Genomic DNA, 115,343 nt, shown 5'->3' with positions numbered 1-115,343 from the left:
ACTACGCGATCTGGCAGCGCGGCCGGCTCACCGGCGAACGCGAGCGGGAGCTCACCTCGTACTGGCGCGAGCGCCTCGAAGGCGCCCCCGGCATCCTCCAGCTGCCGATGGACCGCGCCCGGCCCACCGGCCACCGGGTCAACGGCGGCAACGAGGAGTTCGAGTTCCCCGAGGACCTGGCGCGGGCCGTGCACGCCTTCGCCCTGGAGGAGCGGACCACCCCCTTCACCGTCCTGCTGACCTGCTTCTCCGCCCTGATGGGCCGGTACAGCGGCCAGGAGGACGTCCTCCTCGGCGTGCCGGTCGCCGGCCAGACCCACCAGGAGCTGGAGGGGCTGATCGGCTTCTTCGTCAACACCCTGGTGGTCCGCTCCGACCTGACCGGGGCGCCCACCCTGCGCGAGGCCGTGCGGCGCGGCAAGGACGCCGTGCTCGGCGCCTTCGCCCACCAGGACATGCCCTTCGAGAAGCTCGTCATCGACTTCCAGCCGGACCGCAACCCCACCGTCAGCCCCGTCTTCCAAGTGCTGTTCAACTACCAGACGGCGGGCGACGAGCGGGTGCGGCTGCCCCACCTCGGCGCCGACCTCGTGCCGTTCGACAGCGGCATCGTCCGCTTCGACCTCGAACTGAACCTGTACGCGCACGAGCGGCGGCTCGGCGGCTCCTGGGTCTACAACGCGGAGCTCTTCGACTCCGCCGTGATGCGCCGCATGAGCCGCACCTTCGGCCGGCTGCTGACCCGGGCGCTCGCCGAACCCGACCGGCCGCTCGCCGCGCTCGCCCTGCTCGACGACGCCGACCTGGCCGAACTCGACCGGCTGACCGCCCCGGCCGCCGACGCCCCCGCCCCCGACGCCCCGGCACCGGCCGCGCCGGACGGGCAGGTCCTCGACGCGGGCGACGACCTGCGGACCCTCCTGGACGCGCTCGCGACCGGGGAGACCGCCGAACTCCGCATCCGCCCCGGCCTGCTGCACCGGCTCGTCGCCGCCGCTGAGAACGGCGCCCCCGTACGGGCCCCGCGACGGATCGTCGTCTCCGGCGAACCCCTGTCGCTCGCCCTGGAACGGCGCTGCCTTGCGGCCCTGCCGACGGCGGAGCTGCACACCCTCTACACCGCCCCGGCCGTCGGCGCGGTCGCCACCCGCCGCTGCGCCGGCGACGCGCCCGCCGGACACGACGTCGCGGGCCGCCCACTGCCCGGCCGCCGCGTCCGGATCCTCGACGCGCACGGCAACCCGGTACCGGTCGGCGTCCCCGGCGAGGTCCACGTCTCCCGTACGACCGGGGGGTCCGCCGGCGCGGAGACCGACACCGGCGACCTCGGGCGCTTCCGCGAGGACGGCGCCCTGGAGATCCTCGGCCGCCGCGACGAGCAGGTCCACCTCAAGCAGGTCCGCGTCCCGCGCGCCGAGATCGAGGCCGTGCTCCTCACCCACGAGGCCGTCGGGGACGCCCGCGTCGACGCCCGCCTCGACGCCGCCGGGAACCTGGTGCTCGTCGCGTACCTCGTCCCGCACCGCCCGCACGCCCCCACCTCCGGCTCCGGTTCCGGCACCGAGGAGGCCGACCGGCTGCGCGAGGCGCTGCGCGCCCACTGCCAGCGCCTGCTGCCCGAGGTCCTGCTGCCCACCTCGTACGTCGTCCTCGACGCCTTCCCGCTCACCCCCGACGGCCGGGTGGACCGCACCGCGCTGCCCGCCCCCGCCGCCGAGCGGGAGACGGCCGCGCCCGAGCACGCCGAGCCCTCCACCCCGCTGGAGGAGACCCTCGCCGAGATCTGGCGCTCCGTCCTCGGCCTGCCGACGGTGGGCGTGCACGACAACTTCTTCCTGCTCGGCGGCCATTCGCTGCTCGCCGTCCAGGTCATGGCCCGGCTGCGCCGCGCGACCGGCGTGGACCTGCCGGTCAGCGTCCTCTTCCGGTACCGCACCATCGCCGACCTGGCCGTGCGGATCGGCTCGCTGGGCGCCGGCGCGGAGGAGCGGCCCGGGGCCCTGGCCCGCATCCAGTCCGGCACCGTCGCCCCCGCGCTCGCGCTCGTCCACCCGGCGGGCGGCAGCGTCTTCTGCTACGCCTCCCTGGCCACGGCGCTCACCAACCGCACCGTGTACGCCTTCGAGGGCGGCCAGGAGGCGCCCTCCCACGAGGCCCGCGCCGCCTCCTACCTGGCCGAGCTGGAGGCCGCCGACCCGGGCCCCTTCCTGCTCGGCGGCTGGTCCCTCGGCGGCACCCTCGCCTTCGAGATGGCCCGGCAGCTCTACGCCCGGGGCCAGGACCCGGGGCCGGTCGTCCTCATCGACTCCTTCCTGTACGACGGCGACCCCGACAGCCCCGACACCCACGCCTATCTGCTCCACAGCTTCCTGCGGGACCTCACCGCCGACCTCGGCATGGCGGCCCAGGAGCTGCCGCCGGGCAGCGAGTTCCTCACCGTGCGGCGCCTGTTCGCCGACGTCCTGGACGGCTGGGGCGACTCCGTGCCCGCCGGACTCGACCTCGACGAGGTGGTGCGCCGGTACGGCATCTACCGGGACAACATGCTCGGCCTCGCCGCCTACCGGCCGACCGGCCCCCGCTACCCCGGGACGGTCCACCTGATCCAGGCCGAGGGATCCCCCGAGGCGATCGAGGGCTGGCGGGCCGTCGCCGAGGACGTCGTCGTGCACCGGGTCCCCGGCGACCACTACAGCATCATGCGCAACCCCGAACTGGTCCGGGTGGCGCACGTCCTGGACGGCGTGCTCCGGGCCGCCGACCGCACCCCCGAGGAGGCGAACCGCCGATGAGCGTCGACATACGACTTCCCGCCACCCCCGCGCAGGCCGCCGAGGAGGTGCGCGCGGGCGACGCGCCGAGCGTGCTGCACCTGGTGGCCGCCGCCGTCGCCCGCCACCCCGACGAGCCCGCCCTCGCGGGACACGGCCCGGCCGTCACCTACCGCGACCTGTGGCGCGGGGCGGGCGCGATCGCCGCCCGGCTGCGCGGGGAGGGCATCGGACCCGGGGACGTGGTCGGCCTGGCCGCCCTGCGCTCCACCGAGCTGGTCGTCGCCCTGATCGGGGTGCTCCGCTCGGGCGCCGCCTTCCTCCCGCTGGACTCCGGCTACCCCCGGGCCCGCCTGGAGCACATGCTCGACGACGCCCGGGTCGGCGTGGTCCTCGGCCACCGGGAGACGGCGGAGCGGTTCGCCGCCGGGGGCCGCACGGTCCTGCTCCTCGACGACGGGCCCGCGCCCTGGTCCGCGACCGCCGTCGCCGAGGCCCTGCTGCCGCCGCTGCCCGCCGCGGAGGACCTGGCGTACGTCCTCTACACCTCGGGCACCACCGGCGCCCCCAAGGGCATCGCCATGCCGCACGGCGCGCTCGCCAACATCGTGGAGTGGCAGGCCGGCGTCTCCGCGGCCACCGTCGGCAGCCGGACCCTGCAGTTCTCCGCGATCTCCTTCGACGTCTCCTTCCAGGAGATCTTCGCCTCCCTCGCGGTCGGCGGCACCGTGGTGTGCGTGACCGAGGAGGAGCGGCGGGACCCGGTCCGGCTGTGGGAGGCGGTGGCACGCGAGCGCGTGGACCGGATGTTCCTCCCGTACGTGGCGCTCCAGGCCCTCGTCCTGGTCGCCGAGCCGGGCGCGCCCGGCGCCCCGCCGCTGCGGGAGATCGTCACGGCGGGGGAGCAGCTGCAGTGCTCCCGGGGCCTGCGCGCCCTGCTGGCCTCGCTGCCCGGCTGCCGCCTGGTCAACCAGTACGGGCCCTCGGAGGCCCACGTGGTCACCTGGCACGCCCTGGAGGGCGACCCGGACGGCTGGCCGGCCCTGCCGCCGATCGGCCGGCCGGTGCCCGGGAACCGGGTGTACGTCCTCGACGCGCGGGGCGAGGAGGTGCCGCCCGGCGGCATCGGCGACATCCACGTCGGCGGCGTCCAAGTCGCCCTCGGCTACTGGAACCGCCCCGACCTGACGGCCGAGCGCTTCCTCCCGGAGCCCGGCCGGCCGGGCCGCCGCGTGTACCGCACCGGCGACGTGGCCCGGCGGCGGCCGGACGGCTCCCTGGACTATCTGGGCCGCGCCGACGACCAGGTGAAGATCCGCGGCTTCCGCCTCGAACTCCCGGAGGTCGAGCGGGTGCTGGGCGACCTGCCCGGCGTCTCCTCGTGCGCGGTGGCGGTACGGGGCGAGGACGGCATCGAGAAGTCCCTGGTCGCCTTCGTGGTCCTGGAGCCGGGCCCGGACGCCCCGTCCCTCGTCTCCCTCCGCGAGTCCCTCGCGCGGCTGCTGCCCGACTACATGGTCCCGGGCCGCTTCCGCGCGGTCACCGACCTCCCCTCGATGCCGAACGGCAAGATGGACCGTCCGCGCCTGCGGGCGATGGCGGAGAACTCGGAGTGAACCCCGGCCCGGGGGCGGCGACGGATCCGATCCGTCGCCGCCCCCGTACGTTCCGCCGGGTCCCTAGGGCGTCACCACGACCGCCGTGCGGACCAGGTCGGGGGAGACCGCGAACCTGCCGTGGAGCACCTCGGGGGCGGGGCCCGGAGGGCGGGGGACCAGGACGCGGGCGGTGAAGGTGCCCGCGGCCGGGTCCGGTTCGACGCGGACGTCGTGGAAGCCCAGCCAGCCGCCGACCAGCGGGAACCAGGCCTTGTAGACGGCCTCCTTGGCGCTGAAGAACACGGTCGGCCAGTGGGGGGCCTCACCGCCGGGGCCGTGCCACCACTCCTCTTCCTCCGGGCGGCAGACGAGCCGCCGGGTGGGCTCGTCCAGGCGCAGGTTGTCCTCGGCGTCGATGCCGATCGACCGGACGCGGTCCGCGCGGGCCACGGCCGCCGCGCAGTAGTCGCCGGTGTGCGAGATGCTGCCGACGACCCGCGACGGCCAGACCGGGGCCCGGTCGCGGCCCGCCGGAACGGGCAGCGGCGGCAGGCCGAGGGCCGTCATGGCCCGGCGGGCGCAGGCCCGGCCGGCCCGGAACTCCCTCCGCCGCGCGGGGACGGCACGTTCGCTGAGCGTCGCGGCCTCCTCGGGCAGCGGCTCCTCGGTCCAGGCCGAGGCGTCCGCCACCGCCACCGCGACGGCTCCGGGAAGCAGATCACGCATATACGTCACCCCCGGTGTTCCACTGTGACTTCGGTTGACTTCTCTGCAATCTCTATAGTGTATATGTAGTATGTGACCATGGATACTGCAAAGTCAACGCCTTCTCGATGGTTCCTCACCCCGCCTTCCACGGAGGCGGACGTGCGGCTGTTCTGCTTCCCCTACTCCGGCTGCGGCGCCTCCATGTTCCGCAACTGGCCCGCCCGGATCGGCCCGGCCGAGGTCGTCCCGCTCCAGCTCCCCGGCCGCGAGAACCGCACCAGGGAGCCGCACTTCGGCACCTACGAGGAGCTCGCCGACCAGCTCGTCGAGGGCATCGCCGAGCACCTCGACCGCCCGTACGCGGTGTTCGGGCACTGCGGGGGCGCGCTGCCGGCCTTCGAGAGCGTCGTCCGGATCGTGGAGCGCGGACTGCGGCCGCCCGAGCGGGTCTTCGTCTCCTCCCAGGTCGCCCCCCAGGACGGCCCGTACGGACGCTTCCTGGGGCTCGACGAGGCGGGACTGCGCGCGGAGCTCGTCGCCCTGCTCGCCGCGCTCGGCGCGGCCCGGCCGCCCGAGGAGATGCTCGACCTCTACCTGGAGGTGCTCGTCGCGGACGTCGAGGCCAACAAGAAGTACCGCAAGGACGCGGCCGGTTCCCTGCCGTGCGCCGTCACCGCGCTCGGCTGGGACGCCGACGTGGAGGTCCCGCACGCCCTGATGGGCGGCTGGGCCGACTGGGTCGCGGCGGACGCGGCCCGCAAGGAGGTCCTCAGCGGCACCCACTACACCTTCCTGGACGCCCCCGCCGACCTGGTGGCCGCCCTGGAGCGCGACCTGAAGGCCATGGTCTGACGCCCGCGCGGGCGGTGCGGACGGAGGGGGTCCCACCCGGTGGATGCCGGGCGGGACCCCCTCCGGTCGTACCGGGCCCTCCTCAGGCCCCGGCGCCCGCCAGGCGCGCCCGGCCCGCCTCCAGCCAGAGACCGGCCGGCGGACCGAGCCGCACCGCCTCGACCGTCGCGAGCCGGTAGGCCGTCGCCGGGACCGAGTGCGCCAGCATCCCCCGTACGCCGTGCAGCTGGAGGGAGAGCCGGGCGGCCTTCAGGGCGTGCTCCGCCGCCGCCGCGAGGATCTGTGGCGCCGCCGCCGGCGCCCCGGTGCCCCGGTCGTGCGCCCAGGCCGTCTCGTTGAGCAGCAGTTCCCAGCCGTCGGCGTCGCCGAGCAGCGTGGTGATGCGGTGGCTCACGGTCTGGAACTCCAGGAGCGGCCTGCCGAACTGGAGGCGCCGGCCCACATGGGCGCGGGCCGTGTCCAGGGCCCGGCTCGCGATGCCCAGGAGCAGCGCGGCCTGCCGCGTCCGCGCCGCCGCGACGGCCCGCCGCAGCTGCGCCTCCACGACCGGCACGGGCTGCCCGGCCGCCGCCTCGAAGCGCCAGCGGGCCGCCGGGGCGCCGAGCAGCGCGGCCTCCTCGCGGTGCACGGTCGACCCGTCCGGCCGCACCAGGAGCCAGCGGTGGCCCCCGCCGTCGGTGGCGGCCCGCACGAGCGCCACGTCCCAGTCGGCGGCGGGCAGCGCCTCGCTGGTGCCCCACAGCAGCCCGTCGCCGTCCAGGCGGACGGTCGTCGGCCCGTGCAGGCCGACGGTGACGGCGGTGCCCGTGCCCTCGTGGATGCGGGACAGCACGTCCCCGAGGCCGTCGACCCCGGCGTCCGCCAGGAGTTCCAGGCACAGCACGGTCTCGCGCAGCTCCGGCACGGTCTCCAGGGCGCGGCCGAGCTCCCGGTTGACCGCGATGTCCGCGGACAGGCCGAGGCCCATGCCGCCGAGGGCGACCGGGAGGCCGATGGCCGGCACGCCGACCGCCGCCAGTTCGCGCCGCGCCTCCCCGGTGTGGGTGAGGGCGAGGCCGACGGCGTCGGCGATCCGGCTCTGGATCGGATCCTGATGCAGGTCCATGGTCAGCGCTGCCTCCTGCCGGCGTGGGCGTGGTCGTGGTCGGACTCGTGGTGCAGGCGGGCGCCCGCCACGATTTCGAGCAGCACCTCGGAGGCGCCGCCGGAGATGGTCATGCCGGCCGCCTCGCGGTAGGCCGCCTCCAGGACCTCGGTGGACGAGGCCTGCGGCCCGCCCGCCGCGACCGGCAGGCCCAGCCGCTCCAGGGACCACCACGCGATCTGCTGCGCGGTGTCGGAGTTGTGCCACTTGGCCAGCGAGGCCTCGGCGATGTCCGGTTCCCGCTCCTGGAGGCGCTGGAGGGCCCGGGCGCTCAGCAGCCGGCCCGCGTCGAGCCGCGCCCAGTGCCGGGCCAGGCCCGAGGCCTCGTCCTCGCCGGCCCGCCGTCCGCCCGCGGCCAGCTGCTCCTCGGCCAGCCGCAGCCAGTGCAGGCCGCGCGCGTAGTAGTCGACGCCGCTGCGCTCCGCCGAGAACATGCCGGTGATCAGGGACCACCCCTCGCCCGGCGCGCCGAGCAGGGCGTCGTCCCCGACCCGCACCCCGTCCAGGGTGACGTCGTGGAACTGCTCGTCGGCCAGGCTGGGCAGCGGACGGACCGTCACCCCGGGGGACGAGAGCGGCGCCAGGAACAGGCTGATCCCCTCGTACGGACTGACCGAGTCGTCGGTGCGGGCGGCGATCAGCGCCACGTCCGCGTAGGCCGTCTTGAGGTTGAACTTCTTGCGCCCGCTCACCGTCCACGTGCCGGTGCGGTCGTTCCGCTCGGCGCGCGTGACGACGTTCGCGAGGTCGGAGCCGTTGTCCGGCTCGGTGAACAGGATGCACGCCGCGAGGTCGCCGGAGGCGAGCCGGGGCAGCAGGGCCCGTTTCTGCTCCTCCGTACCGGACTGCAGGATGAGGGACCCTACGATCTGGACGGAGATGAAGTAGAGACTCTGTGGAACACCACGCTGGACCAGCTCCTCCATCAGGACAAGAGTCTCGGTGAAGTCACCGTCCCTTCCGCCGTACTCGGAGGGCCACGCCGGGGCGAGCACCCCGTGTTTCCCCAAGTGCCGATAGAGCTCACGGGCATCGCCGTCCATCCCGTCCGCCCGCGCCGCGACCGCGTTGACCAGGTCGTCGACGGCGGGCGAGTACAGCACCTCGCGCAGCTCACGGCGAAACTCGTCTGTTGTCCGCAGAATGCTGAAGTCCATGGCCTCACCCTTGTCGAGACTTTCCTCACCGTACTACAGTCAACATAATCAACGAAGACTGTTGATGGAAGTCGACATGTAACCCGAGTTGGGGGAAGGCCGCGATGACACAAGAGAGCGAGCTCCTGCGCCGGCTGCGAAGTCTGCCCGCCGAGCGACGAGAGCAGTTCCTTCAGGGAATCGGCAACGTGGACCGGGGGACCAGGGTGTCGCCCCTCACCTTCCGCCAGGAGCAGCTGTGGGTCTTCGACAAACTGTCACCGGGCGACAGCCGTTACGCCCTGGCCTTCGCCTACACGCTCCAGGGTGACCTGGACCGGGACGCGCTGTCCGGCGCGCTCGACGAGGTCTTCGACCGGCACACCGTGCTCCGCTCGGTGTTCCCGCACGACCACCCCACCGGCGAGCAGATCGTCCGGGGCCGGCCGGGCGGGCGGCTCACCGCCGAGACGGTCGGCGAGGAGCGGCTGCCCGAGCGCTGCGAGGCCCTGGCCCGCGAGGAGCTGCGCCACGGGTTCGACCTGGACGGCGGGCCGCTGGTCCGGCTGCGGCTGCTGAAGGTCGCCGAGGACCGGCACGTCCTGCTGTGGTTCTCCCACCACCTGGTCTTCGACCCCCGCTCCGCCGGCGTCGTCCTGCGCGACCTCGCCGCCGCCTACGCCGCCCGCACCGGCGGCGCGGCCCGGCCCGAGGACCGCAAGGACGGACCGCAGTTCGGCGCCTACGCCGCCTGGCAGCGCGAGTGGGCCGCCTCCGAGGAGGCCGCCGGGCACTGGAACTGGTGGCGCGGCGCCCTCTCCGGCTGGGAGAGCACCGAGATCGCCCCCGACCGGCCGCGCGGACTCGTCCTCGACCTCACCGCGAGCACCGTGCAGCGCCCCCTGGACGAGCCGCTGTCCCGCTCCGTCGCCGCACTGGCCGGCCGGCTCGGGGTCCCCGTCCGGGACGTGCTGCTCGCCGCGTACTTCGCGCTCGTCGGCCGCCTCACCTCGCGCACCGACCTGCTCATCGGCGTGCCCGGCGACGTCTTCGGCGCCTTCGACCCCGACCTGCTGGTCGGCGACTGCGGCCAGCTCCTCCCGGTCCGCGTCGACATCGACGGCGCCCGCGGCTTCTCCGACCTGGTCCGCCTCGTGCACGAGGCCCGGATCGCGGCCGACGAGCACGGCGGACTGCCCTTCAAGGAACTGCTGTCCGCCGCCGGGGTCGAACCGGACCAGGGCCGGCTGCCGCTGGTCCAGATCGGCTTCGAGATCGCGCCGCCCGCCCAGCGCCGGGCCGACGCCGGGGGCCTCGCCCTCACCCTGGAGCAGCTCGACACCGGCAGCTCCCCCTTCGAGTTCTCGCTCTCCGCCGAACTCGACTCCGACACCCCCGTCCTGCGGGCCCGTTACGCCACCAGCCTCTACGCCCCCGAGACGGCCCGGCTCTTCCTGGACCGCTACCTCACCCAGCTGCGCACCCTCAGCGCCGACCCGGACGCGTCGTTCACCCGCGCCCCGCTGGCCACCGAGGACGAGCGGCGCGCCATCCTGACCCGCTGGAACGTCCCGGCGGCCGACCGGGACGCCGCCGGGGAGCCGGAGGCCGGGGAGACCGTGCACGGCACGTTCGCCCGTACGGCCGCCGAGCACCCCGACGCCACCGCGGTCACCGGCCCGCACGGCACCCTCACCTACCGGCAGCTGGACCGCAGGGCCAACGCCCTCGCCCACCGGCTCGCCGACCTCGGCGCGGGCCCCGGCGAGCTCGTCGGCGTCGCCACCCGCCGCACCCCGCGGCTCGTGGAGGCCGTCCTCGCCGTCCTCAAGGCCGGCGCCGCCTACGTACCGCTCGATCTGGGCAACCCGGCCACCCGCAACGAGGCCGTCCTCACCGACGCCGGGGTCCGCCTGGTCCTCGGGGACGCCACGACCGCGGGCGAACTGCCCGAGGGTCCCTGGGAGCTGATCGACGTCGAGGCCCTCGGCGCGGAGGAGCGGGAGGAGGCGCCGGAGGTCCGCACGGACCCGGCCGACCTGGCGTACTCGATCTTCACCTCCGGCTCCACGGGCCGCCCCAAGGGCGTCCTCGTCGAGCACCGCAACGTCACCAACTTCGTCCGCACCACCCAGGAGATGTTCGGCCTCACCGCCGACGACCGCTTCCTGGCGTTCGCCTCCACCGGCTTCGACGTCTCCGTCTTCGAGCTCTTCGGGGCGCTCCTCACCGGCGCGAGCGTCTACCTCGCCGACGAGGACGAGCGCCGCGACATCTCTGTCCTCGACCGGATCCTCGCCGAGCGGCGCATCACCGTGATCGACCTCCCCCCGGCGATCATGGACCTGCTCACCCCGGAGAACTACCCCGAGCTGCGGGTCTGCTTCGTCGGCGGCGAGGCGTTCAGCGGCGAGCTCACCACCCGCTGGGCGGCCGGCGGCCGCGCCTTCTGGAACGGCTACGGCCCGACGGAGACCACCGTCACCGTCATCGCCAAGCGGTGCGAGGGCACCTGGCACGCCTCCCCGCCGATCGGCCGCGCCATGCGCAACCACCGGGCGTACGTCCTCGACGAGAAGCTCGACCTGCTGCCCCCGTCGGCCTGCGGCGAACTGGCCGTCGCCGGCGCCGGCCTGGGCCGCGGCTACCTCGGCCGGCCCGACCAGACCGCCGAGCGCTTCCGGCCCGACCCCTACGGGCCGCCCGGGTCCCGGATGTACCTCACCGGCGACCTGGCCGGCTGGCAGGGCGACGGCGACATCGTCTTCCGCGGCCGGGTCGACCGCCAGGTCAAGGTCCGGGGCGTGCGCATCGAGCTCGGCGAGGTCGAGACCGCGCTGCTCGCCGTCCCCGAGATCGGCCAGGCCGTCGCCCACGTGGTGACCGGACCGCGCGGCGACAACCTCCTCGTCGCGTACGTCGTCGGGGCGCCGGGCAGCCCGCTGCACCTGGACTCCGTGCGGACCAACCTGGCGGACCGGCTGCCGCCGACCATGGTCCCCACGTTCCTGGTGCCGCTGGACGACATCCCGCTCACCGCCAGCGGCAAGGTCGACCGCAAGGCGCTGCCCGCCGTCGAGTTCGCCCCGCTGGACGACGACACGGACGACGCCGAGCGCACGGAGACCGAACGGCTCCTCGCGGAGGAGGTCTTCAAGCCGCTCCTCGCCGCGCCCCGGGTCGGCAACCACGACAACTTCTTCGCCCTCGGCGGCACCAGCCTCCAGGCGATCCGCATCGCCCCCAAGGTCAAGGCCGTCTTCGGCGTCGAGCTGCCCATCGCGGACTTCTTCCGCAACCCGACGGTGTCCGGCACCGCCCTGGCGGTGGACGCCCTCCTGGAGCGGACCCGCAGCCGCCGGCAGAGCGTCCTCGACGTGCTCGCGCTGGTGGAGAACCAGGACGACGAGCAGGTCACCGCACTGCTCGCGGACGACGGCGCCGCGACGAACACGAAGGGAGCGACTCCGTGAGCGACCCCGTGAACGGACCCGGCACCCCCGGCACCCCCGGCGGCCCCGGTGTCCCCGGCGGCCCCGTGGGCGACCCGGCCGGCTTCGCCGACGGCCCCGTGAGCGCCCCCGCCGCCGCCAGGACCGCCGTGGACCCCGCCCTCGACCGGTTCCGCACCGTCGCGCGGACCTCGCGGGTCCGCAGGCTCGCCCTGCGCCTCGCGCCGCCCGCGCACCTCGGCGAGGAGCGGCTCACGGAGGCGCTGCACGCCCTGGCCGCCGAGCACCCGGACAGCTTCGCCGCGACCTCGCGGCGGCCCGACGGCACCCTCGCGGTCGACCCGGACGGCGCCGGGATCACGGTCCGCCGGGTGCATGTGACCGAGGACGCCGCCGCGCTCCTCCTGGAGCGGTTCGAGACCGAACAGGGCGAGAGCGAGGACCCCGGCGGCAGCGGCCCCAGCCTGGCGCGCGCCCTGATCGCCACCACCCCGTCCGGCCCCCGCCTCTCCCTGGTCCTCGACCGGATGCTCGTCGACCACGCGGACGCGGGCTTCCTCCTGACCCGGCTCGCGGAGCTGTGCGGACCGGACTCCGGCCCCGGACCGGCCACCGCCATCGCCTCCGGACCGCGCCCGGTCCCCGTCGCCGCCGCCACGGACGAGCCCGGGCGGCCGACCGGCGACCAGCTCGCGCGGCTGCGCGAGGAGCTGCTCGGCGTGCCGTTCGACAACGCGCTGCCGCGCCTTCCCGCGCCCGGCACCCCCGCCCGTACCCCCGTCTGGGCGCGCCACCGGTTCGCCCTCCCCGGCGACCTCCTCGCCTCCGCCGCCGCGCTCACCGGCGGCCGGACCGGCACCGTGCCCGGGGGCGAGGTCCTCGTCGCCGCCTGGGCGCTGGTGCTGCACCGCTGGTCGCGCTCGGGCGAGCTGGTGGTCGGCGTGGAGACCGACCGGACGCGCCCGGGACGGCGGCCGAGGGGCGCCGTGGCCGAGGTCCTGCCCGTGGTCACGTACACGGGCGGGCTGCGCGCGGTCGCCGGCCAGGTCGCCGAGGGGCTGCGGCGCGGGCTCGCCGAGGCCACCCTGCCGGTGCCGCTGCTCGCCCAGCTCGCCGGACGGCTGGTTTCCGGACAGAACCCCAGCCCGTACGCCTCCGTCGTCGCCCTGCGTCCCGACCTCCCGGCCGGCTGGCACGCGACCGAGGCCACCGACCCGGCCACGGAGTCCGAGCTCGAACTGGTCGTCGCCTCCGGCGGCGCCGCCGAGATCCGCTACCGCTCCGACGTGTTCGCCCCGCGCACCGTCACCGCGCTCGCCCGCCACTTCGCGCGGCTGCTGCGCTCCGGGCTCGACGACCCCGACGCCCCGCACCACCGGCTCGCCATGCTGGACGCGGAGGACACCGACGAACTGCTCCACGCGTTCAGCGACCTCCCCGACCGCTGGGAGCCCCGGGCCGCGCTGCACACCCTCGTGGAGGAGCACGCCCGGCGCTCGCCCGGCACCCCCGCCGTGGTCCGGGGCGCCGAGCGGGTCACGTACGGCGAACTGAACGCCCGCGCCAACCGGCTGGCCCACCACCTGATCGCCCGGGGCCTGGGCCGGGGCGACGTCGTCGCCCTCAGCCTGCCCCGCTCGGCCGAGTGGATCGAGGCGCTCCTCGCCGTGCACAAGGCGGGCGGCGTGGTCCTCCCGATCGACCCGGCGGCGCCGCCCGCCCGCCTGGAGGCCGTCTTCGCGAAGGTGCCGCCCCGGCTGGTGATCACGGCCGCCGGAACCCCCGCCGCCGGGGTCCTGCCGGAGCGCACCCTGCTCAGGGACGCCCTCGACGGCGACCTCGCCGCCCGGCCCGACCTGGACCCCGGCCTGGACGTCCGCCCCGACGACCTGGCCTACGTCATGCAGACGTCGGGCTCCACCGGCGAGCCCAAGGCCGTCCACGGCCAGCACCGGGTGATCGTCCACGCCGGCGCCTCGTTCGCCGACGCGACGCTCCTCGGGCCGGGGGACCGGGGCAGCTGGACGACCCCCACCGGCTTCGGCACGACCATGGCCGAGGTCGCCCGGATGCTCGTCGTCGGCGCCACCGTCCACGTCGCCGAGCCCGGCATCCTGGCCGATCCGGCCGCCTTCCGGGACTGGGTGGTGGCGAGCGGCGTCCACTCGGTGTTCGTCGTCACCTCCGTCGGGGACAGCCTCCAGCGGCTGCCCTGGCCGGCGGACGCCCCCGTACGGGTCCTCATCATGGGCGGCGAGAAGCTGCACCGCTGGGGCCCCGCCGACCTGCCGTTCGAGGTGGCCGTCGGCTACGGCTGCCACGAGGCGCTGTTCGTCGCCAGCCCGCTCCAGCCGTGGGAGAAGCGCCTGACCGCCTCCACCGCGACCGCCCGGGACCGGCTCGCCCCGCCGCCCATCGGCCGGGCCAACCCCGGGGTCCGGATGCGGATCCTCGGCGACGAGGGCGAGCTCCTGCCGGCCGGCGCCCTCGGCGAGATCTGGTTCGGCAGCCCGGAGGCCGCGCTCGGCTACTGGGGGGACCCGGCGCTCACCGCCGACCGGTTCCGGCCCGACGAGCACGGTCCGGCGGGCAGCCGCCTCTACCGCTCCGGCGACCTCGGCCGCTACCGCGACGACGGACTGCTCGAACACCACGGCAGGACCGACGACATGGTCAAGGTCCGAGGCTGCCGGGTCGAACTGGGCGACGTCGAGACCGCGCTGCTCTCCCACCCGGGCGTCGCGGAGGCCGCCGTCGTCCCCGTCCGCTCCGCCGCCGGAGACACCCAGCTGGTCGCCTGCCTGGTGACCCGGCCGGGCCACGATGGGCTCGCGGGCACCGCGCTGCGGGACTTCCTCGCCGAACGGCTGCCCGACTACATGATCCCGACCGCCTTCGCGCACCTCGCGGAACTCCCGCGCAACGCCAACAAGAAGGTGGACCGCCGCGCCCTGCCCCCCGAGGACTGGACGCGCTGGCGGGTCCGGGCCCCGTACCGGAAGCCCGCCGAGGGCCTGGAGACGACGATCGCGGAACTGTGGGCCGAGGTCCTCGGCGAGGTCCGCTACGGCGCCGACGACGACTTCATGGACCTCGGCGGCGGCTCGCTCGACGCCGGGCGCATGTTGGTCCGGCTGCGGCAGCGGGTGCCGCTGGAGGTGTCCCTCCAGGACCTGTTCCTGTTCCCCACGCCCACGGCGCTCGCCCGGCTCCTCGCGGGCCGGGGGCCCGCCACCGCCCCGGCGCTTCCGCCCCTCACCCGAAGGCGGGCCTCATGACCACGACGACCCCGGCACCGACCGGCGCCTCCGCACCCGGCACCCCCGCGCCGGTCGCCTTCGCCGCCGAGTCCCCCTGGGTGCGCCGCGCCGCGCGCCCGGGGCGCCCCCGGCTGCGGTTGCTGTGCTTCCCGTACGCCGGGATGGGCGCCTCCCTCTACCGCTCCTGGCCCGGACTGCTGCCCGAGGACATAGAGGTCGTCGCCGTCCAGCCGCCCGGCCGCGAGGACCGCGCCCGCGACCCGCTGCCCGCCGGGGGCGTCGGGCCGCTCGCCCGCGCGTGCGCGCTCGCCCTCCGCCCGTACACCACCGTCCCGTACGCCGTGTACGGGCACTGCGCGGGCGCCGTCCTGGGCGCGGAGACCGCCCGGGAGCTGGTGCGCCGGGGCGCCGAGCCGCCCCGGCTGCTCATCGCCGCCGGACACCGGGCCCCGCACCTGCCCGCCACCGGGCGGCCGCTGCACGCCCTGCCCGACGAGGGCTTCCTCGACGGGGTCAGGGCGCTCGGCGGCATCCCCGAACGGCTGCTGGCCAACGCCGCCTTCATGGAGTTCCTGCTGCCCCTGCTGCGCGCCGACTTCGCCCTCTGGGAGGGCTACCGGGGCGACCCCGACGCCGCCCCGCTGCCGTTCCCCGTGCTGCCCGTACGGGGCGACGCCGACACCGTCGTCACCGAGGCCGAGGCCGCCGCCTGGGGCGAGCGCACCACCGCGCCGCCGCGCGACGTCGTCCACGTGCCCGGGGGCCACTACTTCGTCAACGACATGACGCCGGAGGCCGTGGCGGCCGTGGTCTCGGCCCTGGAGACCGCCCGCCCCCTCGCGTCCACCGACCCCGAGGAAGCCTCATGACCCAAGCACCGCCGCGGCCCGCCCTGGCCGCGGGACCCGAGCCCGTGGTGCCGGCCGGCGCCGCGACCACCCTCCAGGAGGCGCTCCTCCTGGCGGCCGAGACCTCCGGCGGACGCGGAACGGTCTACGTGCGCGCCGACGGCACCCACGAGCGCCAGACCTACGCCGAACTCCTCGACGAGGGCCTGCGCGTCCTGGGCGGCCTGCGGGAACTCGGCCTGCGCCCGGGGGACTCCGTCCTCCTCCAGTGCCACGACAACCGCGCCTTCGTCACCGGCTTCTGGGCCTGCGTCCTCGGCGGCTTCCTGCCCACCCCGGTCGGCGAGGCCCGCGACTACACCCGCGAGAACGCCGTCACCCGCAAGCTGCGCGCCGCCTGGACCCTGCTCGAACGCCCCCTCGTCCTCACCGACCGCGCCCTGCGCGAGCCCGTGCGCGCGCTCGCCGCCCAGTGGGACGAGCCGGAGATCCGCGTCCACGCCGTCGAGGACCTGCTCTCCTCCGCGCCGGGCCGCCCCGAGCCGGTCGCCCCCGACGACGACGTGCTGAACCTGCTCACCTCGGGCAGCACCGGCGTCCCCAAGTGCGTCCGCCACGCCAACCGCTCCCTGGTCGCCCGCACCTACGCGGCCATCGAGGCCAACGGCTTCACCGAGCACGACGTCTCGCTCAACTGGATGCCCCTCGACCACGTCGGCGGCATCGTCATGTTCAACGTCCGGGACGTCTTCCTGCGCTGCGAGCACGTCAACGCCCGCACCGAGAGCATCATCGGCCGCCCGCTGACCTGGCTCGACCTGGCCGACCGCTGGAAGGCCACCAACACCTGGGCGCCGAACTTCGCCTTCTCCCTGGTGAACGAGCACGCCGCCGCCCTCGCCCGGGGCGAATGGGACCTGTCGTCCCTGCGGAACATCTGCAACGCGGGCGAGGCCGTCGTCGCCCGCACCGCCCGCCGCTTCGTCCGGCTGCTCCGCCCCCACGGACTGCCCGCCGACGCCATGGTGCCCTGCTGGGGCATGTCGGAGACCTCCTCCGGGGTCACCTACTCCCGGCTCGACCCCGACGACCCCGCCGTCGGCACCGTCAGCGTCGACTCCGCCACCCTCGACACCCAGCTCGCCGTGGTCCCGCACGACTCCGAGCGGGCGGTCACCTTCACCGACGTCGGCGCGCCCGTCGCCGGAGTCGCCCTGCGCATCGTCGACGAGGACGGCCGGATCCTGCCCGAGGGCCGCGTCGGACGACTCCACATCTCCGGTACGACCCTGCTCCGCGAGTACCACGGCAACCCCGCCGCCAACGCCTCCGCCTTCACCGCCGACGGCTGGTTCGACTCCGGGGACCTGGGCTTCCTGCTGGACGGGCGGCTCGCCCTCACCGGCCGCAGCAAGGACATGCTCGTCGTCAACGGCACCAACTACCCCTCCCACGAGGTCGAGGCCGTCGTCGAGTCCGTCCCCGGCGTCCGCGCCACCTGGGCCGCCGCCTGCCCCGTGCGGGACGGCGACACGGACGGCGTGGTCGTCTTCCACGTCCCCGCCGCACACGCCCCGGACACCCTCGAACAGGACATCGCCACTACCCTCGCCCGGGACATCGGCCTCCACCCGCAGGCCGTGATCGCCCTCTCCGAGGACGAGTTCCCCAAGACCGCCAGCGGCAAGATCCAGCGCGCCGAACTCGCCGAGGCCTACGCCGAGGGGCGCTACGACACCGCCCCCGACGACGGGACCGGAGACAGCTGGCTCCTCGAACGGGTCTGGGAGCCCGCGGGACCGGAGCGGCGCGAGGACGGCACCGAACCGGTCGCCGCCCGCCCCCCGGCCGCCGCCCTCCTCGTCTACGCCCCCGAGGGCAGCGCCCTGCCGGTCGCCCTCGCCGACGAGACGGCCGGCCCCGGCTGCCCCATCGCCGTCGTCCGGCCCGGCGCGCCCGGCTCCCCGTTCCTCACCGACGGCGCCCTCGGCGTCACCGTCGACCCGCTCGACCCCGAGCACCACGCCCGCGCGCTCGACCACGTCGCCGCCGCCCTCGGAGCCGTACCCGAACACGTCCTGCACGCCTGGGAGTACACCGCCGGCCCCGGCGCGCCCGATCCGGAGCGCGCCGCGACCGGGGTCCTGTTCGCGCTGCGCGCCCTGGCGGCCGCCGCCCCGGACGCCCGGGTCACCGTGCTGACCCGGCACGCCGCCGCCGTCGCCGACGGCGAGACCGTCGACCCCGGCCGGGCCGCGCTCGCCGCCCTGGTGCGCACCGCGCGCGCCGAGCAGACCGTCGGGGCCGTCCGCCTCGTCGACATCGCCGCCGACGCCGACGACACGGCGGCCGTCGCCGCCGTCCGGAGCGCCCCCGGCGAGGACGTCAGCGCCGTACGGGACGGCGGCACCGCCCATGTGCAGCGGCTGCGTCCGGTGCCCGAGCCCGACGCGCTCACCGTCCCCCGCGAGATCCTGCCCGTCGGCGGCACCGCGCTCCTCACCGGCGGCCTCGGCGGGATCGGACGCGAGGTCGCCGGCTATCTGCTGTCCGCGCTCGGCGCCCGGCTGCTGCTCACCGGCCGCACCCCGGAGGCGGAGCTCGGCGGCGAACGCCGGGAGGCCCTGGAGGAGTTCAGGGAGCTGGGCGAGGTCGCGTACGTCTCCGTGGACGCGGCCGACGGGCCCGCCCTGGAGGCCGCCGTGGCGGACGCCGAGCGGCGCTGGGGCCGGCCGCTGGACGCCGTGTTCCACCTGGCCGGAGCCGACGTGCGCGACCACTGGGACGCCCTGGAGGCCCACGCGCTGACCGCGGAGACGGCGGACGGGCTCGCCGCGATGATGCGGCCCAAGGCGGGCGGTGCCCGGGCCGTCGAAGGGCTCCTCGCCGCACGGCCCGGCACGGCGGCGGTGCTCTTCTCCTCCGTCAACGGCTTCTTCGGCGGCAGCTCCTTCGGCGCCTACGCGGCGGCCAACGCGGCCCTCGACGGCTACGCCGAACGCTGGGCCGCCGAGGGCCGGACCGTCCGCTCGATCGCCTGGAGCATGTGGGACCGCACCGGCATGAACGAGGGCAGCCCGCTGGCGGCCGCCGCGCGCCACCGGGGCCTGCGCGGCATCGACCCGGCCCGGGGCGTGCAGCTCCTGCTGGCCGCCCTCGCCAGGCCGGAGACCTGCCTGCTGGCCGGCCCCGATCCGGCCAACGCGTACATCGCGCCCTACGTCACCGGCGTCCGCCGGCGCGGCCCCGCGGGCCCGGCCCGGGCCGCGTACAGCCCGCCCGAGGGCGAGCTGGAGCGTGAGGTCGCCGCCGTCTGGGAGGACGTCCTGGGCGTCGACCGCGTGGGCCGCGACGACACGTTCTTCGTCCTGGGCGGCGACTCGCTGCGCGTCATGCGGATGATCGGGCGCCTGAACGAGCGCTTCGCGGCGGCCCTCCCGGTCTCCGCCGTCTACGACCACCCGACGGTCCGCGCCCTGGCGGCCGCCCTGACCTGATCCCCTTCCCCCTCCGGCGGGGGCGGCACCGGACACCGGTGCCGCCCCCGCCTTATCGCTTTCCGGGCGGCGCGACCGAACGATATGATCATCGGCAAGGCGGGGTCGTAGCACAGAGGCAGTGCGCCGCGACAGCATCTCGGAGGACGCCGGTTCGAATCCGGTCGCCCCGCCCCCTGAACAACGACGTCGGCCTTCACGATCCCCGCTGGATCGTGAAGGCCGACGTGGTCTCCGGGCCGTTCGCCGTCGCGTCAGGCCACGCGCAACCGCCGCTCCCGCAGGTACGCGTAGTGCGGAAGGTGGTGCCGGTAGTACGGGCCGAGCACCGGATGGCCGGGGACGTCCAGCGGCGGACGGCTGGAGACGGCGGCGCTGATCGTGCCGCTGCCGCTCGCGTCGCTGTGCCAGCGGGCCGTCTTCTCCCAGCCGGGCAGCCCGCCCGGACTCCACGACAGGGCGTGCTCCAGGAACGGGACGCCGATCGCCGCGCAGTACGCCCGCAGCGTCTCGGCCGGCGCCGCGACCAGGTCCGCCGCGTCGACGACGGGCGGCGCGGCGCCCGTCGCCTCCAGGACCCGGTCGTGGATCTCGCGGAGCCACGCGAAACCGACCTCGTCCCGGCCGAGTTCCGGATTGAGCCCGTAGTGGGAGGCGATCGCCTCCCCCGGGTCCCGCACGATGAAGGTGTGCCGCGCCCCGCGCAGGAAACGCTCGTCCGCGAGCACCCCCGGATAGCGGAAGTCGGTCGTGTCCTTCACGAACACCTGCCGGTCACGGGCCAGTTCGAGCAGCCGCGCGATCACCTCCGCCTCCGTACGGCACTCCACGCCCTCGACCTCCTCCCGGCCGAAGTCCGCGAGGTGCGAGAACGGCTCGTGCAGGACGAGGAAGTCGCCGCGCGCGGCGACGCTCCGCGAGAACACGGTGGAGCGGCAGCGCGGCGCGCTCCACAGGACGACCAGCCGGCCGCTCACCTCCCCACCCCCCGCAGCAGCTCGTGCACCGCGGACACGATCCGCGACCGGTGCTCGGTGAGGAAGAAGTGCCCCCCGGAGAGCACCTCCAGGTCGAACCTCCCCGACGTCTCCAGACCCCAGCGCGCCATCAGCTCCGGCGGCACCTCCGGGTCCCGGTCCCCGCACCAGGCCGACACCGGGCAGGTCAGCGGGGGCGGCGAACCGGTCTCGGGCTCGTACCGGTAGTTCTCGATGAGGTGGAAGTCCGACCGGATCATCGGCAGCAGCACGTCGAGGAGCTCGTCGTGCCCCAGCACCTCCTCCGGCGCCGCCCCGTAGTCCCGCAGCATGTCCACGAACCGCTCGCGCGGCAGGTCGCTCACCGGCGACGGCGGCCGGACCACGGTCGGGCAGGGCCGCCCGGACACGAACAGGTGCTGGACGGGATGCCCGCGCCGCTCCAGGCGGCGCGCCGTCTCGAACGCCAGGACCGCACCCATGCTGTGGCCGAACAGCGCGGCCGGGACGGGGGAGCGGGCGATCGCCGCCGCCGCCAGGTCGGCGGCCACGGCCATGCTCGGGACCGGCTTCTCGGACATCAGCGTGCCCCGGCCCGGAAGCTGCACCGGCACCAGCTCCACGTCGGACCGGAACTCCTCGGCCCAGGCGTGGTAGTAGGCGGCGGAGCCGCCCGCGAACGGGAAGCAGTACAGCGCCACCCTCGGCGGCCCGCCGGCCGTCCGGTGCCGGCGCTCCAGCCAGCCCGCCGACGTGGGGGAGGGGACGGCGACGCTCATGCGACCGCTCCCGTCCCCGCCGCGGCCAGCGGACGCGCCGGGGCCTTCCCGGCGCGCGGAGTCAGCCGCACCGGCAGGTGCTTGAAGCCGGCCACGAAGTTGGACGCGAGGTGGACGGGCTCGCCGGCGAGCTCCACCGACCCGACCCGCTCGGCGAACTCGTCCAGGAACACCCGCAGCGCGATCCGGGCGAGGCCGGAGCCGATGCAGTAGTGCGGACCGACGCCGAACGCGATGTGCCGGTTCGGCCGCCGCGCGATGTCGAAGGTGAACGGGTCCTTGAAGACGCGCTCGTCGCGGTTGGCCGAGCCCAGCCACACGCTGACCGGCTCGCCCTCCCGGATCGTCCGCCCGCCCAGCTCCACGTCGGCCGTCGCGTACCGCATGAAGTGGCTGGCGGGCGACGACCAGCGCAGCAGCTCCTCCATGGCCGTGCCGCGCAGCCCCGGGTCCTCCTGGAGGGCCCGGAACTGGTCGGGGTGCTCGGCCATGGTCAGGGCCGTCGTGGAGACCACGTGCGGCGTGGTCACGTTGGCGCCGAGGAGCAGGCTGTAGCAGTTGAGCATGATCTGCCGCTCGGTGAGCGGCTCGCCCTCCAGGCTCATCCGCAGCAGGATCCCGATCAGGTCGTCGCCCGGGTCCGTGCGGTCCCGGCGGGCGATCTCGTCGCTGAAGAAGGAGAACAGCTCGTGGTGCGCCTGGCGCAGGGTCGGCTTGGGCGCCTTCTCCATGTACTCGGGGTCGTCGTAGGCGATGGTCATCGTGGTCAGCCGGGACATCCGGTCCCACGTCTCGCGCGGCAGGCCCATCATGGAGCCGGTGAAGGCCATGGGGAACATCAGCGCGGCCTGCGCCAGGTCGAACACCTCACCGTCCAGGGCCGGTTCGAGCATCTCGCGGACGATGCCCCGGATGGTCTCCTCCTGGGCGGCGACGGCCCGGGGCGTCATCACCCGGTTGAGCGGGTCGCGCAGCTGGCCGTGCCGGGGCGGATCGGTGTCGGGCATCATCTGGTCGGACGCGATGTCCGGCATGGACAGGTCGATGATGCAGAGCATGGTCCCGCGCCGGGAGGAGAAGACCGAGTGGTCCTTGAGCACCCGGCTGACGTCCGCGTGCCGGGTGACCACCCAGAAGGGCTCCCGGCCGTCGGACGGGGTGAAGTGGTGCACCGGGTCGTGGGCCCGCAGGTGGGTCCACAGCGCGTGCGGGTCACCCTCGGTGTAGTACGTCGAGGCGAGGAAGTCCACGGCCGTCACATCGGTGTCCGCCGGGGCGAACGGCGGTGTCGAAAGGCGCATCTGTTGTCTCCTCCGGGAGGGGCCTGGCGGCCGGTTCAGGCCGAGGCCGCGGACAGCTGATCGAGGGTGGCGGCGAGTTCGGCGACAGTCGTGCCGCGGTAGAAGTCGCGGACGGGCAGCTGCACCCCGCGCTCCTGCTCGATCAGCGCGATCAGGTCCATCGCCGAGAGCGAGGTCCCGCCCAGGACGAAGAAGTCGTCGTCGGGGCCGGGGACGGGGACGGCGAGGAGCCGGGCGAACAGGCCGGCGACGTAATCCTGCGACGCCGGTCCCGCGGACGTGGTCTGCGTGCTCATGAGGGCCTGCCTTCCGATGGGGTTCCGGTGGTGCTTCCGGTGGTGCTTCCGGTGGTGGTGATGCTGCTGGCGGTGACACGGGTGGTGGTCGGTGCGGTCGTACGGGGGCTCGTGCTCGTACTCGTACGGGAGCGGGTACGGGGCGCGGACAGCACGCGCAGCGCGGCGGCGTGCACGGCCTCCGGGCTCACCCCCGTGGCGGCGAGCAGCCCGGCGTGGTCGTCGACGGACTTCGGCAGCGGGCCCGCCACCGCGACCCGCAGCACGGGCCGGGGGGCGTGGGCCGCGACGACCTGCGCGACCGCGTCGCCGAGGCCGCCCTGCGGCCGGTGCTCCTCGACCGTGACGAGCCCGCCGGTCTCGGCGGCCGCGGCCGCCACCGCGGCCTCGTCGAACGGGACGAGGGTGTGGATCTGGAGAACCCGGGCCGCGATCCCCTCCCCGGTGAGCCGGTCGGCGGCGGCGAGCGCGAAGCGCACGGGCAGCGGGCCGCATGCGACCAGCGTGACGTCGTTCCCCGTGCGCAGGGTCACGGCCTCGCCGAGCCGGAACGGCGGGACGTCCCCGTCGTGCACCGGGGGAGTCGCCGACCGGCCGAGCCGGAGGTACGAGGGCCCGTCCAGCTCGTGCAGCGCCGCCAGGGCGGGGGCGATCTCCCGGGCGTCGGCGGGCACGACCACGGTCAGCCCGTGCAGCGCCCGGGTGACGGCCAGGTCCTCCAGGCAGTAGTGGGTGCTGCCGAAGTGCGCGGCCGAGAGCCCGGCGTGGGTGGCCACGACCCGGACGGGAAGGCCGGTGCCGACGACGTCGAGCTTGAGCTGCTCGGCGGCGCGGGTCGCGGCGAACGTGGCCATGGTGTGGGCGTAGGGGCGCAGTCCGCGGGCCGCGAGCCCCGCCGAGACGGTGAACAGGTTCGCCTCGGCGATGCCGGTGCTCACGTAGCGCTCGGGGAACCGGCCGCCGAAGGAGGTGTCCAGATTGCCCATGTCGGAGTCCAGGCACAGCACCCGCTCGTCGCGCCCGGCGAGGGCGACCAGGGCTTCCCGGTAGGCCTCGCGGGGGCCGACGGGCTTGGACGGGGGCGGAGACGGGGGCGTGGCTACGGGCGTGGCCGTGGTCGCCGTGGTCTCGGTCGTGGTCATCGGGCCACCTGCCCCGCGGCGCGGAGCGCGGCGAGCGCGCGCCGGCGCAGCGCCGGGTTCAGCGTCACGTAGTGGCTCGCCACCCGGCGCTCCAGGAACGGGACGCCGCGCCCCTTGACCGTACGGGCCACCACGGCGACCGGCCGGCCGCTCGCGGAGGGGGCGGCGAGCGCGGAGCGCAGGGAGCCGTGGTCGTGGCCGTCGGTCTCCCGCACCTCCCAGCCGAAGGACCGGAGCCGGTCGCCCAGCGGCTCCAGGGTCAGCGAGTCCTCCGTGGCGGCGGACTGCTGGAGCCCGTTCCGGTCGACGATCGCGGTGAGGTGCGACAGCTTCCGGTGGCCGGCGAACATCAGGGACTCCCACACGGAGCCCTCCTGGAGCTCGCCGTCCCCCATCAGCACGAAGACCCGTTCCGAGGTGTCGCCCCGGAGCTGCCCGGCGAGCGCCAGACCGCAGCCGAGGGCCAGACCGTGCCCGAGCGAGCCGGTCGAGAACTCCACGCCGGGCAGCCCCCGGGAGGGGTGTCCGAACAGCCGGCTGCCGGGCGAGGCGTACCCCTCCAGCTCGGCCTCGTCGAGCAGCCCCCGGGCGGCGAGCGCCGCGTACAGGGCCGGTGCCGCGTGGCCCTTGCTCAGGATGAAGGAGTCGCGGGACGGGTCGAGCACCCCGAAGTGGAGGACGGCCATGACGTCCGCGCAGGACAGGCTGCCGCCCAGGTGCGCGCCCTGCTTGCCGGCGGCCATGTCGACGATGCCGCGGCGGATGCGCAGCGCGGCCTCCTCGGTGCTGACGCCGGTGCTGACGCCGGTGGCGGACGGCGGCTGCGCGGCGGTGGTGACGGGCGCGGTCACGCGGCCCCCACCTCCTGCCGTTCGCGTCCGGCCGGGGAGGCCGAGCGCACCATCCGGCGGATCAGGTCGAGGTTCCCCCAGACCTTCTCGAAGCCGTCGGCGTACGCGGCGAGCACCGGACCGGAGCCGGGGTCGAGCTGGCGCCGCTGGAGGCACAGCGAGTCGGTGAGCACGGCGCGGGCCACCGGGAACTCCGCCCCGGCCGGTACGTACGGGGCGAAGGCGGGGTGCGCCGGCAGCGGCGCCTCCTGATAGCGCGAGACCGGTACGCCCTCGGCCCGCAGCGCCCGGTGCAGGGCCCGGCGCAGCGCGGCGGCGTCCTCGCGCCTGAGGCCCAGGGCCTCCGGGTCCAGCCGGAACCGCAGGATGTGCCAGACGTGCGCGGAGCCCTCCGGCACCACGGGGACCCGCAGTCCGGGCAGCGCGGCGAGCCGGTCGAGGAAGGCCAGGATCCCCGGCGTCCGGCGGTGCCCGTACGCGTCGAGGCGGGCGAGCTGACTCCGTGCGAACGCCGCCTCCACCGGGCCGATGCGGTGGTTCCACCCCGGTGTGTGGGACACGTAGCTCCGGGTGCGCCGGGGACGCGGGTCCTCGCCGAACTGCCGGAGCCGCAGCACCCGTTCGTACAGCTCGGGGGCGTCGGTGGTGAGCAGTCCGCCCTCGCCGCAGCTGGGCAGGTTCTTGCTGGGGTGCAGGCTGAAGCAGCCCACCGTCCCCAGCCCGCCGGTGCGCCGGCCCCGGTAGGAGGCCCCGTGCGACTGGGCGGCGTCCTCCACGACCGCGGCGCCGAGCCCGTCGGCGACGGCCCGCAGCGCGTCCATGTCGGCGGGCAGGCCGTGCAGGTGGACCGGGAGCAGCGCCTTGGTGCGCGGACCCGCCACGGCGCGCACGGCCTCCGGATCCATGGTGTACGTGTCGGGGTCGATGTCCGCGAAGACCGGCCGCGCGCCCTGCTGGAGCACGGCGAGGGCGGTGGCGTTCATGGAGAGGGAGGGCACGACCACCTCGTCGCCCGGGCCCACGCCGAGGGCGGCGAGGGCCAGTTGGAGGGCCGCGGTGCCGGAGCCCACGGCGGCGCAGTGCGCGGTGCCGGTGTAGGCGGCCCACTCCCGCTCCAGGCCCGGCACCTCCTCCTCGCCCTCGGCCGTGGCGGTCAGCCGCCCACTGGCCAGCACCCTGGCCACGGCCTCCTCGTCGTCCCGGGTGATCACCGGCCACCGGGGCGCGGCGGTCCCGGGCGGGACCGCGCGGGGTCCCCCCACCATCGCGAGCTGCTGCGGTCGCTCCGTCATGCCTGTCGTTCCGCCTCTCTCGGTTCCCTCGGTCCTGGGCGCGCGCGTGACGCGTCCGCCGGTCACGGCCGGGCCCGTAAGGTCGCCCGGCCCGGCGCGGTCGGCCGGTCCTCCGCGGTCGATCGGTCCCGCGCGGTCACGGCCGGTCCAGCGCGGACTCGACCGCGTGCAGGGCCGCCTCGTAACCGCGCAGCAGGGTGCGGCCGTGCTCGACGACCTGCCGGGCGGCCTCCCCGGGGTTCTCCTCGCCGTGGGCCGCGCTGATGCGGACCCCGGTCCAGGAGTGCGAGACCAGCTCCACGGCCCGGCCCGCCTCGGCGAGCCGGAAGCGGCCCAGGCGCCGGGCGGCCTCGGCGAGGAACCGGGCGTGCAGCCCGGCCTCGGCCTGCGCGGGCCAGCCGATGCGGTACGTCCGCAGCAGCGGGGCCGCGCCCTCGGCGGCGACGGCGGCCGGCAGGGAGTCGAAGTAGGCCGCGAGGGCCGGCAGGCCGTCCCCCTCCTCGCCGCGCAGCGACCGGACGTTGGTCTCCAGGGCCGTACGCAGCCACGACCAGGTCAGCTCCGGCTGCGGCCCCTCCCGGCGGACCTCCAGCCAGCGCCTGGCGGGCCCGGACCCGGCGAAGAAGGGGTCGCTGCCGTCGTCCGGGTTGGCGGAGGAGCGGCTGCGCTCCAGGACCTCGCGGGGCAGCGGCCCCCGGTAGGCGGGAGGCATCGGGTCGAGGACCCGGTACGCACGGCCGGCCGGGTCGTAGCCGGTCACCATCAGGAGGTGCCCGGCGTGCACGTCGTGGTAGGCCGGCCGGAACGGCAGGTGGTAGTTGTCGACCGCGACGACGGGCACGATCCCGTCGGCGAGCGCGGCGACCACCTGCTCGTGGGCCTCGGCGTCGTCGCCGGGCCGGTGCCACCGCAGGGACAGCGGGTGGTAGATCCCGAAGGAGGAGGCCAGGTCCTCCCCGGCCGGGTGGAAGAACTCGACGGGCTCGCAGTCCTCGGGCACGGCCCGCAGCCGCCAGCCGCTGCCGAGGGCCTGGAGCGGATCCCAGCCGCCGAGCCGCAGCACGTGCACCAGGTCGACCTGGAGGCAGCTGCAGAGGTCGTCGTACCAGGCGGGGGAGGAGGTCACGGGCACCGCGCCCGAGTACGGCCCGGTGGGGGTGGTGCTGACGGGGCCCGGGACGTCCTCCGTGACGTTCTCCGTGACGGAGGCGGGGTTGCCGAGGACGGTCATCGGACTCCCTCCACGGTGAGGGCGAAGAGGTGCAGGGCGGCGTTGTCGGGCAGCCGCACGCTCCGCAGCGGCTCCCGGCGCACGGCCGGGACGCGCACCGACCAGACCTGGCCGCCGAGGTCCGGCTGGATGTGGTGCGGATAGTGCATACCGGCCGAGCGGGCCGCGAGCACCTCGCCGAAGTGCCCGGTGGCGGGCCAGAAGTCGGAGACCCGGATCCACTCGGGATCCACGGCCCCGGAGGCGTAGTGCAGGTGGACGGTCTCCTCGCAGCGCCGCTCGGAGGTGACGAGCAGGTGCAGCCAGTCGGCGGCGGTGCCGTCCGGGAGGTGGACGAGCTGGCCGGTGCAGCGCACGTTGTCGGGTGCGACGCCGTCGGGCGCGGCGACGTCGAACTCGACGCCGGAGACCCGGATCCGGCCGGTGGGCAGCGTGCCGATGGGCAGGCTGTTGCCCCAGACGTTGAGCCGCCCGTTGCCCAGGGTGTCGGGACCGGTGAAGGCGACGTTGTTGAACAGTTCGGTGAGCCGCAGCGGCAGTTGGACGTGCTCCCGCGCCTCCCTGCTTCTCGTGTCGGCCGGTTCGATGACTTGAGGATTCACTTCGGGCCCCCTCCACGCACAGAGTGATGCTGACCCCTGAAGTCTACATAGAGTCTCGCTTGACTTTGAAGTGTCTGTAGCTTTTAGATGGAGTCAGTTGCTCGGATAGGGCAAAATACTTCAAGAATCGATAGGGAGTGTGTGATGTCTCTGGACACCGTGACCGAGCGAGCGGCCTGCCCCGACTGCGGTGCGGGCGTCGAGCTCGCCGCGAACACCGAGGTCACCGAGATCGTCGTGTGCGCCGGCTGCTCCGTGGAGCTGGAGGTCGTCGCGGTGGGACCCGTCACCCTCGCGCTGGCCCCCGAGATCGAAGAGGACTGGGGTGAGTGACCTGACCGGGAACAGGGCCGGGACCGGAGCCGGTGCCGAAGGCGGCACCGGCCTCGGGGCCGGGGTCGGAGCGGAGGCCGGAGCCGCGATCGGAGCGGGGGTCGGCGACGACGGCCGGCCCGTCGCGCTGATCGCCTCCCGGGTGCGCTTCGAGGAGAAGCTCCTCCTCGAAGCGTTCCGGCGGCGCGGCGCGGCGGTCGCCGTGATCGACGACCGGACGCTCAGCTACCGGATCGGCGCCCCGGCACCGCCCTGGCGGGTGGCGTGCAACCGCTCCCTCGCCGGCACCCGGCGCCTCGAAGTGAGCCGCATGTGCGAGGCGTTCGGCGTCCCGGTGGTCAATTCCTCCGCGACCGTCGCCGTATGCGACAACAAGATCCACAGCACCCTGGTCCTGCACGCCGCGGGCCTGCCCGTCCCCGACACGGCCGTGGCCCTCACCCCGGCCGCCGGCGAGGAGGCGCTGCGCCGGATCGGACTGCCCGCGGTGGTCAAGCCGGTCAACGGCTCCTGGGGCCGGGGACTGTGCAAGGTCAACGACATCGACGCCGTCGAGGGCGTCCTCGCCCTCAAGGAGTCCCTCCCCTCGCCGCAGCAACACCTGATCTATGCCCAGGAGTTCGTCCGCACGCCGCAGCGCGACATCCGGGTCGTCGTCGCGGGCGACCGCGCCGTGACCGCCGTCCACCGGACGGGGGACCACTGGATCGGCAACGTCGCCCGGGGCGCCCGCACCACCCGCTGCCCGCTCACCCCCGAGCTGGAGGACCTCGCCCTGCGGGCCGCCAAGGCCGTCGGCGGCGGGCTCCTCGGGGTCGACCTGCTGGAGAGCAACGACGGGCGGCTGCTCGTCAACGAGGTGAACAGCGGCGTCGAGTTCCGGGGCGCGGCGGTCGGCGACGAGGCCACCGCCCTCGCCATCGCCGAGGCCTTCGCCGACCACGTACTGGACCACGCGGACCGCGGGGCCCTCGGCGTCGGACCCGTACCGAGTCAGGAGAGCGACCACCCATGAGAGCCAGCATCCTCGGAGGCACCGGCTATGTCGGCGGCGAACTGGCCCGGCTGCTGCTCGGCCACCCCGTCTTCGACCTGGTCCAGGCGACGTCCCGGCGCCACACCGGCAAGCCGCTGCACACCGCCCACCCCAACCTCAGGGGCACGGGCGACCTCACCTTCACCGACCCCGCCCGCCCGGAGCGCGTCGACGTCCTGTTCAGCGCCCTGCCGCACGGCGAGTTCGCCGCCCGGCTCGACGAACTGAGCGGGCGGGCCGACCTCCTGGTCGACCTCAGCCCCGACTTCCGGCTCCACGACCCCGACGCGGTCCGGCGGCACTACGGCGCGGGCTCCACCGCCCGGGCCGCGGGCGCCCCCGCGTTCGTCCCCGGCCTTCCCGAGCTCTACCGCGACCGGCTGCGGACCGCCGACCGGATCGCGGTGCCCGGCTGCATGGCGACCGCGGCCGTCCTCGCCCTGCGCCCCCTCGCGGACGCGGCGCTCGTCGACGGCGACGTCCTGGTCGACGCCCGCACCGGCTCCAGCGGCTCCGGCAACACCCCGGGGCCCGCCGGCCACCACCCCGAACGGGCCTCCGCCCTGCGCGTCTACGGGCCCGTCGGCCACCGCCACGAACCGGAGATCACCCAGCACACCGGCGTACGCGCCCGGATGACCGTCACGGCCGTCCCCGCCGTGCGCGGCGTCCAGGTCGTCGCCCAGGTCCGGCCGGGCCGCGCCGTCACCCGCGCCGAGGTCTGGGACGCCTACCGGAAGGCGTACGCCGACGAGCCGTTCGTGCGGTTCGTCGCCCAGCGCCAGGGCCTGCACCGGCTCCCGGAGCCGCGCACGCTGCTCGGCTCCAACCACTGCGACCTCGGCTTCGACCTCGACGACGACCGGATCGTCGCGGTCGCGGCCCTCGACAACCTCGTCAAGGGCGCGGCGGGCGGAGCCGTACAGAGCGCCAACCTCGCCACCGGCCTGCCCGAGCGGTCCGGCCTCGAATTCCTCGGTCTGCACCCCGTGTGAACCGGCCCGCCGTGCACCACCCGACGTGAACGGCCCCACGAGACAAGCGACAAGCGACATGTGAGGAGGGAGGGACAGGATGACACTCGTAGTGAAACTGGGCAGCGACATCGACGGGGACGCCGTCCTCGACGACATCGCCGCACTCACCGCGCAGGGCACGCGCGTCGTGCTCGTCCACGGCGGCGGGGCGGAGGCCGACCGGCTGAACGGCCAGCTCGGCCGCACCGTGGAACACCTGCGGTCCGCCGACGGCACCAGCGCCCGGCGCACCGACGCGGCGGCGCTCGACGCGCTGACCATGGCCCTGCTCGGGCGGGTGAAGCCCGCCCTGCTGAGCGGACTGCGCCGGCGCGGCATCGCCGCCACCGGACTGTCCGGCGCGGACGGCGGCACCCTGACCGCCGTCCGCAAGACCGCGCTGCGCGTGTACGACGCCGACGGCCGGGCGCGGATCGTCCGCGACGACCTCAGCGGCCGCGTCGAACGCGTCGACCCCGCCCTGCTGCGCACCCTGCTCGACGCGGGCGAACTGCCGGTCCTCTCCCCGCCCGCCGCGGCCGAGGACGGCACGCTGCTCAACGTCGACGCCGACCGCGCGGCCGCCGCCGTCGCCACCGCCCTGGGCGCCAGCGCCCTCGTCCTGCTCACCCGCGCCCCCGGAGTCCTGGCCGACCCCGACCACCCCGACAGCGTGCTCCCCGAACTGGAGACGGGCCCGGGCGCGGAACTCCCGCCGTCCGTGCGCGGCCGGATGCGCCACAAACTGCGCGCCGCCGCGGACGCGCTGGCCGGCGGCGTGGACCTGGTCTCCATCGCCCCCGGCGACGGCCCCGGTCCCGTCCGCGCGGCCCTCGCCTCCCGCACGGGCACCCGCCTGCGCCTCCCCGCCACCGCCCACCGGGAACCGGCGTGAACGGGCTCGGCGACTACCCCGCCCGGCTGCTGCGCGGACTCGTGGGCATCCCGTCCGTCTCCGGACGGGAGGAACGCGCCTCCGCCTACCTCGCCGGCCAGATGGAACGGCTCGGCATGAGGGCCCGGGTCGACGCCGTCGGCAACGCCGTCGGGGAGATCGGCGCCACCGACGGACCCACCGTGCTCCTCCTCGGCCACATCGACACCGTCCCCGGCGACATCGCGGTCTGCCAGGTCGGCGACCTGCTCTACGGGCGCGGCACGGTCGACGCCAAGGGACCGCTCGCCGCCATGACCTGCGCCGCCGTCCGCGCCGCCGCCGTCGAGCCACGACTGCGGATCATCGTCGCGGGCGCCGTCGGCGAGGAGGTGCCCGGCTCCCGGGGCGCACGGCACCTGCTGAACACCCTGCCCGCGCCCGACGCCGTCGTCATCGGGGAGCCCAGCGGCTGGGACGGGGTCTGCCTCGGCTACAAGGGCCGGGTCGGCGTCGAGTACGAGGTGAGCCGCCCGCCCATGCACACCTCCAGCCCCGAGGAGACCGCCGTCGAGGCGGCCACCGCCTTCTGGCGGGGCGTCGACGCCTACATGCGCCGGGTCTCCGGCCCGCACGAGGGCGTGTCCTTCGACGCGGCCGCCGCCACCCTGGTCCGGCTCGACGGCGACATCCGGGACGCCACCGCCTCCATCACCTGCCGGGTGCCCGCCGGGTTCGACTTCGACGACTTCCAGCGGTTCGTCGACACCACCGCCGTGCACGCGGCGGCCCGCCTGGACGAACGCGTCCCGGCCGTCCGCCGCGGCGTCTCCGACCCGGTGGCCCGCGCCCTGCGCAGCGCGATCCGGCTGCACGGCGGGCGCCCGGTGCTGCGCCTGAAGGCCGGCACCTCCGACATGAACGTCATCGAGGACCGCTGGCCGGTCCCGATGGTCGCCTACGGCCCGGGCGACGCCCACCTCGACCACACCGACGACGAACACATCGCCCTCGGCGACCTCCACCGGTCCGTCGACGTCCTGACCCGCGCCCTGACCGACCTGGCCGGCGTCCTGCGCCGCGCCCCGGCCACCGCCCTCGCCCACGCCTAGCGGGCGCCCCGCCGCACCCGTCCCGCCGAGCCCGACCCGCCGCACCCGTCCCGCCGGACGGACCCGCGGACCGATCCGAAGGAGACCGTCGCCATGGGGCGAGCCGACAACAAGACCGTCATGATCACCGGCGCGGCCCGCGCCCTGGGCCGCTCGCACGCCCTGCTGTTCGCCGAGGAGGGTGCCGACCTGGTCCTCACCGACCTCGGCCGGGAGGGCGACGGACCGTACGCGATGCCGGGCCGCAAGCTCCTGGAGGAGACGGCGCGCGACTGCCGCCGCCTCGGCAGCCGGGTCGTCACGGCGGTCGCCGACGTCCGCGACCAGGCCCAGGTCGACGCGGCCGTGGCCGCCGGGATCGACGAGTTCGGCTCCATCGACGTCCTGGTCAACAACGCCGGCCTGCTCGCCCCCGGCGGCGTCATGTCCCACGAACTCTCCGAGGAGGACTGGCGGCTCGTCGTCGACGTCAACCTCAACGGCACCTGGCGCTGCGCCCGCGCCGTCCTCCCGCACATGGTCGAGCGGCGCGCCGGCGCCATCGTGAACACCGCCTCCACCGGAGGGCTCGTCGCCTTCGAGATGTTCTCCAGCTACGTCGCCTCCAAGCACGCGGTCGTTGGACTGACCAAGGCGCTGGCCCTGGAGTACGGACGCCTCGGCATCCGCGTCAACGCCGTCTGCCCGACCACCGTCGAGGCCGACCCCGCCCTGCGCACGGAGAGCACCGCGGCCGTCGCCGCGTCCATCGGCAGCTCCCTGGAGGACTACGAGCGCAGCTCCGCCTCCTACCACGCGCTGCGCCGCCTGGTCACCGCCCGGGAGGTGTCCGAAGCCGTCCTCTGGCTCGCCGCCGACACCGCCGGCGGCGTCACCGGAACCTGCCTCGTCGTCGACGGCGGCTTCACCGCCCGCTGACCGCCGGACCCGGGCCGCCCCGCCGCCCGCCGCCCCCGCACCCACCTCGAAGACCCGGTTCACCCGATGGAGTCCGCCATGACAGACCTGGCCCTGCACCTGGACGACGACGTCGCGCGACGGCTCGCCGCCCTCGACCCGCGCCGACGCGACCTCGCCCTCCGGCTGCTCGCCGAGGCCGAAGGGGCCGGGGACGGCCCGCCGCAGGGGCGGGGCATCGGACGGCGACCCGCAGGGGACACCGGTTCGGCACTCTCGTACGAGCAGGAACGCCTCTGGTTCATGGACCGGCTCGTCCCCTTCCGCGAGGTCTTCCACGTGCCGACGGCCCTCCGGCTGCACGGCCCGTTCAACCCCGAGGCCCTGCGGCGCGCCCTGGCACGCACCACCCAGCGGCACGAGTCGCTGCGGACCGTCTTCACCGAGACGCCCCAGGGGCCCGTGCAGACCGTGCTCGACCGGGTCGACGTCCCCGTGACCGTCGACGACCTGACCGGACACCCCGAGCCCCGCCGGGAGGCGGAACGGCGCGCCGCCGACGCCGTCCTCGAACCCTTCGACCTGGAGCACGGCCCGCTCCTGCGCGTCCGCCTCCACCGCGTCGCCGAGGAGGAGTGGCTGCTGCTGATCGTGCAGCACCACATCGTCTCCGACTACTGGTCCCTCGGCATCCTGCTGAACGAGATCGGCGCCCTGTACGCGGCGGAGCGCGACGGCACCCCCGCCCCCGACGCCCCGGTCCTCCACTACCCGGACTTCGCGCACTGGCAGCGGGAGACGCTCACCGGCGAGAACCTGCGGCGCGAGCTGGACTTCTGGAAGGGCACCCTGGCCGACGCCCCCGAACTCCTCGAACTGCCCCTGGACCGGCCCCGCACCGCCGAGCGGCGCACCCGCGGCCGCTTCCACCACGTCCGCTTCGCCCCCGCCCTCACCCGCTCCGTGCGCGACCTCGCCGGAGCCGAGGGAGCCACCCTCCACCAGGCCTTCCTCGCCGCCTACTTCGCCGCCCTCTCCCGGCACGTGCGCCAGGACGACATCGTGGTCGGCGTCCCCGTCGCCGGACGCAGCCGCCCCGAACTGCAGTCGATGATCGGCTACTTCCTCAACTGGCTGCCCATCCGGATCCGGTTCGACGACCGGCCCTCGTTCCGCGAGCTGCTGCGCCGGGTCACCCGGGCCTCGAACGAGGCCTTCGCCCACCAGGACCTGCCGTTCGAGATGCTGGTCCAGGCCCTCGACACCCGCCGCACCCCCGGCTCCACGCCCGTCTTCCAGACCTCCTTCAGCCTGCGCGACGCCCCGCCCGTGCCCCCCGCGATCCCCGGCACCACCGTGGAGTACGCCGACCTCGGCGGCGGCGCGACGCACTACGACATGATGGCCGAGCTGTGGGTCGAGAACGGCACCGTCACCGGCTACCTCCCCTACAACGACGAGCTGTTCGACGACAGCACCCTCGGCTCGTTCTTCGACCGGATGCACCGCCTCCTCGAAGACGCCGTCCGGCGCCCCGACGCCCCCGTCGCCGACCTCGACCTCCTCGGCGCCCCGGAACGCGCCCGGCTCCTCGGAACGCCCGCCGCCCCGCCTGCCGGCACCGGCACCACCCTCCACGAGCGGTTCACTGCCACGGCGGCCCGCCACGCCGACCGCACCGCCGTCACCTTCGAGGACGAGCGGCAGGACTACGCGACCCTGGAACGCCGCTCCAACCGCTTCGCCCACGCGCTGCGCGCCCTCGGCGCGGGCCCCGGCCGCAACGTCGCCGTCCACCTCGACCGCTGCGCCGACCTGCCCGCCGCCCTCCTCGGCGTGCTCAAGACCGGCGCCGCCTACGTCCCCGTCGACGCCGACAACCCGCCCGAGCGCACCGCCGTCCAGTTCGCCGACGCGAGCTGCGCCGCCGTCGTCACCACCTCCGACCTGGCCGCCCGCTACCCCGACTCCGCCCCGCCCGCCCTGCTGCTCGACGAGACCCCCGGCGCCGACCCCCTGGCGGCCTTCCCCGACACCCCCGTGCCCGCCTCCGGCGTGGACTCCGGAGCCCCGGCGTACATCATCTACACCTCCGGTTCCACCGGCGTCCCCAAGGGCGTCGTCGTCAGCCACGCCAACGCGCTGCGCCTCTTCACCTCCGCCGAGGAGCACTTCGACTTCGGACCCGACGACGTCTGGACGATGTTCCACTCCCACGCGTTCGACTTCTCCGTCTGGGAGCTGTGGGGCGCCCTGCTGCACGGCGGCCGGCTCGTCGTCGTCCCGCACTGGGTCACCCGCGCCGCCGACGAGTTCGCCGCGCTCCTCGCCGAGGAACGCGTCACCGTCCTCAACCAGACGCCGTCCTCCTTCGCCCAGGTCGGCCGGATCGTCCTGGAACGCGGCCTCGACCTCTCCCTGAGGTACGTGGTGTTCGGCGGCGAGGCCCTCGACCCGACCGCCCTCACCGACTGGTTCGCCGCGTACGGCGACGAGGCGCCGAGCCTCGTCAACATGTACGGCATCACCGAGACCACCGTCCACGTCACCCACCGGCGCATCACCGCCGCCGACGCGACCGGGGCCGACTCCGTCATCGGCGACCCCCTGCGCGACCTCGCCCTGTACGTCCTCGACGAGGGCCTGAACCCCGTCCCGCCCGGCGTCCCCGGCGAACTCTTCGTCGGCGGGGCAGGCGTCGCCCTCGGCTACCTCGGCCGACCCGACCTCACCGCCGACCGGATGCTCCCCGACCCCTTCGCCCCCGGCCCCGGCGCCCGCATGTACCGCAGCGGCGACCTCGCCCGGCGCCTGCCCGGCGGCGAACTGTGCTACCTCGGACGCGCCGACGGCCAGGTCAAGGTCCGCGGCCACCGGATCGAACTCGGCGAGATCCGCTCCGCCCTCCTCACGCTCCCCGACGTCGTCGACGCCGTCGTCGTCACCCGCGCCGACAACACCGGCAGCCCCCGCCTGGTCGCCTACGTCGTCCCGGCCGAGGGAACCGAGGTCTCCGGCCGCGAGCTGCGCCGGACCCTCGGCCGCCGCCTGCCCGAGTGGATGGTCCCCACCGTCTACGAAGCCCTGGACACGATCCCCCTCACCCGCAACGGCAAGGTCGACCGGCGGGCCCTGCCCGAACCCGGCGCCGGCCCCGACGCCCGCACCCGGGTCCACGTGCCGCCGGAGACCGACACCGAGAAGGCCCTCGCCGCCATCTGGCAGGAACTCCTCGGCGTCCCCCAGGTCGGCCTGGACGACGACTTCTTCCACATCGGCGGCCACTCCCTGATGGTCGTCCAGCTGGTCTCCCGCATCCGCGAACGCCTCGGCCGCGAAGTGCCCATCTCCGGCCTCTTCCAGCACCCGGGCCTGCGCGAGATGGCCGTCGAGATCGACACGGGCATCGGCTCCTACGCGGTGGGCGCCGCCCTGACCGCGGACAGCGAGACCGCCCTCGCCGGAATGAGCGAGGCCGAGATCGACGCGATGCTCGCCGCGCTCGACGACGAGTGAGCCCCGGACCACCAGAGACCACGGACCAAGGAGATCCCCGCGATGCACCCCGTACACGAGCAGCTGCCGCTCACCCCCGTCCAGGCCCAGCTGTGGTTCGCCGAGAGCATGGAGGCCGGCAGGACCCTCTACACCGAGGCCGGGGGGCTCCGGCTGACCGGCCCCGTCGACCGCGAGGCCCTGGGCCGGGCGTTGCTCGCCGTCGTCGCGCGCCACGAGGCGCTCCGCACGGTCGTCCCGGCGCCGGACGGCATCCCGGTGATGCGGGTCCTGCCCCCGCCCGACAAGGCCCCGCTGACCTTCGCCAGCGTGCTCGGCATCCCGCCCGAGCACCGGGAGGAGGCCACCCGGGCCGCGGCCACCGACTTCGTGGAACGCCCCGTCGACCTCGCGGAGGGGCCGCTGCTGCGGGCCATGCTGATCGACGCCGACGACGCCGGCGAGGGGACGTCGGTCTTCGTCCTCGCCTGCCACCACGTGGTGTGCGACGCCACCTCCGCCGCCCTCGTCCTCGAAGAGATCGTCCACGACTACGAGGCGTTCACCCGGGGCCGGATCTCCGACCTCCCCGAACCCGCCCTGCAGTTCGGCGACTTCGCCGTCTGGGAGCGCGACACCCGCGACGCGGTGGAGACCGCGGAACTCGCCCACTGGCAGCACGCCCTCCGGGACGCGCCGGACGTCCTCGACCTGCGCGCGGGCCGCCCGCGTCCCGCCAGGAAGGGCACCTCGGGCACCCGGACGGAGTTCCCCCTCGGCGACGACCTCGCCGACCGGCTGCTCGCCCTCGCCCGGAAGCACCGCACCTCCGGCTACGTCGTGGCGCTCGCCGCCTTCGCCGGACTCGTCGCCCGCCGCACCGGCCGCGACGACTTCCTCCTCGGCACCATGGTCCCGGGCCGGAGCGTCCCCGAACTCGAACAGGTCGTCGGCCAGTTCGCCAACACCGTCCCCGTCCGCCTGGACGCCTCCGGCGACCCCGGCTTCGAGGAGCTCGTCGGCCGCGCCGGCCGCGCCGTCTCCGCCGCCGCCGACCACGGCCGGATCAGCCTCGGCCGGATCGTCGAGACCGTCCTCCCCGGCGGCAGCCGCTCCGACAGCCGCAACGCCCTCCTCCAGCACCTCTTCCTGCCCCGGATCTCCCCCGTGTCCACGCCCCGCTTCGGCTCCGCGACCGCCGAACCCTTCGAGGTGGACCGGACCCGCGGCCGACTCGACACCATCACCGAGATCGACCTCGCCCCCGGCCGGCTGCGCGCCTGGGTCGAGTACGACACCGAACTGTTCACCACCGACGAGATCGGCCTCCTCCTCGCCGAGTACGCGGCCGTGCTGCGCGCCTGGACCGAGGACCCCGGCCTCCGGCTCTCCGCCCTCCCCGTCACCGCCGTCGAACTCCCCGACGAGGACGACGCCCGCCACGACGAGGAAGGCGCCGACCGGGCGCCGGAGGCCGACTCGGTCCTGCTCTCCCTGGTCCGCGAGGTCTGGGCACAGGCCATCGGCGTGCCCGACGTCGGCCCGGACGACGACTTCTTCGTCATGGGCGGACACTCCATGCTGTCCGCGAAGCTCGTCGGCCGGATCGGCGAGACCTTCGCGATACGCCTGCCCCTGCGCACCTTCTTCGAGAACCCCACGCCCGCCCTGCTGACCGCCGAGATCCGCCGCATGTACCCGGAGATCGACGCACTCGTCCGCAGCGTCGTCACACTGACCGACAGCCTGGCCGACACGGAGCCCGCGCCGGACGGCACCGGGACGACCGCCACGGAGCCCGGGTCGGGCGACACCCGGACGGCCGCCACGGGGCCGGCCGCCGACACCGAACAGCTCGTTCCGCTCGCCGCCTCCCAGCTCCAGATATGGCTGTCCGAGCAGAAGAACCCCGGAACGCTCACCCACACCGTCCCGATGCTCCTCACCCTCCACGGCCCGCTCGACACCACCGCGCTCCGGGGAGCGGTCGCGGACGTCGTGGCCCGGCAGGAGGCCCTGCGCAGCACCTTCGTCGAGGTCGACGCCGAACCCCGCCAGCGCATCGCGCCCCGCCTGGACGTGCCCGTCCCCCTCATCGACCTGTCCGGAACGGAGTCCCGGCAGGAGCGGGACCGGGAGGCCGCCCGGCTGCGCGAGGAGACCGCCCACACCCCCCTCGACCTGGAGCGCGGCCCGCTACTGAAGGTCCGCCTGGTCCGCCTGGACGAGGAGGAGCACGTCCTGCACCTGCTGTTCCACCACCTCGTCACCGACGAGGTGTCGATGACGCTGTTCATGCAGGAACTGTCCGAGTTCTACCGGGCCCGCGTCGAAGGACGCGCCCACCGGCTGCCGCCGCTCACCGCCGGGATCGCCGACCTCGTCGCCGACGAGCGCGCCATGCTCGCCGGACCGGAGGGCGAACGCCTGCGCCGCCACTGGGTGCGGCAGCTGACCGGAGCCCGCGAACTGCGCCTCGACACCGACCTGCCGCGGACGGCCGACGCCGGACAGACGGGGGAGTTCCTCCAGGGCTGGGCGCCCGGAGAGCTGTTCTCCGCCATGTCGGAAGCGGCGAGGAACCGCCAGACCACGGTCTTCACGGTGTTCCTCACGGCCGTCCTCACCGTGCTGCACCGGCTCACCGGCGAGAACGACATCGTGATCGGCGTCCCCTGCGAGAACCGCACCCAGCCCGGCGCCGACCGCCTCATGGGCTGCTTCCTCAACGTGCTGCCCCTGCGCGTCGACTGCTCGGGAGACCCGACGTTCGCCGACTTCCAGCGCCGCGTCAGCGACCGGCTCCTCGACGCGTACGACCACCAGCGGCTCCCCGTCACCGACATGGTGGACGCCCTGCGCCCGGAGCGCTCGGGCAGCCGCCAGCCCCTGTTCCAGGTCACCTGCGAACTCCAGCTGGCGATGTGGATGCCGCTGGACCTGCCCGGCGTCACGGCGGAGTACGAACTCGTCTCGCACGGCACCGCCCGCTACGAGATGTCCTTCCACGGCCAGGCCCGGCCCGACCGGCTGAGCGTGGCCCTCGAACTCAACACCGGACTGTGGCACCGCGAGACGGGACTCGCCCGCATCGAGGACGTCCTGGCGGTGCTGCGACGGGCGACGGCCGAGGACGGCGGCAGCATCCCGCTGTCGGCCTTCGCGCCGGGCCGACCCCTGGCCCGCTGACCGCGGGCCCACGGGGACCCCGGAACGGGGGCCCGGACACGGCGGCGGTGAGGAAGCGGCGATCCCGCGCCCTCCCCGCCGCCGTTCACCCCGAACGGGCCTCAGATCGTCTTGACCGACATCGCGTATGACCGGCCGGTGCACACCTCCAGGTGTTCGACCTCGGCCTCCAGCGCCTTCTTCGGCACCTCGGGACTCTCGGAGAACAACTGCACCTCCACGGTCCCGTCGTTGGCCTCCCACACCCCGGCGACCCGTCCCCGGTACACCACCACGGGCGTGATCCAGCCGGACGTGCGGCTCACCGCCTTGCGCCGCTCCGCCCGCAGGATGCGCGTGTCGGACGTCCCCGGCCCCAGCACGTACTGGTCGAACCCGGCCAGCAGCCGCACTTCCTTCGACGGTTTGGCCGCCGCCAGCGCGTCCACGTCCTCGGCGCGCACGTAACACGCCGTCCCGTCCACCTCCACCTTCGCCAGCTCCTCGCCGAGCGAGGCGAACCAGCCGCGCACCGCCGTCTTGCGGTGCGCGTTGCGCGTCAGCCAGGCGTCGAAGGTCTCCGGGGTCGCCGGTCCGTGCGCCCCCAGGTACGCGGGGATCACGGTGCGCGCCGCCTCCTCCGGCTCGATCGTCCCGGACCAGCCGGGCACCCGGTCGCGCGGCGAGGCGAAGGTGATGCGGTTGCCCTGGTTCGGGCCGTGGCACAGCTTCCCCGTCCAGGCCAGCGGCTTCAGCACCGTCCCCCAACCGGACGTCAGCTGCTCCTTCAGAGCGGCGAACCTGCCATGGGCGACCAGGGCCTCGGTGAGCTCCTGACGGGTGAGGGTCTTGCCGGCGAGGATGTCGTCGACGGCCTCGCCGAGCGACGTCATCTGCGTCGGCGTGACCCCGAACGTCCGCTGCCAGGCGGGCTTCTCCCAGGTCCGGGCCGCCGCCATCAGCGACAGGTAGGCCGCCATGTGCTCGGCCGCCACGAGGTGCAGCGTGCCCCGCATGACCCAGGTCTTCACCACCTCGCGGGCCTCGAGCGCCTTCTCCACGGCACCGGCCTTCGGTTTCCGCTGCCGGGTGGCGATGGCGAGCTCCGCGGACGAGGCCACCTGTGCCTGCACCCCCGCGAGCTCCCGCACCAACTCCGCGACAGAAGCCGTCCGCCGGGGGGCGAGGCCCTGCTGCCGCAGCCGCCAGGCGAGTACCTGATCCTGAGTCACCTGCATGAGCGCTCCTCGGTGTAGGTCGCAGATCGGCTGCCATCCTGCCCGAACGGCACATCGGAACGCGTCCGTTCCACTGGAGAACGGCTGGAGTCCAGCCACTTCGGCGAAACCGGGCGAACGCGGCCCGCACCGCCTCGCAGCGCGACCGGATCTTCGAGCGGGTCGAGATCTTCGAGCGGTTCGCGAGAGACGAAGGGGTCGAGCGGGACGAACGGGTCGAGCGGGACGAGTAGGTGGTGGGGGCCGAGTAGGTCGTGTGAGTCATGCCTCCATGCAACCCGGTGCCACGGACATCGTGGGCATCAGGCCCGAATCTGTGGATAACTCGAAAGACCGGCGGATGCCCCGATCCGTGAGTTATCCACAGGGCTTTCGGATTTCGGCAGAACACGAGACCGTCCTGGCCATGAACGCGAATCGCCACGAAACCAGCGGACCCACCCGTACCCAGCAGATCACCCTGCGAGGCCCGGCCGAACTGGCCGACGCCCTCCCGTTCATGCTGGGCTTCCACCCCACCGACTCCGTCGTCCTGGTCGCCCTCCACGGCGAGCACGGCCGCTTCGGCGGCCGCGTCAGGCTCGGCATCCCGGGCTCGCCCCGCGAATGGGCCTCCACCGCCGACCACCTCGCCGAATGCCTCGTCGAGGGAGGCGCCCGGGCCGGCGCCCGACCGGACGGCATCGTCGTCTTCCTCTGCCAGGACCCGGCCCCCGGCGAGACGGGCCGCCGGGTCATGGAGCGGCTGCGCCCCTTCGCCCAGCGCCTGCGCACCGCCTGCGGCGCCCTCGACATCCCCGTCTACGAAGCCCTCTGCATCTCGGACGGCCTCTACTTCTCCTATTGCTGCCCCGACGCGCGCTGCTGTCCGCCCGACGGCACCCCGCTCGCACTCAGCGGCACGACGGTGATGGCGGCGACCGCCGCGTACGCCGGAGTGCGGGTGCGGGGCTCCCTGCGGGACATGGAAGCCCGGCTGAAGCCGACCGGCGGGCCGGGGGAGGAAGGGCAGCGGGCCGCGCTCGACGCGGCCGCCGCCTCGGTCGTCCCCCGGATCCTCGAAGACCCCGAGGGTCGGCAGCGGACGGAGACGCGCGAGCGGACACTGACCCTCGCCCGCGAGATCCTCCGCCGATTCGCCAACCCGAACACTCCGAAGACTCCGAATGCCCCGCAGATCCCCAAGACTTCGCAGCCCCTGAAGACCCCGCCGACTCCGCAGTCCCCGCAGTCCCCGTCGCACCCGACCGGCCCGACGCTCCCCGGAAGGGCCCTCACCGACGCGCCCGAGGGTGCGACGACCGACGCGGCCGACGACGCCCTGATCACCTCCGAGGAGGCCGCCGCGCTGATCCTCGGCCTCCAGGACCGGATCACCCGGGACCGTGCCGCCGAATGGATGGAGGGCTGGGAGGGCACCGCTGCCCTGCGCCTCTGGCGCGTCCTGGCCCGGCGCTGTGTCGCCCCCTACCAGGAGTACGCCGCCGCGCCCCTCACCCTCGTGGGCTGGACGGCCTGGTCCACCGGCGACGAGCCGACCGCCCGGGTCGCGCTCGGCCTCGCACTCGAAGCCGACCCCGAGTACGTCTTCGCCCAGCTCCTCCACCAGGCCTGCAACGAGGGTCTCGACCCCGAATCGCTCCGCTCCTGCCTGAGGAGCGAGCGGGACTCCCGTACCGCCCCGGAGCAGCCCTCCCCTACGCCCTCCCGACGGGTCCGGATGCGCGCCTCCCGCCGGCAGGGAACCCGTCCGGCCCTCGGCAGGGCCGGACGGCAGACCGGGGCGAGGGACCGGCGGGCGGCGGCCGGAGTCCGGCCCGGCGGACCCGCCACCGGCAGGCCCGGAGGCGGTTCCCCGCAGCACGGCGGACAGCGCGGCACCAGGAGCGGACGGTGACGACCGTGACCCGGCCGCCCGTGAACGCGTTCAGCTCTCTGGCGGAGACGTACGAACCGTGCCGCCGACACTCCGCCGGCCGCCCGGTCCGCACAGAGAGCACCCCGCACCCGCCATGGCCCCCAGCCCCGTCCCGGCCCCCGACCGCCCCACCGGCCTTCCTGCCGGGCTCGCCCCCGGCCGCCCCACCGGCCTCGTCCCCGGGCGGCCTACCGGCCCTCCGACCGGCCTCGTCCCCGGTCGCCCCACCGGCCCTCCGGCCGGTCCCGTCCCCGGCGCCGCGCTCCCGCGTGCCGCACGTCCGGTGGAACTTCCCCCGGTGCACGGCGCGCTCGTCTGCGTCGCCCTGCCCGCCCTCGCCCTCTGCGCCGAGCACGGCCAGCTCACCGGCGAGGGACCCGAGGGCGTGTACGTCGCGGGGCGACGGCTCCTCTCCCGCTGTGTCCTGCGGGTGGCGGGCCGGGAACCCGTCGCCCTCCAGGGCCGCATGGCGTCCGCCGACCGGGCGGTGTTCCTCGGCGTCCTGCGCGTCCCCGGAGAAGCCGGACCCGACCCCGGCCTCACCGTCGAACGCACGCGGAGCGCCGACGGCACCGAGCGGATCACCCTGCGAAGCGTCGCCGCCCGCCCCCTCCGGCTCCCCGTGGAAATCGCTCTGGGCACGGATCTCGCGGACCTGGGCGCGGTGGCGACCGGCAGACCCGGACCCGAACTCGCGGCGAGCGTCCACAGAACCGGACTGCGCTGGACCGGAAGCGACGGACGGTCCGCCGCCGTCACCGCGGACCCGGCGCCCTCGGACTCCCTGGCGGCGGCGGGAGTCCTGCGCTGGGAGGCCGAGCTGGCTCCCGGAGCCGCGTTCACGATCGGCCTCCGGGTGCGAGGAGAGGCGACGGCCCGCCCCACGGGCTCCCCGGGTGCGGGTTCCGGGCGGCCGGGCGGCCATCTCCTCGCCGAGGCCCTGGCCGAAGCCGACGACCCGGGCCCCGGCGCACTGCTGCGCACGTCCGTCGAGGACCTGCGGGCCCTGCTCCAGCGCACCCCGGAGCACCCCGCGGACGTGTACCTCGCCGCCGGCGTCCCCTGGCGCTGCGGACCGGTCACCGCCGAGGCGCTCTGGGCGGCCCGGATGGCCCTCCCCCTCGGCACCCGGCTCGCCGCCACCACCCTGCGCGCCCTCGGCCGCACCCAACTCCCCGGCGACGGGCCCGAGTCCGGCCGCATTCCCGGGCCCCTCAGGGACGCGGGCCCGCACCTTCCGCCCCGCTGCACGGGCGTCGAGGCCACGCTCGCCTTCCCGGCCGTGCTCGCCGAGGCCCGCCGCTGGGGGCTGCCGTCGGCGGACCTGGAGGAGCTGCTCCCCGTCGCGGAGCGCTGCCTCGACTGGCTGCGCCGCGCCGCCGGCCCGGACGGCCTCGTGCCGGACCCGGGGCCCACCGGCCCCCGGCGGGCCGAAACGCAGGCGCACGCGCACCGGGCGGCCCTGCTCGGCGCGGACCTCCTCGACGCCTGCGGGAGACCGGGCGGCGACGCGCTGCGCGACACGGCGAGGACGCTGCGCGAACGGTTCCGGCGCACGTTCTGGATCGACGACACGGCAGGGGGTCGCCCCGTCCTCGCCCTCGCGGCGGACGGCCGGGCCTGGTCCCGGCCGGGCGGCTGGGCGGCGCACCTGCTCGACACCGGGCTACTGGGCGGCGGCCGGTACGCGCAGGGCCTGCTGGACCGGGCGGAGATCGAGCGGGTGGCCCGAATGCTCGGCACCCCGGCCCTCGACTCCGGCTGGGGACTGCGCGGCCTGGGCGCCGAGGAGCCGGGCCACAACCCCTTCGGCCACCGGACGGGCGCGGTCCGGACGCACGACACAGCCGTTGCCGTGGCCGGTCTCGCCGCCGCGGGACACGAGAAGGAGGCCGCCTCCCTACTGCGGGGACTGCTCGACGCGGCGCGGGCCTTCGACCACCGGCTCCCCGAGATGTACGCGGGGGAGCAGCGGACGACGGGCGGCCGCCCGGTGCCCCACCCGGCCGCGTGCCGTCCGGCGGCCGTCGCGGCGGCCGGGGCGGTGCACGCCCTCCTCGCCCTCGCCGGGATCCGGCCCGACGCCCCGGGCCGGTCCGTCTCGGTGCGCCCGCTCTCCTCCGCGCCCTTCGGACCGATCCGCCTGTCGGGGCTGGTGGTCGCGGGCGAGCCCTTCGCCGTGCGGGTGAGCGGGCTCGGTCTCGGTATGGTCGAGGAGGCCGCAGAGGGCCTTCAACTGGGGGTGTGACGGAATGGCGGACACGGACACGAGAGAAGCTTCGCGGCACGCCGGAGAGCACGCCGGGGAACGCACCGGAGAACACACCGGGGAAGTCGTCGCCGAAGATTCCACGGGGCGTGTTTATCGTCAGGAAGACGACTATGATCGCGACATGCCTCCCTACGACCCGTCGGCCTTTCCGCCCTTCGCCGTCACCGTCGATCTGGTCGTGCTCACCGTGCGGCGCCACGCGCTCTGCACCCTGGTCGTGCGGCGGGGAGAGACGCCGTTCCAGGGGCGTTGGGCCCTGCCCGGCGGCTTCGTGCGGGCGGAGGAGGACCTGGGCGCCGCCGCCGCGCGCGAACTGGTCGAGGAGACCGGCCTCCGCGCGTACGACCCGGCCGCCCCGTCGCCCGTACCGAGCAACGGCGCGCACCTGGAGCAGCTGGCGACGTACGGGGCACCCGACCGCGACCCCCGGATGCGGGTGGTGAGCGTCGCACACCTGGCCCTCGCCCCCGACCTGCCCGCGCCCAGGGCGGGCGGCGACGCCAACAGCGCCCGCTGGGCCCCAGTGGAGGAACTGCTCGGTGAGGACGCGGCCGCCGGTGCCGACGGCGGGGGAGGGGGGACGCTCGCCTTCGACCACTCCCGGATCCTCGCCGACGGGGTGGAGCGCGCCCGTTCCAAGATCGAGTACTCCTCCCTGGCCACGGCCTTCTGCCCGCCGGAGTTCACGGTCGGAGAGCTGCGGCGCGTTTACGAGGCCGTCTGGGGCGTCGCCCTGGATCCGCGCAACTTCCACCGCAAGGTGACCGGCACGCCCGGTTTCCTGGTCCCGGCCGGTGGCACCACGACCCGTCAGGGAGGGCGTCCCGCCCAGCTCTTCAGGGCAGGTGGGGCCACCCTCCTCAACCCGCCCATGCTGCGCCCCGAGGTCTGAGGGAGCGGACATCCGGCGCCCCAGGGCGCCAATGCTGCGCGGAAAGTCCTAAATGTGGCGTTATCTTGCTGCGATAGCGCCGCCCTGCCGCGGAGCGGTGTCACCTACCGCGAGAGAAGCGATGCTCCAGGCAATCGGACTGACCAGCACTCCCCGCAGCGATCGCCCGCCCGCCGTGGACGATCTGACCTTCGAGGCCCGGCCGGGCGCCGTGACCGCCCTCCTCGGCCCCCCGGGCTCCGGCAAGACCACCGCCCTCCGCCTCATGCTCGAACTCGAGCCGGGGCGCGGGATCACCTACTTCCGCGGCCGGCCGCTGCACCGCATCGCCCACCCTCCCCGCGAGGTCGGCGTGCTCCTCGGCGACGTCCCCGGCCATCCCTCCCGTACGCTCCGGGGCCAGCTCCGGATGCTCTGCGCCGCCACCGGAGTTCCCGCCTCCCGGGCCGAGGAACTGCTGCGGAGCACGGGCCTCGTGGGCCTGGAGTGCCGGCCGATCGGGACCCTGCCGATCGGCGCGGACCGTCGACTCGGCCTCGCCTCCGCCCTGTTGGGGGACCCCCACACGCTGCTGCTCGACGAGCCGGGCGCCGGTCTCTCCGCGTCCGAGGGCGGGTGGCTGTACGAGTTCCTGCGCGCCCACGCCTCCGGGGGCGGCACGGTGCTCTACACCACGGCGGATCCCAAGGACGCCGTCCGCAACGCCGATCGGATCGTCACCCTCGACGGCGGCCGGCTCGTCGCCGCGCAGGAGGCCGCCGAGTTCGCCCGCACCCGGTTGCGCCCCCGGGTCACCGTCCGCACCCCGCACGCCGCGCGCCTGGCCTCGGTCGTGACCCGGGAGGCGAGGGCCGCCCGCCGTCCGGTCGAGGTGGTCGCGGAGGACGGCAACCGGCTCTCCGTCTACGGCAGCGACTGCGCGTCCGTCGGAGACGCGGCCTTCCGGCACGGCGTACCGGTCCACCACCTCGCCGACGAGGACGGCACCCGCGAGGAACCCGCCGCAGGACCGCACGTCACCGCGCCCGCCCCCGTATCCATGTCCACGTCCGTGGCGCGACCCGCCGACACCACCGCCCACGACGTCCCGGCAGAGCCGCCGGCCGCCGCCCGGCGGCCGATGCGCTCGCCCCTGCGCCCGCTCCGCTACGAGGTCCACCGGCTCCTGGGCGTGCCGTCCACGCCGCTCGTCGTGGCGGGCGTCCTCCTCGTCTCCGTGACGTTCGCCCTGCTCCTCGGGCGGAGCGGCCGCACCGCGCTGCCCGCCGTCCTCGCCGGTTGGCCCGCGATCTCCCCGCTGCCGCCCGCCGCCCTGGGGGCCGGGCTGCTCGGCGCCTTCTCCTTCGCGGAGGAGTACCGCTACCCCGCGCTCACCACGGGCCGTGGGGCCGTGCCCCGCAGGCCGGGCCTGCTGTTCGCGAAGCTCGCCGTGGCGGCTGCCGTCGCCCTCGTGCTCGGAGCGCTCGTCGTGGCGGTCGACCTGGGGGTCCTGCGGCTCTTCTACGGAACCGAGTTGATCCCCGTACCGAGGAAATGGCCGATTCTCTGTGCGAATTGGCTGGGCCTGCTCGTCGGATGCGCCTGGGCCGGGGTGCTCGGCGCCGGGGTGTTCCGGGCCGCCGCGGCCGGAGTGGCGGCGGTCCTCGCCGTGCCGGTCGCCTTCGCTCCGCTGCTGCAGAAGGTGCTGACGGGACCGTCGGTGCGATCGGTGGCCGGACTCCCGGCGCGGCTGCGCGAGTTCGCGGGCCCGCACTGGTCACCGGCCGTGGACCGCTGGCTGACCGGGGGGTTGCAGGTGCTCGGGCAACCCGCGGGAGTGGCGCTCTCCCTGACGTTGACGGGACTGTTCTGCGCGTATGTGCTCACCGGCCTTCGCCGCGGAGCCCGTTGGTGACCGCGTACGGACCGAAAGGTTCCGGATCGCCCTCAACTGATGTGCGATATGAGCGTTATGCCCGATTAATCGTCAATTGTGTAAGGGGTGCCGATCACCCTTTCGTGTGCTTTTCACCAAAGACCTCAAGGGCCACGGAAGCAGCGCCGACAAAGGATGCGTGAGTACCCTTGCGCACACCATGATGACCGCCGCCCGCTCCGTCGACTCCGGCCTCGGCACCCCGGGCGATCTCGACCGCTACCCCTACACGGAGGCCCCCGCCGCCGGCCGCGTGGGCCCGCCCTCCTGGGAGGGGGTGGACACCGACCTGGGCCGCGTCGGCCGCAGGAGCGCGGGCAACCGCGGACGCGGACTGCACGGACAGCTCGTCCAGCAGCTCGGCCAGATGATCGTCTCCGGTGACCTCGGGGCCGACCGCCCGCTCGTCCCCGAGGAGATCGGCCAGCGGTTCGAGGTCTCGCGCACCGTCGTGCGCGAGTCGCTCCGCGTCCTGGAGGCCAAGGGGCTCGTCAGCGCCCGCCCCAACGTCGGCACCCGCGTCAGGCCCGTCAGCGACTGGAACCTCCTCGACCCCGACATCATCGAGTGGCGCGCCTTCGGCCCGCAGCGGGACGACCAGCGCCGCGAGCTGAACGAGCTGCGCTGGACGATCGAGCCCCTGGCCGCCCGCCTCGCCGCCGGACACGGCCGCGAGGACGTGCAGCAGCGCCTCGCCGACATGGTCGAGATCATGGGCCACGCGTTCGCCCAGGGGGACGGCATCACCTTCTCCCGGGCCGACACCGAGTTCCACTCCCTCCTCATCCAGCTCGCCGGGAACCGGATGCTGGAGCACCTCTCCGGCATCGTCGCCGCCGCGCTCCAGGTCTCCGGGGGCCCCGCCACCGGCTGCGACCGGCCGGGCGAGGCCTGCCTCACCCACCACGCCCGGATCGTGGACGCGCTCGCCGCCGGCGACGCGCAGGGCGCCGAGGCGGCCATGCGGCAGCTGCTCACGGTCCACCCCGAGGTGGAGCGTGTCGTCCCGGCTCCCCGCGAACACTGACCCGCGGGCCGTGGCCGGGAGCGAGAGGGCGTACGCGCCGCGTGTCACCGGATCCGGAGGCGTGGAATGTACGCTGATCGACCGGTCTGGCCGTTTCCTCACCGATGAGGTGTGACTCGGGCCACGAAGATTGGGCGTAACACTCCTCCGAGCCGTGCGATGACCTAAGAGGTGACAGCCGAGGAAGGAATACAGCAGCCGACGGAGGCGCTGTCCAGTTCCCCGGTCCAGCCCGCGCCGTCGGCACATCCCCCGTCGACGGTCGTCGGCTCCAGCCCGATCCAGGGCGGGGCCGGAAGCCGTTTCCATCGTTCCGAGAGGTTGTTCGTGTCGGCCAGCACATCCCGTACGCTCCCGCCGGAGATCGCCGAGTCCGAGTCTGTGATGGCGCTCATCGAGCGGGGAAAGGCTGATGGGCAGATCGCCGGCGATGACGTGCGTCGGGCCTTCGAGGCTGACCAGATTCCGCCAACCCAGTGGAAGAATGTTCTGCGCAGCCTCAATCAGATCCTCGAGGAAGAGGGTGTGACGCTGATGGTCAGTGCAGCGGAGTCGCCGAAGCGCGCCCGCAAGAGCGTCGCTGCGAAGAGCCCGGCCAAGCGCACCGCCACCAAGACCGTCACCGCCAGGGCGACCGTGACGAAGTCCGCCGTCCCGGCCGCGGCCCCCGCCGCCGAGGGCGCCGACCCGGCCGACGAGGCCGGTTCGACCGCCAAGAAGGCGGCCGCGAAGAAGACCGCCACCAAGAAGACGGCGGCCAAGAAGACCGTCGCCAAGAAGACGGCGGCCAAGAAGACCGCGTCCAAGAAGGACGCCGACGAGCTCGTCGAGGGCGAGGAGCTCCTCGAGGACGTCGCTCCCGGCAAGGGCGAGGACGAGGAGACCGAGGGCGAGACCAAGGGCTTCGTCCTGTCCGACGAGGACGAGGACGACGCTCCGGCGCAGCAGGTCGCGGTCGCCGGTGCCACCGCCGACCCGGTCAAGGACTACCTCAAGCAGATCGGCAAGGTCCCGCTGCTCAACGCCGAGCAGGAGGTCGAGCTCGCCAAGCGCATCGAGGCCGGCCTGTTCGCCGAGGACAAGCTCGCCAACTCGGACAAGCTCGCGCCGAAGCTCAAGCGCGAGCTGGAGATCATCGCCGAGGACGGCCGCCGGGCCAAGAACCACCTCCTGGAGGCCAACCTCCGTCTGGTGGTTTCCCTGGCCAAGCGCTACACCGGCCGTGGAATGCTCTTCCTGGACCTGATCCAGGAGGGCAACCTGGGTCTGATCCGCGCCGTCGAGAAGTTCGACTACACCAAGGGCTACAAGTTCTCCACGTACGCCACCTGGTGGATCCGTCAGGCGATCACCCGCGCCATGGCCGACCAGGCCCGCACCATCCGCATCCCGGTGCACATGGTCGAGGTCATCAACAAGCTCGCGCGCGTGCAGCGCCAGATGCTCCAGGACCTGGGCCGCGAGCCCACCCCGGAGGAGCTGGCCAAGGAACTCGACATGACCCCGGAGAAGGTCATCGAGGTCCAGAAGTACGGCCGCGAGCCGATCTCCCTCCACACCCCGCTGGGTGAGGACGGCGACAGCGAGTTCGGCGACCTCATCGAGGACTCCGAGGCGGTCGTCCCGGCCGACGCGGTGAGCTTCACGCTCCTCCAGGAGCAGCTGCACTCCGTCCTCGACACGCTCTCCGAGCGCGAGGCGGGCGTCGTCTCGATGCGCTTCGGCCTCACCGACGGCCAGCCGAAGACGCTGGACGAGATCGGCAAGGTCTACGGCGTGACCCGCGAGCGGATCCGCCAGATCGAGTCGAAGACGATGTCGAAGCTCCGTCACCCGTCGCGTTCGCAGGTGCTGCGGGACTACCTCGACTGACGCGACCGTCCCGGCCGGGACGGACCCGCCTCGTACGGATCCGAAGATCCGTACGAGGCGCGCGGAGGTACACCGAAGGGCCCGGCTCCCCGAAAGGGGGAGCCGGGCCCTTCGGGTGTGCGCCGGGGCTCCGGGTGCTGGACGCTGGGTGAATCGACATCACCGGAGAGTCAGGAGGCTCCATGCGTGGTTCCCTCACCCGAGCATTGACGGGTGCTCTGGGACTGATCACCGCGGCGGCGGGACACCTCGCCCTCGCCGCTCCCGTGGCCGCCGACAGCGTCGTGGTGGGCGGCCGCCAGGTCGGGATCACGGACGCGCCCTGGGTCGTGGCGCTGTCCAGCCGTGACCGGTTCGGGGGTACGCGTGCGGGACAGTTCTGCGGAGGCGTGGTCGTCGCACCCACCAAGGTGCTCACCGCGGCCCACTGCCTGGGCCGGGAGGTGCTCGGCGGCGAGCCGTGGGAGGTGCGCGACTTCGCGGTCATCGCCGGCCGCGCCTCGCTGCGCGGCCAGGGCGGCCAGGAGGTCCGCGTCTCCGACACGTGGATCAACCCCGACTACGACCCGACGACCAACTCGGGCGATCTGGCGGTCCTCACGCTGGTGAGCCCGCTGCCGGAGTCGTACGTGATCGGCGTCGCCCGCGCGGGGGACCCCGGCTACGCGCCCGGCACGGCGGCGGACGTCTACGGCTGGGGCGACACGAACGGCCGGGGGAGCTACGCCTCCGCGCTGCGGACGGCGCGCGTCCAGGTGCTGCCGGACACGGCGTGCGAGCGGGCGTATCCGGGCGGTTCCGGCGTCCGGTACCAGAGCGGCACGATGGTGTGCGCGGGCGACCCGAGGGGCGGCAAGGACGCGTGCCAGGGGGACAGCGGAGGCCCGCTGGTGGCCGAGGGACGCCTCATCGGCCTGGTCTCCTGGGGGAGCGGCTGCGGGGAGGCGGAGAACCCGGGCGTCTACACGCGCGTCTCGGCGGTGCTGCCGGAGCGCTTCTGAGACGCGCCCGGACCCGGGAAGGAGCGCAGGGACGGGCTCCGGAAGGCTTCTGCGCGGCGAGCTCCGGGAGCGCTCCGGACGTGGATACGAGAACGGGCGGTCACTCCCCGCAGTACGGGGGTGACCGCCCGCCGTCCGGTCAGCGACCGGCCCTGGGCTCGTCGTGGATGCGGGGCGTCAGTGCTCGTCGCCCACCGTGCGGGCCGGCACGTCCGTCAGCCGGTCCGTCTCATCCTGTATCTCAACGGCGATCTTCTTGAGTTCCGGCTCGAACTTACGTCCGTGGTGGGCGCAGAAGAGCAAGTCACCTCCGCTGGTCAGGACGACACGCAGGTAAGCCTGGGCGCCGCAGCGGTCGCAGCGGTCAGCGGCCGTCAGGGGGCTCGCGGGGGTCAGAACAGTAGTCACGTCGCCTCTTCTCTAGCTCGACGAGCTGTCGTACCAGGGTCAACATCCAACCAGGCCGAAAACGTTCCCGCTCGTGGCTTTTCCTTGAAACTTCTTCCCAAGGTGGCTGTCTGCTGCCGGTTGGCGGCGAATGAGCCGTATTGCGTCGCTCTACGGATTTCGCGTTGCTTGTCTCGGTCAGGCCCTCCCGGCGGTTGCCGGTTGTTCATGAGGACGTGCCCGGAGCCTAAATGGTTCATGCCTCGAAGGGAACGTGATGTTCACGTCACCCGATCGAGGGATCGAACATTCATGCGACGCTGGACTAGCATGAGGAATCGGGAGGGTGGCGTGACAACGGCTCTACCAGGCATCGGTACCCTCTGAAGCCGGTGACCGACGCCGGGCCTTACCCACCGGGCCAGATTTCAAATTCAGCGAGGAGCGAACCGCGTGACCGCCGAGACGTCCGTGCCGTCCAGTGCGCTGCTGACCGCAGACCGTGACGGTTCCAACTACACCGCGCGGCACCTGCTCGTACTGGAAGGGCTCGAAGCGGTCCGCAAGCGCCCCGGCATGTACATCGGGTCCACCGACAGTCGCGGCCTGATGCACTGCATCTGGGAGATCATCGACAACTCCGTCGACGAGGCGCTCGGCGGCTACTGCGACCACATCGAGGTCCTCCTCCACGAGGACGGCTCCGTCGAGGTCCGGGACAACGGCCGGGGCATCCCGGTCGACGTCGAGCCGAAGACCGGCCTCTCGGGCGTCGAGGTCGTCATGACCAAGCTGCACGCCGGCGGAAAGTTCGGCGGCGGCTCGTACGCGGCCTCCGGCGGTCTGCACGGCGTCGGCGCCTCCGTGGTCAACGCCCTGTCGGCCCGCCTCGACGTCGAGGTCGACCGGAACAGCTCGACCCACGCGATCAGCTTCCGCCGCGGCGTCCCCGGCGTCTTCACGGAGCAGGGCCCCGACAGCCCCTTCGACCCGGCCAACGGCCTCCGCAAGACCAAGCGGATCCCCAAGGCCCGCACCGGCACCCGCGTCCGCTACTGGGCGGACCGGCAGATCTTCCTCAAGGACGCCAAGCTCTCCCTGGAGACGCTTCACCAGCGCGCCCGGCAGACCGCCTTCCTCGTGCCCGGCCTCACCATCGTGGTCCGCGACGAGCGGGACCTGGCCGGGGTCGGCAAGAGCGAGGAGACCTTCCGCTTCGACGGGGGCATCAGCGAGTTCTGCGAGTACCTCGCGCAGGACAAGGCCGTCTGCGACATCCAGCGCCTCACCGGCCAGGGCACCTTCAAGGAGACCGTCCCGGTCCTCGACGAGCGCGGCCACATGACCCCCACCGAGGTCACCCGCGAGCTCGCCGTCGACGTCGCCCTGCGCTGGGGCACCGGCTACGACAGCACGGTCAAGTCCTTCGTCAACATCATCGCCACCCCCAAGGGCGGCACCCACGTCTCCGGCTTCGAGCAGGCCGTCACGAAGACGGTGAACGAGGTGCTGCGCTCGGCCAAGATGCTGCGCGTCGCCGAGGACGACATCGTCAAGGACGACGCCCTGGAGGGGCTCACGGCCGTCGTGACCGTACGCCTCGCGGAGCCGCAGTTCGAGGGCCAGACCAAGGAGGTCCTCGGCACCTCCGCCGCCCGCCGGATCGTGGCGAACGTGGTGGCCAAGGAGCTCAAGGCCTTCCTCACCTCCACCAAGCGGGACGACAAGGCACAGGCCCGCGCCGTCCTGGAGAAGGCCGTCGCCGCGGCCCGGACCCGGATCGCGGCCCGCCAGCACAAGGAGGCCCAGCGCAGGAAGACCGCGCTGGAGTCCTCCTCCCTGCCGGCCAAGCTGGCCGACTGCCGCAGCGACGACGTGGAGCGCAGCGAGCTCTTCATCGTCGAGGGCGACTCGGCCCTCGGCACGGCCAAGCTCGCCCGCAACAGCGAGTTCCAGGCCCTGCTGCCGATCCGCGGCAAGATCCTCAACGTCCAGAAGTCGTCCGTCGCTGACATGCTCAAGAACGCCGAGTGCGGCGCGATCATCCAGGTCATAGGAGCGGGCTCGGGCCGCACCTTCGACATCGACGCGGCCCGCTACGGCAAGGTCATCATGATGACCGACGCCGACGTCGACGGCTCCCACATCCGCACGCTGCTCCTCACGCTCTTCCAGCGGTACATGCGGCCCATGGTCGAGGCGGGGCGGGTCTTCGCGGCCGTCCCCCCGCTGCACCGCATCGAGCTGGTCCAGCCGAAGCGCGGCCAGGACAAGTACGTCTACACGTACTCGGACAACGAGCTGCGGCAGACCCTGCTGGAGTTCCAGCGCAAGGGGGTCCGCTACAAGGACTCCATCCAGCGCTACAAGGGCCTGGGCGAGATGGACGCCGACCAGCTCGCGGAGACCACGATGGACCCGCGCCACCGCACCCTGCGCCGGATCAACATCGGCGACCTGGAGGCGTCGGAGCAGGTCTTCGACCTCCTCATGGGCAACGACGTCGCGCCCCGCAAGGAGTTCATCACCAGCTCGGCGGCGACCCTCGACCGCTCGCGCATCGACGCCTGAGGACCCTCCGCACGCGGGCGGAGCCGTGCGCTCCGCCCGCGGACCCGACCGCACGGCCACCGATCCTCCGGGGCCGTGCGGTACGCATATCAGCACGGTTTTGTCAGGCCACCCGGGAAAAGAGTCACCTGATGAGGTGAAGTGAGGGAGGAGAAGAGTCCGGGAAGTTCCCGCTCTGTCCATCCTTGTGCACGCGGCCGGAACGGTTCGCTGACAAGGAGAGTTGGACCGGTGGAGCAGGTGGACAAGCAGGAGGGGCGCGGCGCTTCGGCGGTGCCGGTCGACGACCCCTGGGACGACGTGCCGGCCGCCGCCCGGGACGGGCGGGCGGAGACCGGGACGACCGGCGGTGGCCGTCCGGGCACGGTGCCGCGACAGCGGGTCCCCAGCGCGGCGGAGATCTATCTGGAGGTCCAGCGGAGCCCCGCCTTCCAGCAAGTGCGCGGCCGCTACCGCCGGTTCGTCTTCCCCGCGACCTTCGCCTTCCTGGCCTGGTACCTCGCCTACGTCGTGGCCGCGACCGCCGCGCCGGGCCTCATGGCCCGCCCGGTCGCCGGAGCGGTGAACGTGGCGATGGTCGCGGGCCTCGGCCAGTTCCTCACCACCTTCCTGCTGACCTGGGCGTACGCGCGCCACGCGCGGCTGCGCAGGGACCGGGCCGCCCTCGAACTGCGCTGGGACACCCAGGAGATGACCCGAGGGGCGGTGCGATCGTGACCGGAGACCACCAGACCCTGGCGCTCGTGCTCTTCAGCGCCTTCGTCGCCGTGACCCTGGGCATCACCACTTGGGTGAGCCGCAGCCGGCGCGGTTCGGCGGAGGAGTTCTACGCCGGAGGGCGCCTCTTCTCGCCCATGGAGAACGGCTTCGCCATCGCCGGCGACTACATGTCGGCCGCGTCCTTCCTCGGCATCTCCGGCCTGATCGCCCTCTACGGCTACGACGGCATGTTGTACTCCGTCGGATTCCTCGTCGCCTGGCTCGTCGTCCTCCTGCTGGTCGCCGAACTGGTCCGTAACTGCGGACGGTTCACGCTGGCCGACGTCGTCGCCGCGCGGATGGCCGAGCGCCCCGTGCGGATCGCCGCCGGAACGTCCTCGGTGGCCGTCTCCGTGCTGTACCTGGTGGCGCAGATGGTGGGCGCCGGAAGCCTGGTCGCCCTGCTCCTCGGCGGCACCGGCGAGGCGGCCCGCTCCTGGACCGTGATCGGGGTCGGCGCGCTCATGGTGATCTACGTGTCGCTCGGGGGCATGAGGGCCACCACCTGGATCCAGATCGTCAAGGCGGTCCTGCTCATGGCGGGCACGGTCGCGCTCACCGTCCTCGTCCTGTTCCGCTTCCACGGCGACGTGAACAGCCTGCTCTCCACCGCCGCCGAACGCAGCGGCCACGGCCTCGACTTCCTCGCCCCCGGACTGCGCTACGGCGGGGACTGGACGGCCCGCCTCGACTTCATCAGCCTCGGCCTCGCCCTGGTCCTGGGCACCGCGGGACTGCCGCACATCCTGTCGCGCTTCTACACCGTGCCGACCGCCCGGGCCGCCCGCCGCTCCGTCGTCTGGTCCATCGGCCTCATCGGCAGCTTCTACCTGATGACGATCGTGCTCGGCTTCGGCGCGGCCGCCCTGATCGGCCCCGACGAGGTCCGGGCGTCCAACGCGGCCGGGAACACCGCCGTACCGCTGCTCGCGCTCGACCTCGGGGGCGGCGCGGGCTCCACCGGGGGCACGGTGCTCTTCGCGATCGTCGCCGCCGTCGCCTTCGCGACCATCCTCGCCGTCGTCGCGGGGATCACCCTCGCCTCCTCGGCCTCCGTCGCCCACGACCTGTACGCCTCGCTGCGCCGCAAGCACGCGAAGCAGTACAGCGAGGTGGCCGTGGCCCGGGTCGCCGCGGTGGTGATCGGTGCCGCCGCCATCGGCCTCGGCCTGCTCGCCAGCGACCTCAACGTGGCCTTCCTCGTCGGCCTCGCCTTCGCCGTCGCGGCCTCCGCCAACCTGCCGGTGCTGCTCTACTCGCTGTTCTGGCGGAGGTTCACGACCCGGGGCGCGGTCTGGGCGGTGTACGGCGGGCTCGTCCCGGCCGTCCTGCTCGTCCTGGTCTCGCCGGTCGTCTCCGGCAGCCCGGAGTCGCTGTTCCCCGGCGTCGACTTCCACCTCTTCCCGCTCCAGAACCCGGGCCTGGTCTCCATCCCGCTCGGCTTCCTCGCCGGGTGGATCGGCACGGCCACCTCGACCGAGCCGCCCGACGAGGCACGGCACGCGGAGACCGAGGTCCGGGCGCTGACCGGGGCGGGAGCGGTCTGAACCGCACGGCGGCGGACCGGCCCGCGTCAGCCGGCGGGCGGTGAGCTCGCCCAGGCGTACCGGTGCTCGGGACGGCCCGTCTCGCCGTACCGGAGCGAGAGGCGCACCCGGCCGGTCCGTTCCAGGAGCTTGAGGTAGCGCTGCGCGGTCTGGCGGCTGACGCCGGACCGCTCGGCGATCTCCTGCGCGGACAGCGGCCCGCCGGAGGCCAGCAGCACCTGCCGGACCAGCTCGGCCGTGGTGGGGGAGTGCCCCTTCGGCAGGTCGGGGGCGACGGAGCCCGCCGCCAGGACCCCGAAGATCCGGTCCACCTCCGCCTGTTCGGCCTCGCCCCCGCCCTCCAGGGCGCGGCGGAGCGTCGCGTACGCCTCCAGTTTGCCGCGCAGTCCGGCGAAGTTGAACGGCTTGACCAGGTACTGGAGGGCGCCGTGCCGCATCGCCGCCTGCACGGTGGCCACGTCGCGGGCCGCCGTCACCATGATCACGTCGCACTGGTGGCCGCGCGCGCGGAGCTTCCGTACCGCCGCGAGGCCGTTCTCGTCGGGCAGGTAGTGGTCCAGGAGGATCAGGTCCACGGGCCGCTCGTCCAGGGCGGCGAGCGCCCCGGCGGTCGAATGGGCGGTGGCGGCGACCCGGAAGCCGGGCACCTTGGCGACGTAGGCGGCGTTGATCCGCGCCACCCGCACGTCGTCGTCCACCACGAGCACGTCGATGGGGACGTCGGTCATCGCGCCTCCTCGGCGGGTTCCAGGACGGCCGGGACGCCGGACGGGACCTCGGCCGGCGCGTCGCTCAGGGCGTCGGGCAGGACGACGGTGAACCCGGCCCCGCCGTCGGGACCCCCGGCCACGGTCGCGGTGCCGCCCCGGCGCTCGGCCAGCCGGCGCACCAGGGCGAGCCCGAGCCCCCGCTTCCCGTGGACCGGCGGGGCCTTCGTCGTCCAGCCCTCGGTGAAGATCAGCTCGCGCCGTTCCTCCGGCACCCCCGGGCCGCTGTCCGAGACACGCAGCACGACCGTACGGCCCTCGGTCCGGAAGGAGACGCCGACGCGGGCGTCCGGGGTGCCGGCGGCCGCGTCCAGGGCGTTGTCGACCAGGTTGCCGACGACGGTGACCAGTTCGCGCGGGTCGACCAGCCGGTCCGGCAGGAGCGAGTCCGGCGCGAGCCGCAGCGAGACGCCGCGCTCGGCGGCCACGGTGGCCTTGCCGACGAGCAGCGCGGCCAAGAGCGGATCGTGGACCTTCTCGGTGACCTGCTCGGCGGTGGCCCGGTGCACCCCGACCACCTCGGTGACGAACTCCACCGCCTCCTCGTGCATCTCCAGCTCCAGGAGGCCGAGGAGGGTGTGCATCCGGTTGGCGTGCTCGTGGTCCTGGGCGCGCAGGGCGTCGATGAGCCCCCGGGTGGCGTCCAGCTCGCGGCCGAGGTGCTCCAGCTCGGTGCGGTCGCGGAGGGTCGCCACCGCGCCGCCGTCGTCCGTGGGCATCCGGTTCGCGATCAGCACCCGGTGCCCCCGGACCGTGACCAGGTCCTCGCCGGTGACCCGGCCCGCCAGGACGTCGGCGGTACGGCCCCGGCCGAGGACCTCGTCGAGCGGCCGCCCCGCCGCCTCGGGGCCGAGGCCGAGGAGCCGCTGCGCCTCGTCGTTCATGAGCCGTACGGAGCCGGTGCGGTCCAGGGCGACCACGCCCTCCCGGATGCCGTGCAGCATGGCCTCGCGTTCGGCGAGGAGCGCGGAGATGTCCGAGAAGGCCAGGTCGTGGGTCTGCCGCTGGAGCCGCCGGGAGATCAGGTACGCGGCCAGGGCCCCGGCCGCGAGCGCGCCGCCCGCGTGGGCGAGGAGGCCGGGGATCGCGCCGAGGAGCCGGTCGCGGACGCTGTCGTACTCGATGCCGACGGAGACCGCGCCGACGGTCCGCCCGTCCGCGTCGCGCAGCGGCACCTTGCCGCGCGCCGACCGGCCGAGCGTGCCGCTGTCGATCTCCATGACCTCCCGCCCGGCGAGGGCCGCGCTCGGGTCGGTGGAGACGACCCTGCCGATCTGTACGGGGTCGGGGTGCGACCAGCGCACCCCGCGCGTGTCCATGACGACGACGTACTCGGCGCCCGTGGAGGCCCGGACCCGCTCGGCCTCCGTCTGCACCGGGCCCCGCGCGGACGGCGGCCCGCCGGTGAGGCCGGCGGCGAGCCGGGGCGACGCGGTGGTCCCGGCGATGGCCAGGGCCCGCCGCATGGCCTGGTCGTCGAGCTGGGCGCTCAGCGGGGCCAGGAAGAGGCCGGTGGCGAGGACGGTCACCCCGGTCGCGACGGCCAGCTGCATCAGCAGGACCTGCGCGAACACCCGCCGGGGCCACCCGAACCGTCGACGGCGCGTGAGGGGGCGCGGGGATCCGGTCCGTACGGGGTTCATGCCCGAAAAGGTACGGGGCCACGGCCCGGCACCGGAAATGAGCGGCGGACGGGGGAGGGGGGCGTGCGGTGCCGGAGCGGGGGTAGGGCCCAAGGGACCCGGACCCGCCCCGCGCCGCCCCGGAAGCCCGGCACGGCCCCGTGGCCCGCCTATCCTGGGGCCTTCCGCGGGGCGGTGCGTCGCGGGCACCACGACCCACTACGACCGGAGGCACGTTCCTTGACCACGCAGCAGATCCCCGTCGTCGTCCTGGCAGGGTTTCTCGGGGCCGGGAAGACCACGCTCCTCAATCATCTGCTGCGCAGCGCCCGGGGGACCCGCATCGGGGTCATGGTCAACGACTTCGGGGACATCGGCATCGACGCGATGACCGTCGCCGGCCAGGTCGGCTCCACGGTCTCCCTCGGCAACGGCTGCCTGTGCTGCGCCGTCGACGCCAGTGAGCTCGACGAGTACCTGGAGGTCCTGACCCGGCCCGAGTCCCGGCTCGACGTGATCGTGATCGAGGCGAGCGGACTCGCGGAGCCGCAGGAACTGGTGCGCATGGTGCTCGCCAGCGAGAACGAGCGGATCGTGTACGGGGGGCTCGTCGAGGTCGTCGACGCGGCCGAGTTCGGGGCCACCCGCCGGCGGCACCCCGGCACCGACCGGCACCTGGCCGTCGCGGACCTCGTGGTCGTCAACAAGGCCGACCGGGTCTCCGCCGACGAGCTGCGGAGCGTACGGGAGACGGTCGCGGGCCTCGCCGGACGCGCCGCCGTGATCGAGGCCTCCCACGGCCGCGTCGACCCCGAGCTGCTCTTCGACCGGGTCGTCCCGGACGGCGAGATCGAGGGCCAGATGTCGATCGAGGACGTCCTGTACGGCTCCGACGACGACGCCGACCACGCGCACGCGTCCTACGAGACCGTCTCGCTGACGGCCTCGACGCCGCTCCACCCGCGCCGCCTGATGGCCTTCCTCGACTCCCGTCCCGAGGGGCTGTACCGGATCAAGGGCTTCGTCGACCTCGGCGCCGCCGATCCGGCCAACCGCTACACCGTGCACGCCGTCGGGCGCTTCCTGCGCTTCTACCCCGAGCCCTGGCCCGCCGGAGAGCAGCGCCTCACCCAGCTCGTCCTGATCGGCTCCGGCGTCGACGCGGCCGGCCTGCGCAAGGAGCTCGCCGCCTGCGAGCTGAGCGGCCCGCAGGACGTGCCCGACGAGTCCAGCATGTGGGGCCTCCTGCGGTACGTGCCCCGGACGGAGGAGGAGCCGGAGGAGACCCTGTTCTAGGCCTTCCTCCGGCTCCCGTTCCTCACAGGTCCTAGCCGGCCGGGCCCGCCAGCACGTCCACCGGCTTCGCCAGCGGGGTGCCCGAGCCGTCGCGGCGGGGGTCGGTCTCCGGGAGGTCGACCGGGGTGCCGTTCTTCTGGGCGGCGCGGACCGGGGTGGCGCCCGCCCAGGCCAGGATCAGGACGTCCTCGCCCTTCAGGAAGCGCTGGCAGCGGACGCCGCCGGTCGCGCGGCCCTTGCGGGGGTACTGGTCGAAGGGCGTCAGCTTCGCCGACGTGCCGGCGGAGGAGTCCAGGGCGCCCGTGGAGCTCGCGACCGTGAAGACCACCGCGTCCGACGCCGGGTCGACCGCCGTGAACGAGAGGACCTCGGCCCCCGCGGCCAGCTTGACGCCCGCCATGCCGCCCGCGGGCCGGCCCTGGGGCCGCACCTGGGACGCCGGATAGCGCAGCAGCTGGGCGTCGGAGGTGATGAAGACCAGGTCCTCCTCACCCGTCCGCAGCTCGGTCGCGCCGACGATCCGGTCGCCCTCCTTGAGGGTGATGACCTCCAGCTCGTCCTTGTTCGCCGGATAGTCCGGGACCACCCGCTTCACCACGCCCTGGAGCGTGCCGAGGGCGAGGCCCTGCGAGGCCTCCTCCAGGGTGGTCAGGCAGACCACCGTCTCGTCCGCCTCCAGGGAGACGAACTCCGACAGTGGCGCGCCGCCCGCCAGGTTCGGCGCGGACGCGGTGTCCGGCAGCTGCGGCAGGTCGATCACCGAGAGCCGCAGCAGCCGCCCGGCCGAGGTCACCGCGCCGACCTCGCCGCGCTGGGTGGCGGCCACCGCCGACACGATCACGTCGTGCTTGACCCGCTTCGCGTCCGGGTCGGTGGGGGGCAGCGCCTCCGTCGCCGTACGGGCCAGCAGGCCGGTCGAGGAGAGCAGCACCCGGCAGGGGTCGTCCGCGACCTGGAGGGAGGTGGCCGTGACGGGCGCGCCGGCCGACTCCAGCAGGACGGTCCGCCGGTCCGTGGCGAACTTCTTGGCGACCGCGGCCAGCTCCGCCGAGACCAGCTTGCGCAGCTCCGCGTCGGATTCGAGGATCCCGGTCAGCTCGTCGATCTCGCCGTTGAGGCGGTCGCGCTCGCCCTCCAGCTCGATCCGGTCGAACTTGGTGAGGCGGCGCAGCGGGGTGTCCAGGATGTACTGCGTCTGGATCTCGCTCAGGGAGAAGCGCTCCATCAGGCGCTCCTTGGCCTGCGCGGAGTTCTCGCTCTCCCGGATGAGGCGGATGACCTCGTCGATGTCGAGCAGCGCCACGAGCAGGCCCTCGACCAGGTGGAGCCGGTCGCGCTTCTTGGTGCGGCGGAACTCGGAGCGGCGGCGGACCACGTCGAAGCGGTGGTCCAGGTAGACCTCCAGGAGCTCCTTGAGGCCCAGGGTGAGCGGCTGTCCGTCGACGAGCGCCACGTTGTTGATGCCGAAGGACTCCTCCATCGGCGTCAGCTTGTAGAGCTGCTCCAGGACCGCCTCGGGCACGAAGCCGTTCTTGATCTCGATGACCAGGCGCAGACCGTGGCTGCGGTCCGTGAGGTCCTTGACGTCCGCGATGCCCTGGAGCTTCTTGGAACCGACCAGGTCCTTGATCTTGGAGATGACCTTCTCCGGGCCGACCGTGAACGGCAGCTCGGTCACGACGATGCCCTTGCGGCGCGCCGTCACGGTCTCCACGGTCGTGGTGGCGCGGATCTTGAAGGAGCCGCGCCCCGACTCGTAGGCGTCCTTGATGCCGGAGAGGCCGACGATGCGGCCGCCGGTCGGCAGGTCCGGGCCGGGCACGAAGCGCATCAGCGTCTCGAGGTCGGCTCCGGGGTGCCGGATCAGGTGGCGGGCGGCCGCGACGACCTCGCCGAGGTTGTGCGGGGGCATGTTGGTCGCCATGCCGACCGCGATGCCGGACGCGCCGTTGACCAGCAGGTTCGGATAGGCGGCGGGCAGCGCCACCGGCTCCCGCTCCTGGCCGTCGTAGTTCGGCGAGAAGTCGACCGTGTCCTCTTCGATGGACTCGGTCATGAGCAGCGCGGCCGGGGCCATCCGCGACTCGGTGTACCGCATGGCGGCCGGCGGGTCGTCGTTCCCGAGGGAGCCGAAGTTGCCGTGGCCGTCGACGAGGGGGAGGCGCATGGAGAAGGGCTGTGCCATGCGGACCATCGCGTCGTAGATCGACGCGTCGCCGTGCGGGTGCAGCTTGCCCATCACCTCGCCGACGACCCGGGCGCACTTCACGAAGCCGCGGTCGGGACGCAGCCCCATCTCGTTCATCTGGTAGACGATGCGGCGCTGGACGGGCTTCATCCCGTCGCGGGCGTCCGGGAGCGCGCGCGAGTAGATCACCGAGTACGCGTACTCGAGGAAGGAGCCCTGCATCTCGTCGACGACGTCGATGTCGAGGATCCTCTCCTCGTACGCGTCGTCCGGCGGCGGTGTCTTCGTGCTGCGGCGGGCCATCGCGGCTGCGGCTCCTTCACCAACAAGGTTGATCTGACGCGGACCATTGTGGACCGTGCCACCGACAACGCCGACCGCGACCCGGAAGAGGGACATCTCGAAGGGGCGGGAACTTCGCCAGGTGTCGGCGCGCTTGCATACAGTGGCAGGACTTTTTCACATCGCGATCGAAGGGACGTACATGCCCATGGGTCACACGGCCACGGCCGAGGCCGGCTCCGGCGGCCTGACAGCGACCGAGCACCGGTTGGCGAACGGCCTGCGCGTGGTGCTCTCGGAGGACCACCTGACCCCGGTCGCCGCGGTCTGCCTCTGGTACGACGTCGGCTCGCGCCACGAGGTCCGGGGCCGCACGGGGCTCGCCCACCTCTTCGAGCACCTGATGTTCCAGGGCTCCAAGCAGGTCCACGGCAACGGGCACTTCGAGCTGGTGCAGGGCGCCGGCGGCTCGCTCAACGGCACGACGAGCTTCGAGCGCACCAACTACTTCGAGACCATGCCCACGCACCAGCTGGAGCTCGCCCTCTGGCTGGAGGCCGACCGCATGGGCTCGCTGCTCGCCGCCCTGGACGACGAGTCCATGGAGAACCAGCGGGACGTCGTCAAGAACGAGCGCCGCCAGCGCTACGACAACGTGCCGTACGGCACGGCCTTCGAGCGGCTGACCGCCCTCGCCTACCCGGAGGGCCACCCGTACCACCACACGCCCATCGGCTCCATGGCCGACCTGGACGCGGCGACCCTGGAGGACGCGCGGGAGTTCTTCCGCACGTACTACGCCCCGAACAACGCGGTGCTGTCCGTCGTCGGCGACATCGACCCGGAGCAGACCCTCGCCTGGATCGAGAAGTACTTCGGCTCCATCCCCGGCCACGACGGCAAGCCCGCGCCGCGCTCCGGCGAGCTGCCCGACGTCATCGGCGAGCAGCTGCGCGAGGTCGTCGAGGAGGAGGTCCCGGCGCGCGCCCTCATGGCCGCCTACCGGCTGCCGCACGACGGCACGCGTGAGTGCGACGCCGCCGACCTGGCCCTGACGGTCCTGGGCGGCGGGGAGTCCTCCCGGCTGCACAACCGTCTGGTCCGCCGGGACCGCACGGCCGTCGCCGCCGGCTTCGGCCTGCTGCGGCTCGCCGGGGCGCCCTCGCTCGGCTGGCTGGACGTCAAGACGTCCGGCGGCGTCGAGGTCCCGGAGATCGAGGCGGCCGTCGACGAGGAGCTCGCCCGGTTCGCCGCCGAGGGCCCCACGGCCGAGGAGATGGAGCGCGCGCAGGCCCAGCTGGAGCGCGAGTGGCTGGACCGGCTCGGCACCGTCGCGGGCCGCGCGGACGAACTGTGCCGGTTCGCCGTCCTGTTCGGCGACCCGCAGCTCGCCCTGACCGCCGTCGACCGCGTCCTCGACATCACGGCCGAGGAGGTCCGGGAGGCCGCCGCGGCCCGGCTGCGCCCGGACAACCGCGCGGTCCTGGTCTACGAGCCGGTGACCACCGAACAGAGCGAGAGCGACGAGGAAGAGGGGGCGGACCGGTGACCGACACTGCCGCGTCTTTGACGAGCATGGACTTCCACCCGCAGCCGGCGCCGGGCACCGCCCGCCCCTGGGCCTTCCCGGCCCCCGACCGCGGCACCCTGGAGAACGGTCTGACCGTCCTCACCAGCCACCGCCCCGGCCAGCAGGTCGTGGCCGTGGAGCTCTTCCTGCCGGCCCCGCTGGACGCCGAGCCCGCCGGTCTCGACGGCGTGGCCACCATCATGGCCCGCGCCCTCTCCGAGGGCACCGACCGGCACGGCGCCGAGGAGTTCGCGGCCGAGCTGGAGCGCTGCGGCGCCACCCTCGACGCGCACGCCGACCACCCGGGCGTACGGGTCTCCCTGGAGGTCCCGGTCTCCCGGCTGCCCAAGGCGCTCGGGCTGCTCTCCGAGGCCCTGATCGCCCCGGCGTTCCTGGACACCGAGGTCGAGCGCCTGGTGCGCAACCGCCTGGACGAGATCCCGCACGAGACGGCCAGCCCGGCCCGGCGCGCCGCCAAGCAGCTCTCCAAGGAGCTGTTCCCGGCCGACTCCCGGATGTCCCGGCCGCGCCAGGGTACCGAGGAGACCGTCGGGGCGATCGACGCCGCCGCGGTCCGCGCCTTCTACGAGGCGCACGTGCGGCCCGCCACGGCCACCGCCGTGGTCGTCGGCGACCTGACCGGGGTCGACTTGGAGAAGGTCCTCGCGGAGACGCTGGGCGCCTGGACCGGCGAGCCGGGCGAGCCGCTGCCGATGCCGCCGATCACCGCCGACGACACCGGCCGGGTCGTGATCGTGGACCGCCCCGGCGCCGTCCAGACCCAGCTCCTCATCGGCCGGATCGGCCCCGACCGGCACGCCCGCGTCTGGCCGGCCCAGGTCCTCGGCACGTACTGCCTCGGCGGGACCCTGACCTCGCGCCTGGACCGGGTCCTGCGCGAGGAGAAGGGCTACACGTACGGCGTGCGGGCCTTCGGGCAGGTGCTCCGCTCGGACGCCGAGGGGAACGGCGCCGCGATGCTCGCCATCAGCGGCTCCGTCGACACCCCCAACACGGGCCCGGCCCTGGACGACCTGTGGAAGGTGCTGCGCACCCTGGCCGCCGAGGGGCTCACGGACGCCGAGCGGGAGACGGCCGTGCAGAACCTGGTGGGGGTGGCGCCGCTCAAGTACGAGACGGCCGCCTCGGTCGCCGGGACGCTCGCCGACCAGGTCGAGCAGCACCTCCCGGACGACTTCCAGGCCCAGCTGTACGCGCGCCTGGCCGAGACCGGCACCGTCGAGGCGACCGCGGCCGTGGTCAGCGCCTTCCCGGTGGACCGGCTCGTCACGGTCCTGGTGGGCGACGCGGCGCAGATCGCGGAGCCGGTGCGGGCGCTCGGGATCGGTGAAGTCACCGTCGTCAGCGGCTGATCGGCCCCGTCCGGCCGGAGGCGCGGCGCCACCGGCCGGGGCGGACGGAGGACCCCGACGAGCCGTCACGTCGGGGTCCTCCGCGCACCCGTACGAGAGGGGTCCCGGCGGCCCGACCGGCGAACCACCCGGTGAATTGTCCGTATTGACGGCAAGGGTGATCATCTGCCCTGTGGCATGTCTTACAAAAGGCCGTGTTCGGTTGGTGATCGACTGGGGCTCCGCATACCGTCGGTCCGGCTGTTCGCCAGTTGCACCCGCCGCGCCCGCGGCACCGGACAGTCATCGCCGAGTCCCCGTCAGGCGCGAGCCTGGGGAGCCGGGGACCCGCACGCAGTCCCTGGGGTGAATCGGACGCCTTCGTCCCGTACGGAGGGGCCCGTAGGAGACCTTCCTGCTCCGAACCCGTCAGCTAACCCGGTAGGCGAGAAGGAAGGAAAGGAACAACGTCTTCATGGCGTTCACCCGTGCCACCGGGAAGCATCGTGGGTCGAGCCGGATGGCGCGCCGCGGCGCGGGCATCGCCGGCGTGGCGACGCTCGCCACCACCGGCGTCATCGGAACCCTGGCCTCCCCGGCGCTCGCCGCCGACACGGACAACCGCTCCCCCGAGGACACCGGTCTCACCCAGGTGATCACCGAGGACTCCCTCGTCGACCGGCTCAACGCCCAGGCCGACGCCCAGGACCGGCAGGCCTTCGAGGCCGTCGTCGAGGAGAAGGCCAAGGCCGAGGCGAAGCGCAAGGCCGAGGCCCGCGCCAAGGAGATCCGCGAGGAGCGGGCCCGCGCCGCCCGCGAGGCCGAGCGCCGCCGCCTGAACTCCTTCCAGCTCCCCGTCGCCGGCTCGTACGTCTCCACCGGCTACCAGACCGGCGGCTCGCTCTGGTCCTCCGGCAGCCACTCCGGCGTCGACTTCCACGCCGCCTACGGCAGCCGGGTCGTCTCCGTCGGCTCCGGCACCGTCGTCGAGGCCGGCTGGGGCGGCGCGTACGGCAACAACATCGTGATCCGGATGAACGACGGCACGTACACCCAGTACGGTCACCTCTCCTCCATCGGGGTGTACGTCGGCCAGACCGTCGAGCCGGGCCAGCAGATCGGCGTCTCGGGCTCGACCGGCAACTCGACCGGACCGCACCTCCACTTCGAGGCCCGTACGAGCGCCGACTACGGCTCGGACATCAACCCGGTCTCCTACCTCCGCGCCCGCGGCGTCGCCGTCTGACCCGGCGTCCCACGCGCCCCTGACCACCGGGGGCCCTCCGCGTCGCAAAAGCCCCGGCTCGTACTGAGCCGGGGCTTTTCGTCGTCCTGCCGTGGGCCAAAAGGCCGTCATGGATTCCATGGGGGCATCGGAAATTCCGGCGTGCTGCAATAGAGTCGCGGATCAGGCGCAGAACAGGCGCCGCTCGAATTGTCTCGCGCGGACCAAGGCGGAGGTCGGACACATGCGCATTCCCGCGCACTCGGTATGCACGGCGATCCGGGACGACATCGTCTCCGGCGTCTTCGAGCGGGGCAGCCGGCTGACCGAGGAGCAGCTCGCCCGCCGGTACGGGGTCTCCCGCGTCCCGGTCCGCGAGGCGCTGCGCACCCTGGAGTCCGAGGGCTTCGTCCTCACCCGCCGCCACGCGGGCGCGCACGTCGCCGAGCCCACCGAGCAGGAGGCGGCCGACCTGCTCGACATGCGGGCCCTGCTCGAACCGCTGGGGGCCGCGCGGGCCGCGCAGCGGCGCACCGACGCCCACCTCAAGGTGCTGCGCGGCCTGGTCAGGCTGGGCCAGGAGCGGGCCAGGCGCGGCCAGGGCGAGGACCTGCGCTCGCTCGGCGGCTGGTTCCACGAGACGCTCGCGCAGGCCTCCGGCAGCCCGCCGCTGACGGCGCTGCTCACCCAGCTGCGGCACAAGATCGCCTGGATGTACGCGGTCGAGCAGCCCGAGCGGCCGGTGGAGGCCTGGGCGGAGCACGGCGCGATCGTGGACGCCGTGGCGCGCGGCGACGCCGAGCGGGCCAGGGCCCTCACCGTGCTGCACGCGGAGCGCTCGATGTCGCTGCACCGGCTCAAGAGGCCGGAGCGCGGGCGTGTGAGGGTTTCGCAACACGTCGTCAACACGACGAGCGGTCGGAATTAACACGCGCACCGTATACAAAGAATAGGAATTCCGCGGGGCCTTTTTGTGCTGCCCGGAAATCGAGGCGCCGGGAAATCCGGACGTCCGGAAATCGGGGACGCCGGGGCGGGGGAGCGGAAAAGCGAAAGGCCGTGGTCGCCGGAATTCCGGCGACCACGGCCTTTCGGCGTACGGGGGGCGCGAGGGGTCAGACGGTCTCGGGGAGCTCGTCCAGGCCCTCGGCGACCAGCTTCGCGAGGCGGTCCAGAGCGGCCTCGGCGCCGTCGGCGTCCGACGCGAGCACGATCTCCTCGCCGCCCTGCGCGCCCAGGCCGAGCACCGCGAGCATGGAGGCGGCGTTCACCGGGGTGCCGTCGGACTTGGCGATCGTCACCGGAACGCCGGAAGCCGTGGCGGCACGGACGAAGATGGACGCGGGGCGGGCGTGCAGGCCCTCGGCCCAGCCGACGTTGACGCGGCGCTCAGCCATGGTGTTGCCCTTCAAGTCTCAAGCGGGTTGTCTAGACCAGTCTCTCACGGGATGCGAGGTGCTCACACCGACCTTCGGCCCGGACCGGACCGCCTTTCGGCTCCCCCCACCTTGCAACGCGCACCCCCACCGCGCGACCGGTGCTCCACGCGCGCCGCGGTCGTAGGCTGACCCCATGCAGAGCGCGTCGGAGCAGTCGGAAGCGGCGGAACCGCAGGCAACGCCGGAACCGCCGGAGCACGCCTACCCCGACCACTGGGAGGCGGACGTGGTGCTCCGCGACGGCGGCACCGCGCGGATCAGACCCATCACCGCCGACGACGCCGACCGGCTCGTCAGCTTCTACGAGCAGGTCTCGGACGAGTCGAAGTACTACCGCTTCTTCGCCCCCTACCCCCGCCTCTCCGCCAAGGACGTGCACCGCTTCACCCACCACGACTTCGTGAACCGGGTGGGGCTCGCGGTGACCGTCGGGGACGAGTTCATCGCCACCGTCCGCTACGACCGCATCGACGACCGCGGACTGCCCGCCTCCGCCCCGGCCGACGAGGCCGAGGTCGCCTTCCTCGTCCAGGACGCGCACCAGGGGAGGGGCGTCGCCTCCGCCCTCCTCGAACACATCGCGGCGGTCGCCCGCGAGCGGGGCATCCGGCGCTTCGCCGCCGAGGTGCTCCCCGCCAACACCAAGATGATCAAGGTCTTCACCGACGCGGGCTACACCCAGAAGCGCAGCTTCGAGGACGGCTCCGTACGGCTCCACCTCGACCTCGAACCCACCGACCGGTCCCTCGCCGTCCAGCGCGCCCGCGAACAGCGCGCCGAGGCCCGCTCCGTACAGCGGCTGCTCACCCCCGCCTCCGTCGCCGTCGTCGGCGCCGGCCGCGCGCCCGGCGGCGTCGGCCGGACCGTCCTGCGCAACCTCCTCGGCGCGGGCTTCACCGGACGCGTGTACGCGGTGAACGCCGCGCTCCCCGAAACCGGCGACGGCGACGGCGGCCCGGCCGAGCTCGACGGGGTCCCCGCGTACCGCTCCGTCGCCGCCATCGGCGAACCCGTGGACCTCGCCGTCGTCGCCGTTCCCGCCGAACGGGTGCCGGAGGCCGTCGCGGACTGCGGCGCGCACGGGGTCCGGGGCCTCGTCGTGCTCTCCGCCGGATACGCCGAGAGCGGCCCGGACGGCCGCGAGCGGCAGCGCCGGCTCGTCCGGCAGGCCCGCTCGTACGGCATGAGGATCATCGGGCCCAACGCCTTCGGCATCATCAACACCGCCGACGACGTCCGGCTCAACGCCTCGCTCGCACCGCAGATGCCGGCCGCCGGGCGGATCGGGCTCTTCACCCAGTCCGGCGCGATCGGGATCGCCCTCCTCGCCGGACTGCACCGGCGGGGCGCCGGGCTCTCCTCCTTCATCTCGGCCGGCAACCGCGCGGACGTCTCCGGCAACGACTTCCTCCAGCACTGGTACGACGACCCCGGCACCGACGTCGTCCTCCTCTACCTGGAGTCGATCGGCAACCCCCGGAAGTTCACCCGGCTCGCCCGCCGCACCGCCGCCGTCAAGCCGGTCGTCGTCGTCAAGGGCGCCCGGCACAGCGGCAGCGCCCCGCCCGGCCACCGCGTGCCCGTCACCCGCGTCCCGCACGCCACGGTCTCCGCGCTGCTCCGGCAGGCCGGGGTGATCCGCGTCGACACCGTCACCGAGCTCGTGGACGCCGGGCTGCTCCTCGCCGCCCAGCCGCTGCCCGCCGGGCCCCGGGTCGCGATCCTCGGCAACTCCGAGTCGCTCGGCCTCCTCACGTACGACGCCTGCCTCACCGAGGGACTGCGCCCGCTGCGGCCCCTCGACCTGACGACCTCGGCGGTCCCCGCGGACTTCCGGGACGCGCTGGCGGCGGCCCTCGCGGACGAGACGTCCGACGCGGTCGTCGTGACCGCGATCCCGTGGGTCGGCGAGGACGGCGCCACCGAGTTCGGCGACGGGGAGGTCCTCGCGGCGGCCCTCCGCGAGGCCGTCGCCTCGGCCCCCGCCCCGACGAAGCCGGTCGTCGTCGTCCACGTCGAGATGGGCGGCCTCGCGGAGGCCCTGGCGGTGGCCACGAGCACGAGGCCGCCTGCGGCGGGGCGGGGGGCGGTGACGAGTACGGGAGTGGGTACGGGTACGGACACGAGTACGGGGGCGGCTCCGGGAGCCGGGCCCGGAACCGTACCGGCGGCCGCGTCCGCCACCGAACCGACCCCGCCGCCCGGCCGGACCCAGCACCCCGACCGGGCCCAGGCCCCCGGCCCGATCCAGTCCTCCGACCCGATCCAGCCTTCCGGCCCGCTCCCGGCCACCGACCCGGCCCAGGGCCCCGCACCGGCCCCGGCCGCCGACCCCGCCCAAGCCCCCGCACCGGCCCCGGCGACCGACCCGGATCAGGACCCCGCGCCGGGCACGGCCACCGACCCGGCCCGGTCCCCGGGTACCGTCACCATCCCCGCCTATCCCGCCGCCGAGCGGGCCGTGCGGGCGCTCGCCGAGGCCGTGCGGTACGGGCAGTGGCGGCGGCAGGCTGCCGAGCCCGGGCGGGTGCCCGAGTACGAGGACATCGACGAGGCGGGGGCCGCCGCCCTGATCCGGCGGGTGCTCGGCGACACGGAGGCGGACCCGCGGGGCGTCACCCTCGGCACCGACCAGGCCGGCGAGCTGCTCGCCCGGTACGGGATCACCGCCCTGCCGACCCTGCCCGCGCCCACGCCCGACGCCGCCGTCGCGGCCGCCGCCCGGCTCGGCTACCCCGTCGCCCTCAAGACCACCGCCCCGCACCTGCGCCACCGCCCCGACCTCGGCGGGGTCCGGCTCGACCTGGCCACCGAGGAACAGCTCCGCACCGCCTACGCCGAGCTGACCGAAGTCCTCGGCAAGCCCGAGGAGCTCCAGCCGGTCGTCCAGGCCATGGTGCCCCGGGGCGTCGACACCGTCGTCCGCTCGGCCATCGACCCGGCCGTCGGCGCCGTCCTCTCCTTCGGCCTCTCGGGCGCGGCCTCCGAACTCCTCGGCGACACGGCCCACCGGCTCGTCCCGGCCACCGACCGGGACGTCGCGGAGCTCGTCCGCTCCCTCCGCACCACCCCGCTGCTCTTCGGCTGGCGCGGCTCCGCGCCCGTCGACACCCCGGCCCTGGAGGAGCTCCTCCTCCGGGTCTCCCGGCTCGTCGACGACCACCCCGAGGTGGTCGCCGTCTCCCTGGAACCGGTGGTCGTGGCGCCCCGCGGCCTCTCCGTCCTCGGCGCGACCGTCCGCCTGGCCCCGCCCCCGCCCCGCACGGACCTCGGCCCGCGCAGCCTGCCGAACTACTGAACGCGACCGCCGCGAGGGAGTCGGATGTCACAGCCCCGGCCCTTCCGAACCGCCCCGCCGTCCCCGCAACCGGCCGAGCCGTCCTTACCCGGGGCTTAGGATGGAGTCCATGGCGAAGACCGGTACGACGACCCAGGGGCTGCGCGCGGCGATCGAGCGCAGCGGCTACTACCCGGCCCTCGTGGCCGAGGCGGTGGAGGCCGCCGTCGGCGGCGAGGCCGTCGCGTCGTACGTGGTGCACCAGGAGACCACCTTCGACGCGAACGAGGTCCGCCGCCACGTCACCGTCCTCGTCCTGACGCCGAACCGCTTCATCGTCAGCCACACCGACGAGCAGGCCGCCGACACCAGCTCCCCGACCCCGTACGCCACGACCTCCACCGAGTCCGTGAAGCTCGACCGGATCTCGTCGGTCGTCGTCAGCCGCGTGGTCGCCAACCCCGAGTCGTACACGCCGGGCACCCTGCCCCGCGAGGTGGTCCTCACCATCGGCTGGGGCGCCGTCTCCCGCATCGACCTGGAGCCCGCCGCCTGCGGCGACGCCAACTGCGACGCCGACCACGGCTACACGGGCAACGCCACCGCCGACGACCTCAGCCTGCGGGTGAGCGAGGCCGGGGACGGACCGGACACCGTCCGGCAGACCCTCGCCTTCGCCCAGGCGCTCTCCGAAGCCACCGCGGCCACCGCCGCCGCCACCCGCTGATGGCGCAGCCCGCCGCCGCGTCCCACGGCTGGCCCGACGATCCGGTCCCGCTCGCCCCGGAGACCGCGCCGGTGCCCGAGTACGCCACCGGCTCCCTCGGCGACCTCCTCCCGACGCTCGTCGCGGGCCAGGAGGTGCCCGGCTTCACCCCCCGGATCGCCGAACTCGCCCCCGCCGACCGGAACTGCGTCTTCCTGATCGACGGGCTCGGCTGGGAGCAGATCAAGCGGCACCCGGACGAGGCGCCCTACCTGACCTCGCTCCTCGGCTCCTCGCGGGGCGGCACGGGCCGTCCGATCACCGCCGGTTTCCCCGCCACCACCGCGACCTCGCTGGCCTCCGTCGGCACCGGCCGCCACCCCGGCACCCACGGCCTGCCCGGCTACGCCGTGCGCAACCCCGACACCGGCGAGCTGATGAACCAGCTGCGCTGGAAGCCGTGGACCCCGCCGCGCGCCTGGCAGCCGTACCCCACCGTCTTCGGGCTCGCCCACGAGGCCGGGATCCACACCGCCCAGGTGTCCTCCCCGATCTTCGCGCAGACCCCGCTCACCCAGATCGCGCTCAGCGGCGGAACGTTCCACGGGCGGCTCTCCGGCGAGGAGCGCATGGACTTCGCCGCCGAGCAGCTCGCCGCCGGGGACCGCTCGCTGGTCTACACGTACTACAGCGAACTCGACGGCGCCGGGCACCGGTTCGGCATCGACTCCGACGCCTGGCGCGGCCAGCTGATGTTCGTCGACCGGCTCGTGCGACGGCTCGCCGAGCAACTGCCGCCCCGCTCGGCCCTGTACGTCACGGCCGACCACGGCATGGTCGACATCCCGTTCGACGAGCGGCACCGCATCGACTTCGACGAGGACTGGGAGCTGCGCGCCGGCGTCGCCCTCCTCGGCGGCGAGGGACGCGCCCGCCACGTCTACGCCGTGCGCGGCGCCGAGGCGGATGTCCTCACCTGCTGGCGCGAGGTCGTCGGCGAGCAGTTCTGGGTCGCGGGCCGCGACGAGGCCATCGCCCTCGGCTGGTTCGGGGACGAGGTCGACGAGCGCGTGTACGGGCGGATCGGGGACGTCGTCGTGGCGGCCCACGACGACGTGGCCATCACGGCCTCCGTCAACGAGCCCCACGAGTCCGCGATGGCCGGTATGCACGGGTCCATGACCCCCGCCGAGCAGCTCGTCCCGCTGCTCGAAGTGCGCTCCTGACCCTTCCCCCTCCCTCCGTCGTCCACGCCCCGAAAGGTCCCCGACCCGTCATGCCCGAGCTGGTCTTCTTCTCCGGAACCATGGACTGCGGGAAGAGCACCCTGGCGCTCCAGATCGCCCACAACCGCGACGCGCGCGGCCTCCAGGGCGTGATCTTCACCCGCGACGACCGGGCGGGCGAGGGAAAGCTGTCCTCCCGGCTCGGCCTGGTGACGGAGGCGGTCGAGGCGCCGCGGGGCATGGACGTGTACGCGTACCTCGTCGGCCAGCTCTCCCAGGGCGGCAAGGCCGACTACGTGATCGTGGACGAGGCGCAGTTCCTCGCCCCCGAGCAGATCGACCAGCTCGCCCGCATCGTCGACGACCTGGGCCTCGACGTCTTCGCCTTCGGCATCACCACCGACTTCCGCACGAAGCTCTTCCCCGGCTCGCAGCGGCTGATCGAGCTGGCGGACCGCATAGAACAGCTCCAGGTCGAGGCCCTGTGCTGGTGCGGCGCCCGGGCCACGCACAACGCCCGTACGGTGGGCGGGGAGATGGTCGTCGAGGGCGAGCAGGTCGTGGTCGGCGACGTGAACCGCCCGGCGGAGGAGATCGGTTACGAGGTCCTCTGCCGCCGTCACCACCGCAAGCGGATGACTGCGGCCTCGGCCCACGCGGGCGCCCTCTCCCCGGACGTCCTCCCCGTCAACCACGCCTGACGTTCCCGCCCACCCCCGCGACCTCGGGTAACCCCGGCCGGACGGGTCCCGACTCAGCGCCAGCTCCGGTCGCGGTTGCAGGGGCACGGGATGGTCCGCAGCCCGTACATGAGGTCCTGGGCGGTGAAGTGGATCCGTTTCACCGGGCGTTCCGTTCCCGCGTTCCCGTTGGCACACCCCCAGTCCGGGATCCGGGCCGACGGCCGCTCAACGCCCCATCAGGCCAGACGCGCACGGCCCGTCGCCCTGTTCACCCGGTTCGCCCGCGAGGGGTTCATTCCGCCGGAAGCGCCGTCAACGCGTCGAGTGCGGCGCCGTCCACCGGTTCCGTCCCCGTCAGCGTCCCCAACAGGGCCCGGGCCAGGACCGTCGCCGTGTCGATGCGGGTGTCCTCCTCCTCGGCGCCGGTGCCGGCGCCCGTGGCGCGGCCGATCACGGCGTCCCGTACCGCCCGTGAGATGTCGGGCTCGCCGAAGAGGTCGGGGAAGGAGAGCGCCATCATGCACACGCCCACGTTGGCGGAGAGGATCGACTGACCGGCCAGTTCGGGGGGCATCCGCAGGCGGCCGGCGTCGCGGCAGCGCTCCACGGCCTTCAGGAGGATCGTGCGGGCCTCCTCGATGGCCCGCGGCTTGGCGTCGCCCGTCGGCGTGAACATCAGGCGGTAGAGGTACGGGTTGCGCAGCGCGAACGTGACGTGGCTGTCCCAGGCCGTGCGCAGGTCCGCCACCGGGTCGTCGGTGAGCGGGTTCCGCCGTTTCTCGGCGAGGAAGCGCGCGAAGCCGATGTCGGCCACCGCCGTGAGCAGCCCCTGCTTGTCGCCGAACTGGCGGTAGATCTCGGGCATCCCGACCTTCGCCCGGTCGCAGATGGCCCGGGTCGAGATCGCCAGCGCGTCCTTGTCCGCCAGCAGTTCCTCGGTGGCTTCCAGGATGCGCTCTCGGGCCGTCGACATGCCCCCACGGTAGCAGCGCTAACAGGGGGGACCTGGGGAATCCCCTGGCCGGGGCGGAGTGGGCGGAGAGGTGCTCACTTCTGTGTAATCGATGATTACGTGTTGTGTTAGCGTTGCTGACGTTCGCGGGGCGGCGCCCCGTCGAACCCCTCCCGCCCGACCGAAAGGAACCGCCATGACCGCGTCCACCCCCCTGCGCGAAGTGATCGGCCTCCCCCAGGAGCCGCCCCGGCTGAGCGAGTCGGTCCTGATCATGATCGACTTCCAGAACACCTACCGCACCGGCGTCATGAAGCTCGAAGGGGCCGAGGAGGCCGTGGCCGCCGGCGCCCGGCTGCTCGCGGCCGCCCGCGCCGCCGGCACCCCGGTCGTCCACGTCGTCAACGACGGCGGCGAGGGCACCCCGTACGACATCCGGGCCGAGATCGGCGCCCTCAGTGACGAAGTCGCCCCGGCCGAGGGCGAGAAGGTGGTCGTCAAGCGGTTCCCCGACGCCTTCCGCGGCACGGACCTGGAGGAGGTCCTGAAGGACCTCGGCGCCGGTGGCGACCTGGTCCTCGCCGGGTTCATGACCCACCTGTGCGTCCTGTTCACCGCCCAGGGCGCCTTCACCCTCGGCTACCGCCCCACCGTCGTCGCCGAGGCCACCGCCACCCGCCCCCTGGCGGCGCCGGACGGCACCGTCCTGTCGTCGGACGCGCTGGCGGCCGCGAGCCTGACGACGGTCTCCGACCTGTTCGGCACGGTGGTCCGCACGGTCGACGAGCTCGCCGCCCCGGCCCCGGCCGCCTGATCCGTACGGGGAGGGCGCGCGGCACCGGGAGTTCACCCGAGGTGCGCCCGGACATCGCCCGCCGATCGGTTGCGGGTCGCCCGCCTCGGCGGTAATGGCGACGGCCCGTGCGTGACGACCCCACCTCCGGGCGACCCCGCGCCGTACGACCCCTGGAGGACGTGTGCCCCCCGCCGCCGAGACCGTGCTCGACCAGGTCGACGGCGGGGAGGACACGGATCCCGGCCCCCGGTCCGGGGGCCGGGGCGGGGGAGCGCGGGCCGCGGGCGCCGCCGCCCTGCTCACCGCCGTCCTGTTCTGCCTCGCCACCGCGCTCTCCCGCGGCCACCCCTTCGGCCCGGTCACCAGGAACGTCGTCGACCTGGGCCAGCAGTACCTGCCGTACCACGCCTACTGGCGCTCCTTCCTCCTCGGCGAGACGCACGGCGACGCCTTCCTCAACTGGAACTCCGGCTTCGGCGCCAACTTCCTCGGCGACATCGGCACGTACCTGAGCAGCCCCGCCGCCCTGCTCGTCGTCCTCTTCCCGGCGGACCGGATCGAGCTCGCGCTGTACGTCGTCACCGCCGTCAAGATCGCCGCCGCCGGGGCCGCCATGGCGCTGCTGCTCCTGCGGCTGCGCCCCGGGCCCTGGCCGGTCGCCGCCGTGCTCGGCACCGCGTACGCCCTCTCGGGCTGGACCCTCAACTTCGGCTCCACCGTCCCGATGTGGCTCGACGGGCTCGTCGCCTTCCCGCTGCTCTGTCTGGTCGGCGAGTGGGCCCGCACCGGCCGCCGTCCCGTCCTCGGGCCGCTCGTCGTCGCCCTCGCCTGGACCGCCAACTTCTACACCGCGTACATGGCGACCCTCGGCGCGGCCGTCGTCCTCGCCGTCCGGCTGCTCACCGCCGAGGAGACCGCCACCGCCCGGCAGCGCCTCGCCGGGGCACTGCGCGCCGCCCGGGGCGTCCTCCTCGGCGTCGGGCTCGCCGCGCCGCTCGTCGCGGTCGTCTTCCTCGGCACGAAGACCGCCGACCCCACCCCGGAGGTCACCTTCGTCCCCGTGGCCTGGACGGAGGTCTTCGCCCGGCTCCTGCCCGCCACCGCGAGCTCGGCCAGCCCCGCGCTCTTCATCGGCACGCCCGCCCTCGCCCTCGCCCTGACGCTGCCCTTCAACCGGGCCGTCGCCCCGCGCGTCCGGGCCGCCCTGACGGCCGCCGTCGTCCTGGTGACGCTCTCCCTCCAGTGGGAGCCCACCCATCTGCTCTGGCACGCGGGGGCCTCGCCCAACGGCGTCCCGTACCGTCAGGCCTTCGTGCTGTGCGGCCTGCTGCTGGTCGCGGCCTGGTTCTCGGTCGCCGGGGGAGTGCCCCGGCCCGCCGCGCTCCTCGCGGGCGGCGCCCTGCTCGGCCTCCTCGCGTGGACGGCCCGGGGGAGCGCCGACATCGACCGCTGGACCTTCCCCGCCTTCGGCGCGGCCGCGCTCCTCGCGCTCGTCGCCGTCCTGCTCGCCCTGAGAGCCGCCGGAGCCGCCGGGGCCGCCGGAGCCGCCGGGGCCGCCGGGGCCGCCGGGGCCGCCGAGGCCGCTGGGGCCTCCAAGACCGCCGGGGCCTCCGGAACCGCCAAGGCCTCCGCCGTCGGCCGCCGGGCCCTGCCCCTCCTCGCCGTCGTCCTGCTCGTCGCCGCCCAGGCGGGCGAGGCGGCCGTCACCGGGAAGCGGATCGAGGAACGGCAGCGCGGCGAGGTCGCCTGGTCGCCCCGGACCGGCCCCTGGCACGAGGCCGTGGCCCGCGAGGCGGCCCGCGCGGACGCCTGGCCCCGCCACCGCACGGACCCCGGAGAGGTCCCCGGCGGCAACGACGCCCTGCTCGTCGGCGGCCAGGGCGCCGAGTACTACAGCAGCCTCACCTCCGGGACGACCTCCCGGACCCTGACCTCCCTCGGCTTCGGCTCCTACGCCAAGGGCCGGCACCCGGTCACCCTCGACAACCCCGTGACCGACGCCCTGTTCTCCGTCGGCACCCGGATCCGCTCCGAACCCGTCGAGCCGGTACGGCGGGACGCGCCGCCCCGCGCCTCGGTCACCGCCACCACCACCCCCGTACCGCCCCTGGTCACCGTCCGTCCGGCGCCGCGCCCGGCCGGACCCGCCGGGGACTCCGCCTTCGCCCGGCAGGAACGCCTCCTCGGCGCCTCCGTGTACGAGCGGCCCGTCCCCCGCCGCACCGGACGCGTCCTCACCGCCCGCTGCCCGGCCGGCTCCCGGGTCTGGTTCTGGGCGCCCGAGTACCGGGGCACGGCGGCCCTCGCGGGCGGGGAACCCGTGCGCTTCGACGGCAGGCCACCGGCCGTCACCGCCCCCATGGGCGCCCTCGGCACCGTCCCCGAATCCGGCGAGGTGCGGATCGCCCTCGGCCCCGAGGGCAAGGCGCGGCTGCCCCGGGAACCGGTCGGCTGCCTCGTCCGCGCCCGGCTCGACGCCGCCGTGGACCGGCTCGCCGCCACCGGCGCCACCCGGGTCCGTACCACCGGACACACCGTCACCGCCGCCCTCCCGCCGGGCAGTACGGGCGTCGCCGTCCTCGCCGTGCCCCGGATCTCCGGCTGGAGGTGCGCCGCCGGAGACGCGGACCTCCGCCCCGCGCGCGCGTACGAGGGCCTCGTCGCCGTCCCCCTCGACGGGCGGGCGGACACGGTCCGCTGCTCCTTCCGGCCGCCGGGCCTCCGCCTCGGCGGCGCCGTGGGCGCGGCCGCGCTCCTCGCGCTCGTGGCCACGGGCGTCCTGCACCGCGGGCGGGCCCGTGGCTGACGGGCCGTCCCGGACGACCCGGGAGGACGGCGAAAGTTCACCCCGCGTGCACGCGGGGCTCGTCCGGCCGGAGGGGCGGGCCGCTACCGTGCCCGCCGTAAACGGCGTTCAACAGTCCGATTCAGTGTGGGGAAACCGAGTGCCGAAACTGTCCGTCGTCGTACCGTTCCACAACGTCGGGGCCTATGCCCCCGACACCCTGCGCAGTCTCGCGAACAACGCCGATCCCTCCTTCGAGTTCCTGCTCGTCGACGACTGCTCGACGGACGACACCCCGGAGGTCCTCGACCGCTGGCGCGACCGCCTGCCGAACGCCACCGTCATCCGGCACGAGACCAACCGGGGCGTCGCCCAGGCGCGCAACACGGGCATCGACGCGGCACGCGGCGACTACCTCACCTTCCTCGACGGCGACGACTGGTACGCGCCCGGCCACCTGAGCGCCGCTGTCGCCGGGATCTCCCGCCTGGACTGCGACTTCGCCCGCACCGACCACGTCCTGTCGGAGGGCCGCAAGCGCCAGATCCGCTACGCCCCCGCCAAGCGGCGCGACACCGTGATGGACCCCAGGGACGGCATCTCGCCGGCCGGCATGGTGACGATGGTGGACTACCCCTTCGTCCCCTTCGGCATCTACAGCGGCCGCCTCTTCGCGGACGGCGCCTCCCGCTTCGAGACGACCCTGAGGACCGCCGAGGACCGCCTCTGGATCTGGCGGCTCCACCTCAGGGCCCGCACCTTCGCGGCGCTCTCCCTGCACGGGGTGTTCTACCGGCGGGGCGTCACCACCTCGCTCACCCAGATCACCGACAACCGGCAGCTGGACTTCATCCCCTCCTACGACCTCCTGCTCGCCGAGGTCGCCGAGGACGCCGAGGCGGACCGCTTCCTCCCGAAGGCGGTGCGCACGTACTGCGCGATGATCGCCTTCCACATGGGCAAGGCCGAGAAGTACGAACCGGCCGTCGCCGGGCGGCTGCGCGCCGACGTCGGCGACGCGCTGCGCCGTATGCCGCAGGGGGTCCTCGACGAGACCCTCGCCACCATGGACACCCGCCGCAGCACTCTCCTCCGGGGCCTGCGCGAGACCGGAAGGACCGCCTGACCCATGGCTCCCGAAACGGCCTCCGCCCCCGATACGGCCTCCGCCCCCGACACCCGTCCCGTCCAGATCTTCCAGGTGTCCACCCTCTACGGCGCCGCCACCCTGGCCGCCGCCCTCGACGCCGGGCGGTTCGGCCCCCGCGAGGACGCCCGCCGCCTCCTCCTCGTCTCGCACAACGCCGAGATCCCGGAGACCGCGCTGCGCCTGGAGACCATGACCGGCTACGGGCGGATCGCCGCCCGCTTCGACGCCACCCTCGACTGGAACGAGACGATCCACCCGTACCACCCCGCCGCCTGGGCCCCCCGCCCCGAGGAGGCCCCGCTCTGGCAGCGCGTGCTGCGCACCGCCTGGGACCTCGGCGACGCCCCGGTGGAACTCGTCGTCGAGTCCATCCAGGTCAACCCCGCGAAGGCGCTCGCCGGCACCTTCCCCGAGAGCTCCCTGCACGTCTACGCCGACGGCCTGATGAGCTACGGCCCCACCCGCAACGACCTCGCCCAGTCGATCGCCTGCCGCATCCGCCGGGTCCTCCACCTCGACCTGGTGCCAGGCCTGCGCCCCCTCCTCCTCCGCGAATACGGCGTCGAGCCCGAGCTGGTCCCCGACGACGCCTTCCGCGCCGTCCTCGCCGAGATCGCCGAGGAGGCCGCCGACGACCCGGCGATCGCGCGGGCGGCCGCCGCCGCGCCCACGGCCCTCCTCCTCGGCCAGTACCTCGCCGCCCTCGGCCTCCTCACCGCCGAGGAGGAAGAGGAGCTGCACGTACGGATGCTGCGCGGGGCGGTCGCCGCCGGACACCGCTCGATCGTCTTCAAGCCCCACCCGACCGCGCCCGCCCGCTACTCCCGGGCCCTCGACGAGGAGGCGGAACGCGCCGGCGTGCGCCTGACGCTCCTCGACGGGCCGCTGCTGGCCGAGACCTTCTACGAGCGGTGCCGGCCCCGGCTCGTCGTCGGCTGCTTCTCCACGGCGATGCTCACCGCCGCCGTTTACTACGGCGTCCCCATCGCGCGTGTGGGCACGGCCGAGGTCCTCGCACGGCTCACCCCCTTCGAGAACAGCAACCGCATCCCGCTCACCGTCGTCGACCACCTGGTCGCGGACCTGGAGCGGGGCGAGGAGCCCGCCGTCCCCGGCCCGGCCCCCGCCTCGCTCACGCCCCTGGTCCGGGCCGTCGGCTACTGCATGAGGCACGGGAGCCACCCGGAGCTCCGGGAGGAGGCGACCCGCTTCCTGGCCGCCCACCACGACGACCCCGGCACGGCCCACCACTTCGACGCCGCACGGCTGACCCTGCTCGGTCTGCCGGGCGGCACGGCGGCGGCACCGGCCACGGGCGGCGCGTCCCGGCTGCGCCGGGGCCTCGCGCGGAGCCGCCGGGGCTGAGCCACTGCGGACGGGCGGATGGCCGGACCGTCCCGGTCAGTGCCCGACCGACCTGACCAGGGTGAAGACCGCGCCCTCCGGGTCCGCGACCACGGCGAGCCGCCCCGCCGTGCCGTCGCGCGGCGGGGACAGGACCCGGCCGCCGAGCTCCACGACGAGCCGGGCGGCCGCGTCCACGTCGGCCACCTCGAAGTACGTCATCCAGTGCGGGCCCCGGTCCCGGGGCAGCGCGTCGCCGACGCCGTGCAGGGAGGCCACCGGGGTCCCGTCCACGAAGAGCGTCGCGTAGTCGCCCTCGGGCGGGTCCGCCGGACCCAGCTCGAAGTCGAAGACCGTCCGGTAGAACTTGCCGATCGACGTCTCGTACGTGAGCAGCTCGTTCCACACCGGGGTCCCCGGCGGCCCCGCCGTCGCCGTCCCGTGGTGCGCCTTCGCCTGCCAGACGCCGAAGACCGCGCCCGTCGGGTCGGAGCAGATCGCCATCCGGCCCGCCTCGCCCGCGTCCAGCGGGCCCACCGCGACGGTCCCGCCGCAGCCCCGGATGGACTCGGCGGTCTCGTCGGCGTCCTCGGTGGCCAGATAGGGGGTCCAGGCGATGCGCAGGTGCCGGTCGACCGGCAGCCGGCCGATGCCCGCCACCTCCCTGCCGCCGAGCAGGGCGCGGACGTACGGGCCGAGCTGCTCGGGGCCGGGGACGAACTCCCAGCCGAAGAGCGCGCGGTAGAACTCCTGCGTGGCGTCAAGCCCGTGCACCATCAGGCTCACCCAACAGGGTGTGCCGGGTGGGCGCCGAGTCGCCTCGGTCATCGTCACCCTCTCCTCGGACCATCGTCGTGGCCGTGCCCCCGTCCGATGGTGAAACCGGTGGTGGCGCGGTGCGCCCGGGCCGCGCCCCGTGAGGGCGCGCTCCCGTGGGAAAGACGCCGGGTCCGTCCCGCGCGGCCGTGCGGCTGCGCGAGTATGGCATCCATGAAGCCCATCATCTCCGCAAGCGAACTGCAGAGCGAGTCGGCCGGGGTCCGGCCGCCGGTCCTCCTGGACGTCCGCTGGGCGCTCGGCGGACCCCCCGGACGGCCCGCCTACGAGGCCGGTCACCTGCCCGGAGCGGTCTACGTCGACCTGGACGCGGAACTCGCGGGACCGCCCGGGAGCGGCGGCCGCCACCCGCTGCCCGACCCGGAGGCCTTCGGCGCCGCGATGCGCCGTGCGGGCGTCTCGGCGGACCGTCCGGTCGTCGTCTACGACGGCGGCTCCGGCTGGGGCGCCGCCCGCGCCTGGTGGCTGCTCCGCTGGGCGGGCCACCCGGACGTGCGGGTCCTGGACGGGGGCCTGGCGGCCTGGACGGGCGAGCTCACGGAGAAGGTCCCCGCGCCCGAGCCGGGCGACTTCCGGCCGGAGCCGGGCGCCCTCGGCCTGCTCGACGCGGACGGGGCGGCGGCGTTCGCCCGCTCGGGGCTGCTCCTGGACGCGCGGGCGGCCGAGCGCTACCGGGGGGACGTGGAGCCGATCGACCGCGTCGGCGGCCACATCCCGGGCGCGGTCTCGGCCCCGACCACCGACAACGTCGACGCCGGGGGCCTCTTCCTGGCCGCCGACGCCCTGCGGGACCGGTTCGCCGCCCTGGGCGCGGCCGGGGAGACCCCGGTCGCGGTCTACTGCGGCTCCGGCGTGTCCGGCGCCCACGAGGTCCTCGCCCTGGAGATCGCCGGCATCCCGGCCTCCCTCTACGCGGGCTCCTGGTCGGAGTGGTCCGCCGACCCGTCCCGCCCGGTGGCCACGGGCCCGGACCCGCAGTAGGACCGGACGCGACGGGGCCCGCGCCGTGGTCGTGGCGCGGGCCCCGTCGTACACCTCCGTCACCTCCGGACGGAGGTCAGTCCTGCTTCTTCCTCCGCGTGCCGAAGACGATCTCGTCCCAGCTGGGCACCGCCGCGCGCCGCCCCGGGCGGACGCCGTCCGCCTCGGCCTGGCGGTCGGTGGTGCCGGTGAGCCGGTCGCGGTGGCCCGAGACGGCGCGGGGCATGAGCACGTCGGCGTACGCGGCGCCCGCGCCCGCCGAGGCGGCCGGGGCCGGGGGCTCCTCCGCCTCGGGCTCCTCCACGGGATCGGACGAGTCCGGCTGCTCGGGCACGACCATGTCGCCCCGGAAGCTCGGCACGGCCTCCAGGAGGCTGGTCAGGGAGTCCCGCTCGTCCTCCGCCTCGGGCGGCGGCGCGGGGGCCCGCTCCAGCTGGCGGTCCAGGGCGCGGTCGAGCGGCCGGTCCCGGGGCAGCCGGGCGATGCGCGGCACGAACGGGAAGCTGGGCTCCGGCGCGGCGGCGATCGTGTCGTCCGTCTCGCCGATCAGGGCCCGCGCCTCGTCGTCCACGGCCTGGACGAGCCGCCGGGGCGGGTCGTACGTCCAGCTGGCCGTGTGGACCTCGCCCGCGACGCGGTAGACGAGCAGCACCTCCCAGGTGCCGTCGTCCCGCCGCCAGGAGTCCCACTGCACGGTGTCCTTCTCGGCGCCGCGCAGCAGCAGCCGCTCCTGCACCGCCTCGCCGAGCTGGGGGCCGCTGTTCTCCCCGGGCCTGCGGACCGGGGTCTTGCGGGCCCGCTCCGCCATGAAGGCGCGCTCCGCGAGCACGGGGCCCTCGAAGCGGCGCACGCGGTCGACGGGGATGCCGGCGAGCTGGGCGACCTCCTCGGCGGAGGCACCGGCTCGTATCCGCGCCTGGATGTCACGGGGGCGGAGGTGGCTCTCCACCTCGATCTCGATCTGGCCGAGGCGCGCGCGGTCGTTGCGCACGGCGGCGCGGAGCCGCTCGTCGATCGGAAGTGTGTACTCCGTGCTGTCAGCAGCCTTCAGCACCAGTCGTGTGCCGTCGTTGGAGACGGCCACGACACGCAGTTCGGGCATGGGGACCTCCCGGGTGGTGCCTGCCGACGTCACGTGCGTCGCTGCTTCCGCTAGTCGAGTGTGGCCTGCCCGGGTGCAGCCTGCCACTACCTTGCCGAGTTGCCCGGCGTGTCGGGCATGGACCCTGGAACGCCGTTATGGCACGGTTACCTCTTCACTACCCGGAGTGACTGGCGGTCACTCCTCGTGATCGGTCTCCGTGCGATGCCGCGGCGCCGCCGGTTCGAGCGCCGTCTCCGGCTCCCTTCCCGTGATCGCGGGCACCCGTGAGGGCGTCCGGACCCAGGTTTCGTCAATGTACTCCATTCGGGCCACCTGGGTGGACAGGCGCGCCGCCCAACTTCTCGGACGGCACGGGAGTTGGGTCTCCGCGCCCTCCCCCGCGCGTGTCCCTCTTCACAGAAACGCCGGAAACGGAACTATTCCCTTCCCCCATTTGTCCCTTCTGGGTGCAAGGCACTCGGATGAGTCAGCAGGGGTTGGAGATGCGCCACAGGCCGGAAACCGACACGGACGAGCCGAAGGAGGCGAAGGCGGAGGAGCGGGAGAAGGACGGGGAGGGCGGCAGGAGAAGGATCGACCTGAGCGTGGCGCAGGTCTCGGGCAGCGCCCTGGCCGCGGTCATCGCCGCCAAGCTCGCCTCGACCCTGGGCGTGTACGGCACGATCATCGGCGCCGGTGTGATCAGCGTCATCGCCACCTGCGGGGGCCCGTTCTTCCAGTACGTCTTCCGGCGCACCGGCGAGCAGGTCCGCGACGCGACCGCCGCCGCCCGGCCCAGGGCCCGGCAGGTCCCGCTCGCGGCCGGCACCGCGTCGGCGGCGGGCACCGCGCCCGAGCGGGACGACCCCACCCTGCTGCTCGCCGCGGTCCCGCCGCCCCTCCCGGAACGGGAGGAGTTCGGCGAGGCGACCACCCACGGCACCCGGGTCCGGGGCTGGAAGCGCCCGGCGATCGCCGCCGCCCTGGTCTTCGGCGTCACCATGGGCGGCATCACCGCCTACGAGCTGGTCGCGGGGGAGGACTTCAGCGGCCGGCAGGGGACCACCACCTTCGGCTCGGCCGTCCGCGGCGGCGGGCACGGCGGACAGGACGCGCCGGACCCGGGCGGGGAGACCACCCCCGCGCCCTCCGGCCCGTCCGACGGCACCGGACGGCCGGGCGACGGCACCCCCTCCGGGTCCGGGTCCACCCCGGGCTCCGGCGACCGGGACTCCGGACGGCCGGACACCGGACGGGAGGGAAGCGGGACCCCGTCGGCCGAGCCGACCCCCTCCGCCTCCACCGGCGGCGGGACGACGCCCGCGCCGGAGCCGACCGGCCCCACGGCGGGACCGACCGCCCCGACCCTGGACCCGTCCACCGGCCCGGGACCGACCGTGGCCCCGACCGCCCCGTCGGTCCCGGCGCCGGCGGGACCCGACACCGGGTCCGGCACCGGGGCGGAGCCCGGAGCCGAATGACGAGAACGGCCGCCACGCACGCGTGGCGGCCGTTTTCATGAACCGGTCCGCTCTCGTGAGCCGGTCCGTTCTCGTGGACGGACCCGTCAGTCGCCGAGGATCCGCCGCAGGTGGTCGTTGGCGAAGAGCCGGTCCGGGTCGAGCCGGTCGCGCAGCGCCGTGAACTCGGCGAAGCGCGGATAGACCTCGGAGAAGTAGGCGGCGTCGCGGGTGTGCAGCTTGCCCCAGTGGGGGCGGCCCCCGTGCGCCGTCATGATGCGCTCCACCGCCGTGAAGTACGCCCGGTGGGGCGTTCCCCTGTAGAGGTGGACGGCGATGTAGGCGGTCTCCCGGCCCGAGGCCGTGGACAGCGCGATGTCGTCCGCCGGGGCCGTGCGCACCTCCACCGGGAAGCTCACCTTGAGCGGCGACCGCTCGACCATCGCCTTGACCTCCTGCAGCGCGGCGACCGCCGCCTCGCGCGGCAGCGCGTACTCCATCTCGACGAAGCGCACCCGGCGCGGCGAGGTGAAGACCTTGTACGGGATGTCGGTGTACGTACGGGCCGACAGGGCCCGGCTGGAGACCTTGGCGAGCGCGGGGACGACCGGCGGCACCGCCTTGCCGAGCGAGCAGGCGAGCTGGAAGACCCCGTTCGAGAGGAGCTCGTCCTCCACCCAGCCGCTGATCCGCCCGGGGGGAGCGGCGGGGCCCGCGCTGCGGTTGTTGCGCTTGGTGTTGCAGTTGTCCGTGTGGGGGAACCAGTAGAACTCGAAGTGCTCGTTCTCCGCGTGCAGCGCGTCGAACTCCGAGGTGACCCGGTCGAAGGTCATCGGCTCCTCGCGCGCGGTGAGCAGGAAGACCGGCTCCACCGCGAAGGTGATCGCGGTGACCACGCCGAGGGCGCCGAGCCCGATCCGGGCGGCCGCGAAGACCTCCGGATTCTCCTTCTCCGAACAGGTCAGCAGCTGCCCGTCGGCCGTCACCAGTTCGAGGGCGCGGATCTGGGCCGCTATCGACGCCGAGTCGCGGCCCGTGCCGTGCGTGCCGGTGGAGACGGCCCCGGCGACGGTCTGCTCCATGATGTCGCCCATGTTCGTGAGCGACAGGCCCTCCCGGGCCAGTGCCACGTTGAGCCGCTTCAGCGAGGTGCCGGACTCGACCGTCACGGTCATCGCCTCGCGGTCGATCCGCCGGATCCCGGTCAGCAGGCCCGGCCGGATCAGCACGCCGTCGGTGGCCGCGATCGGGGTGAAGGAGTGGCCGGTGCCGACCGTCTTCACCCGCAGCCCGTCCTCGGCCGCCCGGCGCACCGCCTCGGCGAGCTCCTCGGCCGAGGCCGGGCTCACCTCGCGGGCCGGGCGCGAGGTGACGTTCCCCGCCCAGTTACGCCACGGACCGCTCGCCGTCCCGCTGCTCCCCGACTCCGCTGTCGTCGTCCCGCTCACGCTGCCCCTCCCGGTTCGGCGCCGGCCTGCGCAGCCGGCGGTGTCCGAGGAGACCCACCGCGACCGCGACCGCGCCCGAGACGACGGGCACCACGTACCCCGCTTCCGCTCCCGACGCGTCGACCACCCAGCCCGCGGCGGAGGAGCCGAGCGCCACGCCGATCGCGAGACCCGTACCCGTCCAGGTCATGCCCTCGGTCAGCTTGGTGCGCGGTACGTGCGCTTCGACGAGGGCCATCGTGGTCACCATCGTAGGTGCGATGGACAGGCCCGCGACGAAGAGCGCCACGGCCAGCAACGGAAGGTTCCCGGCCAGTAGGAGGGGGATCATACTCACGGCCATCGCGCAGACGCCCAGCAGCCACCTGCGGGACGGCTCGCCCTTGAGGTGGAGCAGTCCGAAGACGGCTCCGGCCAGACAGGAGCCCAGCGCGTACACGGCCAGGACGAGGCTGGCGGCGGCCTTGTGGCCCCGCTCCTCGGCGAAGGCCACGGTCACCACGTCCACCGAGCCGAAGACGGCGCCGGTGGCGACGAAGGCGAGGATCAGGACCCGCAGTCCGGGGGAGCGGAGCAGGGAGGCGTCCCGCTCGCCGTTCCGCCGGGGGTGCGGCCGGGGCTCCGTGGAGCGCTGCGCGGTCAGCCAGAAGACGCCGATCGCGAGGAACACCCCGGCGAGCAGCGGACCGGCCTCGGGGAACCAGGTCGTCGACAGGCCGATGGAGATGATCGGGCCGAAGATGAAGCACACCTCGTCGACGATCGACTCCCAGGAGTACGCCGTGTGCAGGCTCCGGCCCTCGCCCCGGTAGATCTCCGCCCAGCGGGCCCGGATCATCGCGCCGACGCTCGGCACGCAGCCGATCACGGCGGTGAACACGAAGAGCGTCCAGTCCGGAGCCCCCTGCTGCACGCAGAGCAGGAGCCCGGCGCCCGCGGCGAGCGACACCAGCGTCACCGGCCGGAGCACCCGGCGCTGCCCGTGCCGGTCGACCAGGCGCGAGACCAGCGGACCGAGGACGGCGGCGGACATCGCGAGCGTCGCCGAGAGCGCGCCGGCCAGGCCGTACCGGCCGGTGACCTGCGAGATCATGGTGACGATGCCGATGCCCATCATGGACAGGGGCATCCGGCCGAAGAAGCCGGCGACGGAGAACGACGCGGCTCCGGGTGCCGCGAAGATCGCGCGGTAGGGACTGGGCAAGGGGCTCTCCGGAATGTCCGTGCTCCGGAGCTGGCTCCGCGCGACGACTCGGCACGTGCCCCTGCGCGACCGCCGGGCACGTGTAGTTAATAGCTAAAGCCTACGGCTTTGAACTGAATGGGTCATCCCCCTTTTCGGACGACCGACACCGACGACCGGCACGCCCCTCCCGGCGGGCCGAGCCCTCGCCGCCCCCGCTTCTCCCGACGACCCGCGACCCCGCCGCCCCCGCCCCTCCCGACGCCCCGCGACCCCGTCGTCCCCGTCCTTTCCGACGGGCCGAGCCCCTCGGCGTCGTGGCCGGGTGGGAGGATCGGTGCCATGTCCGATCAGCACGATCCCGCCCCGTACGACGCCCTGCTGCTGCTCTCCTTCGGCGGCCCCGAGGGCCCGGACGACGTGGTCCCGTTCCTGGAGAACGTGACGCGCGGCCGCGGCATCCCGAAGGAACGGCTCAAGGAGGTGGGACAGCACTACTTCCTCTTCGGCGGCGTCTCCCCGATCAACGACCAGAACCGCGCGCTCCTCGACGCGCTGCGGACGGACTTCGCGGAGGCCGGACTCGGCCTCCCGGTCTACTGGGGCAACCGGAACTGGGCGCCGTACCTCACCGACACCCTCCGGGAGATGATCACCGACGGCCGGCGCCACGTCGCCGTCCTCGCCACCAGCGCGTACGCCTCCTACTCCGGCTGCCGCCAGTACCGCGAGAACCTCGCCGACGCGCTCGCGACCCTGGAGGCGGAGGGCCTCCCGCTGCCCCGCGTCGACAAGCTCCGGCACTACTTCAACCACCCCGGCTTCGTCGAGCCCATGGTCGAGGGCGTCCTGGCCTCCCTCGCCGACCTCGACCCCGCCGTACGGGACGGCGCCCACCTCGCCTTCACCACCCACTCCATCCCCGACTCCGCCGCCGACACCTCGGGACCGGCCCGCGAGCACGGCGAGGGCGGGGCCTACGTGCGCCAGCACCTCGACGTGGCGCGGACGATCGCCGACGCCGTGCGCGAGCGGACCGGCACCGACCACCCCTGGAAGCTCGTCTACCAGTCCCGCAGCGGCGCCCCCCACATCCCGTGGCTGGAGCCCGACATCTGCGACCACCTGGAGGAGCTGCACGGCGCCGGGGCACCCGCCGCCGTCATGGTCCCGATCGGCTTCGTCTCCGACCACATGGAGGTCCTGTACGACCTCGACACCGAGGCCACGGCCAAGGCGGCCGAGCTCGGCCTGCCCGTCCGCCGCTCGGCCACCGTCGGCTCCGACCCGCGTTTCGCCGCCGCCGTCCGCGACCTCGTCCTGGAGCGGGCCGCCGGGGAGCGCGGGATCCGGGTGGAACGGTGCGCCCTGGGCGCGCTCGGACCCTCCCACGACCTGTGCCCGATCGGCTGCTGTCCGGCGCGGACGGAGCGGCCCGCGGCGGCCGGCGCCGACAGCCCGTACGCGTGAGGGCCCCGGCGCGAGCGAAGCCGTACGCGCACGTGAAGCCCGTGACCCCGTTCGTACGCCCGTACGCCCGTACGCGCAAGGAGATCCCATGACCGAGGTTCCCGACCCCCTGCTCACCGAGCTGCACGAGCTCGCCCTGGAGGCCGCGCGCCGGGCCGGAGCGCTGCTGCGCGACGGCCGGCCCGACGACCTGACCGTGGCGAAGACCAAGACGAGCCCCATCGACGTGGTCACCGAGATGGACATCGCCGCCGAGAAGCTGATCACCGGCTTCCTCGCCGAGCACCGCCCACAGGACGGCCTCCTCGGCGAGGAGGGCGCCGCCACCCCCGGCACGAGCGGCGTCCGCTGGGTCATCGACCCGCTCGACGGCACCGTGAACTACCTGTACGGCCTGCCCACCTGGGGCGTCTCGATCGCCGCCGAACGGGACGGCGAGACCGTCGTCGGCGTGGTCGAGGCACCGCTGCGCGGCGAGACGTACCACGCGGTCCTCGGCCGCGGCGCGTACGCGGGGGACCGGCGGCTCGCCGTCCGCCCCTCGCCCCCGCTCGACCAGGCCCTGCTCGGCACCGGCTTCGCCTACGTCCAGACCCGGCGCGCCCACCAGGCCGACGTCGCCCGGCGGGTGATCCCGCGCGTCCGCGACATCCGGCGCGGCGGCTCGGCCGCCATCGACCTCTGCGACGTCGCCGCGGGCCGCCTCGACGCCTACTACGAGCGCGGCCTCAACCCCTGGGACCTCGCGGCGGGCGCGCTGATCGCCCGCGAGGCGGGCGCCCTGACCGGCGGCCGCCCCGGCGAGCCGGAGTCCGGCGACCTGACCCTCGCGGCCTCCCCGGGCCTCTTCGCGCCCCTCCAGGAGCTCCTGGAGGAGCTGGGGGCCTGGCACGACTGACCCCGGTCCCGGCGGCCCGGGAGCGGACGGACGAGGGCCCCGGTGCCGGGACGGCACCGGGGCCCTGCGCGGGTGTACGGCTCCACCGGTCGGAGCGGCGGGGCGGTCAGGCGCCCGGCACGGCCACCTCCACGCCGTGCTCGGCGGCCAGGCGGTGCAGGTCCTCCAGCTCGGCCTGCTCCACCTCCACCAGGTAGTCGTCTCCCGTCTCACGCGCCCGCGTGAGGTCCGTCTGCGTGGTCCTGATGCGGTGCAGCAGGCCGGCGGTGAAAGCGTCCATCGTGCGCCCCCTCGTCGTGGGTCCGGTGGCACGGGGGTGTGCCGAGGGTCGGGTCGGATCACGCGCTGCGGTCTCTGGGGGACAGAGAGCGTCGGGTGGCGCGCCACATACAGGGCGTGATCGCGGGGTGTGCAGTCGTCCTCCCCAGCCCCTTCCCGGGAGAAACCTCAACTGGCCCGCGAATCAGGTGAATTCTCGGTGCCCCCGGCCGGGGCCCCGCCCGGCCCCGGTCCCGCACCGCCGCCTTACAGCCGGTTTACGCGCGTACGGGGCAGGATGGACACCCACAGTCAGCTCAGGTACCGGCCGGTCCCGCCCCCGGGTCGCGGTCAGAGGGAAGGATGTACGACGTGCGCGTACTCGTCGTCGAGGACGAGCAGCTGCTCGCCGATGCGGTGGCCACCGGACTGCGCCGGGAGGCCATGGCCGTCGACGTCGTGTACGACGGCGCGGCGGCCCTGGAGCGGGTGGGGGTCAACGACTACGACGTCGTCGTCCTCGACCGCGACCTCCCCCTCGTGCACGGCGACGACGTCTGCCGCCGGATCGTGGAGCTGGGGATGCCCACCCGCGTCCTGATGCTCACCGCCTCCGGCGACGTCAGCGACCGGGTGGAGGGCCTCGAACTGGGCGCGGACGACTACCTCCCCAAGCCCTTCGCCTTCACCGAGCTCACCGCGCGCGTGCGGGCCCTCGGCCGCCGCACGTCCGTGCCCCTCCCGCCCGTCCTGGAGCGCGCCGGCATCAGGCTCGACCCGAACCGCCGCGAGGTCTTCCGCGACGGCCGCGAGGTCCAGCTCGCGCCGAAGGAGTTCGCCGTCCTGGAGGTCCTCATGCGCAGCGAGGGCGCCGTCGTCTCGGCCGAGCAGCTCCTGGAGAAGGCCTGGGACGAGAACACCGACCCGTTCACCAACGTGGTGCGCGTCACCGTCATGACCCTGCGCCGCAAGCTCGGGGAGCCCCCCGTCATCGTCACCGTGCCCGGCTCCGGCTATCGGATCTGAGCCCATGGCCACGACCCCCGCGCCCCACCCCCAGGCGCCTCCCAAGCCCACCTGGGACCCCAGGGACCCCGTCCGCCCGCTCCTGCGCCCGACCATCCGGATACGGCTCACCCTGCTGTACGGCGGGATGTTCCTGATCGCGGGCATCCTGCTGCTCTCGATCATCTACCTCTTCACCGCGCAGGCCCTCAGCGACAGCGCGGCCCAGCTGCCCTTCAAGATCGTCAAGGGCGAGGTCCAGGCCACCACCTCCTGGTGCAACCTGCCCAACACCGGCACCGTCGAGCAGTTCAACGACGCGGTGTCGGTCTGCCTCCGGCACCAGAGCGACCTGGCCCTGGACGACCTGCTGCGCCGCTCGCTCTTCGCCCTGCTGGGCCTGAGCATCATCGCCTTCGCCTTCGGCTACGCCATGGCGGGACGGGTGCTCTCCCCGCTCGGCCGGATCACCCGCACCGCCCGCCAGGTGGCCGGCTCGGACCTGTCCCGGCGGATCGAGCTGGACGGCCCGGACGACGAGCTCAAGGAGCTCGCCGACACCTTCGACGAGATGCTGGAGCGCCTGGAGCGGGCCTTCACCGCCCAGCAGCGGTTCGTCGCGAACGCCTCGCACGAGCTGCGGACCCCGCTCGCGATCAACCGCACCCTCCTGGAGGTGCACCTCTCGGACCCCGGGGCGCCCGTGGAGCTCCAGCAGCTCGGCAAGACCCTGCTCGCCACCAACGAGCGCAGCGAGCAGCTCGTCGAGGGCCTGCTGCTGCTCGCCCGGAGCGACAACCAGATCATCGAGCGCAAACCCGTCGACCTCGCCGAGGTGGCCGAGCGGGGCGTCGACCAGGTGCACGCCGAGGCCGAGGCCAGGGGCGTCGAGATCCGCGGCGAGCGCGCCCCGGCCGTCGTCCAGGGCAACGGCGTCCTGCTCGAACGGATCGCCCTGAACCTGCTCCAGAACGCCGTGCGGTACAACGTGCCGGAGGGCGGCTGGGTGGAGGTCACCACCGGGACCGAGCACGGCCTGGCGGTCCTCGTCGTCTCGAACACGGGACCCGTGGTCCCCGCGTATGAGATCGACAACCTCTTCGAGCCGTTCCGGCGGCTCCGGCAGGAGCGGACCGGCAGCGACAAGGGGGTCGGCCTCGGCCTGTCGATCGCCCGGTCCGTGGCCCGCGCCCACGGCGGCCGTATCATCGCGGAGCCCCGCGAGGGCGGCGGTCTCGTGATGCGCGTCACTCTGCCGATCTGACACACTGCACGAGCCGACCGGTTCCGTTCGCTTTGCGCGGAATTCCACGGCCCCACTCCTGAGACGCTCATGTGTGATCGATCACAGGAAGGGGTGCGCGGGCATCCACTCTCCGTGACCGGGAAATCCCTCCGAAAACCAGGAAAAGTCCGGGTTTTCGGGACCCCGAATGACGGGAAGTACACGGGGTGGCGCCTGCGAGGGACGCCCGCCGGACCGTGTACGGTCCGGTTCGCCACCCGAAGCCGATCACTCGTGAGAGGGCGCGACGGGTGTCGATTGAGTAACAGACCTTGATGTGAGGCAAAATCTCCGCCTCAGGTCGGGCACAAGTCCGACCTCTCACGCGTTACGTGCGCTGGAGACACCGCAACCACCCAGAGGGGGAGAGCGACATGGCAACGGATTACGACACCCCACGCAAGACCGACGACGACGTCGACTCGGACAGCCTTGAAGAACTGAAGGCCCGCCGGAACGACAAGTCGACCTCGACCGTCGACGTCGACGAGTTCGAGGCCGCCGAAGGCCTGGAGCTTCCCGGCGCCGACCTCTCGAACGAGGAGCTGGCCGTCCGGGTCCTGCCCAAGCAGGCCGACGAGTTCACCTGCATGAGCTGCTTCCTCGTGCACCACCGGAGCCAGCTGGCCCGGGAGAAGAACGGTCAGCCCATCTGCCGCGACTGCGACTGAGAACGCTCGACCGTGGCAGGCGACACACCGTCCCGGAAGCGGCGTCTGCGGCTCCCCGGGAGCTCGCGGACGGACAAGGGCGGACAAGGCCCGGCAGAGGGCGCCCAGGAGGCCCCTGACGCCGAGCCCGCCGCCTCCCTGCCCTCCCTCGGCGCACGTGACGACGAGCGGGGCCTACCGGCCTCGCTCGAAGCGGCCGCCGGACCGGAGGCACCCCTCCCCGCCGAGCGGGGCACGGGGCAGGACGACGGGCCGCCCGTCGAAGCACGACGGGCCGGGCGCCTCGACGCCGTCAAACGGCTCGCCGACCCCGCACGGGGCCGGCTCGACAAGATGAAGATCGACTCCGACCGGATCGACGCCGTCCGGCGCGGCGTCGCGCACGGCGTGAAGCGCGGCGGAGACGGCGCCAGGGCCGGCATCGGCTACCTGGCCGACCGGCTGATCGACCTCGCCCCGCGGATCCCCGTCCGCGACCTGGCGACCCTGCGCAAACACTTCCCCGGGCTCGGCCCCGAGGAGATCGCCGACAAGCTCGTCACCGGCGCGGCGAACGCCTCCTCGACCGTGGGCGCCGGCATCGGCGCCGCCGCCATGCTCCCCGTGCCCCCGGCCATGCCGGCCGAGCTGGCCGCCGAGATCACCGGCGTCGCCGCCGTGGAGCTCAAGCTCATCGCCGAACTGCACGAGGTGTACGGGCTGCGTCCCCCCGGCCGGCTCACCCAGCGCTCGGCGGCCTATCTGACCTCCTGGGCCGAGGAGCGGGGCATCGACCCCACCAAGCCCACCACCGTCAACGCGGCGCTCGGCGGACAGCTCAAGCGCGAACTGCGCCAGCAGATCATGAAGCGCATGGTGCGCAACCTGCCGAACCTCATGCCGTTCATGGTGGGAGCCGCCGTCGGCGCGGTCATGAACCGCCGCGACACCAAGAAGCTCGCCTCGCGCATCCGCAAGGACCTGCGCGACCGCCAGATCCCCTGGGACGCCCTCCCGGAGCTGCCCCCGCTGGAGCGGCCCGAGAACCCGCCGGAACTGGGCTTCTAGCCGCGTCCGCCGGACCCGGGGCCGTTCCTGGCCCCGGTCGCCCGCCGTCAGTCCCCCGCGCCGGTCCGCACGGCGTCGACCGCCGCCGCCAGCGCCTCCGGCTCGCGGCTCGACAGGTACACGTACGGAGTCGGGTCCGCCGGGTCCGTGATCTCGATCCGCACCGCCCGCGGCACATAGCTGCGCATCAGCATGAAGGCGCGCGGATCCGCCTTGTGCGTGCGCCAGGCGCGCGCCTCCTCCGCGTCGAGCACCTCGACCGCCCCCAGGGCGGAGACCGGGATCCGCGCGTCGCCCGCCACCAGCGAACCGGCCACCACCCGGACGCGGGCGGAGCCGTACGAAGAGACCGCGGCACCGGCGAGCACCGCCGCCACGATCAGACCGCCCAGCATCGGGACCGTCCCGAACGGGAACATGATCAGACCGCCGGACAGGCCGAGCAGACCCGCGATCGCCCACCAGGAACCGGGCGCCGTCAGCCGCTCGTCGAAGCGCGGCGCCGCGGGGGAGGCGGAGGACTCGGGGGAGGGGGCCGGGGACGGTACGGAAGGCTGCATGAGTCCAAGCTTGGCACGGCGCGACCCGCGTCCGCCCGCGCGGGTAAGGTCTGCGCCTGTGACTGCAACATCTGCCGCCCTCACCCCGCCCGCCGACGCCATAGCGCCGGTACGCCACCCCGACGCGCCGGCCCCCGGCGAGCTGCTCGGCTCGCACTACGGGCACTGTTTCGGGTGCGGCGGCGGGCAGCCCCACGGCCTCCACCTGGAGGCGCGGGCGGGCGAGGGCGTGACCGTCACCGCCGAGTTCACGGTGACCTCCGACCACCAGGGCGCCCCCGGCCTCGCGCACGGCGGCGTCCTCGCCACCGCGCTCGACGAGACCCTCGGCTCCCTCAACTGGCTGCTGCGGGTCATCGCCGTGACCGGACGCCTGGAGACCGACTTCCTCCGGCCCGTGCCGGTCGGCACCGTGCTCCACCTGGAAGCCGCCGTCACCGCCGTGCACGGCCGCAAGCTCTACTCGACCGCCGTCGGCCGGATCGGCGGGCCCGAGGGCCCCGTCGCCGTCCGCGCCGACGCCCTCTTCATCGAGGTCAAGGTCGACCACTTCATCGACAACGGGCGCCCGGAGGAGATCCGGGCGGCCATGTCCGACCCCGACCAGGTCAGGCGCGCCCGCGCCTTCGAGGTGAACCCCTGATGCGCAACCCCGTCGACGTACTGATCCGCCGCGTGGACCCCGAGGTCCCCGTCCCGGCCTACGGACACCCCGGCGACGCCGGTGCCGACCTCGTGACCACGGAGGCCGCCGTACTGGCCCCTGGCGAGCGCGCCGTGCTGCCCACCGGAGTCTCCCTGGCCCTCCCCGACGGGTACGCCGCCTTCGTGCATCCGCGCTCCGGCCTCGCGGCCCGCTGCGGAGTGGCGCTCGTGAATGCCCCGGGGACGGTGGATGCCGGGTACCGTGGAGAGATCAAGGTGATCGTGGTCAATCTCGACCCGCGCGAGAGCGTGCGGTTCGAGCGATTCGACCGGATTGCCCAACTCGTCGTCCAGCAGGTCGAGAAGGTCCGCTTCCACGAGGTGGCGGAACTTCCCGGTTCGGCGCGGGCCGAGGGGGGCTTCGGGTCCACCGGCGGTCATGCCGCCGTGGACGGCACAACGGGTGGGAATCGATACGCTTCGGCCGTATCCGACCGGGAAGGACAGTGACGTGTTCGGACGTCGCAAGAAGAGCGGTGCCGCCGAGGACGCGGCGGGCGAGGCCGAGCAGGTCGTCGACGCGGTGGAGGACGAGGACGCGGCCGAGCCGCGTCGGGTGAACCTCCCGCCCGCGCCCCGGCCCGACGGGCCCTGGGACATCTCCGAGGTCACCAAGCCCGACGAGGGCCGCGTGGACCTCGGCGGGGTCTTCGTACCCGGCGTCGAGGGAATGGAGCTGCGGGTCGAGGTGGCGGGCGACGCGATCGTCGCGGCCACCGTAGTGCTGCGCGACAGCGCCGTGCAGCTCCAGGCCTTCGCCGCCCCCAAGAACGAGGGCATCTGGGGCGAGGTCCGCGACGAGATCGCCACGGGCATCGTCGAGCAGGGCGGTGTCATCGACGAGGTCGAGGGGCCGCTGGGCTGGGAGCTGCGCGCGCAGGTCCCCGTGCAGCTGCCGGACGGCAACCGGGGCGTGCAGCTCGTGCGCTTCGTGGGCGTCGACGGGCCCCGCTGGTTCCTGCGCGGAGTGATCTCCGGGCAGGGCGCGGTCCAGCCCGAGGCGGCCGGGCTCCTGGAGCAGATCGTCCGCGACACCGTGGTCGTCCGCGGTGACGGCCCGATGGCCCCGCGCGACCCGATCGTCCTCAAGCTGCCGAACGACGCGCAGATGGTGCCGGACGGCGTCCAGCAGGAGGAGCAGGAGAACTCCCGCTTCTCCGGCGGCATGGGCCAGCTCCAGCGCGGTCCGGAGATCTCCGAGATCCGCTGACCCGCGGGCTCCGGAAGCCCTTGGACAGGTCCGGTGGGCCGTTTCCCGTACGAGAGGTACGGGAAACGGTCCATCGGCTTTTCCGGCAGGCCCTGGCTTTCCCGCCGGTCTCCGGCTTCCCCCGTCGGATCATCGGCTTTCCCGCCGCCCCCCGCCGGTTCTCCCGGTTTTCCACAGGTGGGAGCCCCGGCCCTGGTCCTCGGGCACCGTCGCGGACCATACTGGCGAGCGCACACGTTCGAAGAGGGGGAGCGCAGGGTGAGCGAGAGCAGCACGGGGTCCGCCACGGCCGTCGTCGAGGACCCGGCGGGCGGGCCCATGGTCCGCGTCGAGGACCTGCGCCGCTCGTACGGCACGGGCGAGGCCGCGGTCCACGCCCTGCGCGGCGTCTCCTTCGACATCCCGCGCGGCGAGCTCGTCGCGCTCAAGGGCCGCTCCGGCTCCGGCAAGACGACCCTGCTCAACCTGGTGGGCGGCCTCGACACCGCCGACGGCGGCCGGATCGTCATCGACGGCACCGACCTCTCCACGCTCGGCGAGGACGGACTCCTGGAGCTGCGCCGCGACCGGATCGGCTTCATCTTCCAGTCCTTCGGCCTCCTCCCGATCCTCTCCGCCGCGGAGAACGTGGGCGTGCCCCTGCGGCTGCGCAAGGCGGACCCGAAGGAGCGCGAGGAGCGGGTGGCCCTGCTGCTCGGCCTGGTGGGCCTCGCCGACCACGCGGCCCAGCGGCCCGGCGAGCTCTCCGGCGGCCAGCAGCAGCGCGTCGCCATCGCCCGCGCCCTCGCCAACAAGCCGGCCCTGCTCATAGCCGACGAGCCGACCGGCCAGCTGGACGCGGAGACCGGGCTCGCCGTCATGCAGCTGCTGCGCGCCGTGGTCCGCGGCGAGGGCTGCACGGCCCTGGTCGCCACCCACGACCCCCAGCTCCTGGGCCTGGCGGACCGGGTCCTGGAACTGCGCGACGGCGAGATCCTGGAGGCCTAGAGCCGGTCCGGCGGATCATGGCCGGAGCCGTGACCCGATCCGCCGCACGGGCCCCGGGACGCCCCGGCGCGCCCGGCATCAGGATCACGTCAATACCGTCCGCGACCGTTCTCCGCGTGCGGGACAGCCGATCGGCTGGACGTATGGTCGAGCCATGGGACGCGGCAAGCTACGCATCTACCTCGGCGCTGCGCCGGGCGTCGGCAAGACCTACGCGATGCTCTCCGAGGGCCACCGCAGGGTGGAGCGCGGCACGGACTGCGTGGTGGCCTTCGTGGAGCACCACGGCCGGCCGCGCACGCAGACGGTGCTGAGCGGCCTGGAGCAGGTCCCGCGCCGCACCCTGGAGCACCGGGGGGCCGCCCTCACCGAGATGGACGTCGACGCGGTCCTGGCCCGCCGGCCCGCCGTCGCCCTCGTCGACGAGCTCGCCCACACCAACGCGCCCGGCTCCCGCAACCCCAAGCGGTGGCAGGACGTCGCCGAACTGCTCGCGGCCGGCATCGACGTCGTCTCCACCGTCAACATCCAGCACCTGGAGTCGCTCGGGGACGTGGTCGAGGCGATCACGGGCGTGCGGCAGCGGGAGACCGTCCCCGACGAGGTCGTGCGCCGGGCGGACCAGATCGAACTGGTCGACATGAGCCCGGAGGCGCTGCGGCGCCGGATGGCCCACGGCAACGTCTACACCTCCGACAAGGTCGACGCGGCCCTCTCCAACTACTTCCGCCCCGGCAACCTCACCGCCCTGCGCGAGCTGGCGCTGCTCTGGACCGCCGACCGGGTCGACGAGTACCTCCGCAAGTACCGGGGCGAGCACAACATCCGCTCCACCTGGCAGGCCCGGGAGCGCATCGTCGTCGGCCTGACCGGCGGACCCGAGGGCCGCACCCTCATACGCCGGGCCACCCGTCTCGCCGAGAAGGGCGCCGGGGGCGAGGTCCTCGCCGTCTACATCGCCCGCAGCGACGGGCTCACCGCGGCCTCCCCGAAGGAGCTGGCCGTCCAGCGCACCCTCGTCGAGGACCTCGGCGGGACGTTCCACCACGTCATCGGCGACGACGTCCCCACCGCCCTCCTGGAATTCGCCCGCGGCGTCAACGCCACCCAGATCGTCCTCGGCTCCAGCCGCCGCCGGACCTGGCAGTACGTCTTCGGCCCCGGCGTCGGCCAGACCGTCGCCCGCGACTCCGGACCCGACCTGGACGTCCACATCGTCACCCACGGCGAGGTCGCCAAGGGGCGCGGCCTGCCGGTCGCGCGCGGCACCCGCCTCGGCCGCTCCCGGATCCTCGCCGCCTGGACGATCGGCGTCGCCGGACCCGCCTGCCTCGCCCTGCTCCTCACCCATGTCGACGCCGACCTCGGGCTCGCCAACGACATGCTGCTCTTCCTCGCCCTGACGGTGGCCGCCGCGCTGCTCGGCGGGTTCCTGCCCGCGCTCGCCTCGGCCGCCGCCGGATCGCTCCTCCTCAACTGGTTCTTCACCCCGCCCGTCCACCGGCTGACCATCGCCGACCCCAAGAACATCGTCGCCCTCGCCGTCTTCCTCGGCGTCGCCATGTCGGTCGCCTCGGTGGTCGACCTGGCCGCCCGCCGCACCCACCAGGCCGCCCGGCTGCGCGCCGAGTCCGAGGTGCTCTCCTACCTCGCGGGCAGCGTCCTGCGCGGCGAGACCAGCCTGGACGCCCTCCTCGAACGGGTCCGCGAGACCTTCTCCATGGAGTCGGTCGCCCTCCTGGAGCGCGAGGACGAGGTCGAGCCGTGGACGCCCGTCGCGAGCGTCGGCCCCCATCCGGCGGCCCGGCCCGAGGAGGCGGACGCCGACATGCCGGTGGGGGACCGCCTGGCGCTGGCCCTGTCCGGCCGGGTGCTGCCCGCCGAGGACCGGCGGGTGCTCGGCGCCTTCGCCGCCCAGGCGGCCGTCGTCCTCGACCGGCAGCGGCTCGTCGGCGAGGCCGAGGAGGCCCGGAAGCTGGCCGAGGGCAACAAGATCCGCACCTCCCTGCTCGCCGCCGTCAGCCACGACCTGCGGACCCCGCTCGCGAGCATCAAGGCCTCCGTCTCCTCCCTCCGCTCCGACGACGTCGAATGGTCCGAGCAGGACCGCGCCGAGCTCCTGGAGGGCATCGAGGCCGGGGCCGACCGCCTCGACCACCTCGTCGGCAACCTCCTCGACATGTCCCGCCTGCGGACCGGCACCGTCACCCCCCTCATGCGGGTCGTCGACCTCGACGAGGTCGTCCCCATGGCCCTCGGGGGAGTGCCGGACGGCAGCGCCGAGCTCGACATCCCCGAGACGCTGCCCATGGTCGAGGTCGACAAGGGCCTCCTGGAACGGGCCGTCGCCAACATCGTGGAGAACGCCGTGAAGTACAGCCCAGGGGGCGTGCCCGTCGCCGTCGCCGCCAGCGCCCTGGGGGACCGGGTCGAGCTGCGGGTCGTGGACCGCGGCCCCGGCGTCCCCGACGAGGCCAAGGACGGCATCTTCGAGCCCTTCCAGCGCTTCGGCGACGCCCCGCGCGGCTCCGGCGTCGGCCTCGGCCTCGCGGTGGCCCGCGGCTTCGTCGAGGCGATGGGCGGAACCCTCGGCGCCGAGGACACCCCGGGCGGCGGCCTCACCATGGTCCTCACCCTGCGGGCCGCGCGGGGCGGGCCCCCGGTCCCGGCCGCCGACCTGCCGGCCCACGCGGTGACCTGAACCGCGCCCCCGCCCCGTACCCGCGCCCCTCCCCGTACCCGCGCCCCCTCCCCGTACCCGTACCACCGTCCCGTCCGCCCGCACGGCGGCCGAAAAGGAAGGCGTTCCCCCATGACCCGGGTCCTCGTGGTCGACGACGAGCCGCAGATCGTCCGCGCCCTGGTGATCAACCTCAAGGCGCGGAAGTACGAGGTCGACTCCGCCCCCGACGGCGCCACCGCCCTCCGCCTCGCCGCCGACCGGCACCCCGACGTCGTCGTCCTCGACCTTGGCCTGCCCGACATGGACGGCGTCGAGGTCATCAAGGGCCTGCGCGGCTGGACGCGGGTCCCGATCCTGGTCCTCTCCGCCCGGCAGACCTCCGACGAGAAGGTCGAGGCCCTCGACGCCGGCGCCGACGACTACGTCACCAAGCCCTTCGGCATGGACGAGCTGCTCGCCCGGCTGCGCGCCGCCGTGCGCCGGAACGAGCCGGTCGGCGTCCCCGAGGGCGGGGCCGCCCTCGTCGAGGCCGAGGCCTTCACCGTCGACCTGGCGGCGAAGAAGGTCCACCGCGACGGCCGGGACGTCCGGCTCACCCCCACCGAGTGGCACCTCCTGGAGGTCCTCGTCCGCAACGGCGGCCGCCTGGTCGGCCAGAAGCAGCTCCTCCAGGAGGTCTGGGGACCCTCGTACGGCACGGAGACCAACTACCTCCGGGTGTACATGGCACAGCTCCGCCGCAAGCTGGAGCGCGACCCGTCCCACCCGCGCCACTTCGTCACCGAACCGGGCATGGGGTACCGCTTCGAACGCTGAACGGAGGGGGCGCTCCGGGCCCGCCTCCCGTGACGGCGGCGGCCGGTACGCTTTCTGTATGAGTGCTGCACCGCGTACAGAGAAGCCGGCCGGCAGATTCCGCCGGATGCTCGACCGGCTCTCCTCCTCCCCGGAGGACCTGGAGTCGGAGGAGCTCCAGGAGGACGCCGAGGCGTCGGGGTGCACGCGTATCTCCGACTGCTCCGACCGCCAGATAGTCAAGGTGACTGGTACCTTGCGCACGGTCACGCTGCGCCCCCGGGCGGGCGTGCCCGCGCTCGAGGCCGAGCTCTTCGACGGCACGGCACCGCTCGACGTCGTCTGGCTCGGCCGCCGCTCCATCGTGGGCATCGAGCCGGGCCGCAAGCTGATCGCCTCCGGCCGGATCTCCATGAGCCACGGCCGGCGGGTCCTCTTCAACCCCAAATACGAGCTCCGACCGCTCGGACAGGAGTAGCCGGTGACGTCCCTCGACAAGCCGACCAGCACGGACCAGGACGCCCAGGACGCCCGCGCCTCGAAGGAGGTCACCGAGGCCGCCCTGTTCGAGGCGTTCGGCGGCCTGCGGGGCATGGTCGAGACGGTCCTGCCCGGCCTGCTCTTCGTCACGATCTTCACGATCAACAAGGACCTGAAGACCTCGGCGATCGCCGCGCTCGCGGTCTCGCTGCTCCTCGTCGCCGTCCGGCTGCTGCGCCGCGACACCGTCAAGCACGCCTTCAGCGGCGTCTTCGGCGTCGCCTTCGGCGTGGTCTTCGCGATGATGACGGGCAACGCCAAGGACTTCTACCTGCCGGGCATGTTGTACACCCTCGGCCTCGCCCTGGCGTACATCGTCACCGCGATCGCCGGAGTGCCCCTGATCGGCCTGATCCTCGGCCCGGTCTTCAAGGAGAACCTCTCCTGGCGCACCCGCAACCCGGGCCGCAAGAAGGCGTACACGAAGGCGAGCTGGGCCTGGGGCCTGATCCTGCTCGGCAAGTGCGCGGTCCTCTTCCCGCTGTACTGGTGGGCCGACCCGACCCGCTTCGGCTGGGTCTCGGTCGCCCTGAAGATCCCGCCGTTCCTGCTCGCGGTCTACCTCACCTGGGTGTTCCTCGCGAAGGCCCCGCCGCCGATCGACGTCTTCGCCGAGATGGAGGCCGAGGAGCGCGCGGAGAAGGCCCGCGAGGAGGCCGCCGCGGCCGAGGGCCGGCCGGAGGCCTGAGCCCCGCCCCCGGGCACGTACGCGCGTACCCGTATGCGTACGTGCGTACCCGCGTACGGAGAAGGGCCCGGACCTGGTCACCAGGTCCGGGCCCTTCCCGCGTACGACGGCCGTACGAACGACCGTACGACGACCGCGCGGCGGCCCGTCGTCAGGGCGTCTCGCGGCGCACCTGGAGCAGGTCCTCCAGCTGCTCCTCGCGGGCCTGCGCGGCCACGAACAGCAGCTCGTCACCGGCCTCCAGGGTCTCCTCGGGGCTCGGCGTCAGCACCCGCGAACCGCGGATGATCGTCACCAGCGAGGTGTCCTGCGGCCAGGCCACGTCCCCGACCGAGGTGCCGGCGACCGCCGACTCCGGCGGGAGCGTCAGCTCGACCAGGTTCGCGTCGCCGTGGCTGAAGCGCAGCAGCCGGACCAGGTCGCCGACGCTCACCGCCTCCTCGACCAGGGCCGACATCAGACGCGGCGTCGAGACCGCCACGTCCACGCCCCAGGCCTCGTTGAACAGCCACTCGTTCTTCGGGTTGTTCACCCGGGCGACCACCCGCGGCACGCCGTACTCGGTCTTGGCGAGCAGCGAGACGACCAGGTTCACCTTGTCGTCGCCGGTCGCCGCGATCACCACGTTGCAGCGCTGGAGCGCGGCCTCGTCCAGGGAGGTGATCTCGCAGGCGTCGGCGAGCAGCCACTCCGCCTGCGGCACCCGCTCCACCGAGATGGCGGTCGGCGCCTTGTCGACGAGCAGGACCTCGTGACCGTTCTCCAGGAGCTCGCCCGCGATGGAACGGCCCACCGCACCCGCGCCCGCAATGGCGACACGCATCAGTGACCACCCTCCTCGGGACCCTCGGCGAAGGCCTCCTCGACCTTCGCGATCTCGTCCGTACGCATCATCACGTGCACCAGATCGCCCTCCTGGAGCACCGTCTGCGACGAGGGGATGACGGCCTCGCCGAGCCGGGTCAGGAACGCGACGCGCACCCCCGTCTCGTCCTGGAGCCGGCTGATCTTGTGACCGATCCAGGCCGGCGAGGTGTGCACCTCGGCCAGCTGCACCCCACCGCTCGGGTCCGTCCACAGCGGCTCCGCGCCCGAGGGCAGCAGCCGCCGCAGCATCTGGTCGGCGGTCCAGCGGACCGTCGCGACCGTCGGGATGCCCAGGCGCTGGTAGACCTCGGCACGGCGCGGGTCGTAGATCCGCGCCGCCACGTTCTCGATGCCGAACATCTCGCGCGCGACCCGCGCCGCGATGATGTTCGAGTTGTCGCCGCTGCTCACCGCGGCGAACGCCCCGGCGTCCTCGATCCCGGCCTCGCGCAGCGTGTCCTGGTCGAACCCCACGCCCGTGACGCGACGACCGCCGAAACCCGACCCCAGGCGACGGAAGGCCGTCGGGTCCTGGTCCACGACCGCGACCGTGTGCCCCTGCTGTTCGAGGGTCTGCGCGAGAGCGGCTCCCACTCGCCCGCAGCCCATGATGACGATGTGCACGTCCCCTTACCCCGCACTCCTGATCGCCTTGCTGACCTGCGAAAACAACCTGCTCACAACTTTCCTCGCCCGATCCGCCCGGGCCGCGGCGGGCGACGCCCTGCCGGGTCGCCCGCTCCGAGCTTAAGCGGCAACCCCTACGGGGACCGCATCCGAGGGGACAGGCGGAAAGATTCCGTATGGATCCGTGAGGACAAGGGGGTCGCGGTGAACTTGGCTCTTTTCGAACGCTTACGATCCTCTCCGTGTCCAAACTGACCGACGTGCCCAAACGGATCCTGATCGGGCGGGCCCTACGCAGCGACAAGCTCGGTGAGACCCTCCTCTCGAAGAGGATCGCCCTTCCCGTCTTCGCCTCCGACCCGCTCTCCTCGGTGGCGTACGCGCCCGGCGAGGTCCTCCTCGTCCTCTCCGTAGCCGGTCTGTCGGCCTACCACTTCAGCCCCTGGATCGCGCTCGCGGTCGTCGTCCTCATGTTCACGGTCGTCGCCTCCTACCGGCAGAACGTGCACGCGTACCCGAGCGGCGGCGGCGACTACGAGGTCGCCAACACCAACCTGGGGCCGAAGGCCGGACTCACCGTGGCGAGCGCCCTGCTCGTCGACTACGTCCTGACCGTCGCCGTCTCGATCTCCTCGGGCATCGAGAACCTGGGCTCGGCGGTCCCCTTCGTCGTCGAGCACAAGGTCGCCTCCGCAGTAGCCGTCATCCTGCTGCTCACCCTGATGAACCTGCGCGGGGTGAAGGAGTCCGGCACGCTCTTCGCGATCCCGACGTACGTCTTCGTCGCCGGCGTCTTCCTGATGATCGCCTGGGGCGCGTACCGGGGCATCGTCCTCGGCGACACGATGAAGGCCCCCACCGCCGACTTCGAGATCAAACCCGAGCACCAGGGACTGGCCGGATTCGCCCTCGTCTTCCTGCTGCTCCGCGCCTTCTCCTCCGGCTGCGCCGCCCTCACCGGCGTCGAGGCGATCTCCAACGGCGTCCCCGCCTTCCGCAAGCCCAAGTCGAAGAACGCCGCCACCACGCTCGCCCTCATGGGCGGCCTGGCCGTCACCATGTTCTGCGGCATCATCTTCCTGGCCATGGCCACCGACGTCCGGATGGCCGAGAACCCCGGCCGGGACCTGATCGTCGACGGCGTCCCGGTGGGCGCGGACTACGTCCAGCACCCGGTCATCTCGCAGGTCGCGGCCGCCGTCTTCGGCGACGGGACGTTCCTCTTCGTCGTCCTCGCCGCCGCCACCGCGCTCGTCCTCTTCCTGGCCGCGAACACCGCGTACAACGGCTTCCCGCTCCTCGGCTCGATCCTCGCCCAGGACCGCTACCTGCCGCGCCAGCTGCACACCCGCGGCGACCGGCTCACCTTCTCCAACGGCATCGTGCTCCTCGCCGGCGCCGCCGCCCTCCTCGTCTGGATCTACGGAGCCGACTCGACCCGGCTGATCCAGCTGTACATCGTCGGCGTCTTCGTCTCCTTCACCCTCAGCCAGACCGGCATGGTCCGGCACTGGAACCGGCACCTGAAGACCGAGCGGGACCCCGCCAAGCGCCGCCACATGATCCGCTCCCGCGCGATCAACGCCTTCGGCGCCTTCTTCACCGGCCTCGTCCTCGTCGTCGTCCTCGCCACCAAGTTCACCCACGGCGCCTGGGTCGCCCTGCTCGGCATGGTGATCTTCTACGGGACGATGACCGCGATCCGCAGGCACTACGACGCGGTGGCCGCCGAGATCGCCGCCGCCGAGGAGCGCCCCGACGAGTACGTGCGCCCCTCCCGGGTCCGCTCCATCGTCCTCGTCTCCAAGCTCCACAAGCCCACCCTCCGCGCCCTGGCCTACGCCAAGCTCATGCACGCGAACGAGCTGGAGGCGCTGACCGTCAACGTCGACCCGGCCGAGACGAGGGCGCTCAAGGCGGAGTGGGAGCGGCGCGGCATCAACGTCCCGCTCAAGATCCTCGACTCGCCGTACCGCGAGATCACCCGCCCGGTGATCGAGTACGTGAAGAGCCTGCGCCGCGAGAGTCCGCGCGACGCCGTCTCCGTCTACATCCCCGAGTACGTCGTCGGCCACTGGTACGAGCACCTGCTGCACAACCAGAGCGCCCTGCGCCTCAAGGGACGGCTGCTCTTCACCCCCGGCGTCATGGTCACCTCCGTCCCGTACCAGCTCCGCTCCTCCGAGGTCGCGAAGAAGCGGGCCAGGAAGCGCCAGGAGTGGAACGCGCCGGGCTCGGTCCGCCGCGGACCGGTCGAGAAGGGCCACCGGGAACCGGCCGGAAAGAACAACTGAGAAAGACCAACTAGACTGGTGGGCTGCCGTCCGAACGGCAGCCCACACCCCATTCCCCTTGGAGCTCCCCGCCATGCAGAACACCCCTGTCTCGTCGCTGGTCGGGGAGGAGTACGAGGTCGAGGTCGGACCGGTCGCCCACGGAGGCCACTGCATCGCCCGTACGGAGGCCGGCCGGGTCCTCTTCGTCCGCCACGCCCTGCCGGGGGAGCGGATCGTCGCCCGCGTCACCGAGGGCGAGGAGACCTCCCGCTTCCTGCGCGCCGACGCGGTCGAGATCCTCGAACCGTCCAAGGACCGGGTCGAGGCCCCCTGCCCGTTCGCCGGCCCCGGCAAGTGCGGCGGCTGCGACTGGCAGCACGCCAAGCCGGGCGCCCAGCGCCGCCTCAAGGGCGAGGTGATCGCGGAGCAGCTCCAGCGGCTCGCCGGGCTCACCCCGGAGGAGGCCGGCTGGGACGGCACGGTCATGCCGGCCGAGGGCGACAAGCTGCCCGCGGGCGAGGTCCCGCGGTGGCGCACCCGCGTCCAGTACGCGATCGACCCCGAGGGCCGCGCGGGCCTGCGCAAGCACCGCTCGCACGACGTGGAGGTCATCGACTACTGCATGATCGCCGCGGAGGGCGTCTCGGAGCTGGGCGTCGAGAAGCGGACCTGGGAGGGGATGGCCTCGGTCGAGGCGATCGCCGCCTCGGGCTCGAACGACCGCCAGGTCATCCTGACCCCGCGCCCCGGCGCCCGCCTCCCCCTGGTCGAGCTCGACAAGCCGGTCTCGGTCATGCGCGTCGACGAGAAGGACGGCGGGGTCCACCGCGTCCACGGCCGCGCCTTCGTCCGCGAGCGCGCCGACGAGCGCACCCACCGGGTGGGCAGCGGCGGCTTCTGGCAGATCCACCCGAAGGCCGCCGACACCCTGATGAAGGCCGTCATGCAGGGCCTCCTCCCGCGCAAGGGCGACACCGCCCTCGACCTCTACTGCGGCGTCGGCCTCTTCGCGGGCGCCCTCGCCGACCGCGTCGGCGACCAGGGCGCGGTCCTCGGCATCGAGTCCGGCAAGCGCGCGGTGGAGGACGCCCGCCACAACCTGCAGCACTTCGACCGGGTCCGCATCGAACAGGGCAAGGTCGAATCGGTCCTCCCGCGCACCGGCATCACCGAGGTCGACCTCATCGTCCTCGACCCCCCGCGCGCCGGCGCCGGCAAGCAGACCGTCCACCACCTGACGACCCTCGGCGCCCGCCGCATCGCCTACGTCGCCTGCGACCCGGCGGCCCTGGCCCGCGACCTGGGCTACTTCCGGGAGCGGGGGTACCGGGTGCGGACGCTGAGGGCGTTCGATCTGTTTCCGATGACGCACCATGTGGAGTGCGTGGCGATTCTGGAGCCGGTCAAGTAGGACGTCCGGGCTGGGGTTTCGCGGGGGCTCGGTACCAGAACCCGACCTCGCTGCCCGCGGGGGCTTTCGGGCGGCCGGAACCTGGACGACGGGAGAGGCGTCGACAAGTGAGTGCGGCAGGGCGCGTGTCCGGTGCTGTGTGTGGATCGTGGACGGTCGTGCTCGGTCTGGTGCGTCTGCTCGGCTGCTACCTGGGGTACGGGGCTCTTCTTCATGGTGGGAAAGCCGCCAGGGCCCGGCGGCGGGATGCCGGCGGGCCCTGGTGAGGGGGAGGGGAAGGGTCAGTCCGCCACGGCGATGCGGGTCTGGTGGTGCTTGGGGGTCTCCGCCTCGTCGATCAGGGCGACGGCCAGGTCGGCGTAGGAGAGGTGGCTGGTGCCGTCCTCCTTGGTGAGGAGCTGGTCGCCGCCGACGCGGTAGGTGCCGGTGCGCGGGGTCTGGTCGAGGACCATCGGCGGGGTGACGACCAGCCAGTCGAGGTCGGTGGTGGCCGAGCGGAAGACCTCCAGGCCGGCGGCGTGGCCCTTGCAGAACTCCAGGAACGCCTCCGGGAAGTCCGGGGTGTCCATGACGCGCTGACCCGGCGCGACCTCCAGGGTGGAGACCAGGCCGACGATCAGGGCGCGCTTCACGCCGGCCTCGGGGAGGCTCTCCAGGAGGGCGTGGGCGGCGCCGACGAAGAACGGCTCGGGGGCCGCCGTCTGGTCGTAGACCGCGTGGATCGCCACGTCGTGGCCGGCGGCCACCGAGGTGACGCTGCGGACGTTGGTGATGTCGCCCGCCACGACCTGGACCCGCTCCGCGGCGAGATCGTCGTACTTGGCCGGGTCACGGACCACGGCGGTGACCTCGTGACCGCGGGACACGGCCTCCTTCACGATCTCACGGCCCGCCTTGCCGCCCGCGCCGAACACCACGATCTTGCTCATGGGGAATACCTTCCTTCGCCGTAAGGGCACGGGGAATCGGCCCCGAGGCCCGGAAAACGACGTTAGTCAGGGCCGGTTGTCCGGAGCAACGGGCGGGGACCCCAGACATTCCTAGGGGGGTGCCGGCGGGTCACGCGCCGCCCTCGGAAGGTTCGTCCGGGAAATCGATGTCGTCGGTGTGCGGAACCAGGCCGTGTTCACGGATGAGATATCCGGCCTGCAGCCGGGTCCGGGCCCCGATCTCCTGCATGAGTTCGGAGATCCTGCGCTGGCAGGTGCGGGGGGAGATGCCGAGCTGACGGGCGATCGACTTGTCGTCGTGACCGCTCGCCAACATGCGGAGCAGCGTCTGGTTCAGCGAATCCGATATCGAACGTATCTCATCGCGGTCGAACCGGGGATTGAACGGCTCGGCGGTCACCCACGCCCATTCGAAGGCCTGCACGATGAAGTGGGTGATATCGGGATTCTGTACGAGAGCGGCGCCCTGCGGGTTGTCCGGCAGGGAAATGACCGCCGTGCGGGAGTCGTAGATGATCGCACGCATGAAACCGCTGCCCGTGGTGCGGACTTCGGCTCCTTTGTGGGAGATGCGGTCCACGTACGCGCGGGTGGGCTGGTCGAAGCGGGCCGTGTGCTGGTAGAGGGTTCGCATCCGGACACCGCGCTCCAGGACGTAGCTGTCGCGCCGCGCCGCCTCCTCCAGGATGCCGGCGTCCCGCGCCCCGCCGGGCTGGGAGGTGATGACCTCGTGCTGACACTCCTCGGCCAGGCGGCTCAGGATGCCGCGCACCGCGTTCAGGTCGTCGATGCGCTCGATCGACGCGTCGCGCTGGGCCTCGGGGGTGCTGCTCCGGAACAGCGGCATGAGGCTGTGCATCTGCTGCCGGATCTGCTCCAACGCGTGCTGCCGGGCCCGCAGTTCCTCGTCGTAGGGGGCGAGGAGCTGGAGCGAGGCGGACATGGGGTTCACCGCGACGTACTCGTCCCTCGACCCCTGCGCCGGCAGCAGCAGGCGCAGGTGTGTCAGGTCCCTCACCGTTTCCTCCACCTGTTCGGGGGGAATGTCCAGATCCCGGGCGCAGGTGGGGACGTCGATGCACACGCGGTGGACGGCGTACGCGTAGACCCGATGGGCGACAGCGCCGGCCTGCGGGATACCAGAGGTGTCTGGTATGTCGCTGTACGTCACGGATTGCATCCCCCTCAACTTTCGGTCAGTCAGCAACTGGATCCTACGGTCTCGTGGAGGGGGCCGATTTTTTTGTGATGATTGAGCGGAGGCGGTTCCCGCTGGTCAAGCGGGTCGCCCACGTAGCATCGTGTTCATCTGTCAGTTACATGGGGGGTATCTGATGAGCCATTTCAGTCATGCCGTGCACACCGCGTCCACCTTTCTCCTGGTGTGCGCCGCATTCGTGGGAATCTCCTTCTCGCACCAGATCCACGACGACATCCGCGCAGTCTCCGTGCCGGTGACCACCGGTGAAGAAAAAGACGATCAGGGCTGGGGATGATCCCCTGTCCGGCACGTGGACGTGACAGTGACTTCTTAGGCCGGGAACACCCGGTATTGCGACACTGGGGGGAGGCCTGATGGCCTCTATGCAATCCACATTCGGGTGGAAAGTACTCCGCGACATACTGGCCGACGCGACTGCGGAATACGGCAGGACCGCACTGGTGACAGGGCCCGTCGCGGCCGGAAAGACCACACTGCTCGACGAGTTCGCCGCATACGCCGCCGCACGGGACGTCCGGGTACTCCGGGCGGACTGCTCACCGTTCGGTGACACCGGACCGCTCGCCGTCGGCCGACAACTGCTCGGCGAGCGCGCCCCGGACACCGATCGGGGCATCACGGCGACGGTCGCGGAAATCCTGCGCATGGCGCGGGACGCGACCGTACTCGTCCGCGTCGACGACCTCCGCCACGCGGACCCCGCGTCCGCACGGCTGATCACCCGGCTGTCGTCCGACATCGCCGACCGCCGGGTGCTCGTCGTCGCCGCCGACCGCACCAACTCGCCCTACGGATCCCACTGGCTGGCCGACGAACTCGCCGGCCGGTCCACCTTCCGCAAGATCTCCCTCACCTCGCTCACCGCCGAGCAGGTGCGGGACCTCGCCGCGGACTTCGGCGTCCGGCTCACCCCGGACGCCGCCTCCCGCACGCTCCGGCTCTCCAACGGCAACCTGCTCATCACCACGGCCCTGCTGCGCGACTTCGCCGGCGGCAGGACCGTCGTGGGCGCCTCCTACGCACAAGCGGTCCTGGAGTGCCTGCACCGGCTCGACCCCGAAGCGCGCGAGATCGCCGAGGCGATCGCCGTGGCCGGCGACAGCCGTTCACCCCGGCTGATCGCCGAACTCGCCGCCACCGAGACCACCGCCGTGGAGGAGGCCACGCGCGACCTCGTCGCCGCCGGTCTCCTCGCCGACGGCGGATTCCGCCACCCCGTCGCACGGGCGGCGGTCCTCGGCTACATCCCGCGCAAACGACGGGCCCACCTCGGCCGGCAGACCGCCGTCGCCCTCAACGCCGACGGCGTGTCGGCCGAGGACGCGGCCCAGTGGCTGGAGTCCTTCGAGAACGGGTTCGTCTCCGCCCACCTGCCCGAGCGCCACTCGGGCGAGGAGTTCCGGGTCTCCGGCCACCGGCCGGAGACCCTGTGGGAGGCCCGCGACATCGTCGGCACCATCGACCGGGGCATCCACGACCTCACCTCGCGCGAGAACCGGCGCGTCACCGACCTGGAGGCCGGCAAGCTCCTGGTCGCCGCCGAATTCCCCGGCCTGCTCCGGCAGGCCGTCGGCAACCGCGCCCCCCGCACGAGGATCGACACCACCTCCGTACCCGACGCCCGCTACGCCGCGGCCTGGTCGCTCGCCGGCATCCTGACCGGCCGCACCGACCCGCGGCAGACCACCGGCCTCGCCGAGCAGGCCCTCGAACGCGGCATCTTCACCGACGAGACGGCTCCCGCCGTCCTCGCCGCGCTGTGGGCACAGATCCACAGCGGCGCACCCGAACAGGCCCGCGCCTGGTGCGACCGCTTCCTCGCCGACGCGCAGGGCGACGACATCACACCGTGGCGGGCCCAGCTCACCGCCTTGCGCGCCGAGAGCGCCCTCGCCCTCGGCGACCCCACGGCGGCCGTCACCGACGCCGGCCAAGCCCTGAGACAACTGCCCGCCCGCCGCTGGGGCGTACGCGTCGGCGGCCCGCTCGCCACCCTCGTACTCGCCCACACCCTCCTCGGCACACCGGACGAGACGGCCGTCCTGCTGCGCCGCCGCGTACCCGCGTCCATGTACGAGACCCGTTACGGACTCGGCTACCTCTACGCCCGCGGCCACCACCACCTGGCCCAGGGCGACCACCTCCCGGCCCTGGCCGACTTCCTGCGCTGCGGACGCGTCCTCGCCGACTGGGACCTCGACCGCGGCTGGCGGATGCCCTGGCAGCTGTCGGCCGCCGCGACGTACATGGCCATGGGCGACTACAGCCAGTCCGTGGAGTACATCGTCCAGTCACTGGACCGGCCCTGGCAGGCCACCTTCGACGACGGGCCCGGCGAAACCCGCTTCGACCTGCGCGAAGCCATCTTCGAACACCTGAGGGAAGCCACCGGCACCCCGACGCTGCCCACGGTCGTCGCCGGACTGCGCAGCGGCGACCTGATCCAGAACCGCGACCACGCCGACGTGCCGCGGTACAAGATCTACGACCGCAACGCCGTCTGCCTCCAGCAGCTCAGCCCCTCCGAGCGGCGCGTCGCCGTCCTCGCCGCGCAGGGCATCTCCAACCAGAAGATCGCCCGCGAACTGTCGGTGACCGTCAGCACCGTCGAACAGCACCTCACCCGTACCTACCGCAAGCTCCAGCTCGCCGACCGCCAGGAGCTCCGCTCCCGGCTCGGCTGATCCACGACGCCGCCGGGCACACCGCCCGGCGGCACAGGAAACAACAGCAGAGGCACACGATGGATTTCGGACTCAAGGACAAAGTCGTCGTCGTCACCGGCGCCAGCGGGGGCATCGGCCGGGCGACCGCCACGGCCTTCGCCGCGGAGGGCGCCCGGGTCGTCGCCACGTACCACAGCAACCCCGCCGGGGCGAAGGAGACGGTACGCCGCGCCGAACTCGGCGACGGCACCGGCGAGGTCGTCGCCGAACGGCTCGACCAGGGGGACCCCGCCTCCATCACCCGCCTGCTGAACGCCGTGGGGGAGCGCTGGGGCGCCGTCGACGTCCTCGTCAACAACGCCGTCGCCCTGCCCGACTTCCCCCGCCCCGGCGAACTCTTCGAGACCGAGCCGCCGGAGCGCTTCGCCGCGTCCCTCCAGGCCAACCTCCTCGGCCCCTACCTCCTCAGCCGCGCCGTCGTCGGCCCCATGCGCGCCTCCGGCTGGGGCCGCATCGTGCACGTCTCCTCCACCTTCGCGGAGGACGGCTACCCCGGCCGCGCCGCCTACGCCAGCGCCAAGGCGGGCCTCCACGGGCTGACCCGCGTGATGTCCCGCGAACTCGGCCGCGCCGGCATCCTCACCAACGTCGTCCTGCCCGGCTTCACCCCCGGCGACAAGCAGATGTCACCGGCCCTGCTCAACTACACCGCCGACGCCGCGGCCACCAAGCGGAACACCGACCCCGAGGACGTCGCCCGCACCATCGTCTTCCTCTGCTCCCGGGCCAACACCAACATCACCGGAGAGCTGGTCCGCGTCGACGGCCACTTCCTCACCCCGGCGCCCTGAGCGGCCCCCTCGCACCGGATCGGAGACACCCATGACCGAGACCGCCGCCGCGCCCGGGACCCCGGCCGCGCCGCCCGAGTCCGCACCGCCCGAACTCCCCATGACCCGCACCTGCCCGTACCACCCGCCCAAGGAGTACGAGGACCTCCGCGCCCGCGGATCCGTCACCCGGGTCCGCCAGTTCGACGGCCGCCCGGTCTGGGCGGTCACCGGCCACGCCGAGACCCGCGAACTCATGTCCCACCCGGCCATGTCGGTCAACCGCTTCCACCCCAACTTCCCCATGCCGATCCCGGCGCTCACCCAGCTCCAGACCCCCCGCTCGGCCGCCATCGGCGCCCTCATCCGCACCGACCCGCCCGAGCACACCAAGCAGCGCCGCGACATCCTGCCCAGCTTCACCCTCAAGAAGATCGCCGGCATCAAGCCCGAGATCGAGAAGACCGCCGCCCGGCTCGCCGACGACATGGTCGCCGCCGGCGACTCCGCCGACCTGCTCGACGTCTACGTCAAGCCGCTCGTCGCCATGGTCCTCTCCCAGCTCCTCGGCATCCCCTACGAGGACCGCGACCACTTCGAGGACCTCACCTACCGCCGCTTCGACCCCGAGCAGGTCGTCGACGCCATGGCCGACCTCACCGACTACCTCGACCGGCTCCTCGTCGCCAAGGAGACCGAGCCCGGCGAGGGCCTCCTCGACGACCTCGTGACCCAGGTCAAGGCCGGCACCCTCGACCGCGAGGAACTGGTCCGCTACGCCCTCGTCCTGGTCATCGCCGGCCAGGAGACCACCGCCAACACCATCGCCCTCGGCGTCCTCACCCTCCTCGAACACCCCGAGCAGCTCGCCGAACTCCGGGCCGACAGCGGCCTCTGGCGCAACGCCGTCGAGGAACTCCTCCGCTTCCTCTCCCTCACCGGCGGCCTCTCCCGCGTCTCCACCGCCGACGT

Annotated in this window: 89 protein-coding genes, 1 tRNA gene and 1 riboswitch (2 of these 91 cut by a window edge); of the genes, 61 read left to right on the top strand and 29 right to left on the bottom strand. The window is 73.8% G+C overall.

Annotated elements, in window-relative coordinates:
- Both ACIQVI_RS29780 and ACIQVI_RS29775 read left to right on the top strand, forming a co-directional pair.
- Nucleotides 1-2,792, top strand: the 3' portion of a protein-coding gene (locus ACIQVI_RS29780) for a condensation domain-containing protein (RefSeq protein ID WP_403601447.1). Its footprint begins 619 nt before the window's first position; 2,792 of the gene's 3,411 nt are visible here — the last part of the coding sequence; the start codon falls outside the window, past its left edge; the stop codon is at nucleotides 2,790-2,792.
- Entirely contained in the window at nucleotides 2,789-4,387 is a 1,599-nt protein-coding gene (locus ACIQVI_RS29775) for an amino acid adenylation domain-containing protein (protein ID WP_351972852.1), read from the top strand. Before ACIQVI_RS29780 ends, ACIQVI_RS29775 begins: the two co-directional genes overlap by 4 nt.
- Nucleotides 4,388-4,450: 63 nt before the next feature.
- Here the strand turns inward: ACIQVI_RS29775 and ACIQVI_RS29770 are convergent, their stop codons facing one another.
- Nucleotides 4,451-5,095 carry a 4'-phosphopantetheinyl transferase superfamily protein gene (locus tag ACIQVI_RS29770; protein ID WP_351972552.1) on the bottom strand — a complete coding sequence of 215 codons (645 nt, stop codon included), beginning with the start codon at nucleotides 5,093-5,095 and terminating at the stop codon, nucleotides 4,451-4,453.
- 78 nt (nucleotides 5,096-5,173) lie between these two features.
- Between ACIQVI_RS29770 and ACIQVI_RS29765 the strand changes: the two genes are divergently transcribed.
- Nucleotides 5,174-5,929, top strand: a complete 756-nt coding sequence (locus tag ACIQVI_RS29765) for a thioesterase II family protein (RefSeq protein ID WP_121831492.1) — start codon at nucleotides 5,174-5,176, stop codon at nucleotides 5,927-5,929.
- 82 nt (nucleotides 5,930-6,011) lie between these two features.
- Here the strand turns inward: ACIQVI_RS29765 and ACIQVI_RS29760 are convergent, their stop codons facing one another.
- Both ACIQVI_RS29760 and ACIQVI_RS29755 read right to left on the bottom strand, forming a co-directional pair.
- Nucleotides 6,012-7,034 (bottom strand): acyl-CoA dehydrogenase family protein, encoded by a 1,023-nt coding sequence (locus ACIQVI_RS29760; RefSeq protein ID WP_403601442.1) that lies wholly within the window; start codon nucleotides 7,032-7,034, stop codon nucleotides 6,012-6,014.
- Between the two features lie 2 nt (nucleotides 7,035-7,036).
- Nucleotides 7,037-8,230, bottom strand: coding sequence for an acyl-CoA dehydrogenase family protein (locus ACIQVI_RS29755; RefSeq protein ID WP_351972555.1), 1,194 nt, complete (start codon nucleotides 8,228-8,230; stop codon nucleotides 7,037-7,039).
- Nucleotides 8,231-8,334: 104 nt separating this feature from the next.
- Between ACIQVI_RS29755 and ACIQVI_RS29750 the strand changes: the two genes are divergently transcribed.
- From ACIQVI_RS29750 to ACIQVI_RS29730, 5 genes are all read left to right on the top strand, one after another.
- Entirely contained in the window at nucleotides 8,335-11,682 is a 3,348-nt protein-coding gene (locus ACIQVI_RS29750) for an amino acid adenylation domain-containing protein (protein ID WP_403601438.1), read from the top strand.
- A complete protein-coding gene (locus ACIQVI_RS29745; RefSeq protein ID WP_403601435.1) occupies nucleotides 11,679-14,939 on the top strand; it encodes an AMP-binding protein in 3,261 nt (1,086 codons plus the stop codon). The genes ACIQVI_RS29750 and ACIQVI_RS29745 overlap by 4 nt, the downstream gene beginning before the upstream one ends.
- On the top strand, nucleotides 14,936-15,790 hold the full coding sequence (locus tag ACIQVI_RS29740) for a thioesterase II family protein (protein ID WP_403601432.1): 855 nt from the start codon (nucleotides 14,936-14,938) through the stop codon (nucleotides 15,788-15,790). The genes ACIQVI_RS29745 and ACIQVI_RS29740 overlap by 4 nt, the downstream gene beginning before the upstream one ends.
- Nucleotides 15,787-19,266, top strand: coding sequence for an SDR family NAD(P)-dependent oxidoreductase (locus ACIQVI_RS29735; protein ID WP_403601429.1), 3,480 nt, complete (start codon nucleotides 15,787-15,789; stop codon nucleotides 19,264-19,266). Before ACIQVI_RS29740 ends, ACIQVI_RS29735 begins: the two co-directional genes overlap by 4 nt.
- Nucleotides 19,267-19,365: 99 nt before the next feature.
- Nucleotides 19,366-19,440, top strand: a tRNA-Leu gene (locus tag ACIQVI_RS29730).
- Between the two features lie 80 nt (nucleotides 19,441-19,520).
- Here the strand turns inward: ACIQVI_RS29730 and ACIQVI_RS29725 are convergent.
- The 9 genes from ACIQVI_RS29725 to ACIQVI_RS29685 all read right to left on the bottom strand — a co-directional run bounded on the left by ACIQVI_RS29725 (nucleotide 19,521) and on the right by ACIQVI_RS29685 (nucleotide 27,737).
- Entirely contained in the window at nucleotides 19,521-20,243 is a 723-nt protein-coding gene (locus tag ACIQVI_RS29725; RefSeq protein ID WP_403601426.1) for a sulfotransferase family protein, read from the bottom strand.
- Nucleotides 20,240-21,022: a thioesterase II family protein gene (locus ACIQVI_RS29720; RefSeq protein WP_403601423.1), complete on the bottom strand. Its 783-nt coding sequence runs from the start codon at nucleotides 21,020-21,022 to the stop codon at nucleotides 20,240-20,242. Before ACIQVI_RS29720 ends, ACIQVI_RS29725 begins: the two co-directional genes overlap by 4 nt.
- Complete coding sequence (locus ACIQVI_RS29715) at nucleotides 21,019-22,323, bottom strand: cytochrome P450 (RefSeq protein WP_351973113.1); 1,305 nt, start codon at nucleotides 22,321-22,323, stop codon at nucleotides 21,019-21,021. Before ACIQVI_RS29715 ends, ACIQVI_RS29720 begins: the two co-directional genes overlap by 4 nt.
- 35 nt (nucleotides 22,324-22,358) lie before the next feature.
- Entirely contained in the window at nucleotides 22,359-22,619 is a 261-nt protein-coding gene (locus ACIQVI_RS29710) for an acyl carrier protein (protein WP_121828382.1), read from the bottom strand.
- Nucleotides 22,616-23,761, bottom strand: coding sequence for a transketolase family protein (locus tag ACIQVI_RS29705; RefSeq protein ID WP_403601419.1), 1,146 nt, complete (start codon nucleotides 23,759-23,761; stop codon nucleotides 22,616-22,618). The genes ACIQVI_RS29710 and ACIQVI_RS29705 overlap by 4 nt, the downstream gene beginning before the upstream one ends.
- The gene (locus tag ACIQVI_RS29700; protein ID WP_403601416.1) at nucleotides 23,758-24,612 is read right to left on the bottom strand and encodes a transketolase; all 855 of its coding nucleotides are present in this window, start codon (nucleotides 24,610-24,612) and stop codon (nucleotides 23,758-23,760) included. The genes ACIQVI_RS29705 and ACIQVI_RS29700 overlap by 4 nt, the downstream gene beginning before the upstream one ends.
- Entirely contained in the window at nucleotides 24,609-25,904 is a 1,296-nt protein-coding gene (locus ACIQVI_RS29695; RefSeq protein WP_403601413.1) for a DegT/DnrJ/EryC1/StrS family aminotransferase, read from the bottom strand. The genes ACIQVI_RS29700 and ACIQVI_RS29695 overlap by 4 nt, the downstream gene beginning before the upstream one ends.
- Nucleotides 25,905-26,040: 136 nt before the next feature.
- Nucleotides 26,041-27,135: a BtrH N-terminal domain-containing protein gene (locus tag ACIQVI_RS29690; RefSeq protein WP_403601410.1), complete on the bottom strand. Its 1,095-nt coding sequence runs from the start codon at nucleotides 27,133-27,135 to the stop codon at nucleotides 26,041-26,043.
- Nucleotides 27,132-27,737 carry a hypothetical protein gene (locus ACIQVI_RS29685; RefSeq protein ID WP_202527463.1) on the bottom strand — a complete coding sequence of 202 codons (606 nt, stop codon included), beginning with the start codon at nucleotides 27,735-27,737 and terminating at the stop codon, nucleotides 27,132-27,134. Before ACIQVI_RS29685 ends, ACIQVI_RS29690 begins: the two co-directional genes overlap by 4 nt.
- A gap of 144 nt (nucleotides 27,738-27,881) precedes the next feature.
- Here ACIQVI_RS29685 and lysW point away from each other — a divergent pair, with 144 nt between their 5' ends.
- The 8 genes from lysW (at nucleotide 27,882) to ACIQVI_RS29645 (ending at nucleotide 39,689) form a co-directional block, all read left to right on the top strand.
- Nucleotides 27,882-28,070: a lysine biosynthesis protein LysW gene (lysW, locus tag ACIQVI_RS29680; protein WP_121828386.1), complete on the top strand. Its 189-nt coding sequence runs from the start codon at nucleotides 27,882-27,884 to the stop codon at nucleotides 28,068-28,070.
- Nucleotides 28,063-29,085, top strand: coding sequence for a RimK family alpha-L-glutamate ligase (locus ACIQVI_RS29675; protein ID WP_403601406.1), 1,023 nt, complete (start codon nucleotides 28,063-28,065; stop codon nucleotides 29,083-29,085). Before lysW ends, ACIQVI_RS29675 begins: the two co-directional genes overlap by 8 nt.
- Complete coding sequence (gene argC / locus ACIQVI_RS29670) at nucleotides 29,082-30,101, top strand: N-acetyl-gamma-glutamyl-phosphate reductase (protein ID WP_403601403.1); 1,020 nt, start codon at nucleotides 29,082-29,084, stop codon at nucleotides 30,099-30,101. The genes ACIQVI_RS29675 and argC overlap by 4 nt, the downstream gene beginning before the upstream one ends.
- 79 nt (nucleotides 30,102-30,180) lie before the next feature.
- A complete protein-coding gene (argB, locus tag ACIQVI_RS29665; RefSeq protein ID WP_403601400.1) occupies nucleotides 30,181-31,017 on the top strand; it encodes an acetylglutamate kinase in 837 nt (278 codons plus the stop codon).
- A complete protein-coding gene (locus ACIQVI_RS29660) occupies nucleotides 31,014-32,108 on the top strand; it encodes a [LysW]-lysine hydrolase (protein WP_403601397.1) in 1,095 nt (364 codons plus the stop codon). The genes argB and ACIQVI_RS29660 overlap by 4 nt, the downstream gene beginning before the upstream one ends.
- A 93-nt stretch (nucleotides 32,109-32,201) precedes the next feature.
- The gene (locus ACIQVI_RS29655; RefSeq protein ID WP_161372505.1) at nucleotides 32,202-33,026 is read left to right on the top strand and encodes an SDR family oxidoreductase; all 825 of its coding nucleotides are present in this window, start codon (nucleotides 32,202-32,204) and stop codon (nucleotides 33,024-33,026) included.
- A 78-nt stretch (nucleotides 33,027-33,104) separates the two neighbouring features.
- A complete protein-coding gene (locus ACIQVI_RS29650) occupies nucleotides 33,105-36,521 on the top strand; it encodes an amino acid adenylation domain-containing protein (RefSeq protein WP_403601392.1) in 3,417 nt (1,138 codons plus the stop codon).
- Nucleotides 36,522-36,563: 42 nt separating this feature from the next.
- On the top strand, nucleotides 36,564-39,689 hold the full coding sequence (locus ACIQVI_RS29645) for a condensation domain-containing protein (RefSeq protein ID WP_403601389.1): 3,126 nt from the start codon (nucleotides 36,564-36,566) through the stop codon (nucleotides 39,687-39,689).
- Between the two features lie 101 nt (nucleotides 39,690-39,790).
- Here the strand turns inward: ACIQVI_RS29645 and ACIQVI_RS29640 are convergent, their stop codons facing one another.
- Nucleotides 39,791-40,906 carry a winged helix DNA-binding domain-containing protein gene (locus ACIQVI_RS29640; protein WP_351968811.1) on the bottom strand — a complete coding sequence of 372 codons (1,116 nt, stop codon included), beginning with the start codon at nucleotides 40,904-40,906 and terminating at the stop codon, nucleotides 39,791-39,793.
- 406 nt (nucleotides 40,907-41,312) lie between these two features.
- Here ACIQVI_RS29640 and ACIQVI_RS29635 point away from each other — a divergent pair, with 406 nt between their 5' ends.
- The 7 genes from ACIQVI_RS29635 (at nucleotide 41,313) to ACIQVI_RS29605 (ending at nucleotide 51,803) form a co-directional block, all read left to right on the top strand.
- Nucleotides 41,313-42,803, top strand: a complete 1,491-nt coding sequence (locus ACIQVI_RS29635; RefSeq protein ID WP_403601385.1) for a DUF4192 domain-containing protein — start codon at nucleotides 41,313-41,315, stop codon at nucleotides 42,801-42,803.
- Nucleotides 42,804-42,918: 115 nt separating this feature from the next.
- Nucleotides 42,919-45,072 carry a glycogen debranching N-terminal domain-containing protein gene (locus tag ACIQVI_RS29630; RefSeq protein ID WP_403601382.1) on the top strand — a complete coding sequence of 718 codons (2,154 nt, stop codon included), beginning with the start codon at nucleotides 42,919-42,921 and terminating at the stop codon, nucleotides 45,070-45,072.
- A 145-nt stretch (nucleotides 45,073-45,217) separates the two neighbouring features.
- Nucleotides 45,218-45,988: an NUDIX domain-containing protein gene (locus ACIQVI_RS29625; protein ID WP_121828396.1), complete on the top strand. Its 771-nt coding sequence runs from the start codon at nucleotides 45,218-45,220 to the stop codon at nucleotides 45,986-45,988.
- Nucleotides 45,989-46,109: 121 nt separating this feature from the next.
- Entirely contained in the window at nucleotides 46,110-47,882 is a 1,773-nt protein-coding gene (locus tag ACIQVI_RS29620) for an ATP-binding cassette domain-containing protein (protein ID WP_403601378.1), read from the top strand.
- A 160-nt stretch (nucleotides 47,883-48,042) separates the two neighbouring features.
- Nucleotides 48,043-48,930, top strand: a complete 888-nt coding sequence (locus tag ACIQVI_RS29615; RefSeq protein WP_351968807.1) for a FadR/GntR family transcriptional regulator — start codon at nucleotides 48,043-48,045, stop codon at nucleotides 48,928-48,930.
- A gap of 327 nt (nucleotides 48,931-49,257) precedes the next feature.
- The gene (locus ACIQVI_RS29610) at nucleotides 49,258-50,802 is read left to right on the top strand and encodes an RNA polymerase sigma factor (RefSeq protein ID WP_121828433.1); all 1,545 of its coding nucleotides are present in this window, start codon (nucleotides 49,258-49,260) and stop codon (nucleotides 50,800-50,802) included.
- A 182-nt stretch (nucleotides 50,803-50,984) separates the two neighbouring features.
- Nucleotides 50,985-51,803, top strand: a complete 819-nt coding sequence (locus ACIQVI_RS29605) for a serine protease (protein WP_403601369.1) — start codon at nucleotides 50,985-50,987, stop codon at nucleotides 51,801-51,803.
- Between the two features lie 177 nt (nucleotides 51,804-51,980).
- On the opposite strand, the gene ACIQVI_RS29600 is transcribed toward ACIQVI_RS29605, so the two are convergent.
- Complete coding sequence (locus tag ACIQVI_RS29600; protein WP_030211728.1) at nucleotides 51,981-52,211, bottom strand: hypothetical protein; 231 nt, start codon at nucleotides 52,209-52,211, stop codon at nucleotides 51,981-51,983.
- A 432-nt stretch (nucleotides 52,212-52,643) separates the two neighbouring features.
- Between ACIQVI_RS29600 and ACIQVI_RS29595 the strand changes: the two genes are divergently transcribed.
- The 3 genes from ACIQVI_RS29595 to ACIQVI_RS29585 all read left to right on the top strand — a co-directional run bounded on the left by ACIQVI_RS29595 (nucleotide 52,644) and on the right by ACIQVI_RS29585 (nucleotide 57,067).
- Nucleotides 52,644-54,761, top strand: coding sequence for a DNA topoisomerase IV subunit B (locus ACIQVI_RS29595; RefSeq protein WP_351968716.1), 2,118 nt, complete (start codon nucleotides 52,644-52,646; stop codon nucleotides 54,759-54,761).
- A gap of 231 nt (nucleotides 54,762-54,992) precedes the next feature.
- Nucleotides 54,993-55,478, top strand: coding sequence for a DUF485 domain-containing protein (locus ACIQVI_RS29590; RefSeq protein ID WP_403601364.1), 486 nt, complete (start codon nucleotides 54,993-54,995; stop codon nucleotides 55,476-55,478).
- Entirely contained in the window at nucleotides 55,475-57,067 is a 1,593-nt protein-coding gene (locus ACIQVI_RS29585) for a cation acetate symporter (RefSeq protein WP_403601361.1), read from the top strand. Before ACIQVI_RS29590 ends, ACIQVI_RS29585 begins: the two co-directional genes overlap by 4 nt.
- 26 nt (nucleotides 57,068-57,093) lie before the next feature.
- Here the strand turns inward: ACIQVI_RS29585 and ACIQVI_RS29580 are convergent, their stop codons facing one another.
- Nucleotides 57,094-57,795, bottom strand: coding sequence for a response regulator (locus tag ACIQVI_RS29580; RefSeq protein ID WP_351968713.1), 702 nt, complete (start codon nucleotides 57,793-57,795; stop codon nucleotides 57,094-57,096).
- Complete coding sequence (locus ACIQVI_RS29575) at nucleotides 57,792-59,477, bottom strand: ATP-binding protein (protein ID WP_403601357.1); 1,686 nt, start codon at nucleotides 59,475-59,477, stop codon at nucleotides 57,792-57,794. Before ACIQVI_RS29575 ends, ACIQVI_RS29580 begins: the two co-directional genes overlap by 4 nt.
- Nucleotides 59,478-59,696: 219 nt before the next feature.
- Here ACIQVI_RS29575 and ACIQVI_RS29570 point away from each other — a divergent pair, with 219 nt between their 5' ends.
- A complete protein-coding gene (locus tag ACIQVI_RS29570; protein WP_403601354.1) occupies nucleotides 59,697-60,752 on the top strand; it encodes a CobW family GTP-binding protein in 1,056 nt (351 codons plus the stop codon).
- Between the two features lie 31 nt (nucleotides 60,753-60,783).
- Here the strand turns inward: ACIQVI_RS29570 and ACIQVI_RS29565 are convergent, their stop codons facing one another.
- Nucleotides 60,784-63,243, bottom strand: coding sequence for a DNA topoisomerase (ATP-hydrolyzing) subunit A (locus ACIQVI_RS29565; protein WP_403601351.1), 2,460 nt, complete (start codon nucleotides 63,241-63,243; stop codon nucleotides 60,784-60,786).
- 181 nt (nucleotides 63,244-63,424) lie between these two features.
- Here ACIQVI_RS29565 and ACIQVI_RS29560 point away from each other — a divergent pair, with 181 nt between their 5' ends.
- The 4 genes from ACIQVI_RS29560 (at nucleotide 63,425) to ACIQVI_RS29545 (ending at nucleotide 68,297) form a co-directional block, all read left to right on the top strand.
- On the top strand, nucleotides 63,425-64,771 hold the full coding sequence (locus ACIQVI_RS29560; RefSeq protein ID WP_351968709.1) for a pitrilysin family protein: 1,347 nt from the start codon (nucleotides 63,425-63,427) through the stop codon (nucleotides 64,769-64,771).
- Nucleotides 64,772-64,797: 26 nt separating this feature from the next.
- Nucleotides 64,798-66,165 carry a pitrilysin family protein gene (locus tag ACIQVI_RS29555; protein ID WP_351968815.1) on the top strand — a complete coding sequence of 456 codons (1,368 nt, stop codon included), beginning with the start codon at nucleotides 64,798-64,800 and terminating at the stop codon, nucleotides 66,163-66,165.
- A 276-nt stretch (nucleotides 66,166-66,441) separates the two neighbouring features.
- Nucleotides 66,442-66,607: riboswitch (cyclic di-AMP (ydaO/yuaA leader) on the top strand.
- A gap of 12 nt (nucleotides 66,608-66,619) precedes the next feature.
- Nucleotides 66,620-67,390 carry a M23 family metallopeptidase gene (locus ACIQVI_RS29550; RefSeq protein WP_121828409.1) on the top strand — a complete coding sequence of 257 codons (771 nt, stop codon included), beginning with the start codon at nucleotides 66,620-66,622 and terminating at the stop codon, nucleotides 67,388-67,390.
- A 223-nt stretch (nucleotides 67,391-67,613) separates the two neighbouring features.
- Nucleotides 67,614-68,297 (top strand): GntR family transcriptional regulator, encoded by a 684-nt coding sequence (locus ACIQVI_RS29545; protein ID WP_121828410.1) that lies wholly within the window; start codon nucleotides 67,614-67,616, stop codon nucleotides 68,295-68,297.
- A gap of 187 nt (nucleotides 68,298-68,484) precedes the next feature.
- On the opposite strand, the gene ACIQVI_RS29540 is transcribed toward ACIQVI_RS29545, so the two are convergent.
- The gene (locus ACIQVI_RS29540) at nucleotides 68,485-68,766 is read right to left on the bottom strand and encodes an HPr family phosphocarrier protein (RefSeq protein WP_121828411.1); all 282 of its coding nucleotides are present in this window, start codon (nucleotides 68,764-68,766) and stop codon (nucleotides 68,485-68,487) included.
- A 175-nt stretch (nucleotides 68,767-68,941) separates the two neighbouring features.
- Here ACIQVI_RS29540 and ACIQVI_RS29535 point away from each other — a divergent pair, with 175 nt between their 5' ends.
- From ACIQVI_RS29535 to ACIQVI_RS29520, 4 genes are all read left to right on the top strand, one after another.
- Complete coding sequence (locus ACIQVI_RS29535) at nucleotides 68,942-72,106, top strand: GNAT family N-acetyltransferase (RefSeq protein WP_403601346.1); 3,165 nt, start codon at nucleotides 68,942-68,944, stop codon at nucleotides 72,104-72,106.
- A 109-nt stretch (nucleotides 72,107-72,215) separates the two neighbouring features.
- Nucleotides 72,216-72,812 carry a DUF5998 family protein gene (locus ACIQVI_RS29530; protein ID WP_121828413.1) on the top strand — a complete coding sequence of 199 codons (597 nt, stop codon included), beginning with the start codon at nucleotides 72,216-72,218 and terminating at the stop codon, nucleotides 72,810-72,812.
- Entirely contained in the window at nucleotides 72,812-74,017 is a 1,206-nt protein-coding gene (locus tag ACIQVI_RS29525) for an alkaline phosphatase family protein (protein WP_403601342.1), read from the top strand. The genes ACIQVI_RS29530 and ACIQVI_RS29525 overlap by 1 nt, the downstream gene beginning before the upstream one ends.
- A gap of 50 nt (nucleotides 74,018-74,067) precedes the next feature.
- Nucleotides 74,068-74,718 carry a thymidine kinase gene (locus tag ACIQVI_RS29520; protein WP_121828415.1) on the top strand — a complete coding sequence of 217 codons (651 nt, stop codon included), beginning with the start codon at nucleotides 74,068-74,070 and terminating at the stop codon, nucleotides 74,716-74,718.
- A 274-nt stretch (nucleotides 74,719-74,992) separates the two neighbouring features.
- Here the strand turns inward: ACIQVI_RS29520 and ACIQVI_RS29515 are convergent, their stop codons facing one another.
- Nucleotides 74,993-75,673 carry a TetR/AcrR family transcriptional regulator gene (locus ACIQVI_RS29515; protein ID WP_403601339.1) on the bottom strand — a complete coding sequence of 227 codons (681 nt, stop codon included), beginning with the start codon at nucleotides 75,671-75,673 and terminating at the stop codon, nucleotides 74,993-74,995.
- A gap of 175 nt (nucleotides 75,674-75,848) precedes the next feature.
- Here ACIQVI_RS29515 and ACIQVI_RS29510 point away from each other — a divergent pair, with 175 nt between their 5' ends.
- From ACIQVI_RS29510 to ACIQVI_RS29495, 4 genes are all read left to right on the top strand, one after another.
- Nucleotides 75,849-76,466, top strand: a complete 618-nt coding sequence (locus ACIQVI_RS29510) for an isochorismatase family protein (RefSeq protein WP_351972413.1) — start codon at nucleotides 75,849-75,851, stop codon at nucleotides 76,464-76,466.
- 163 nt (nucleotides 76,467-76,629) lie between these two features.
- The gene (locus tag ACIQVI_RS29505) at nucleotides 76,630-79,254 is read left to right on the top strand and encodes a YfhO family protein (protein ID WP_403601336.1); all 2,625 of its coding nucleotides are present in this window, start codon (nucleotides 76,630-76,632) and stop codon (nucleotides 79,252-79,254) included.
- A 139-nt stretch (nucleotides 79,255-79,393) separates the two neighbouring features.
- Nucleotides 79,394-80,359, top strand: coding sequence for a glycosyltransferase family 2 protein (locus ACIQVI_RS29500; protein ID WP_403601333.1), 966 nt, complete (start codon nucleotides 79,394-79,396; stop codon nucleotides 80,357-80,359).
- 3 nt (nucleotides 80,360-80,362) lie between these two features.
- Nucleotides 80,363-81,748 (top strand): polysialyltransferase family glycosyltransferase, encoded by a 1,386-nt coding sequence (locus tag ACIQVI_RS29495; protein ID WP_403601331.1) that lies wholly within the window; start codon nucleotides 80,363-80,365, stop codon nucleotides 81,746-81,748.
- Nucleotides 81,749-81,784: 36 nt separating this feature from the next.
- Here the strand turns inward: ACIQVI_RS29495 and ACIQVI_RS29490 are convergent, their stop codons facing one another.
- Entirely contained in the window at nucleotides 81,785-82,555 is a 771-nt protein-coding gene (locus tag ACIQVI_RS29490) for a VOC family protein (RefSeq protein WP_403601328.1), read from the bottom strand.
- Nucleotides 82,556-82,717: 162 nt separating this feature from the next.
- Between ACIQVI_RS29490 and ACIQVI_RS29485 the strand changes: the two genes are divergently transcribed.
- A complete protein-coding gene (locus ACIQVI_RS29485) occupies nucleotides 82,718-83,545 on the top strand; it encodes a sulfurtransferase (protein ID WP_403601325.1) in 828 nt (275 codons plus the stop codon).
- Nucleotides 83,546-83,621: 76 nt separating this feature from the next.
- Here ACIQVI_RS29485 and sepH read toward each other — a convergent pair whose 3' ends face one another.
- Nucleotides 83,622-84,680 carry a septation protein SepH gene (sepH, locus tag ACIQVI_RS29480; protein ID WP_351972012.1) on the bottom strand — a complete coding sequence of 353 codons (1,059 nt, stop codon included), beginning with the start codon at nucleotides 84,678-84,680 and terminating at the stop codon, nucleotides 83,622-83,624.
- A gap of 452 nt (nucleotides 84,681-85,132) precedes the next feature.
- Between sepH and ACIQVI_RS29475 the strand changes: the two genes are divergently transcribed.
- Nucleotides 85,133-86,110 carry a hypothetical protein gene (locus ACIQVI_RS29475; protein WP_403601322.1) on the top strand — a complete coding sequence of 326 codons (978 nt, stop codon included), beginning with the start codon at nucleotides 85,133-85,135 and terminating at the stop codon, nucleotides 86,108-86,110.
- An 86-nt stretch (nucleotides 86,111-86,196) separates the two neighbouring features.
- Here ACIQVI_RS29475 and ACIQVI_RS29470 read toward each other — a convergent pair whose 3' ends face one another.
- Nucleotides 86,197-87,537: a D-arabinono-1,4-lactone oxidase gene (locus tag ACIQVI_RS29470; protein ID WP_403601319.1), complete on the bottom strand. Its 1,341-nt coding sequence runs from the start codon at nucleotides 87,535-87,537 to the stop codon at nucleotides 86,197-86,199.
- Nucleotides 87,476-88,741: an MFS transporter gene (locus ACIQVI_RS29465; RefSeq protein ID WP_403601316.1), complete on the bottom strand. Its 1,266-nt coding sequence runs from the start codon at nucleotides 88,739-88,741 to the stop codon at nucleotides 87,476-87,478. Before ACIQVI_RS29465 ends, ACIQVI_RS29470 begins: the two co-directional genes overlap by 62 nt.
- 321 nt (nucleotides 88,742-89,062) lie before the next feature.
- Between ACIQVI_RS29465 and ACIQVI_RS29460 the strand changes: the two genes are divergently transcribed.
- Complete coding sequence (locus ACIQVI_RS29460) at nucleotides 89,063-90,190, top strand: ferrochelatase (protein ID WP_351972934.1); 1,128 nt, start codon at nucleotides 89,063-89,065, stop codon at nucleotides 90,188-90,190.
- 88 nt (nucleotides 90,191-90,278) lie between these two features.
- Nucleotides 90,279-91,088: an inositol monophosphatase family protein gene (locus ACIQVI_RS29455; protein ID WP_351972935.1), complete on the top strand. Its 810-nt coding sequence runs from the start codon at nucleotides 90,279-90,281 to the stop codon at nucleotides 91,086-91,088.
- 106 nt (nucleotides 91,089-91,194) lie between these two features.
- On the opposite strand, the gene ACIQVI_RS29450 is transcribed toward ACIQVI_RS29455, so the two are convergent.
- Nucleotides 91,195-91,368, bottom strand: a complete 174-nt coding sequence (locus tag ACIQVI_RS29450; RefSeq protein WP_163013842.1) for a hypothetical protein — start codon at nucleotides 91,366-91,368, stop codon at nucleotides 91,195-91,197.
- Nucleotides 91,369-91,718: 350 nt separating this feature from the next.
- On the opposite strand from ACIQVI_RS29450, the gene ACIQVI_RS29445 reads away from it, so the two are divergent.
- The 4 genes from ACIQVI_RS29445 to ACIQVI_RS29430 all read left to right on the top strand — a co-directional run bounded on the left by ACIQVI_RS29445 (nucleotide 91,719) and on the right by ACIQVI_RS29430 (nucleotide 95,354).
- Complete coding sequence (locus tag ACIQVI_RS29445) at nucleotides 91,719-92,372, top strand: response regulator transcription factor (RefSeq protein WP_189981238.1); 654 nt, start codon at nucleotides 91,719-91,721, stop codon at nucleotides 92,370-92,372.
- Nucleotides 92,373-92,376: 4 nt separating this feature from the next.
- Nucleotides 92,377-93,615 (top strand): ATP-binding protein, encoded by a 1,239-nt coding sequence (locus ACIQVI_RS29440; protein WP_351972936.1) that lies wholly within the window; start codon nucleotides 92,377-92,379, stop codon nucleotides 93,613-93,615.
- Nucleotides 93,616-94,010: 395 nt separating this feature from the next.
- Nucleotides 94,011-94,307 carry a DUF4193 domain-containing protein gene (locus ACIQVI_RS29435; protein WP_003955561.1) on the top strand — a complete coding sequence of 99 codons (297 nt, stop codon included), beginning with the start codon at nucleotides 94,011-94,013 and terminating at the stop codon, nucleotides 94,305-94,307.
- A gap of 12 nt (nucleotides 94,308-94,319) precedes the next feature.
- Nucleotides 94,320-95,354 (top strand): hypothetical protein, encoded by a 1,035-nt coding sequence (locus tag ACIQVI_RS29430; RefSeq protein WP_403601311.1) that lies wholly within the window; start codon nucleotides 94,320-94,322, stop codon nucleotides 95,352-95,354.
- A gap of 47 nt (nucleotides 95,355-95,401) precedes the next feature.
- Here the strand turns inward: ACIQVI_RS29430 and ACIQVI_RS29425 are convergent, their stop codons facing one another.
- Nucleotides 95,402-95,914: a DUF3093 domain-containing protein gene (locus tag ACIQVI_RS29425; RefSeq protein WP_351972938.1), complete on the bottom strand. Its 513-nt coding sequence runs from the start codon at nucleotides 95,912-95,914 to the stop codon at nucleotides 95,402-95,404.
- 58 nt (nucleotides 95,915-95,972) lie between these two features.
- Here ACIQVI_RS29425 and ACIQVI_RS29420 point away from each other — a divergent pair, with 58 nt between their 5' ends.
- From ACIQVI_RS29420 to ACIQVI_RS29385, 8 genes are all read left to right on the top strand, one after another.
- Nucleotides 95,973-96,557, top strand: coding sequence for a PaaI family thioesterase (locus ACIQVI_RS29420; RefSeq protein WP_053650144.1), 585 nt, complete (start codon nucleotides 95,973-95,975; stop codon nucleotides 96,555-96,557).
- Nucleotides 96,557-97,069 (top strand): dUTP diphosphatase, encoded by a 513-nt coding sequence (dut, locus tag ACIQVI_RS29415; RefSeq protein ID WP_351972939.1) that lies wholly within the window; start codon nucleotides 96,557-96,559, stop codon nucleotides 97,067-97,069. Before ACIQVI_RS29420 ends, dut begins: the two co-directional genes overlap by 1 nt.
- A gap of 1 nt (nucleotide 97,070) precedes the next feature.
- Nucleotides 97,071-97,829 carry a DUF3710 domain-containing protein gene (locus ACIQVI_RS29410; protein ID WP_351972940.1) on the top strand — a complete coding sequence of 253 codons (759 nt, stop codon included), beginning with the start codon at nucleotides 97,071-97,073 and terminating at the stop codon, nucleotides 97,827-97,829.
- 258 nt (nucleotides 97,830-98,087) lie between these two features.
- Nucleotides 98,088-98,816, top strand: coding sequence for an ABC transporter ATP-binding protein (locus ACIQVI_RS29405; protein ID WP_121830743.1), 729 nt, complete (start codon nucleotides 98,088-98,090; stop codon nucleotides 98,814-98,816).
- A gap of 154 nt (nucleotides 98,817-98,970) precedes the next feature.
- A complete protein-coding gene (locus ACIQVI_RS29400) occupies nucleotides 98,971-101,517 on the top strand; it encodes a DUF4118 domain-containing protein (RefSeq protein ID WP_403601305.1) in 2,547 nt (848 codons plus the stop codon).
- A 111-nt stretch (nucleotides 101,518-101,628) separates the two neighbouring features.
- Nucleotides 101,629-102,315, top strand: coding sequence for a response regulator (locus ACIQVI_RS29395; RefSeq protein ID WP_351973931.1), 687 nt, complete (start codon nucleotides 101,629-101,631; stop codon nucleotides 102,313-102,315).
- Nucleotides 102,316-102,373: 58 nt separating this feature from the next.
- On the top strand, nucleotides 102,374-102,772 hold the full coding sequence (locus tag ACIQVI_RS29390; RefSeq protein WP_015036728.1) for an OB-fold nucleic acid binding domain-containing protein: 399 nt from the start codon (nucleotides 102,374-102,376) through the stop codon (nucleotides 102,770-102,772).
- Nucleotides 102,773-102,775: 3 nt separating this feature from the next.
- Nucleotides 102,776-103,522, top strand: a complete 747-nt coding sequence (locus ACIQVI_RS29385) for a DUF3159 domain-containing protein (protein ID WP_351973930.1) — start codon at nucleotides 102,776-102,778, stop codon at nucleotides 103,520-103,522.
- A gap of 151 nt (nucleotides 103,523-103,673) precedes the next feature.
- On the opposite strand, the gene ACIQVI_RS29380 is transcribed toward ACIQVI_RS29385, so the two are convergent.
- Nucleotides 103,674-104,345, bottom strand: coding sequence for a TrkA family potassium uptake protein (locus ACIQVI_RS29380; RefSeq protein WP_121830739.1), 672 nt, complete (start codon nucleotides 104,343-104,345; stop codon nucleotides 103,674-103,676).
- Nucleotides 104,345-105,013 carry a TrkA family potassium uptake protein gene (locus ACIQVI_RS29375; RefSeq protein WP_030211255.1) on the bottom strand — a complete coding sequence of 223 codons (669 nt, stop codon included), beginning with the start codon at nucleotides 105,011-105,013 and terminating at the stop codon, nucleotides 104,345-104,347. The genes ACIQVI_RS29380 and ACIQVI_RS29375 overlap by 1 nt, the downstream gene beginning before the upstream one ends.
- A 245-nt stretch (nucleotides 105,014-105,258) precedes the next feature.
- On the opposite strand from ACIQVI_RS29375, the gene ACIQVI_RS29370 reads away from it, so the two are divergent.
- Both ACIQVI_RS29370 and ACIQVI_RS29365 read left to right on the top strand, forming a co-directional pair.
- The gene (locus ACIQVI_RS29370) at nucleotides 105,259-107,310 is read left to right on the top strand and encodes an APC family permease (protein WP_351974163.1); all 2,052 of its coding nucleotides are present in this window, start codon (nucleotides 105,259-105,261) and stop codon (nucleotides 107,308-107,310) included.
- A 73-nt stretch (nucleotides 107,311-107,383) separates the two neighbouring features.
- Entirely contained in the window at nucleotides 107,384-108,703 is a 1,320-nt protein-coding gene (locus ACIQVI_RS29365; RefSeq protein ID WP_403601300.1) for a class I SAM-dependent RNA methyltransferase, read from the top strand.
- Between the two features lie 281 nt (nucleotides 108,704-108,984).
- Here ACIQVI_RS29365 and ACIQVI_RS29360 read toward each other — a convergent pair whose 3' ends face one another.
- Together ACIQVI_RS29360 and ACIQVI_RS29355 are read right to left on the bottom strand one after the other, a co-directional pair.
- Complete coding sequence (locus ACIQVI_RS29360) at nucleotides 108,985-109,632, bottom strand: NAD(P)-dependent oxidoreductase (protein WP_199837156.1); 648 nt, start codon at nucleotides 109,630-109,632, stop codon at nucleotides 108,985-108,987.
- Between the two features lie 130 nt (nucleotides 109,633-109,762).
- A complete protein-coding gene (locus tag ACIQVI_RS29355) occupies nucleotides 109,763-110,824 on the bottom strand; it encodes a LuxR C-terminal-related transcriptional regulator (RefSeq protein ID WP_403601297.1) in 1,062 nt (353 codons plus the stop codon).
- Nucleotides 110,825-110,987: 163 nt separating this feature from the next.
- Here ACIQVI_RS29355 and ACIQVI_RS29350 point away from each other — a divergent pair, with 163 nt between their 5' ends.
- The 4 genes from ACIQVI_RS29350 to ACIQVI_RS29335 form a co-directional block, all read left to right on the top strand.
- Nucleotides 110,988-111,149 (top strand): hypothetical protein, encoded by a 162-nt coding sequence (locus ACIQVI_RS29350; protein ID WP_403601294.1) that lies wholly within the window; start codon nucleotides 110,988-110,990, stop codon nucleotides 111,147-111,149.
- 79 nt (nucleotides 111,150-111,228) lie between these two features.
- Nucleotides 111,229-113,559, top strand: coding sequence for a LuxR C-terminal-related transcriptional regulator (locus ACIQVI_RS29345; RefSeq protein WP_403601291.1), 2,331 nt, complete (start codon nucleotides 111,229-111,231; stop codon nucleotides 113,557-113,559).
- Nucleotides 113,560-113,618: 59 nt separating this feature from the next.
- Nucleotides 113,619-114,392, top strand: a complete 774-nt coding sequence (locus ACIQVI_RS29340; RefSeq protein ID WP_053650166.1) for an SDR family NAD(P)-dependent oxidoreductase — start codon at nucleotides 113,619-113,621, stop codon at nucleotides 114,390-114,392.
- A gap of 31 nt (nucleotides 114,393-114,423) precedes the next feature.
- On the top strand, nucleotides 114,424-115,343 hold the 5' portion of the coding sequence (locus tag ACIQVI_RS29335; RefSeq protein ID WP_403601288.1) for a cytochrome P450. Its footprint extends 310 nt past the window's final position; 920 of the gene's 1,230 nt are visible here — the first part of the coding sequence; its start codon is at nucleotides 114,424-114,426; its stop codon lies beyond the right edge, outside the window.

It is taken from the genome of Streptomyces sp. NPDC098101 (assembly GCF_044760185.1).
Classification (GTDB): Bacteria; Actinomycetota; Actinomycetes; order Streptomycetales; family Streptomycetaceae; genus Streptomyces.
This window is presented reverse-complemented; position numbering and strand designations above follow the sequence as displayed.

What these genes read in the sequence shown, in the direction of transcription:
- ACIQVI_RS29530 (WP_121828413.1), top strand. Translation starts at nt 72,216, where the DNA reads ATGGCGAAGACCGGTACGACGACCCAGGGGCTGCGCGCGGCGATCGAG.
- ACIQVI_RS29395 (WP_351973931.1), top strand. Translation starts at nt 101,629, where the DNA reads ATGACCCGGGTCCTCGTGGTCGACGACGAGCCGCAGATCGTCCGCGCC.
- argB (WP_403601400.1), top strand. Translation starts at nt 30,181, where the DNA reads ATGACACTCGTAGTGAAACTGGGCAGCGACATCGACGGGGACGCCGTC.
- ACIQVI_RS29515 (WP_403601339.1), bottom strand. Translation starts at nt 75,673, where the DNA reads ATGTCGACGGCCCGAGAGCGCATCCTGGAAGCCACCGAGGAACTGCTG.
- ACIQVI_RS29490 (WP_403601328.1), bottom strand. Translation starts at nt 82,555, where the DNA reads ATGACCGAGGCGACTCGGCGCCCACCCGGCACACCCTGTTGGGTGAGC.
- ACIQVI_RS29545 (WP_121828410.1), top strand. Translation starts at nt 67,614, where the DNA reads ATGCGCATTCCCGCGCACTCGGTATGCACGGCGATCCGGGACGACATC.
- ACIQVI_RS29755 (WP_351972555.1), bottom strand. Translation starts at nt 8,230, where the DNA reads ATGGACTTCAGCATTCTGCGGACAACAGACGAGTTTCGCCGTGAGCTG.
- ACIQVI_RS29775 (WP_351972852.1), top strand. Translation starts at nt 2,789, where the DNA reads ATGAGCGTCGACATACGACTTCCCGCCACCCCCGCGCAGGCCGCCGAG.
- ACIQVI_RS29345 (WP_403601291.1), top strand. Translation starts at nt 111,229, where the DNA reads ATGGCCTCTATGCAATCCACATTCGGGTGGAAAGTACTCCGCGACATA.
- ACIQVI_RS29435 (WP_003955561.1), top strand. Translation starts at nt 94,011, where the DNA reads ATGGCAACGGATTACGACACCCCACGCAAGACCGACGACGACGTCGAC.
- ACIQVI_RS29460 (WP_351972934.1), top strand. Translation starts at nt 89,063, where the DNA reads ATGTCCGATCAGCACGATCCCGCCCCGTACGACGCCCTGCTGCTGCTC.
- ACIQVI_RS29605 (WP_403601369.1), top strand. Translation starts at nt 50,985, where the DNA reads ATGCGTGGTTCCCTCACCCGAGCATTGACGGGTGCTCTGGGACTGATC.
- ACIQVI_RS29765 (WP_121831492.1), top strand. Translation starts at nt 5,174, where the DNA reads ATGGATACTGCAAAGTCAACGCCTTCTCGATGGTTCCTCACCCCGCCT.
- ACIQVI_RS29540 (WP_121828411.1), bottom strand. Translation starts at nt 68,766, where the DNA reads ATGGCTGAGCGCCGCGTCAACGTCGGCTGGGCCGAGGGCCTGCACGCC.
- ACIQVI_RS29580 (WP_351968713.1), bottom strand. Translation starts at nt 57,795, where the DNA reads ATGACCGACGTCCCCATCGACGTGCTCGTGGTGGACGACGACGTGCGG.
- ACIQVI_RS29365 (WP_403601300.1), top strand. Translation starts at nt 107,384, where the DNA reads ATGCAGAACACCCCTGTCTCGTCGCTGGTCGGGGAGGAGTACGAGGTC.
- ACIQVI_RS29535 (WP_403601346.1), top strand. Translation starts at nt 68,942, where the DNA reads ATGCAGAGCGCGTCGGAGCAGTCGGAAGCGGCGGAACCGCAGGCAACG.
- ACIQVI_RS29390 (WP_015036728.1), top strand. Translation starts at nt 102,374, where the DNA reads ATGAGTGCTGCACCGCGTACAGAGAAGCCGGCCGGCAGATTCCGCCGG.
- ACIQVI_RS29770 (WP_351972552.1), bottom strand. Translation starts at nt 5,095, where the DNA reads ATGCGTGATCTGCTTCCCGGAGCCGTCGCGGTGGCGGTGGCGGACGCC.
- ACIQVI_RS29575 (WP_403601357.1), bottom strand. Translation starts at nt 59,477, where the DNA reads ATGAACCCCGTACGGACCGGATCCCCGCGCCCCCTCACGCGCCGTCGA.
- ACIQVI_RS29645 (WP_403601389.1), top strand. Translation starts at nt 36,564, where the DNA reads ATGCACCCCGTACACGAGCAGCTGCCGCTCACCCCCGTCCAGGCCCAG.
- ACIQVI_RS29485 (WP_403601325.1), top strand. Translation starts at nt 82,718, where the DNA reads ATGAAGCCCATCATCTCCGCAAGCGAACTGCAGAGCGAGTCGGCCGGG.
- dut (WP_351972939.1), top strand. Translation starts at nt 96,557, where the DNA reads ATGCGCAACCCCGTCGACGTACTGATCCGCCGCGTGGACCCCGAGGTC.
- ACIQVI_RS29695 (WP_403601413.1), bottom strand. Translation starts at nt 25,904, where the DNA reads ATGACGGAGCGACCGCAGCAGCTCGCGATGGTGGGGGGACCCCGCGCG.
- ACIQVI_RS29620 (WP_403601378.1), top strand. Translation starts at nt 46,110, where the DNA reads ATGCTCCAGGCAATCGGACTGACCAGCACTCCCCGCAGCGATCGCCCG.
- ACIQVI_RS29400 (WP_403601305.1), top strand. Translation starts at nt 98,971, where the DNA reads ATGGGACGCGGCAAGCTACGCATCTACCTCGGCGCTGCGCCGGGCGTC.
- ACIQVI_RS29380 (WP_121830739.1), bottom strand. Translation starts at nt 104,345, where the DNA reads ATGCGTGTCGCCATTGCGGGCGCGGGTGCGGTGGGCCGTTCCATCGCG.
- ACIQVI_RS29550 (WP_121828409.1), top strand. Translation starts at nt 66,620, where the DNA reads ATGGCGTTCACCCGTGCCACCGGGAAGCATCGTGGGTCGAGCCGGATG.
- ACIQVI_RS29360 (WP_199837156.1), bottom strand. Translation starts at nt 109,632, where the DNA reads ATGAGCAAGATCGTGGTGTTCGGCGCGGGCGGCAAGGCGGGCCGTGAG.
- ACIQVI_RS29640 (WP_351968811.1), bottom strand. Translation starts at nt 40,906, where the DNA reads ATGCAGGTGACTCAGGATCAGGTACTCGCCTGGCGGCTGCGGCAGCAG.
- ACIQVI_RS29705 (WP_403601419.1), bottom strand. Translation starts at nt 23,761, where the DNA reads ATGACCACGACCGAGACCACGGCGACCACGGCCACGCCCGTAGCCACG.
- ACIQVI_RS29475 (WP_403601322.1), top strand. Translation starts at nt 85,133, where the DNA reads ATGCGCCACAGGCCGGAAACCGACACGGACGAGCCGAAGGAGGCGAAG.
- ACIQVI_RS29450 (WP_163013842.1), bottom strand. Translation starts at nt 91,368, where the DNA reads ATGGACGCTTTCACCGCCGGCCTGCTGCACCGCATCAGGACCACGCAG.
- argC (WP_403601403.1), top strand. Translation starts at nt 29,082, where the DNA reads ATGAGAGCCAGCATCCTCGGAGGCACCGGCTATGTCGGCGGCGAACTG.
- ACIQVI_RS29440 (WP_351972936.1), top strand. Translation starts at nt 92,377, where the DNA reads ATGGCCACGACCCCCGCGCCCCACCCCCAGGCGCCTCCCAAGCCCACC.
- ACIQVI_RS29625 (WP_121828396.1), top strand. Translation starts at nt 45,218, where the DNA reads ATGCCTCCCTACGACCCGTCGGCCTTTCCGCCCTTCGCCGTCACCGTC.
- ACIQVI_RS29655 (WP_161372505.1), top strand. Translation starts at nt 32,202, where the DNA reads ATGGGGCGAGCCGACAACAAGACCGTCATGATCACCGGCGCGGCCCGC.
- ACIQVI_RS29520 (WP_121828415.1), top strand. Translation starts at nt 74,068, where the DNA reads ATGCCCGAGCTGGTCTTCTTCTCCGGAACCATGGACTGCGGGAAGAGC.
- ACIQVI_RS29555 (WP_351968815.1), top strand. Translation starts at nt 64,798, where the DNA reads ATGGACTTCCACCCGCAGCCGGCGCCGGGCACCGCCCGCCCCTGGGCC.
- ACIQVI_RS29740 (WP_403601432.1), top strand. Translation starts at nt 14,936, where the DNA reads ATGACCACGACGACCCCGGCACCGACCGGCGCCTCCGCACCCGGCACC.
- ACIQVI_RS29720 (WP_403601423.1), bottom strand. Translation starts at nt 21,022, where the DNA reads ATGAGCGTCGCCGTCCCCTCCCCCACGTCGGCGGGCTGGCTGGAGCGC.
- ACIQVI_RS29340 (WP_053650166.1), top strand. Translation starts at nt 113,619, where the DNA reads ATGGATTTCGGACTCAAGGACAAAGTCGTCGTCGTCACCGGCGCCAGC.
- ACIQVI_RS29565 (WP_403601351.1), bottom strand. Translation starts at nt 63,243, where the DNA reads ATGGCCCGCCGCAGCACGAAGACACCGCCGCCGGACGACGCGTACGAG.
- ACIQVI_RS29690 (WP_403601410.1), bottom strand. Translation starts at nt 27,135, where the DNA reads ATGACCGTCCTCGGCAACCCCGCCTCCGTCACGGAGAACGTCACGGAG.
- ACIQVI_RS29735 (WP_403601429.1), top strand. Translation starts at nt 15,787, where the DNA reads ATGACCCAAGCACCGCCGCGGCCCGCCCTGGCCGCGGGACCCGAGCCC.
- ACIQVI_RS29750 (WP_403601438.1), top strand. Translation starts at nt 8,335, where the DNA reads ATGACACAAGAGAGCGAGCTCCTGCGCCGGCTGCGAAGTCTGCCCGCC.
- ACIQVI_RS29560 (WP_351968709.1), top strand. Translation starts at nt 63,425, where the DNA reads ATGCCCATGGGTCACACGGCCACGGCCGAGGCCGGCTCCGGCGGCCTG.
- ACIQVI_RS29525 (WP_403601342.1), top strand. Translation starts at nt 72,812, where the DNA reads ATGGCGCAGCCCGCCGCCGCGTCCCACGGCTGGCCCGACGATCCGGTC.
- ACIQVI_RS29350 (WP_403601294.1), top strand. Translation starts at nt 110,988, where the DNA reads ATGAGCCATTTCAGTCATGCCGTGCACACCGCGTCCACCTTTCTCCTG.
- ACIQVI_RS29635 (WP_403601385.1), top strand. Translation starts at nt 41,313, where the DNA reads ATGAACGCGAATCGCCACGAAACCAGCGGACCCACCCGTACCCAGCAG.
- ACIQVI_RS29710 (WP_121828382.1), bottom strand. Translation starts at nt 22,619, where the DNA reads ATGAGCACGCAGACCACGTCCGCGGGACCGGCGTCGCAGGATTACGTC.
- ACIQVI_RS29495 (WP_403601331.1), top strand. Translation starts at nt 80,363, where the DNA reads ATGGCTCCCGAAACGGCCTCCGCCCCCGATACGGCCTCCGCCCCCGAC.
- lysW (WP_121828386.1), top strand. Translation starts at nt 27,882, where the DNA reads ATGTCTCTGGACACCGTGACCGAGCGAGCGGCCTGCCCCGACTGCGGT.
- ACIQVI_RS29760 (WP_403601442.1), bottom strand. Translation starts at nt 7,034, where the DNA reads ATGGACCTGCATCAGGATCCGATCCAGAGCCGGATCGCCGACGCCGTC.
- ACIQVI_RS29650 (WP_403601392.1), top strand. Translation starts at nt 33,105, where the DNA reads ATGACAGACCTGGCCCTGCACCTGGACGACGACGTCGCGCGACGGCTC.
- ACIQVI_RS29455 (WP_351972935.1), top strand. Translation starts at nt 90,279, where the DNA reads ATGACCGAGGTTCCCGACCCCCTGCTCACCGAGCTGCACGAGCTCGCC.
- ACIQVI_RS29425 (WP_351972938.1), bottom strand. Translation starts at nt 95,914, where the DNA reads ATGCAGCCTTCCGTACCGTCCCCGGCCCCCTCCCCCGAGTCCTCCGCC.
- ACIQVI_RS29510 (WP_351972413.1), top strand. Translation starts at nt 75,849, where the DNA reads ATGACCGCGTCCACCCCCCTGCGCGAAGTGATCGGCCTCCCCCAGGAG.
- ACIQVI_RS29715 (WP_351973113.1), bottom strand. Translation starts at nt 22,323, where the DNA reads ATGCGCCTTTCGACACCGCCGTTCGCCCCGGCGGACACCGATGTGACG.
- ACIQVI_RS29630 (WP_403601382.1), top strand. Translation starts at nt 42,919, where the DNA reads ATGGCCCCCAGCCCCGTCCCGGCCCCCGACCGCCCCACCGGCCTTCCT.